Source organism: Polaromonas eurypsychrophila (genome assembly GCF_014641715.1).
Classification (GTDB): Bacteria; Pseudomonadota; Gammaproteobacteria; order Burkholderiales; family Burkholderiaceae_C; genus Polaromonas; species Polaromonas eurypsychrophila.
The window spans coordinates 173,015-287,144 of record NZ_BMIG01000004.1; the positions used below are offsets into that span (position 1 = coordinate 173,015).

Below are 114,130 nucleotides of genomic sequence, written 5' to 3' on the forward strand. Positions count from 1 at the left end.
GCGACCTGCCAGCCGGCGTGATGCTGCAGTGGCGCAAGTGGTGTCTTAACCCGCAGTACAGCGTAGGTGCCGAAGGAGAAAGCGCGCGCCTGAGTTACGCCCGGGCAAACTTTCCGGTGCTGGCGCTGTCCATCACCGACGACGAACTGATGACCTGGCGCGGCACGCAAAACCTGATCAAGCTCTACACCGGTTCACCGCACAGTTTTGAACGTATCACCCCGGCCGATCTGGGTGTCAAACGTATCGGGCACTTCGGCTTTTTTCGTCAGCAGTTCAGCGACTCCCTGTGGTCGCGGCTGGTCCAGACCCTGGAGCGCATGGGTTCAGCGCAGCCGGCTGGCGGCGTCGCCGGCACGACTGCCTGAGCCCTTCAAGGGCGGCATACTCGAGCCATGAATTCTCACCCTTTTGATGCCGCAGTTGCCTTGCAGGTGCAGGTTGACGGCACATTTCTCGGCCGTACCAGCGCGGCCTATGCCAACATGGTCGGGCCCTTCGGCGGCATCACGGCAGCACAGGCCTTAAACGCCGTGCTGCAGCATCCGCAGCGCCTGGGCGATCCAATCTCACTGACTGTCAACTTCGCTGCGGCACTGGCCGACGGACCGTTCACCGTGAGCGCACGCCCTGCACGCACCAACCGCTCCACACAGCACTGGGTCATCGAGATGCAGCAAAGCGGTGAGACGGTGCTGACTGGCACCGCCTTTTTCGGCTTGCGGCGCGAGACCTGGGGTGCCGACGAAAACACGATGCCGGAAGTTCCTGTGCCGGCCGATGTATTGCGTGCCACTGGCCCGGCGCGAGTCGAATGGGTCAAGCGTTATGAGATGCGTTTTGCCGAAGGCGCGATTCCTGCCGAATGGAACGGCGCCGACCAGGGCGCTAGCCGAACGCGCCTGTGGCTGCGCGACGACCCACCGCGCCCGCTGGATTTCGCCTCGCTCACCGGTTTGTCGGATGTGTTCTTTCCTCGGATCTGGCGGCGTCGCCCCTTGCTGGTGCCCATAGGCACGGTGTCGATGACGGTGTATTACCACGCCGATGCCTCGCTGTTGCAGTCCACCGGCAGCGGCTACTTGCTGGGTCAAACCCAGGCCCAGGCCTTTCGCAACGGTTATTTCGACCAGACGGCGCAGTTGTGGAATGAGGCCGGTGAGCTGCTGGTGACCACCCATCAAGTGGTTTATTACAAGGAATAAATATGGCCTCCACGCTTCTCGCTTCGCGTAGCACGCTGCCCCCCGAGGGGGCCGCTGCGCCTGCGGCCCGGCAGAGCCGGTTCCGCGGCCCCGGCTGGTTTGGGACTGGCGGGGTCGTTCCCGCGGCACGTACGCTTGTCGCTTCAGGTCGTCATGAATAAAGTAGTTTTGGTGATTGGCGCAGGCGATGCCACCGGCGGCGCCATTGCACGGCGCTTCGCGCGTGAGGGTTACACCGCCTGCGTGACGCGGCGCAGCCTCGACAAGCTGCAGCCCCTGCTGGAACAGATACGCGCCGAGGGCGGCACGGCGCATGGCTTCGCCTCCGACGCACGAAAAGAGGAAGAAGTTGTTGCGCTTGTCGAGCAAATCGAAAGCACGCTGGGGCCCATCGCGGTGCTGGTCTTCAACATAGGCGCCAACGCGCCCAGCAGCATTCTTGACGAGACTGCGCGCAAGTATTTCAAGGTTTGGGAGATGGCCTGCTTCGGCGGTTTTCTGAACGGGCGCGAAGTCGCCAAACGCATGGTCGCGCGGACCGGCGACGGCCACAAGGGAACCATCATCTTTACCGGCGCCACCGCCTCACTGCGTGGCGGTGCCAATTTTGCGGCGTTCGCGGGTGCCAAACATGCCTTGCGCGCGCTGGCGCAAAGCATGGCGCGCGAGTTGGGGCCGCGCGGCATCCATGTGGCGCATGTGGTGGTCGATGGTGCCATTGACACGGCTTTTATCCGCGACAATTTCCCCGAGCGTTACGCCATGAAAGACCAGGACGGCATTGTGAATCCCGACCACATCGCCGATAGCTACTGGATGTTGCATAGTCAGCCGCGCGATGCTTGGACCCACGAGCTGGACCTGCGCCCCTACATGGAGAAATTCTGAGATGCCAAAAACCGTGGAATTCTTTTTTGACGTGGGCAGCCCGGCCGCCTACATCGCCTGGAAGCAACTGCCCCATGTCTGCCGCGAGGCGGGTGCCACTATCGACTACAAGCCGATGTTGCTCGGCGGTGTGTTCCAGGCCACTGGCAACCATTCGCCGACAACCGTGCCGGCCAAAGGCAAATACATGATGGACGATCTGGCGCGCTTCGCCGATCGTTATAGCGTGCCTTTCCACAACAACCCGCATTTCCCCATCAACACGCTGATGCTGATGCGTGCTGCGACCGGTCTGCAGTCGCGTGAGCCACTGCGTTTCGCCGACTACGTCGACGCAGCCTATCGCGCGATCTGGGTCGACCAGAAAAACATGAACGATCCGGCGGTGGTCGGTGAAGTGCTGGCGGCCGCGGGCTTCAACCCGTCCGCCATGCTGGCGCTGGCTGCGGAGCAAACGGTCAAGGACAAACTCAAAGCCATCACGCAGGAGGCGGTGGAACGCGGCGTGTTTGGTGCCCCGACATTTTTTATCGACGGGACAATGTACTGGGGCCAGGACCGGCTTGACTTTGTGCGCGAGGCGCTTGCCGCCTGATCCCGCGACTCGGCAAACCACCCCATCAAAACACTTCAGGAACCACCATGAGCGATTTCAAAGACATCCTTTTCAGCCTTGACGCCGGCGTGATGACCCTCACCCTGAACCGGGTGGACAAGAAAAACTCCATCACCGCAGCCATGTACGCGGCCATGGCCGACGCGCTGGACGCCGCCGCTGCCGACCCTGCGGTGCGGGCGGTGGTGATCCAGGGCCACGAAAGCATTTTTTCAGCGGGCAACGACATCGGTGATTTTCTCAATGGCCCGCCAGCCACCCACGAGTCGCCGGTCTTTCGCTTCCTGCGCGGCATCAGCACCTTCCCGAAACCGGTGGTCGCGTCGGTGTGTGGTCCGGCTGTCGGCATCGGAACCACCATGTTGTTGCACTGCGACCTGGTGTATGCCGGCGACAACGCGGCTTTTTCCATGCCTTTTGTGAACCTGGGCTTGTGCCCTGAAGCGGCGTCGAGTTTTCTGGCACCCCAGTTGATGGGATACGCCCGGGCGGCCGAGGCTTTGCTGCTGGGCGAGCCCTTCATGGCCGAGACCGCGCTGGAGATGGGTCTGGTCAATCGCATTGTTCCGCCGGCCGAGGCCAACGCCCTGGCGCAGCGCCAGGCACAAAAACTCGCGGCCAAACCATTGAGTTCGCTGGTGGAAACCAAACGCCTGATGAAAAAAGGCCAGGCCAGTGTTGTTGCCGAGCGCATGGCTGAAGAGGGCGTCAGCTTTGGCCGAATGCTCAAGGAGCCTGCAGCCCGCGAAGCTTTCGGGGCCTTCATGGCAAAGCGCAAACCCGATTTCTCCACACTTTGACTGAGAGATCGGCTTCCGGCCCATAAGCAACGTGCGTCATCAGCTACTAATTCAATAGCGTTCTTCAATCAGGAGGCCCGAACAGCCCTGCCCAGCGGCCCCCGGATCACCAACTTGCGCGGGGGTTTGTATTTATACAAAGCAACTGCTTGCTAAAAATATCGACTTTTGGTATTGTCGATTTCCATGGACATATCTCATGCGCGCAAGCGCTCGGCGGTGGGCCCGCCCGTTGCCTCTGAAGTGGCAGTGGCGCAGCCCGACAAGCGCCCGCGCGGTCGCCCGCGCAAGACCGTGGCCGAGCGCGACGACGGCAACCGCCGCGTAGAGTTGGTCCATGCGGCGGCGCGGCTGTTCCGGCGCAAGGGTTTTGATGGCACCAGCACGCGGGACATTGCGACCGCCGTTGGCATGCACAGCGGCTCGCCGTTTTACCACTTCAAGAGCAAGGGCGCGCTGCTGCATGCGGTGATGGCCGAAGGCATGCGCTCAGCCATCGCGCGGCAGACCGAGGCGCTGCAACTCGCTGCGCATGCTGTGCCGGACGCTGCGGCCCTGCTGCGGGTGCTGGTGCGCAATCACTTCGACGTTTTGCTGGGGCCGGGCAGCGACTTCATTCCGGTGATGCTGTACGAATCGCGTTCCATCACGGCCAAGCAGCGCAGCCTGCTGGCCAAACTGCAAAGTGACTATGAAGCGGGCTGGGAGCCGGTGCTGCAGGCGCTGCACCAGCAGGGGCGGCTGCGCTGCCCGGTCAAGCTGGCGCGCCTGCTGATGTTCGGTGCGCTGAACTGGTCGGTGCAATGGTTTGACGCCAAAAAAGGCGCGTCGCTCGATGAACTGGCCGATGCGGCGTTGGCGTTGTTCATCGGCGAAGCGCAGGCCGCCGCACCAGGGAGACGCCGACCATGAGTTATCGCTCCGTGTTCAGTGCCGGCCTGTTTGCCGGCAAGGTGGTGGTGGTTACTGGCGGCGGTTCCGGCATTGGCCGCTGCACCGCGCATGAGCTGGCTGCACTCGGCGGCCATGTGGTGCTGATTGGCCGCAAGATCGACAAACTGCATGACGTGGCCGGGGAAATTGTTGCGACCGGTGGCCGTGCCAGCGTTCACTCCTGCGACATCCGGCAGGAAGCTGCAGTGCAGGCGACGGTGACCGCCATCTTGCTGGCGCATGGCCGCATTGACGGGCTGGTCAACAACGCGGGCGGCCAGTACATCGCTTCGCTGGAAAGCATCACGGCCAAGGGCTGGGAGGCGGTGATCAACACCAACCTGACCGGCGGCTTTTTAATGGCGCGCGAGTGTTACCTGCAGTCCATGGCTGCCCACGGCGGCGCCATCGTCAACATCGTGGCCGACATCTGGGGCTCGATGCCGTCCATGGGCCACAGCGGCGCGGCGCGGGCCGGTATGGTCAGCTTCACCGAAACCGCAGCGGCCGAGTGGGCGCACAGCGGGGTGCGTATCAACGCGGTGGCGCCGGGCTACATCGCGTCCAGCGGCATGGACCACTACCCGCCCGAAGCCGGCGCCATGCTGCGCGAGATGCGCAACACCGTGCCGCTGGGCCGCTTCGGCACCGAGGCGGAAACCTCGGCGGCGGTGGTGTTTTTGCTCAGCCCGGCCGCCAGCTTCATCAGCGGCAGCATACTGCGCGTGGATGGCGCGCGGCCGCAGGTGCGCATGGGCTGGCCGATGCGCCTGCCCGACGCCGATGCGCAGCAACGTGAAGCCGTCAAACCGTTCGACGGCTTTCACCTCGCCACGACGCCGAAGGTTTTTCAGAAATGACGATTTTCCAGTCGGCGTGGAACGCGGAGGGCAGCACGGCCCTGCAGCGTAATGAGGCCATGCTGGCGCGCATCGCCGCACTGCGTGCGCTGGAAGACCGCGCGGCGCAGGCCTCTGCGAAGTCAAAACCGGTGTTCGACAAGCGCGGCCAGTTGCTGCCGCGTGAGCGGGTGGCGCTGCTGCTGGACCCCGGTACACCTTACCTGCCTTTGTGTTCGCTCGCGGGTTTTATGCAGGATCACAAGGATGCTGCCCTGTCGGTTCCAGGGGGCGGCGTCGTTGCAGGCATTGGCTTTGTAGAAGGTGTGCGCTGCATGATCGTCGCCAGTGATTCGGGCATCGAGGCCGGTGCCATCCAGGCCATGGGGCTGGACAAGATATTGCGCGTGCAGGAGATCGCGCTGCATAACAAGCTGCCTTTTATTCACCTGGTCGAAAGCGCGGGCGCCAACCTGATGCGTTACCGCGTCGAGGGTTTTGTCCACGGCGGCGCGCTGTTTCGCAACCTGGCGCGGCTGTCGGCGGCAGGTATTCCGGTCATCACGGTGCAGCACGGCTCGGGTACGGCTGGGGGCGCCTACATGCCGGGCCTGTCCGATGTGGTGATCATGGTGCGTGGCCGTTCGCGCGCCTTCCTCGCCGGCCCGCCGCTGCTGATGGCGGCGACCGGCGAAGTGGCTACCGAGGAAGAGCTGGGCGGTGCCGAGATGCACGCCAGTATTTCCGGCCTCGGCGAGCAGTTGGCTGAAGACGATCGTCACGCGCTGGGGCTGGCGCGCGAGGTAGTGGCCCGCACTTCATGGTTAAATCGCCCTCCAGCCCATACCAAACGGGTGCAAGCAGCTATCAATTCAGGAGCATTTAAGGAGCGGGAACCGCTCTACCCGGCCGATGATCTGCTCGGGCTGATGAGCGCCGACCTGCGCCAGCCGGTGGACATGCACGAGGTGATCGCGCGTCTGGTGGATGGCTCGGACTTCCTGCCCTTCAAGGCGCTGTACGGCGCGGCCACGGTCTGTGTGCAGGCGTCCATCAACGGCCATGCGGTCGGCATCATCAGCAACAACGGCCCGATTGATGTGGCCGGTGCCAACAAGGCCACACATTTCATCCAGATGATGTGCCAGTTGGGCCAGCCCATTGTCTACCTGCAGAACACCACCGGCTACATGGTCGGCAAGGACAGCGAGCAGGCCGGCATGATCAAACACGGCGCCAAGATGATCCAGGCCGTGGCCAGCGCCACGGTGCCGCAGATCACCATCCAGTGCGGCGCCTCGTTTGGCGCGGGCAACTACGGCATGTGCGGGCGCGGTTATGCGCCGCGTTTTTTGTTCAGCTGGCCCAACGCCAGGACTGCAGTCATGGGCGGCGAGCAGGCAGCGCGCACCATGCAGATCGTCACCGAGGCGGCCATGGCGCGCAAGGGCATCGCCGTTGACGCGGCGCAGTCACAGGCGCAGTTCGACAAGATCGTGGCCCTGTTCGAGGCCCAGGCTGACGCGTTTTACACCTCGGGCCTGCTGCTCGACGACGGCGTGATCGACCCGCGCGATACCCGCGCGGTGCTCGCGCAATGTCTGGCCATGTGTGCCGAGGCCGAGGAGCGGCAGCTCAGGCCCATGCAGTTTGGAGTTGCGCGAATGTGAAAAACTGCTTGTCATTGCGGGTTCGACCCGCAATCCATGCGGGCGCACCGTCATGGACCCCGGATCAGATCCGGGATGACAAGCCATACAAGGAGACAAACATGCAATACACCCACGAACACCTCGAAATCCAGAAAACCCTCAAGCGTTTCATAGACGCCGAAATCAACCCGCATGTGGACGAGTGGGAAGCGGCTGAAATCTTTCCCGCGCATGAAGTTTTCAAGAAACTCGGCAATCTGGGCCTGCTGGGCCTGACCAAGCCCGAGGAATACGGCGGCGCGGGTCTGGACTATTCCTATGGTGTGGCCATGGCTGAGGCGCTGGGTCACATCGACTGCGGCGGCGTGCCGATGGCGATCGGGGTGCAGACCGACATGTGCACGCCGGCGCTGGCGCGTTTCGGCAGCGAGGAGCTCAAACGCGAGTTCCTGGCGCCGGCGATTGCCGGCGATACCGTGGGCTGCATAGGTGTCAGCGAGCCCGGTGCCGGCAGTGACGTGGCGTCCATCAAAAGCCATGCGCGCAAGGATGGCGACGACTACATCATCAGCGGCCAGAAGATGTGGATCACCAACAGTCTGCAGGCTGATTGGATGTGCATGCTGGTCAACACCGGCGACGGACCCCAGCACAAGAACAAAAGCCTGGTCATGGTGCCCATGCGCGAAGGCGGCACGCTGCGCAAGGGCATAGAGGTCGGCAAAAAGATCAAAAAAATTGGCATGAACGCCAGCGACACCGGCCTGATTTATTTTGACGAGGTGCGCGTGCCACAGCGCTACCTGATAGGCGCCGAAGGCTCGGGCTTCATGTACCAGATGATGCAGTTCCAGGAAGAGCGGCTCTGGTGCGCGGCCAGTTGCATCCAGTCGCTGACCAATTGCATCAACTGGACAGTGGAGTGGGCGCACGAGCGCAAGCTTTTCGGCGCCACGCTGGCCGACCAGCAGTGGGTGCAGTTCAAGCTGGCCGAGATGAAAACCGAGGTCGAGGGCCTGCGCGCCATGACCTACCGCGCCTGTGAACTGTACGTGCAGGGCCAGGACGTGACCGAGCTGGCCTCCATGGCCAAACTCAAGGCCGGGCGATTGAATCGCCTGGTGCCCGACACCTGTCTGCAGTTCTGGGGTGGCATGGGTTACACCTGGGAAAACAAGGTGGCGCGCATGTTCCGCGACGGCCGGCTGGCGTCCATAGGCGGTGGCGCCGACGAGGTCATGATGGGCATCATCGCCAAAACCATGGGTTTGTCGAAAACCCGGAAACCCGCAGCCTGATGGACGGCACCCTGACCGGCAAGCTGCTGATCAACCGCACCGGCGAGGTCGAGTCCTGGACGCTCAGCGACCCGGCCACACGCAATGCCTTGACGGACGAGCTGGTAGCTGCGTTGCGCCATGCCTGCGAGCGTGCTGCTGCCGACCCTGGCTTGCGGTTTGTGGTGCTGCAGGGCAGCGGTTCTGCGTTTTGCGCCGGCGGCAGCCTCGGTGGTTTTACAGCATCGATAGGTCAGGCCTTGCCCGTCGGTCAGGCCGACCCGCTGATCGCGATGAATGCCGGTTTCGGTGCGCTGCTTGAAGCTTTGTGCGCCTTGCCGAAAATGCTGCTGGTGGCCGTTGACGGCCCGGCCATGGGTGGCGGCCTGGGCCTGGTGTGTTGTGCTGACTTTGTGCTGGCCGCACCAACGGCGGTGTTTGCGGCGCCTGAAGTCACCCTGGGTGTGGTGCCGGCGCAGATCGCAGCCTTTGTTCATCGCCGGCTCGGTGACCGCGCGGCACGCCGGCTGCTGCTGACCGGCGAAAAACTCTCTGCAGACCAGGCGTTGGCGCTGGGTCTTGCCGATGAGGTTGTCGCTGATCTTCAGGCCGCGGTGGCGCAGCGCATCGGCATCCTGCGCCGCGCTGCGCCAGGTGCCGTGGCCCATACCAAGGCCTTGCTTTGTATGCTAAATACGGCTGCAGCCCATGACCTGTCTGCGAAAGCAGCTATTAAATTTGTAGCAAATTTGCGCAGCCCCGAGGCGGCCGAAGGGCTGTCAGCGTTTGCCGGCAAACGCAAGCCCGGGTGGGCAGCATGAGCACCACGATCATTCGCCGACTCCTGGTTGCCAACCGGGGCGAGATCGCCCGCCGCATCATGCGCACTGCGAATCGCATGGGCATCGCCACGGTTGCGGTGTATTCCGATGCTGACGCTCAGGCCTTGCATGTGCGTGAAGCCTGCAGCGCGGTGGCGCTGGTGGGCAATGCGTCGGCGGATACCTATCTGCGCATCGACAAATTGCTGGCCGCCGCCCAAGCCAGCGGTGCCGACGCGGTACATCCGGGGTATGGCTTTCTGAGCGAAAACGCAGACTTTGCGCAGGCCGTGCTCGATGCCGGTCTGACCTGGGTCGGGCCGCCACCGGCTGCGATACGTGCGCTCGGCAACAAGGCTGCTGCCAAGCAGCTCGCGCTGGCGAAAAACGTGCCCTGCCTGCCGGGCTACCAGGGAATCGATCAGTCGAATGACCGGCTGGTGGCCGAGGCCGTGAAAGTGGGCTACCCGCTCATGGTAAAGGCTACGGCCGGCGGTGGCGGGCGCGGCATGCGCCTCGTGAGCCAGGCCTCCGGATTGCTGGCCGCGTTGGACAGTGCCCGTTCCGAAGCCTTGTCGTCTTTCGGCAACGGCGAGTTGCTGCTCGAACGCGCGCTGGTCAATCCGCGCCATGTCGAGGTGCAGGTGTTTGCCGATACGCTGGGTCATTGCATTCATCTCGGTGAGCGTGATTGCTCGGTTCAGCGGCGTCATCAAAAGCTGATTGAAGAGTCGCCCAGCCCGGCAGTGGATGCGGCCTTGCGCGAACAGATGGGGCGATGTGCGGTCGAACTGGCGCTGGCGGCGGGTTATGTGGGCGCTGGAACGGTGGAGTTCTTGGTGGAGGCTCCCTCTCCACCAGCCAGGGCCGCGGAACCCGCTTTGCCGGGCCGCAGGCGCAGCGCCCCTCTTTCTCGTGCAAGGGGCAGCGCAACGCCGGAGGTACGCGAAGCGACAAGCGTGGGGGCTCAATTTTATTTGATGGAAATGAACACGCGCCTGCAAGTGGAACATCCGGTCACCGAGGCGTTGACGGGGCTGGATCTGGTCGAGTGGCAACTTCGCATCGCGCAGGGAGAGTCCTTGCCGCTGCGCCAGGAGCAGGTAACGCTTAACGGCCATGCCATTGAAGTCAGGCTGTGCGCCGAAGACGATAATTTTTCGCCACACGCGGGACGAGTGCATCATTTCGTCGAGCCTGCACACGCGCGTTTTGATCACGCGCTGCAGTCCGGCGGCGAGGTCGCGCCGTACTATGACTCCATGCTCGGCAAACTCATTGTTCACGGCGCCAGCCGTAGCGGAACGATTGAGAAGATGATTGCCGCTCTGGCGGGAACGCAGGTGCTGGGTTTGCCGACCAACCGCGCTTTTCTTGCAGCTTGTCTGGCGCACCCGGTGTTTAAGGCCGGCCAGGCGCTGATTCCGTTTCTGACAGAGCACGGCGATGCGATTCGGCAGACCCTGCAGGCGCAACAGGCGGAGGTCTTGTTGCCTGCGGCGCTTGGCGTGCACTTCGGCAACGGACCCGGTGCTGCGCGGTGCTTGCCTTGTCCCTTCGGCAAAGCGCTGCGTCTGTTACATGGCGAGCAGGTGTTGGAGATCACCGTGACCGAAACCGGCGCAGGGGGGCTGGAAGTTGCGTGCGGTGCGCAGCAACACACGGCCACCTGCACGCGCACCGGTGACGGCCGGATGTTTGTCACGGTCGATGGCCGGGGCAGCACGGTGCGGGCTTGCCGCGCGACCGATGGCCGCTGGCATGTTCAGGTGGGCGCCACGGATGTCTGGCTCATGGACGCGAGTTTCGAGCCCGCTGCCGGGGCGGCATCGGCCAGCCGCGCGATGGAGCTGCGGGCGCCGTTCAATGGCAAGCTGTTGGTCGTCAAGGTCGCGGCAGGAGCGACCGTCCAGCGTGGCGACACCTTGCTGGTGATCGAATCGATGAAGCTGGAACATGCGGTGTGCGCCACGCGTGATGCTGTTGTCGCGGCGGTGGAGGTGGCGCCTGGCCAGCAGACCGCGACCGGCCAGGTCCTGCTGAGGTTTGAAGCATGAAGCCGCCGCCCTTTGATCTGGAGGCCCTGGCTGATATCAGTGAATCCGTCAAACGGTTTGCGCAGCGTGAGATTGCACCGCATGTCACGCAGTGGGACGATGCCGGCGAATTTCCGCGAGCCTTGTACCGCCAGGCGGCTGACCTGGGCCTGCTGGCTCTGGGCTACCCCGAGGCGCTGGGGGGTACGCCTGCATCGTGGCGGATGCGCAATGCGATGACGCTGGCGCTGTGCCGTTATGGCGGCAGCGGTGGTGTGCTAGCCAGCCTGTTCTCGCACAATATCGGCCTGCCGCCGGTGCTGGCTCACGGATCGACGGCCTTGCAGCAGGCGGTGATTCCGGCGGTGCTGCGCGGCGAAAAAATTGCAGCGCTGGCGATTACCGAGCCCGGTGGCGGCTCCGACGTGGCGGCGCTGCGCACGACGGCGCGGCGTGATGGCGACGACTATGTGATCGACGGCGAAAAGGTCTTCATCACCTCGGGCATGCGGGCCGACTTCATCACGGTGGCCGTGCGCACCGGTGAGGGCAAAGGTGCCGGTGGCATTTCCATGATGCTGGTTCCCGGCGACAGCCCCGGCCTGTCCCGCACAGCGCTGCAGAAAATGGGCTGGTGGTGCTCCGACACCGCGCATCTGCGCTTTGACGGTGTACGTGTGCCTTCCGGCCATTTGCTGGGGGAGGAGGGCGGTGGCTTCAAAATCATCATGAGCAACTTCAACGGCGAACGGATGGCGATGTCCGCCGCCGCGCTGGGTTTTGCGCAGGCCTGTTACGACGAGGCGCTGGACTGGGCGCGCCAGCGCAAGGCCTTCGGCGGCACGCTGGTGGACAAGCAGGTGATCCGCCACAAGCTGGTGGACATGCAGATGCGCCTTGCCTCCACCCAGGCCTGGGTCGAAGCGGTGGTTGATCGTGCTGATGCCGGCGACCAGGGTCCCGACTGGGTGGCCCACGTCTGCATGCTGAAGAACCACGCGACGCAGACCATGCAGTTCTGCGCTGACCAGGCGGTGCAAATCCTCGGCGGCATGGGTTTCATGCGCGGCACCAGGAGTGAACGCATTTATCGCGAGGTCAAGGTCATGATGATTGGCGGTGGCGCCGAAGAGATCATGAAAGACCTCGCTGCACGACAATTGGGCCTATGAGCAAAATCACCATTCCGGCCGCCGCCACCGTCGAGTTTGAACCCGAATTTATTGCCGGTCTAAAAACGCTGTTTGAAGAAAAAATCGTGTTCAACCGCGTGCTGGGCCTGAAAATCACCCTGCTGACGCCGGAGCGCGTTACTGCGCGCATCACGATGACAGATCAATTGGTCGGCCACTATGCGCACAACCGCATCCACGGCGGCGTGATCAGTGCCGGACTGGACGCCATGGGTGGGCTGGCGGTGATGGCCGCCATCGGCGCGCGCCACATGGACGAGTCGCCGATGCAGCGCCTGCAGCGTTTCAGCAAGCTCGGCACCATTGATTTGCGGGTGGACTACCTGCGCCCCGGAATCAGCGACCATTTTGAACTGCACGCTGACGTGCTGCGCCTGGGCTCCCGCGTGGCCAGTACGCGCATGGAGTTTTACGGTGCAGACGGCAAGCTGCTGTCAACGGGGGCGGGCGCTTACATCGTGTCATGAAAAAAGCCACCCGAGGGTGGCTTTGTTTTTGGCAAGCTGCGTGGCGGCTTACTTGATGTACTCGGACACCGGCTTCCATTTGCCCTCGGTGATTTGCGACAGCCGCGATGCATCGCTGCCAAGACGCTTGGTGGAGGTGTAGGTGGCTTGCGCGCTGCCAAACATGTCTGGCGGGACAACCATGGTGTCCATCACCTTGATGAAGCTGTCGGTCGACAGGTTGGCTCCCGCCTTCTGGGCCGCTTTGGCAAAGATGTCGATGATGTTGTAGCCGTAGACCGAGAACACGGTGGGGTCTTCGTTGAATTTGGTTTTGTACTTGTTGGCCCAGAACCGGATCGGCTGTGACGCCTCATCCAGGTAGGGGTTTTGCACCGTCATGGTGGCATACAAGCCGTTCATCGCCGGGCCACCCAGCTTGTGAATCAGGTCGGTGTAGGCCGCACTGGAGCCCAGAAAAATCGGATTGAAGCCGGTCTTGCGTGACTCGCCGATGGCGCCAATGGTTTCGCGGATGATGGTGCCGAGCACCACCATGTCGCAGCCCGAGGACTTCATCTTGGCAACTTGGGATGAAAAATCAGTCGCACCGCGCTTGTAGGATGTCTTTTCGGCGAACTCCATGCCTATGCTTTTCAGGCCGGCCTCCCCGCCGCGCATGACTTCCAGGCCGAACTCGTCGTCCTGGTACATGGTGCAGACTTTCTTGATGCCTTTTTCCTTGACCAGTTTAGGTGCTGCATTGCGCATTTGGTCGAAGTAGGTGGCGGCGAAGGAGTACTTGAGCTTGTGGAAGGGCTCGTACATCTCGCGCGCTGCGGTGATCGGGAAAAAGTTGATCACATTCTTATCGAACTGGACCGGCATGGCGGCCAGATTCTGCGCCGTGCCGATGTGGCCGACCATCATGAAAATCTTGTCCTGGTTGACCAGCTTCTGGGCTGCCAGCACGGCCTTCTTGGGGTCGTAGGCCGAGTCTTCCACGATGATCTTGAGTTTGCGGCCGTTGATGCCGCCTTGCTCATTGATCTCGTCGACCCGCAACAACATGCCCAGCCGCGCCTGCTTGCCGAAACCCGCAATCGGGCCGGACAGGTCCTGGATCGAACCGAGGGTGATTTCGGTTTTGCTCACGCCCTGCTGGGCCATGCCCTGACCGGCGGCCAGTGCCAGCACAGCCAGTGTCAGTGTGGTTTTAAATGTCATGAAAGTCTCCTGTAATAAAGGGGGCATCGCCTGCATGCAACAGGCGCGAAACACTATGCATTCTTGACGCCGGCCTCTGAAAGTCAAGCTGGCGTAACTACGCAAGGGAAACTACTTAAGGACCCTCTGCATAACTCGCGCCGCGCGCGGCGAGGCTTTTGCGGGATGAGCCGTGAGGCGCAAAACCCAAGGCAAGGCTTTCTGCCTTGCCTGGTTTTGTAACGAAGCGCTGGCAACCGCGGTCGCGGTTGCAGCCCTTTGAGCCCTTATGGGCAGGCACGGCCCTAGCCGTGCGTGCCCGCAAAACCACGCCCCTTCGGGTTCGGACCAAAACGGGCGCTTTCCTCACCAAACCCCTTGCGTGTGCCTTCGGGCACACGACGCGGCGTGTTGGCAAGCAAATCATCCCGTTGTGGATCCGAACGCGCATGGCGGGAGTTGTGCAGAGAGTCCTTAACGGTACATCGCCTCGATCTGCCCGGCGTATTTTTTCTCGACCAGCTTGCGCTTGAGTTTCATGGTCGGTGTCAGTTCTTCGTCTTCAGCGCTCAGTTGCGTTTCAAGCAGGAAAAATTTCTTGATCTGCTCGACCCGCGCAAACTTCTTGTTGACTCGGTCCAGCTCGGCCTGAATCAGCTCCTGCACCTCCGCCGAACGGGTCAGGCTCTGGTAGTTGCTGAATGGCACATCGTTGTCCTGCGCATATTTTTCGACGTTTTCCTGGTCGATCATGATGATGGCGGTGAGGTAAGGCCGCTTGTCGCCGATGACCACAGCGTCGGTGACATAGGGCGAAAACTTGAGTTCGTTTTCAAGCTCGCTGGGGGTCACGTTTTTGCCGCCGGCCGTGATGATGATGTCCTTCATGCGGTCAGTGATGCGGTAAAAACCTTCTTCGTCCACCAGGCCCACATCGCCGGTGTGCAACCAGCCGTCTGCGTCTATGGTTTCAGCGGTTTTCTCCGGCAGGTTCAGATAGCCCATGAAGACATTGGTGCCGCGCACCAGAATTTCCCCCGTCGCCGGATCGAGTTTGACCTCGTTGTAACCAGCCGCTGGACCAATCGAGCCGGGCTTGATGCGACTGGCCGGCACACCGGTGGCGGCACCGCAGGTTTCCGTCATGCCCCAGACCTCCAGCATCGGAACGCCGAGCGCCATGTACCACTTGACGAGTTCTGGCGAAATCGGTGCGGCGCCGGTCACGCAAAAACGTGCGCGGTGGATGCCAATGAGTTTTCTCGCATTGTCCAGCGCGATCCAGCGCGCAATTGTGAACTTGACTTTGAGCCAGCCGCTCACGGTTTCACCGGCCATCACCCTGTCGGCAATCTCGGTGCCCACACCTATGCCCCAGGCGTAGGCGGCTTGTTGCAAACGACTGGCTTCCTTGAGCGAAATCATCACGCCCGAGTAGAACTTTTCCCAGACGCGCGGCACGGCGGTGAACACTGTGGGTGCGATCTCGCGCACGTTCTCCGGGATGGTTTCGGGGTTTTCGACAAAGTTGAGTTTCGCTCCGGTGTACAGCGCAAAATATTCGCCGCCCATGCGCTCGGCAATGTGGCACAGCGGCAGAAAACACATGCGTTCGTCGTTTTCGTCTTGCGCCACCAGCGTGTTGTAGCCGCGCGCAGTGAACACCAGGCCCTTGTGGTTGTGCATCGCGCCTTTGGGCTTGCCGGTGGTGCCCGAGGTATAGACCAGAATGGCCAGGTCTTCGGGTCGGCAGGCGGCCACACGCATCGCGACCGCTCCCGCGTGCTGCGCCAGGTAGCTGCGGCCGAGTTCGCGAACGGCCGCCAGGCTGATGACGTCGGGTTCGTTCAGCTCGCGCAGGCCTTCCATGTCAAACACCACGATCTTGCGCAGGCCGGGGAGCTGGCTGCGCACTTCAAGCGCCTTGTCGAGTTGCTCGTCGTCTTCGACGAAGAGGATGCGGGTAGCAGAGTCCTCACAGAGGTAGTGCACCTGGGAAGCCGCGTCAGTCGGGTAGATGCCGTTGGCCACACCGCCGCAACTGAGCACCGCCAGGTCGGCCAGCACCCATTCGATGACGGTGTTCGACAGGATGGACGCGCATTCGCCGGGTGCAAAGCCCAGGCTCATCAGGCCACCAGCGATCTCGCTGACCGCTTCACCGGTCTGGTTCCAGCTCCAGCTGCGCCAGATGCCGAGTTTTTTCTGCCGCATCCAGACCTTGTCCTGACGCTGCGCCACACCGTTCCAGAACAGCGCCGGAATGGTCTCTCCTTCAAGCACCACACGGGTTTCGGGCTGGATGTGGGAGAGGTCCCAGAGGTTGCTCATAGGTTTCTCCACACGGCTGTCATCCCGGACTCGATCCGGGATCCATGCCGCGCCTGCAAATTGGGTTCAAGAGACATGGATTGCGGATCAAGTCCGCAATGACACAAGCCGGTGGATTGAGCTCTGGGAAACATATTCTTCATCGCCACGTCTTCTTCTTCTTCCAGCGACGCTCGCTGCGCACACCGTCTTCCTTCATGCCCAGGTAGAACTCCTTGATGTCTTCCTTTTCCCGCAGCCTGGCGCAGGTGTCTTCCATCACGATGCGGCCGTTTTCCAGGACGTAGCCGTAGTCGGAGGCGTTCAGGGCCATGTTGGCGTTTTGTTCGACCAGCAAAATCGTCGTGCCGCGCTCGCGGTTGATGCGCACCACGATCTCGAAGATTTCCTTGGTCAGCTTGGGGGACAGGCCCAGGCTGGGTTCGTCGAGCAGGATCAGGTCGGGCGAGGCCATCAGCGCGCGCGAGATCGACAGCATCTGCTGCTGTCCGCCCGACAGCAGGCCGGCGTCCTGCAAAGCCCGCTCGCGCAGGATGGGGAAGTAGCCAAACACGGCTTCAATGTCCTTGGCCACGCCGTCGCGGTCCTTGCGGGTGTAAGCGCCCATCAGCAGGTTGTCGCGCACGCTGAGCAGCGGGAACACCTCGCGGCCTTCGGGCACATGGCTCAGGCCCTGCTGCACGATGTAGGCCGGGTCTTGCGCGGTGATGTTGCCGCCCTTGAACTCAATTGAGCCCTTGCGCGGGTCGATGATGCCGGAGATGGTTTTCAGGATGGTCGTCTTGCCAGCGCCATTGGAGCCCAGCACCGTGGCGATCTCGCCGCGCCGCACCTGCAGACTGACGCCGCGAATGGCTTTGATCGGCCCGTAAGAGCTTTCGACGTTGAGCAGCTTGAGCACGGGCTGGTCGCTCAAGGGTGGACGCACGGCGCTCATTGGATGACCCCCGCTCTGTGAGCTGCGGTATTCGCCTTGGGAGCGGCCCGGCGGCTCATGAACGCACCCCTGCATGCACATCGACGGTTTTGTGCTGGCGGCGCAGCGACGAGACGTCGTCAATGGAGCCCAGGTAGGCCTCGATCACGCCGGGGTCGTTCTGCACCTCGCGCGGCGTACCCATGGCCAGCACTTCGCCCTGGTTCATGGCCAGCACCCGGTCGGAGACCTTGGAAACCAGCGTCATGTCATGTTCCACCATCAATACCGTGATGCCCAGTTCGTTCTTGATGTCCTGGATCCAGAAAGCCATGTCGTCGGTTTCTTCCACATTCAGGCCGGAGGAAGGTTCGTCGAGCAACAGCAGCTTGGGCTCGGTGCACAGCGCGCGGGCCAGCTCCACCACCTTGCGCACGCCGTAGGGCAGGCCGGCGACATAGGAGTCGCGGTGGTGCTGCAGGTCCAGGAAGTCGATGACCTGCTCGGCTTTTTCTCGTGCCTGGATTTCGGCGTCACGGGTTTTTTGGGTGAAGAAAATTTCGCTCCATACGCCGGTTTGCCGGTGCGTGTGCCGACCGATCAACAGGTTGTGCAGCACCGTGGCATGTTCAAACAACTCGATGTTCTGGAAGGTGCGGGCGATGCCCAGCGCGGCGATCTTGTGCGGTGGCTGGTCGGTGAGCTTGGCGCCCATGTAGTCAATCTCGCCAGTGGTGGGCGTGTAGATGCGACTGATCAGGTTGAACACCGTGGTCTTGCCCGCACCGTTGGGCCCGATCAGGGTGAACACCTCGCCCTGCTTCACATCGAAGCTGACGTTGTTGACGGCCAGTACGCCGCCGAAACGGACACTGAGGTTGCGCGCCGACAACAGAGCGTCATTCATAGGTGTACGCCTTGAGCATGACGAAATTTTCCGACGGGCCGCCCCTAGAAAAATTAGCCCCCTCGGGGGGCAGCGAAGTACGCGAAGCGACGAGCGTGGGGGTCATTTCAGTCTGTCCGATTTTTGGAAGGATTTCTGCCGCTTGAACATGCCCTTGCGGTAGAACGGGAAAGTCTGCAGGTAGGTGCGGATCTTGAGCCAGCGGCCGTACAGGCCAAGCGGCTCAAACAGCACAAAGGCGATCAGCACCATGCCGTACACCACGCCCTGCAGTCCGGGCGCCTGGCCGATGGCAGCGGGCAGGTAGTCCTTGACCAACGCAATCGCCTGCGGCATCGAGATCAGGAAGATGGCACCCAGGAAAGCGCCATGCACAGAGCCGACGCCGCCAACCACAATCATCAGCAGCAAGTCAATCGACTGCAGGATGTTGAACTGCTCGGGCGAGATGAATTGCAGCTTGTGTGCATACAGGGCGCCGGCAATACCGGCGAGCGCCGCCGACAGCGCAAACGACAGGGTTTTGTAACGCGCCAGATGGATACCCATGCTCTGCGCGGAAATTTCCGAATCGCGAATCGCCACAAAAGCGCGACCGGTCGGTGAACGCAGCAGGTTCAGGATGGCCAGCGTGGAGCCAACCGCCAGCACCAGACAGAGGAAATAAAAGGATTCGCCGCTGTCCAGCTTCCAGCCGAACATGTCTGGCGCCTTGATGTGAATACCGGCGTTGCCGCCAGTGACTTTTTCCCAACGCGCAAACACCTCCTCGACGATGAAACCGAAGGACAGTGTTGCCATGCCGAGATAAATACCCTTGACGCGCAACGCCGGCAGTCCGACCACCAGGCCCACGGCGGCCGACAGGCCCGCAGCGCAGGCCAGCGCAATCGGGAACGGCACGCCGGCATTGGTCATGACCGCCTGCGTGTAAGCACCGACACCGAGAAAGGCCGCATGCCCGAGGGAGAACAGCCCGGTAAAACCCGCCAGCAGCATCAGCCCGAGGCCGGCAATGGAATAGATCAGGATGAAAGTCAGCTGCGCCAGCCAGTATTCGGCAAACAGCCAGGGCGCCGCTACCAGCAGCAGCATCAATGCGCCGTACCAGAACACATGCCCGCCGTGTTTGGCAAGCTTGATGTCCTGCCCGTAGTCGGTCTTGAAGATAAACCTCATAGCCCCCCCGAAGCGCCTTCGGCGCCTCCCCCCAGGGGGGGCGCCACCTGCGGCCCGGCAAAGCCGGTTCCGCGGTGACTTGGTCTTTCCATCGTGTACGCGTTGCGCTGTCTTTTGGTCATACTTTTTTCCGGAGCTTCTCGCCGAACAAACCACTGGGCTTGACCATCAGCATGATCAGCACCACCACATAGGCGGCGATGTCCTTGATGCCGTCCGGCGCGTAAAAGCCGGCCATTGATTCGACAATGCCGATGACCAGGCCGCCGACAATGGCGCCGGGCAAGCTGCCGAAGCCGCCGACCACCGCTGCCGGGAAAGCCTTCAGGCCGATGAAACCCATGTTGGCGTGCACAAAGGTGATGGGCGCGAGCAGCAGACCGGCGACGGCCGCGACCGCAGCAGCCAGACCCCACACCAGGCCGTTGATGCGCTTGACCGGAATGCCCATGTAGTAGGCGGCCAGCTGGTTTTGCGAGGACGCCTGCATCGCGATACCGATCTTGCTGTACTTGAACGCCGCAAACAGCACCAGGCACAACACTGCGGTGGTGCCGATGACGGCCATCTTTTCGACATTGAGAACCAGCGCGCCGACGTTCCAGATCTGGTCCTTGTAGGGCACGGGCAGCGTGTGGGTTTCGGTGCCAATGCCCGGAATCATGGTGATCAGGCCGCGCGCTGTGTAGCCGACCCCGATTGTCAGCATCACGATGGAAAACGCCGGCTGGCCCAGGATCGGCCGTATCACCAGCCGCTCCAGCAACACGCCGAACAGGGCCATCCCGGCAATCGAGCTGAGGATGGCCAGCCAGTAAGGAAAGCCCAGCATGGTCATGCAGGCCAGGCCGCCGAAAGCGCCCAGCATCATGAGCTCACCCTGGGCGAAGCTCACGGTTTCGGTGGCCTTGTAGATGAGGACAAAACCCAGGGCGATCAGCCCGTAAATACAGCCTTGCGCGGTGCCGTCGATGATCAATTGCAATAACTGCACATTTACTCCACAATAAATTTTTACCAAGCAGACGCTTGGTAAAAATAGCCCTCAGTTGAAAACTGTTCGGGCGCGGTTTTTTTTCGGGTTTGAAATTTGACGGGGTTGATCATGAGCTGCATTCAATGAAAAAATCAATCCGGATTGGTGCCGGGTTGGGTTTCTACGGAGACGCATGGGAGCCAGTGCTCGCGAGCATTGAAAAAGGTGGTGTGCATTACATCGCCAGCGACCATCTCGCCGAGCTCACGCTGGCCATCCTGCAGAAAGATTTGCAGCGCGACGCCTCACTGGGCTACGCTAGGGACGTGGTGCCATTCCTGATGGCCTTGTGGCCGGCGATGGCGCAGCGAAAAGTTCGCTTTGTCTGCAACGCGGGCGGCCTCAATCCGGCCGGTGCAGCGGCTGCGGTCCGGGCCGCTTTTGCGGCCAAAGGCTGGTCCGCGCGCGTCGCCGTTGTGACAGGTGATGAGGTCCTGAAAGAGGTCGATGGCCTGGCGCCGCCGCATATGTTCAGTGGCGCCGCGTTTGATGCGGTGCGTGATCGCATGGTGTTTGCCAACGCTTACCTCGGTGCGCGGCCTGTCATTTCTGCGCTGCAGCAAGGCGCCGACATTGTCATCACCGGCCGCGTCGCTGACGCCGCACTTTTCCTCGGCCCACTGGCGCATGAGTTCAACTGGAACCTGGGTGATGAGCACCCCGCGTCACCGTCTGAGCTGAATCGTCTGGCCCAGGGTCTGGCGGTTGGACATCTGCTCGAATGTTCTGGCCAGGGCAGCGGCGGCAACTTCGGCAGCCTGCAGGCCTGGAAGGCCATTCCCGACCTGGCCCACATTGGGTACCCGATTGCCGAGGTCAGCGAAGATGGCAGTGCCATCATCACCAAAGCGCCGGGCACCGGCGGCCGCATCAACTTCGACACGGTGCGCCAGCAACTGCTGTATGAGGTGCACAACCCGCATGCCTATATGTCGCCCGATGTGGTGCTGGACCTGTCCACCATCACACTCAAGGACCTGGGTCAGGACCGCGTATCCATGTCGGGCGCGACCGGCCATGCGCGCCCGGAGCAGCTCAAGGTGGTGGGCGGCTACCGCGACGGCTTCAAGGCCGAGGTGACTTGGGGCTTCAGCTGGCCCGATGCCTACGACAAGGCGCTGGCTGCAGTGGAGATGGTGAAAGCGCAACTGGCCGACAAGGCGGTGCCGCACGAAGCGCTGTTTGTTGAATTTCCGGGCTTGAACTCTGCGCACGGCGCGCTGGCGCCGCTGCCCGATGCAAAAGCGCTGACGGAGTTGAACGAGGTCTGGGTGCGCATGGTGCTGCGCACGCGCGACAAAAAGGCCGCTGACGGTTTCGGTCGGCTGTTTCCGTGGATGGCGCTGAGCGGGCCGGCCTACACCTGTGGCTTTCAGGGCCTGCACAACAGCAGCGAGTTGCTGGGCATCTGGCCGGCGCTGATGGACCGCAAGGCTGTTGAATCTCGCACCCGCGTGGAGGTGCTGCAGACATGAGTGCGTCCGTACAGAAAATCCGGCTGGCTGATCTGGCCCATGCGCGCAGCGGCGACAAGGCTGACTGGGTGGACTTTGGCGTGTTTGCCTGGAATTCAGCCGGTTACGCCGTATTGGTGCGCGAGGTGACGGCGCAGCGGGCGGCGGAACATTTCGCGCCCTGGCTCCCCGGCCGCATCGAGTGCTGGCCGCTGCCCAACATCCTGGCGATCAAGCTGGTGCTGCACGACGCGCTACAGGGTGGCGGTGCGCGCAACCTGCGACTGGACAACCTGGGCAAGTCCATGGCGGCGGCCTTGCTGCGAATGGAAATCAATGTGACTGCCGAGGAACTCGCTGCCTGTCTGGCGGCGCCGCGTGTCGGCTGGTGGGGAGATCAAAAGTGACAGTACATATTGAAAAGGACGGTGAGGTCACAGTTATCACGCTGGACCGCCCGGACGTGCGCAATGCGGTGGACAGCGAGCATGCGCGTGCGCTGTACCAGGCTTTTCTGGCCTTTGATGCCGATGACAGCGCAAAAGTCGCAGTGTTCCACGGCGCGAACGGGCATTTCTGTGCCGGCTGGGATTTGCAGTTCGGCGCGAAGATGCTGCGCGAAGCCCAGGGTGGTGAATCGGCGGTGTTTGCGGAGCTGGAGTTTCAGGCGCAAGACCGCAACCCGGCCGGGCCCATGGGCCCCTCGCGCCTGCTGCTGTCCAAACCGGTGATCGCGGCCGTCAGCGGCGCGGCCGTCGCTGGCGGCATGGAGCTCGCCTTGTGGTGCGACATGCGGGTGATGGAGGACGACGCCTACTTCGGCGTCTATTGCCGACGTTTCGGCGTGCCATTGATCGACGGCGGCACGGTGCGGCTGCCGCGCCTGGTCGGAATGGGCCATGCGATGGATTTGATCCTGACCGGCCGCAAGGTTGAAGCTGCCGAAGCCTTGCAGATCGGGCTGTGCAACCGGGTGGTGCCGCGCGGCACAGCGCGTGAGGCGGCGCTGGCATTGGCGCAGCAGCTCGCGGCTTTTCCGCAGAAGACCATGCTGGCTGATCGCCAAAGTGCATACACGCAGTGGGATTTGCCCTTGCCGCAGGCGCTCAAGCAGGAGTGGGACGGGGGCCGGGAATGTTTGGGCGAGGGTCTGCAGGGCGCAGCGCGTTTTGCCGGGGGCCAAGGCCGACACGGCAAGTTTTGATGATGAAATAGGCCGTTGGCCCTTGTCTGGCAAGCGCAGACAGCTATCCAAAAGATAGCGAATTATTGCGGACGCGGCAGCGAGGAGGGTGGCACCGGCCGCGGCTGGCCCGCATCGTCGATCGCCACGTAGGTCACGCTGGCTTCAGTCACCTTGATGTAACGCCCCTGGGAGTGAAAGCGCTCCGCATACACCTCGACCTTGACCGTCATCGAGGTGCGGCCAATCCGGGTCAACTCTGAATAAAAAGACAGAATGTCGCCGACACGCACCGGCTGCTTGAAGATGAACTCGTTGACCGCCACCGTGGCCATGCGGCCTTCGGCATAACGCGCCGGGATCACCGAGCCGGCCAGATCGACCTGGGCCATGACCCAGCCGCCGAAGATGTCGCCGTTGGCATTGCAGTCAGCCGGCATCGGGATGACCTTGAGCACCAGTTCCTTGTCCAGCGGCAGCTTGACGCTCAAAGGGTCATGGGGGAGGCTGGATTCGGTGGACATAGGCACAATCGGTAGTGAAAAATTGAAACAACAGGACAATTGTCTCCGATGCGCTCTTATGCCCCCGCGACCGAAGCGCCCAAAGCCCCCGGCGCAGCCCCACCCCCCGAATTGAACCGCTCCGACTGGGCCACGCTGCAACGCCTGTTTCCCTACCTGTGGGATTACAAATGGCGGGTGCTGGCAGCGCTGGCCTTCATGGTCGGCGCCAAGGTCGCCAACGTCGGCGTGCCGCTGCTGCTGAAAAACCTGGTCGATGCGATGAGCTTCAAACCCGGTGACGTGCAGGTCGTGCTGGTGGTGCCGGCTGCGTTGCTGGTCGGTTACGGGTTGCTGCGCTTGTCCACGTCCCTGTTCACCGAACTGCGCGAACTGGTGTTTGCCAAGGCCACCGAAGGCGCGGCGCGGCGCATCTCGCTTGAAGTGTTCCGGCATCTGCATGCGCTGAGCCTGCGTTTTCACCTGGAGCGCCAGACCGGCGGCATGACACGCGACATCGAGCGCGGCACGCGCGGCGTGCATTCGCTGATCTCGTATTCGTTGTACAGCATCATCCCGACGCTGATCGAAGTCACGCTGGTGCTGACCCTGCTGGCGGTCAAATTCGACATCTGGTTTGCCGGCATCACCATCATTGCGCTGGTGTTTTACATCACCTTCACCGTCACGGTGACCGAGTGGCGCACCAAGTTCCGCAAGGAGATGAACGAACTCGACTCCTCGGCGCATAGCCGCGCCATCGACTCGCTGCTCAACTACGAAACCGTCAAGTACTTCAACAACGAGGACTTCGAGGCGAAGCGTTACGACGAAAACCTGATCCGTTACCGACGCGCCGCCGTCAAGAGCCAGACCACGCTGAGTTTGCTCAACACCGGCCAGCAGCTGATCATTGCCGCCGGCCTGGTGGCCATGCTCTGGCGCGCGACGCAAGGCGTGGTCGACGGCCGCATGACGCTGGGCGACCTGGTCATGGTCAACGCCTTCATGATCCAGCTCTACATTCCGCTCGGTTTCCTGGGCGTGCTATATCGCGAGATCAAGCAAAGCCTGACCGACCTGTCCAAGATGTTCACCTTGATGGAAAAAGAGCGCGAGATCGCCGACCAGCCCGGCGCGCCGGCGCTGGCCCTGCAAACCTCACCGGCGGTGCGTTTTGAAAACGTCAGCTTCGCTTACGAGGCGTCGCGGCCCATTCTGCACAACATCAGCTTCGAGATTCCACCGGGCAAAACGGTGGCGGTGGTGGGTTCCTCGGGCGCCGGCAAGTCCACGCTGGCGCGCCTGCTGTTTCGTTTCTACGACGTGCAGCAGGGCCATATCACCATCGCCGGCCAGGACATCACGCAGGTGACCCAGGCCAGCGTGCGTCAGGCAATAGGCATCGTGCCGCAGGACACCGTGCTGTTCAACGACACGGTCGAATACAACATTGCCTACGGCCAGCCCGGTGCCAGCCGCGCCCAGGTGGAAGAAGCCGCGCGCGCCGCCCGCATCCACGACTTCATCAGCTCCACGCCCGCTGGTTATGCCACCATGGTCGGCGAGCGCGGCCTGAAACTGTCCGGCGGCGAGAAGCAGCGCGTGGCCATCGCCCGCACCCTGCTGAAGAACCCGCCGCTCATGATTTTTGACGAGGCCACCTCGGCGCTGGACTCGGCCAACGAACGCGCGATCCAGGCCGAGCTGCGCAGCATCGCGGAAAACAAGACCACGTTGGTGATTGCGCACCGGCTGTCTACGGTCGTGGATGCGCACGAAATCCTGGTGATGGAAGCCGGCCAGATCGTCGAGCGCGGCACCCACGCGGCCCTCCTGGGCCTGGGTGGGCGTTATGCAGCGATGTGGGCGCTGCAGCAGAGTTCCGAATAATCTTCAAGGGTTTTGGGCTTCTGGCCCTTGTCGCGAATGCGGAGTCAGCTATATATTTGATAGCAATTTGAGGCCCGGGGACTCCGGCTGCCGTCGTCCTTCGGGATTTCCGTAGATACAAGCGCGTTGCCAACTCGCATAATTCAAGCCATGGAAACCAAATGGCTGGAAGATTTTGTCAGTCTCGCTGAAACCCGGAGCTTCAGTCGCTCGGCGACGCTGCGCCACGTGACGCAACCGGCGTTTTCGCGGCGCATCCAGGCGCTGGAGGCCTGGGCCGGCACCGACCTGGTGGACCGCAGCTCTTACCCGACGCGACTGACCCCCGCCGGCGAAACGCTGTACAGCCAGTCGCTGGAGATGCTGCAGGGCCTGCAATCGACGCGTGCCATGCTGCGCGGCCACAACTCGGCCGGGCAGGACGTGATCGAGTTCGCCGTGCCGCATTCGTTGGCCTTCACTTTTTTTCCGGCCTGGGTCAGCAGCCTGCGCGAGAAATTCGGGCCCATCAAGAGCCGGCTGATCGCACTCAACGTGCACGACGCGGTGCTGCGGCTGGTCGAGGGCAGTTGCGATTTGCTGATCGCCTACCACCATGATTCGCAGCCTTTTCAGCTTGACGCCGACCGTTACGAGATGATCAGCCTGGGGCAGGAGGTGCTGGCGCCTTTCGTCAAGGTCGATGCCGACGGCGCGCCGCTGTACCGCCTGCCGGGACGCGCCGGCCAGCCGCTGCCTTACCTCGGTTATGCACCCGGTGCCTACCTGGGCCGCGTGGTGGACCTGATCCTCAAGCAGTCCAGCACCGCCATCCACCTGGACCGGGTCTACGAGACCGACATGGCCGAAGGCCTGAAGGCGATGGCGCTCGAAGGCCACGGCATTGCCTTCCTGCCATTAAGCGCCGTCAAGAAAGAATTACGCGTGAAAAAGCTGGTCAGCGCCGGCCCCGGCCTGGAGATGACGATGGACTTGCGGGTCTACCGCGAGCGGCCAACCACCAAGACTGCAGCCAAGAACCCGGCGCAGGCGCTGTGGAACTACCTCGAAAGCCAGGCTTTGCCCAAGACGGCCGGAAAGGTCCGTCTAGGTGGCAACCCTTAGCGGTTATAAATTAAATGCATGAAGCCGCGACTTATCAGCATTGGCTTTTCGGCGGCTGAAAATTTACAGTCCGGGACGTTCTGTGATGCAGAGAGGGTGACTTTCTGATGCGACCCGCCAGGGACATTGGAAGGGTTGGCACAAAGACTGCTTAGCCTGACAACACTGTTTTGCCGATTTGGACGCTGGCACTGTCTTGGGGATTGCTTGTTCCTGGATTCGCGCTTTACTTCTCGTGCGCCGCAGCTTTACCTGCAAGCTGTCGGCCGTGGGTTCATCCAGCGCGTTCCTGAACATACCGGTCCACCGGCTGGCGCGCAAAGGGATGGGGCAAACCTTGGGCATGGGCCCATGACCGGCTCCTTAGAATGACGTCATCAACTATTTCATCAACTATTTCATCAACTGAAGGAAATTTCATGAAACTCAAACTAGCCGCATTGACCATTGCTGTCCTCGCGACCAGCGGCGCTTTCGCCCAGGCCACCGACACTCTGGCCAAAGTCAAGGCTTCCGGCATCATCACCATGGGTGTTCGCGACTCTTCAGGCGCCTTGTCCTATACGCTGGGCGACGGCAAATACGCCGGCTACCACGTTGAAGTCTGCAACCGCATCATCGCCAACGTGGAAAAGGCAGTTGGCCGCAAGCTGGAAGTCAAATACCAGTCGGTGACCTCACAAAACCGCATTCCCCTGGTGCAAAACGGCACGGTGGACATTGAGTGTGGCTCCACCACCAACAACGCCACTCGCCTGAAAGACGTGTCTTTCCTGCCGACCACCTTTGTTGAAGAAGTCCGTATTGCTGTCAAGGCCAACTCCGGCATCACCGGCATTGCGCAGCTCAACGGCAAAAACGTGGCGACTACCACGGGTACCACGTCGGTTCAAACACTGCGTAAAAACGAGCGCGCCACCGGTGTTGACTTCAAGGAAGTTTTTGGCAAGGATCACTCTGACAGCTTCCTGCTGCTCGAGTCAGGCCGCGCCGACGCTTTTGTGATGGACGGCGCCATTCTGGCCGGCAACATCGCCACTTCCAAAACGCCCGCCGACTTCAAAATTGTGGGTGAAGTCCTGAGCGTGGAACCGATCGCCATCATGGTCCGCAAGGACGATGCAGCCTTCAAAAAGGTTGGCGACGATACCGTCAAGGAAATGATGAAGTCCGGCGACATGGCCAAACTCTGGGACAAATGGTTCCAGCAGCCGATCCCGCCGAAGAACACCCGTGTGGGATATGCCGCCAGCGACAGCACCAAGGCTGCCTGGGCGACGCCGAACGAGAAGCCGATGGAAGACTACGCCAAGAAGTAAATCCGGCGTCTGATCGCCTGACCAGGTACAAACCCCGCCCCTGAATTTCAACCGGCGGGGTTTGTCATTTGCTGCAGGCCTGTTTGCGTGCAACATGAATAACAAAAAGCTGGAGTTGCCATGAGTTGGGACTGGAAAGTTTTTCTGAACGACGACGGCAGTGGGCGCACTTACCTTGAGTGGATGTTCGAAGCCTGGAGCTGGACCCTGGCCGTTGCGGGTGCGTCGTGGGTGGTCGCCATGGTGGTGGGTGTCCTGTTCGGTACGCTGCGCACCTTGCCCCACAGCCCGTGGCTGGTTCGCCTTGCCAACGCCTGGGTAGAGTTGTTTCGCAACATCCCCTTGCTGGTGCAGATCTTCATCTGGTACTTTGTGGTGCCGAAAATATTTCCCGCCATGCAGCAGTTGCCCAGTTACGTTCTGGTGGTATTTGCGCTCGGATTTTTTACCTCGGCGCGTATCGCCGAGCAGGTCAGGGCCGGCGTTCAGTCGCTGCCCCGCGGCCAGCGGTATGCCGGTATGGCCATGGGTTTCACCACGGCGCAGACCTACCGTTACGTGATCCTGCCCATGGCTTTCCGGATCATCGTTCCGCCGCTGACCAGCGAATCCATGAATCTGCTTAAAAATTCATCGGTCGCTTTTGCCGTGTCGATTGCCGAACTGACCATGTTTGCAATGCAGGCCCAAGAAGAAACTTCGCGCGGCATCGAGATTTACCTGGCCGTCACGGCGGCCTACGCGGTGTCGGCGTTTGCCGTGAACCGGGTGTTTGCCTTTATTGAAAAGAAGGTCCAGATACCGGGTTACACCATGGCTGGCGCGTCTGGCGGGGGGCACTGATATGTTTGGACTCGACCTGAGTTTTTTCAACTGGGACATCATTTCCAAGTTTGTCATCAAGGGTTTTTTGTTCAGCATCCAGCTGACGATTGTGGCCACCATTGGCGGCATCATCTTTGGTACCCTCCTGGCCCTGATGCGCCTGTCGGGCAAAAAAATCCTGGTGGTTCCTGCCACCATCTACGTCAACGGCATGCGTTCTGTGCCGCTGGTGATGGTGATCCTGTGGTTCTTCCTGCTGGTGCCGGCCGGGTTTTATGCGCTGATTCCCGGAGGCAGCAATTACCGGGCGGAAATTTCAGCCGTCATTACCTTTGTGGCCTTTGAAGCTGCGTATTTCAGCGAAATCATGCGGGCCGGCATTCAGTCCATTTCGCGCGGTCAGGTCAATGCCGGGCGCGCCCTGGGCATGACTTACGCGCAGAACATGAAGCTGATTGTGCTGCCGCAGGCTTTCAGGAACATGGTGCCGATTTTGCTGACCCAGACCATCATCCTGTTTCAGGACACTTCGCTGGTATATGCGATTGGCGCTTATGACCTGCTCAAGGGCTTCAGTACCGCGGGCAAAATTTATGGCCGGACCGAAGAGGCTTATTTGCTGGCTGCCGTAGTTTATTTCGTGATGTGTTTTGGCCTGTCTTACATGGTCAAGCGCCTGCAGAACAAAATTGCCATCATTCGGTAATTTTTTCAATCCATGAGAAGACAAGCTGAATAAAGATCAAGAGAAGACTGGAGCACATGATGATTGAGATGAAAGAAGTTTCCAAGTGGTACGGCACGGTGCAGGTGCTCAACAACTGCAGCACTAACATCAAAAAAGGCGAAGTGGTGGTGGTCTGCGGCCCTTCGGGTTCCGGCAAATCGACGCTGATCAAGGTCATCAATGCGCTTGAGCCTTTCCAGAAAGGCGAAATTTATGTCGATGGACAGGCCGTGCACGACCCCAAGACCGATCTGCCCAAGCTGCGCTCGCGTGTCGGCATGGTGTTCCAGAACTTCGAGCTTTTTCCACACCTGAGCGTCACTGAAAACCTGACGCTGGCGCAGATCAAGGTGCTGGGCCGCAGCCAGGACGAGGCCAAAACCCATGGCCTCAAATACCTGGACCGTGTGGGCCTGATGCTGCACAAAGACAAGTTTCCCGGCCAGCTCTCGGGCGGTCAGCAGCAGCGTGTGGCGATTGCGCGCGCGCTCAGCATGGACCCGATTGCCATGCTGTTCGACGAACCCACTTCGGCACTCGACCCCGAAATGGTCGGTGAGGTGCTGGACTGCATGATGGGCCTGGCCACCGATGGCATGACCATGATGGTGGTCACGCATGAGATGGGGTTTGCGAAGAAAGTGGGCAGTCGCGTGATCTTCATGGACGTGGGCGGCAAGATTCTTGAAGACTGCTCGAAGGACGAGTTTTTCATGCACCCGGAGAATCGGCAGGCGCGGACCAAGGATTTCCTCAACAAAATCCTGGCACATTGAACGTCTTGTCACCCCGGACCTGATCCGGGATCCATGTTTCGAATACCAAGGGCGCGGGTGGATGTGACATGGATTGCGGGTCGAGCCCGCAATGACAAAAGGCGTTAGGCTTTTTGGGACAATGGCGCCATGACCCAAATAACCCTGACCCGCCCCGACGACTGGCATTTGCATGTGCGCGACGGGGATGCCCTGAATACCGTCGTGCCGCACACTGCAGCGCAATTCGGCCGGGCCATCATCATGCCCAACCTGCGTCCGCCGGTGACCACGGCGGCGCAGGCTGTCGCCTACCGCCAGCGCATCCAGGCCGCCGTGCCGGCAGGCGTGGCCTTCGAGCCGCTGATGACGCTGTACCTGACCGACAACTTGCCGCCTGACGAAATCAAGCGCGCGAAGGACGCCGGTGTGGTGGCGCTCAAGCTTTATCCGGCGGGCGCCACCACCAACAGCGACGCCGGTGTGACCGATCTGCGCAAGACTTACAAGACACTGGAAACGATGCAGCGCGAAGGCCTGCTGCTGCTGGTGCATGGCGAGGTCACCTCGCCGGACATCGACCTGTTTGACCGCGAGGCGGTCTTCATCGACACGCAACTGATTCCGCTGCGCCGCGATTTTCCGGAACTGAAAATCGTCTTCGAACACATCACCACACGCGACGCCGCGCACTATGTGCGTGACGCCGGCCGTTTCATGGGTGCCACCGTCACCGCGCATCACCTGCTGTACAACCGAAACGCAATTTTTACCGGCGGCATCCGCCCGCACTACTACTGTCTGCCGGTGCTCAAGCGCGAGACCCACAGGCTGGCGCTGGTTGAAGCGGCCACCAGTGGCAATCCACGGTTTTTCCTCGGCACTGACAGCGCGCCGCACGCGGCCCACCTGAAAGAACACGCCACCGGCTGCGCCGGTTGTTACACCGCCCATGCGGCGATGGAACTGTATGCCGAAGCGTTTGACAACGCCGGGGCCCTGGACAAACTCGAAGCCTTTGCCAGCTTCAATGGTGCCGATTTTTATGGCTTGCCGCGCAACAGCGGCAGCATCACGCTGACCAGGGAAAGCTGGACGCCGCCAGAGAGCTACGCTTTTGGCGAGGCTGAACTCAAACCACTGCGTTCGGGCGAAGCGCTGGCGTGGAAGCTGGTCGGCTGAAAATTCTGCCCAAGTCAACTGGGCAATCAACATAAAGGGGGCGCCGGACCATGGTTGTATTTTTGATAGACGCGGATAACTTGTCTTCCCCCGCCTGGATAGAGGAAGCATTTCGAGAACTCGAATCCGAAGGGGAAATCTCCGTTCGGCGTGCTTATGGCAGTGCGGAAAACCTGCGAGGTTTGGCCGAGGTATTGCGCGTTCTGGCAGTCCGCCCGTTTGTAAATCTTTACCTCACCAAAAACACCACAGACCTTGCATTGGCAGTGGACGCCATGGAACTGGCTTGCCAGACGCCGAAGCCCCAAACCATTGTTATTGGCTCCGGCGATGCCGATTTTGTTCCTTTACTGGTTCGCTTGCGTGAGCGTGGGATTCGTTTGGTCTGCGTGTCCGAGCAGAGCAAGATGGCCTCGGAGGCGATTTCAGCCTACCACCGCGTCATCCATGTCGGCCAGAACAAGGGAACGCAGACGCGCCAATTGTCTAGCACGCCAGGGAAGCCGAGCACATTGGCCCCCAAAAAAGCAGTGGCAAAGAAGGTGCCCGCCAAGAAGATTGCCGAGAAACCAGTGGCAGCTAAAAAGGCAGCGCTTAAAAAAGTTGTTGAAAAAAGTGCGACAGGTGCACCAGGAGATGTATCGGTTCAGCGCATTCTGGAGGTTGTGCCGGGATTGCGATCAGAAAAGTTTCTGCGCCTGGGTGATGTTGCCAAGTTGCTGCATGACGCGAAGCTGCTGGGAAAAAATTCGGCCACCCCCAAGCTGTTCAAAAAATTCCCCCACCATTTTGAGTTGGCGCCTGCCAAACAGCCCAACGAAGTTCGCTACATTCCGTCCTCACGGTGAGTTCCTCGCATACAGCGCTGCTGCTTCCCGTTGACTGGGACCGCCCCTGGCTGGCGCCGTGGCGCGAATCTGGCGAGCGGGTGGCGCTGGCAATTGACGGCGGCGCGGCCTTCCACGAGGCCCTGAACCGCGAACCCGGTGCGCCGCGGCGTTTTGTGCCGCAATCCGCCTTGTCCGCCGGCCAGGCCTACGAGCAATTTATCTTTGACGCGGGCTCGGTCCCAACCCGCGACAACCTGCACGATTTTTTCAACGGCTTGTGTTGGCTACGTTTTCCGCTGACCAAGGCCAAACTCAACCAATTGCAGGCAGCAGAAATTGCAGCTGCCGGTGTGGCGCCACTGCGCGGACCGGTGCGCGATGCGCTCACGGTGTTTGACGAAAACGCGGCTTTGCTGTCGGCACCGCAGCCGCTGTGGGATGCGCTGCTGGACAAAGACTGGCGCAGGCTGTTCATTGACCTGCGCCCGCTGTGGCAGCAGGCGCAACTGCTGCTGTTTGGTCACGCCCTGCTGGAAAAGCTGGTTTACCCACGAAAACCGGTTACAGCCCATGTGTACCGGGCTCAGACGGCTATGAAATCGATAGCAAATCTGGACGCCTGGGTGGCGCAGGATCTGAGCGCGGAAAAACTGGCCGGCAAACCTTTTGCGCCCTTGCCGGTGCTTGGCGTGCCTGGCTGGTGGCCGGAAAACGAGAACTTTTCCTTTTATGATGACTCTCTTGTATTCCGCCCGCTGCAAGAATCCAGAACAACAAAAAACAGTGGACGCGCCGCCGGTGCAACTTGATATGGGTCGGCCAGACCTCATATCCGGCGCAAGGCGGAATTTTTTCACCGACCCCACGGAGAACCCATGAAACGTATTTTGCTGTTTGTAATGACCAACCTTGCAGTGGTGGTAGTGCTGGGCATTGTCGCCAGCCTGCTGGGCGTCAACCGCTATCTCACGCCGCAAGGCCTGAACCTGGGCATGCTGCTCGGTTTTGCCGCAGTCATCGGTTTCGGTGGCGCCATCATCTCGCTGCTGATCAGCAAGCCGGTCGCCAAATGGAGTTCGGGTGTGCGCGTGATCAACGAGCCGGCGAACGCCGATGAAGCCTGGATTGTCGAAACCGTGCGCAAACTGGCGACCACCGCCGGTATCGGCATGCCCGAAGTCGGCATCTTTGAGGGCGCACCGAACGCCTTCGCGACCGGCGCCTTCAAGAATTCCTCGCTGGTTGCGGTCTCCACCGGCCTGCTGCAAGGCATGACGCGTGAAGAGATCGAGGCCGTTCTGGGCCACGAAATCGCGCACGTGGCCAATGGCGACATGGTGACCATGACCCTGATCCAGGGTGTGATGAATACCTTTGTGGTGTTTCTGAGCCGCGTGATCGGCTACGCGGTGGACAGCTTTTTGCGCCGGGGCAGCAGCAGCAACTCCGGCCCAGGCATTGGGTATTACGTGAGCACCATCGTGCTGGACATCGTGCTCGGTTTTGCCGCCGCCATCGTGGTGGCCTGGTTCTCGCGCCACCGCGAGTTCCGCGCCGACGCCGGCGCGGCCCGCTTGATGGGCAAGAAGCAACCCATGATCAATGCGCTGGCCCGCCTGGGCGGCATGGTGCCCGGCCAGTTGCCCAAGGCCGTCGAAGCCATGGGCATCACCGGCAGCATGGGCAAGCTTTTTGCGACGCATCCACCGATTGAAGAGCGTATCGCTGCCCTGCAGAATGCCCAGCCCGGCCAGGTCTGACCCAGCCAGGTCACCGGTAAAAAGCCACTGCATCCGCAGTGGCTTTTTTTATGGGGTGACGGCCGTTTTGGCGGCCTGTGCGGCGCGCACGCGCGCAAGAGCTGCCGTCACCTCGGCCAGGTTCAGGCCGTACATGTCGGCAAACTCGGTTTCGGTTTTTCCGCTCGCCTCGAAGGCGCGCAGCAGGGCCTCGCGTTTGGCGGCCTGCACGGCAAGCTCGGCCAGCGCGTCATCGACCAGCGCGTTCGTGGCTTCGTCCTGCACCCGCACCAGCGTGGCATAGTCTTCGCGGCTCAGCCCCGAAACTTCGATGGCCTGGATCAGCCGAAGTTGCAGGCGTGGGCGCAGGTCCTCGCGCGAGCGTGCCTGGCGGCGGCGGAAAATTTCCAGAATGGCGTGGTGCACATGTTCGGGCGCGACCGGCTCGACCGGATTGCCGTCGAGGTCATGCCGGGGCAGACCGGCGGCCACGCTTTCAAGGTAAGGCGTGGAGCGGGCGTGCTGGCCCATGGCGATTTTGAGTTCGTCTTTTTTGAAATCCTCGGGATGGCGCGCCAGCAGGTCCTGGAAAACACCGAGCTTGAGCGGCAAGAATTTGGCGCCGAACAGCTTGGGGTAAAGCGCGAACAGGCGCTCAAGCACCGGGCTGGCCTGGCGTTGCCTTGGGGCGCGGGCCGGTGGGCGTTTGCCGGGGCGTGCTGGCTGGTCGGTGGTGGCGGGAGAGGTATCGGTCATGGGTGTCGGTTCAGGAAAAATGAAGGAGATGGGTGTTCAGCGCGGCCTGAACATCTTGAACAGATTGTCGGGGGTAACAGTGAAGTAATCTGCGGGGCCGCCCCCGCGCAGGATGGGCTGGGCTGCGGCGGTGTCGTAAATGCCATTCTTGAGCAGGTGGCGGGCGATGTGCACACCGACGACTTCGCCGAGCACCAGCCAGGTTGGCACCGCCACGCCGTCCACACCCTGCAACTGCAGCACCTGGGTCAGGCGGCACTCAAAGGACACCGGGCTTTCGGCCACACGCGGCACCGCGATGCGGCGCGAGGCCACCGGTGTGAGGCCGGCCAGTTCAAACTCGTTGACTTCTGGCGGCACCGCTGCGCACGACAGGTTCATCTGCTCGGCCAGCGCGCGTGTCGCCAGGTTCCAGCCGAACTCGCGCGTCTGCTCGATGTTGCGCAGGCTGTCCTTGGCACCGATGCTGGAAAAACCGATGATGGGCGGCGTGTAGTTGAAGGCGTTGAAAAAACTGTATGGCGCGAGATTCAGGTGGCCCTGGGCATCTTGCGAGGAAATCCAGCCGATGGGGCGCGGACCCACGATGGCGTTGAAGGGATCGTGCGGCAGGCCATGGCCGCTGGCGGGTTCGTAAAAATGGATGTCGTCGTTCATGCGCCGCCTTTGTTGCCCGTCATACTGAGCGCCAGCGCTTCGGCAACCTCGATGCCGTCGACACCGGCAGACAGGATGCCGCCAGCATAACTCGCGCCTTCGCCGGCCGGGTACAGGCCCTTGACGTTGATGCTCTGGAAGTCGTCGCCGCGCGTGATGCGCAAAGGCGACGAGGTGCGGGTCTCGACACCGGTCAGCACGGCGTCGAACATATCGAAGCCGCGTATCTTTTTGCCGAACACGGGCAGTGCCTCGCGCATGGCGGTGATCGCGTAGTCGGGCAGGGCGCCGCCCAGGTCGGTCATCAGCACGCCGGGTTTGTAGGAAGGCTCAACACTGCCGAGTTGGGTCGAGGCCCGGCCCGCCACGAAATCGCCGACCAGCTGGCCTGGCGCCTCGTAAGTGCCGCCGCCCAGGGTGAAGGCATGTGATTCCAGTGCGCGCTGAAAAGCAATGCCGGCCAGCGGCCCGCCAGGGTAGTCGGCCGGGGTGATGCCGACCACGATTCCGGCGTTGGCATTGCGTTCATTGCGCGAGTACTGGCTCATGCCGTTGGTCACGACGCGGCCTTCTTCGGAGGTGGCCGCCACCACGGTGCCACCGGGGCACATGCAGAAGCTGTAGACCGAGCGGCCGTTGCCGGCGTGGTGCACCAGCTTGTAGTCGGCCGCACCCAGCAGCGGGTGGCCGGCATGTTGTCCCAGCCGCGCGCGGTCGATCAGGCCCTGTGGGTGCTCGATGCGAAAGCCGACTGAAAAAGGCTTGGCTTCCATGTAGACGCCGCGTTCGTGCAGCATGGCAAAGGTGTCGCGCGCGCTGTGGCCGGGCGCCAGCACCATGTGGTCTGTGCGCAGCTCGTAGCTGGTTCCGTCGGCCAGGTTTTGCACACTCAGGCTCCTGAGCTGGCCGTCCTCGATCAACACGTCCGATAGGCGATGCTCAAAACGTATCTCGCCGCCCATGGCGATGATCTGCTCGCGCATGTTCTCCACCACCTTGACCAGCTTGAAAGTGCCGATGTGCGGTTTGCTGACCAGCAGGATTTCGTCGGGCGCGCCGGCTTTCACAAACTCGGTCATGACCTTGCGACCGAGGAAACGCGGGTCCTTGATCTGGCTCCAGAGCTTGCCGTCTGAAAACGTCCCGGCACCGCCTTCGCCGAACTGCACATTCGATTCGGGATTCAACACGCCTTTGCGCCACAGGCCCCAGGTGTCCTTGGTGCGTTCGCGCACTTTCTTGCCGCGCTCCAGCACGATGGGGTTCAAGCCCATCTGCGCCAGCAACAGGGCGGCAAAAATGCCGCAGGGGCCGAAGCCGACAACCACCGGACGCAGCGCCGGCGCCTGGCGGGCCGTGGTGACGAGGTGGTAAGTCTGGTCGGGTGCGGGACGGATATGCGGGTTGTTGCTGAACTTGGCCAGCAGCGTGGCTTGCAGATCGGCGCTGGCCACCTCCACGTCAGCGATATAGACCAGCAGCAGCTTTTGCTTGCGGGCGTCGTAACTGCGTTTGTAAACCGTGTGGCCGCGCAGCTGGTCGGGCTGGATGCCCAGGGTGCGCTTGATCAGCGCGGGCAGGGCATCTTCGGTATGGTCAAGCGGCAGCTTGAGTTCAGTCAGGCGGATCATGGGGACTCTCAGGATCTGTTTTTCGGATCTATCGAGCATTTTACGCTTTCAGCCCATAGCGGGTGTGCGCAAGCAGCTATCAAATCCATAGCGCTTTAAATGCCGGGATAATAGGGGTGTGAAGCACGCCAGACTGCCGCTGGTGCAAGGGTGGAAACACCGCACTGGAGGAAGGTCCGGACTGCAAAGGGCAGCGTAGCAGCTAACAGCTGTCCACCGTGAGGTGAGGATCAGAGCTACAGAGACGAGTCGGACCGGGGCAACCCGGGACGGGTGAAACGAGCAATCTCTACGCGCAGCAATACCAAGTAGGCACACGTTGACGGGGCCCCCGGAGTGTGCGGGTAGGTAGCACCGAGCCGTCTGGCGACAGACGGCCCAGATTAATGGCAGTCACGGGGCGGCAACCGCAAGGAAACCGCCCTGCACAAAATCCGGCCTATCGGCGGGCTTCACACTTTTTTGGCTTGACCCTTCCGCTGTCATCCCGGACTTGATCCGGGATCCATATGGGCGAACTACTTATCTGCTTCGTAACATGCGAGTTTGCGAACAAGCCGGGTCTCGCCCCGGCGGGCGACTCACTTTCTCTTGCGTCGCCAAGAGAAAGTAAGCAAAGAGAAGGCGACCCGATGGTCTGGTTCCCTGCGCTTCGCTGCGGGCAACCTGCGGTGCTCGCCGAAAACGGGGCCGAGCTAGCACTCTCCCGTCTCAGACAATCGCTCGCCCTGATCCACTTTCGGCTGCGCTCCTCGGCCCAGCCCGACGGGTGGGGGGATAAAAACCAATGCGGGGACAAATCCGGAGTCCTTGAAGCGCTCAACGCTTCGAGGATGGGAATCCCAACAGACCGTTATGTTTGCACGCGGGCGCAGCGCACGCGGCCGCATGTTGTCCTCCTCCATCGCCCAGCGGGGCGAGGGAGGGGTCGGGGATGCGCTGCCTGACTCCCGCCATGCGCGTTCGGATCCACAACGGGATGATTTGCTTGCCAACACGCCGCGTCGTGTGCCCGAAGGCACACGCAAAGGGTTTGGTGAGGAAAGCGCCCGTTTTGGTCCGAACCCGAAGGGGCGTGGTTTTGCGGGCGATCCGCTTCGTTACAAAACCAGGCAAGGCGCAAAGCCTTACCTAGGGTTTTGCGCCTCACGGCTCATCCCGCAAAAGCCTCGCCGCGCCAGGCGCGAGTCAGGCAGCGCATCCCTGAGGGAGGGAGTGGGGAGTCATCCCTGCTGACAACGGCGGACAGCGGACGCAGCGCGAGTCAGGTGACGTGAGCGGTCGAGACGAGAATCCGCAAGCCGTGTCCAGCCCGCATCAGGTTTCTACAGATTAAACAAACCCTGCGCCTGAATCCGCTCCACATGCGCGAGCAGCGATCGTTTGGCAACCGGCCAAATCCGCGAGTCCACGTCGTCGTAGGCGATTTTCACCCAGTCGTCCATGGTTCCCTCCGGCTGCGCCTGCATCACGCCGACGATCTTGGCTTCGCGTTTGAGGCGGTGCGCCTTGAGCTGGGCAATCGCGGTCTTCGCTTCACCGATCACGTAACCGTGGGCCGGCGCGATGAAGTTGATGCCGTGTTCGTCGCAGGCGGCGCTGAGGGCGTCGAGTGATTCCAGGTAGGCGTTCATGTTGCCGTCGGGCGGGTCCACCACCGTGGTGCTGCCGTTGAGAATGTGGTCGCCGCTGAACAAGATACCGTCTTCCACCAGCATCAGGCACAGGTGGTTGGCCGCGTGACCCGGTGTGTGCATTACTTTCAGGGTATGTGTCATTTCTGGCTTCAGCCCATGACTGGTAAGCGTGAGTAGCTCCTGATTTGATAGCGACTGATCCGGTGTGAACTGGCTCGCCGCGCGTGCTGTCGGCGCCGATGGCAGGCCCAGGATGGGCGGCGGCGTGTTGCACAACGCCTGCAGCGGCTTGGCACCGGGCGAGTGGTCGGCGTGCGAGTGGGTACACACAATCATGCGGATGTCGCCGCCGGCTGCGCGCCAAAGCCGCTGCAGGTGGTCCATGTCAGCCGGTCCGGGGTCGATCACGATGTAGCCGGTGTTCGGGTCACCGACCAGGTAGCTGTTGGTGCCGGGGCCGGTCATCACGCCGGGATTGGGCGCGGTCAGGCGCATGACGTTTTTGAGTAGGGCCACCGGTTGCGCGGTTTGCCAGTCCAGCGTGTGCACCATCTGTCCGTCGGGGCTGGTCAAGGCGAGTTCGCCGTACGGCGCTTCATGCTCCATGTAGCGTGTCTCGGCGCCTTCGAGAAAACCGGCGCGCGGGCAGGAGGTCCACAGTGGCTGCTCGGACGCGCAGGCCTGCAGCACGGCGTCGACTGTCGCAAAAGGCTTGAGCCGCTGCAGCGTGCGTATGGTCGGGAAGATGATGAAAAAGCTGCCGGCCTCATGCCGGGCCAGCGCGTCGGCCGGCCGCACCCAGCAAGGTTCGAACTGTTCGGACTCGTCGGCGACCGGTTCCTGGCCCTCGGGCATGCGCGCAACCAGAAAGGGCACGTCGAAGCGGCGCGGCAAATCGCGATCGGTGATCCAGTGCGCCAGCACAAACACCTGGTCGCCGGCCAGCACCAGGCCCTTGTCGCGGCACTGCGCGGCGAAAGGCGCCTTGCGGTCCAGCGCGGCAATGTCGGTGGTGGTGGCGTAGCTGCCATCGGCATGGCGGGCCAGCAGCACGCCGAGTTCTTCAAAACTTTCGCGGATGGCGGCAATCGCCTGCGTCAGGTGCAGGTCGCTCTGGCTGGCGCGGCGTGTGGACTGCGCGTGTGCCGCCAAATCCGCCGCGTCAATGCCGCCACCGGGGAACACATAGGCACCCGGTGCGAAGCTGGCAGTCATGGAGCGCCGCGTCATCAGCACCTCGATGCCCTCGGGGCTATCGCGCAGCAGCAGCACGGTGGCGGCAGCGCGGGTGGGCGCGGGTTCGCGCTGCGGATACAGAAGTTGGGAAGGTCGGACCATAAGCCCGATTTTGCGCGAAACGGCGCGGCTGCTGCGTCAAACCCGAGATCAGTGACATGCTAAGTGTTATCCGCAATGGCGGATTCACCGACGCCTAAGGATACTGGCCTCACTTTATTTGCAGGTGCCTCTCATGAAACAATGGATTTCCAGAACCGCCTTCGCCGTGACGGCCGCAACCTTGCTGGCAGCGCCGCTGAGCGCCATGGCCCAAGCCTGGCCCACCAAACAGCCGATCAAGTTTGTCGCCGTTTTCCCGCCCGGCGGATCGGTGGATCAGGTGGCCCGCATTCTGGCGGTGCCGCTGTCGCAGCAACTAGGGCAGAACATCATTGTCGAAAACAAGGGCGGTGCTTCGGGCTCCATCGGCACGGCGGCAGTGGCCGCAGCGCCGGCCGACGGCTACACGTTTGCGGTGGTGTTTGACACCCATGGCGTGAACCCGACATTAATCCCCGGCATGCCGTTTGACACCCGCAAGGACCTGGCGCCGGTGTCGCTGATCGGCACCTCGGCCATGGTGCTGGCCACCTTTTCGGCATCCGAGTACAAGACTTTTGCCGATGTTGTGGCCGCAGCCAAGGCCAAAAAGAATGTCAGCTACGGCAGCATAGGCTCGGGCAGCCTGGGGCATCTGGCGATGGCGCTGCTGTCCAAAAGCGGCGGTATTGACTGGCAGCATATTCCCTACAAAGGCGGCGGCCCGCTGATGACCGACGCGGTGGCCGGCCATGTGCCGCTGTCCATCGGCTCGGTGTTTGTCACCAAGCCGCACATCGATAGCGGCCGCCTGCGCCCGCTGGCCGTGACCACCAGCAAACGCTCAGACGACCTGCCCAATGTGCCGACTGTGGCGGAGAGTGGTTTTGCCGGTTTTGACGCCCCGGCCTGGTGGGCCATTCTGGCGCCCGCCAAAACCCCGCCCGATGTGCTCAAACGCATGAACGAAGAAGTCAACAAGGCGCTGAAGAACCCCGAGATCGCAAAAAAACTCAGCGCCCAGGGCATCGACATCTTGGGCGGCACGCCTGAATCAGCCCGTGTATTCATCGACAAACAAATCGACATTTGGGCCAAGGTGGTGAAGGACAACGGGATCAAGGCGGATTGAGCGCCATCATTCGATGATGAAAGGGCCTGCGGGCCCTTTTCTGTCCCGGATCGAAGGGCATGCAGCCCGGCTTGCGGTAACCTCATGAGCTCAGATGTTTTATAACCCGCAGTGCCCTGACCGTCCGGGCCGCTATGCTACTCCGCAATTTCGCGGGATATATCAAAATTAGGCATCGCAATGACGCTTCCTGCTGACCTTGTAGCGTCACTCAAAGGCGCTCCCACAAGGGAGTTTCTCGACGACATGAAGCAGGAGAATCGTCCAAAGCATGGGCAGCGTTGGATGCTGCGTAACGAGATTGCACCAAGCGACCTATATTGCTACCTTGGCGCGAGATTCGGAGCACCGAACGGTCTGCAAAACTTCCTTCGGAACGACGATTCAGACAATCTAATTCACTGGGAGTGGTGTCTTCGCTGTGATGACGGGTGGCTTACTTTTCAGGGAATGAACTTCCGAACAGAGATCTGGCTTACCTCGCGCGCTGGAGTTGAGGAATCCGACAAGTCATTGCTTGTTGCGCAGATCAAGGCCGACTTCGCGAACTACGGCAAGCAGATGTCCGAGGTTCGCAAAGCCCTTGAAAACTGGACTGAGTTCGTGAACCCTTATCGAAGAATCAGGGGATCGATCGAGAAACTGCTGGATGATCTTCGAGAACTCAAGCTTCGTCCAGAAGACGAAGCGATACCCGACATAACTAGCGCGGAGGAGGTTCCGCCAGATCGGTGGGGGGAGCTTTTGGAAAAATACACGAAAGGGCTTGGCCTTTGCTTTGGCATACGTTCAATGTTGCCGGTGATGGCTGAGGCCTTCGTCAATTTGATCTTGTTCGTTCTCATGAGGCCAGATCTAAAGTTGGACGAGAGGCTGCGCGAGAACGCCATTCGTCAGCCGATCGACGTTCGCGTGAAGTCGCTGCATATCACCTGCTTGGGGTTCGAACGGCCCGTCGACTACTCGCACGAGTTCTGCAAGGCATATCACACGCTCGTAAACGAGAGAAATGACCTACTGCACGGCAACGTAGTCCTTGACAAACTCAAGTTCAACGAAGTGTTCTTCAATGGCCGCGTCCCGGTATTCAAACAATATCGATCCATGTGGGAGCGCTCCGTCGGTGTAGAGATCCAGGCAGTTGGTCTGCACCGCCTTGAGAGGGAGGTCGAGACGGTTGACAATTTCACCGCCTATCTCAAAAGCTGCTTGACCGAGAATGTAAGGAAGCAGTTCGAGCACCTCGCTCAAATGCGCGATCTCGGACTGAACTCGGAGAATGGTCGAATCGGTGTGCTCTTCCCTGGCCATCTGGTTGACTTCTTCCCGGTTTTCTCCAAGCCTGGCGAAGGCAATGCCTAACCTCTTACCCAAACGCTGACTTGCTATGGCCGCAACCCCCTGAAGGCTCCAGGCGATAGTTGTTAATTATCCTTCCGCGGACATTCGGCGTCTGCTCCATGGTCGGCTTAGCTCGAGCGCTACGTGACAAGAGCTAAGAGGTGAGTGGTCGCGCGTCCTGCCACTCTATTGCACGCTCTGCAACAACTCTAAAGTCGGATACCCATCCGCTGGCAAGCCCACGCTGCGCTGATAGCGGCGAGCAGCGCTGCGCGTAGCCGGGCCCATCATGCCGTCAGGTGTGCCGCTGTCGAAACTGCGGGCGTTGAGCGCCGTCTGCAGTGCTAGCAACTGGCTGCGCGACAGCGGCTGCAAATCGCGCGGCCAGGCGGCTTGAACCGGCGCGCCGCCGCCCAGTGCTTGCGCCAGCAGGCCGACGGCGAGGGCATAACTGGTCGAGTTGTTGTAACGCAGGATGGTGCGGAAGTTCGGGCCGACGATAAAGGCTGGCCCACGCGCACCTGCGGGCAACAGCAGGGCCGCGTCCGCCAGCGCCGGCAGCGGAGAGCCGTCCATGGTTTGCACGCCCAATCCGGCCCAGACCGCTGCTGGCCGCCGCTGCTCGCCATCGGCGAGTGCCAGGTCGAAGCCCGGCGGCAGGCGCACCTCCTGCCCCCAAGGCTGGCCGGACTGCCAGCCGGAACGGACCAAAAAGTTGGCGGTCGAAGCCATTACATCTGGCAGGCTGCCCCAGATATCGCGCCGGCCGTCGCCGTCGGCATCGACCGCATAGGCCAGAAAGTTCGACGGCAAAAATTGCGTCTGGCCCATGGCGCCGGCCCAGGAGCCGACCATCTGCGCGCGGCTGATGTCCCGGTTCTGCAGAATTTTCAGCGCAGCGAGCAACTGGCTGCGCGCCCAGGCCTCGCGCCGGCCTTCGAAACCCAGTGTGGCCAGCGCGTCGATTGTCGGGATGTCGCCGGTGTTGCTGCCGTAGTTGCTTTCCATGCCCCAGATCGCCGCCAAAATTTCGGCCGGGACGCCGTAGCGCGTTGCGGCCGGGTCGACCGCTGGCCGTGCTTGCAGCAGCCGGTCCTGGCCGCGCACGACGCGCTGCGTCGAGACTGCGCTGTCGAGATAGTCCCAGACCGTGCGTGTGAACTCGGCTTGTGCACCATCGAGTTCAGTCACGCGCGGGATGAAACGAATGCCATCGAATGCGCTCTGCAGTGTGGCATCGGTGATGCCGGCTGCGCGCGCGCTGCTACTGAAGTCCGCGATCCAGCGTGCGAAGCGCTGGTCGCGTTCGGCATCAACGGGCACAGGGGCGCTGCCTGGCGGTAGCGTCTGGGCACTGGTCGAAAGCGTGGCGGCGCCAGCCGCCAGCGCGAAAATGGTCAGTAGTATTGGCGCCCACCTGGAGATGGTGGGCCCAGGAAAAAGGGTACGTCTTTTTTGCATGCCTTAGTCATGCTCTTCGGGCGACACACCCAGTGCCACCAGAAAACGCGCCACCATGTTGTAGGTGGCAATCGCACTGGTCAGTTCAACCAGCTCCGTGGTATCGAAATGTGCGCGCAGGGCCTCGAAGACTTCGTCGCTGACTTTCACGTCCAGTGTCATCTGCGCGGCGTACTGGATCACCAGTTGTTCGACTTCGCCGAGGTCGGCATGCTGCGCTGACAGGCGCGCGTCTGCCTTCATCAAGGCGTTGAGTGCGTCGAGTTCGGCCTGCACGCCGCCAGCGACCAGGAAGTCAGGCGCGTGGTGCTTGTATTCATACACCGCACCTGTCAGCAGAGCCACGGTGCAAATACCGAGCTCGCGCAGTTTGCGGCTGGTCGGCAGGCCGGTGCGCACCGCGCCCAGGTACACATTCCAGCCGCGCGCCAGCGGTTCGCTCCAGAGCAGGGCTTTGTCAAGATTGATCATCGTGCCGCCGCGGCGCTTGAGGACGGCGTCCACCAGGTCTTGCGGTTGGGGTTTAAGGGCGGGCGTCCAGTCGGGAATACGCATGGGTGGCTTTCACAAAAAGGGGTAACGGGTGGAAGGCAGCGCGGCGCGGCCTCAGCGGATAATGCCCGCATGCTGATCCGATTTACCAAAATGCAGGGTGCGGGCAATGATTTTGTCATGCTTGATGAGACCCGCGAGCGCCTGAACCTCACGCCTGGCCAGTACCGCTTTCTGGCGGACCGCCACTTCGGCGTGGGTGCCGACCAGATTTTGTCGGTGCGGCCGGCGCTTGATCCGGGCATCGACTTCGAATACGTGATCCACAACGCTGACGGCGGCGAGGTCGAGCAGTGCGGCAACGGTGCGCGCTGCTTTGTGCGTTTTGTGCGCGAGCAGGGGCTGACTGACAAAGACACAGTTCGCGTCAAAACGCTGTCCGGCGTGATTGAGCCGAGTCTGCAACCCGACGGCCGCGTCACCGTGGACATGGGTGCGCCCATCTTCGATCTCGCGCGGGTGCCCTTCGACGCCGCCGGTCTGACCCCTCAAGCTGTCAATTCATGGTCAAAATGGCCACTGGCCCTTGCTGGACAAGCGCAAGCAGCTCCTGTTTTGATAGCGATTTTATCCATGGGCAACCCGCATGCGGTGCAACGGGTGGACGATGTGGAGACCGCGCCGGTGCTGGAAACGGGGCCGCTGATCGAGGGCCATGCGCGTTTTCCGCGCCGCGTCAACGCCGGCTTCATGCAGGTCGTTTCGCGCAGCCAGATCCGGCTGCGGGTGTATGAACGCGGTGCCGGCGAAACCCTGGCCTGCGGCAGCGGGGCTTGCGCCGCGGTGGTCGCTGGCATACGCTTGGGTCTGCTGGACGCGCGGGTGGATGTGTTGACACACGGCGGCACCTTGAGCATTGAATGGCAGGGCGGGCTGGACGCGGCCGCCGCGCCGGTACTGATGACCGGGCCGGCCACCACGGTGTTTGAGGCTTCGATAAACGTCCCCGATCACCTTTGAATCATCAGATTTTGTCGACTTAACGGAAAAACCAAGAACATGAATCCAAGCGAACGCTCCATCCACAACCCGATCACCGAAGACGACATTGCCAACTTCCTGGCCAACACGCCGGACTTCTTCGAGCGCCATGCCGAATTGCTGGCGACGGTGCAGCTGTCCAGCGGCCACGGCGGCCGCGCGGTCAGCCTGCAGGAGCGCCAGGCCGGCATGTTGCGCGACAAGATCAAGGGGCTGGAGTCCAAGGTCGTCGAGATGATCCGTTATGGCAATGAAAACGTCGGCATTGCCGACAAGCTGCAGCAGTGCACCCTGAACCTGCTGCTGACCGCCCATGCGCGCGACTTGCCCGACACCATCGTGCGTGAAATCCAGTCGCAGTTTGCCGTGCCGCAGACAGCGATCAAGGTCTGGCACGTCAACGGCATTTTTTCGATGGAAGACTTTTCAACCGGTGTCAGCGAAGACACACAGACCTTTGCGTCTTCGCTGACGTCGCCGTATTGCGGCGTCAACTCCGGTTTTGAGGCGGTTAGCTGGCTGCCCGACCCGGCGCAGGCGATGTCGGTGGCGCTGATCCCGCTGCGGACCATGACCCCCACGCTTGTCGCTTCGCGTACTGCGCTGCCCCCCGAGGGGGCTGAGCTTGCTTGGGGCGGCCCTTCGCTGCGCTCCGGCAAATCGCCGGAGGCCTTCGGTATGCTGGTGCTGGCCTCGCCCGATCCCGAGCGTTTCAGCAGCAGCATGGGCACCGACTTTCTGGAGCGCATCGGCGAGCTGGCAGGCGCGGCGCTGTCGCGCCTGCGGCCCATGGCCGAGTAGTCGACCACTCATCCATGGCCGGGCAGGACACCCCCACAAGTTTTGCTGAAGCGGCGTTGTCCGCGCCGCCCCCCGACAACGACCCGCTGGTCGAGCGTTATCTCGAACATGTGCGGGTCGAAAAACGTCTGGCTCAACGCACCGTCGAGCTGTACGCGCTGGACCTGGCCAAGTTGCAGGCCAACTGTCGCCAGGCCGACGTGGCGCTGACAGCGGTGCAGAACCTTCACATGCGGCGCTGGGTCGCGCAGATGCACGGCGGCGGCCGCAGCGGCCGCGGCATTGCGCTGATCCTGTCGGGCTGGCGCGGTTTTTATACCTGGCTGGGCCGTGAAGGCCTGGTGGCCAGCAACCCGGTGCAGGACCTGCGCGCGCCCAAAGCCGCCAAACCGCTGCCCAAAGCGCTCAGCGTGGACGAAGCCGTGCAACTCGCGGCGTTCCAGGGCGCGGACGGCGAAGACCCGGCGCTGCAGGCGCGCGACCAGTGCATCACCGAACTGCTTTATGGCTGCGGCCTGCGCATTGGCGAGCTGACCGGGCTGGACGTGGTGGCCAGCAGCCAGGCCAGGGGCTGGATCGACTTGCAGGCAGCCGAGGCGCATGTGCTTGGCAAGGGCGCGAAACGGCGCAGTGTGCCGGTTGGCGGCAAGGCGCTGGTAGCTTTGCAGACCTGGCTGGCCGCGCGCAGTGTGTGGGCCAGGGACAATGCAGCACTGTTCATCAGCCAGCGCGGCACACGCCTCACACCCCAGCACATCCGCGTGCGCCTCAAGCAGCGCTCACTGCAGGCCGGGCTGGCCACGCCGGTGCATCCGCACATGTTGCGGCACTCGTTTGCCAGCCACGTGCTGCAATCCAGTGGTGACTTGCGTGCGGTGCAGGAGCTGCTGGGCCATGCCAACATCACCACCACCCAGGTCTACACGCGGCTGGACTTCCAGCATCTCGCAAAAGTCTATGACGCAGCGCATCCGCGCGCGACGGTGGCTGGCCTTAAACCGGCTGCCAAAAACAAGACCTGAGCGAATACTTTTATTGAATGTCATGCCGGACCTGATCCGGCATCCATGACGCGCGGACATGGATTGCGGGTCGAGCCCGCAATGACAGGCAAACCATGATCGACCGCGGGCTTAGACGGTGGCCACGTAATCCGGAATCATGAACACCGCGCGTTTGCTGTGCGGGGACACGCCGGCCAGTGTTTGCGCCAGCCGGGCCAGCGCGATCTCTGCGCTCGGCCCCTGGCGCGGCACCAGGGCGTACGCCACGTGCACTTGTGCCACACATTCGACTGACAGGCCGTGATAAGGCATCAGGCAGCGCGCGACGATGCGCGGTCCCAGGGTGGCGGCTTCTACGGCTGAAAACGGACCCTCCACCAGCATGCTGAAACGATGTTCGGACAGGCGCGCCGCGCTGTCGATGTCGCGCGCCGTGGACAGCAGGCGCTCGGCGACGCGCAGCGGCAGGTCCTGCGCCGCCTTGCGGCCGAAGTCACGCTGGATTTGCTCGGTATTGACCAGGTCGATCATCAGCACCGCGCCTTGGTGTCTGAGCCGTTCCGAGCGGGCGATCATGCGGGCCAGTCGTTCTGCAAACACCGACTCGTTGATCAAGCCGGTGGAGGGGTCCACCCGGTCCAGCCCCCGGATGCGGCGCGTGTTCTCCCGCCGGTGCTGGCTGCGCAGCACCAGCACGGCCAGCATCGCCGGCATTTGCAATGCCATGCTGGCCAGCGCCGCCTGCTCGGTCACAAAACTGAGCGGTAGCCACCCCAGGTAGCGGCTTATGGCCAGCGCCAGGCTGAGGGCAAATGGTGCTGCGCTGAGCAGCAGCCATCCACCGAAGCGGTCGCCGCGGCGCCAGGCCCAGAGGTTAACGCCCAGCATCAGCAAGGGCGCAAGAATCAGATACGGCACGATCAGCCGGATACGCAGCTCGCTGTCGGTCAGTGCCAGGGCCAGTGACAGCGCCGCCCCTGCGAGCATCACCGCCCAGACTAGGCCGTTGAGAAGGCGGGAACGCTGCGCCAGCGACACGATGGTGGCATTGAGCAGCAATAGGGCTATCAGCATCCAGACGCCTAGCACCACCAGCGAGCGGTCGGCCCACTGCGGGTAGTCTGGCAACAGATGCAGAGCCGCCACCCCGGTGATCGCCGCCTGTGTCAGCCCGACCAATACGGAGCAGAAGGCGTAATAAAGGTATGCGCGGTCCTTCAGCAAGATCACGCCTGCAAGTCCAGCCACCAGTCCGAGCAGTGCCAGGCCGAAATAAACACCCAGAAACAGCGAAACCTTCTGCTCGCCGCGCAGGACGTAGCTCGAGCTAACAAAACGGATGGGCGCGCTGAAACCCTGCACGTTGTTGATGCGCAGCAGGTAGTGCGTCGGTTCCTCGGCATTGAAGTTGACCACCAGCAAGGGGTGCCGGTGCGGTGTCGGCCACTGGTTGACCGGCGTCAGGTCGCCGGTACGCTGCTCGCGCCACAGGCCTGCGCGGTCCAGCGTGTACAGCGATGCCCGGTCCAGGGCCGGGTAGGCAATCTCCAGCAGCCAGCGTTCGGCGTCGGGTGCGGGCGGCACAGTGAAACGAATCCACAAGGCCTGCCGGGGCTGCAGCGGGTAGATGCCCTTTGTCAATGTTTCTTGCCACGGCAGCGTGGTGCCGCCTGCAATCTGATCGACCGTCATTTGCGCTGTCGGGTCTATCCAGTAGTCGCCCCAATCTGCCAGCGCCACAGGTTGTTGACCGGCGTCGAGTTCGAGCACGGTACGTGCAAGCGCTGCCTGTCCTGCCATCGCCAGCAGCAGCACACATGCGCACGCGCGCCAGCAGCGGCGCATGACTGTCAACACGGCGTCGGTGACGGCGAGATGCGGTGAAAGGCGGCGAAAACCCATCAAGGGATTGTCGCAAATCCGCCAGGCGGCATGTAAGAGACCTGCAAGCGCGACAATGACGGCATGAAATCCATTCGATTGAGAGAGGGCAAGGAGCGCTCCCTGCTGCGGCGCCACCCCTGGGTGTTTGACGGGGCGATAGCCAAAGGCGGCGGCGACGCCGGTGAAACCGTGCGTGTGGAGAGCCACGATGACCAGTTTCTCGGCTGGGCCGCGTACAGCCCGAGCTCCAAAATTCGCGCACGCGTCTGGAGTTTTGACGAGGCCGAACGTATCGATGCTTCGTTTTTTATAGCGCGTATCGACCGTGCAATAAGAGCCAGAAGCCATTTTGACATCCAAAGTGACGGTTGCCGCCTGATCCACGGCGAGTCCGATGGCCTGCCAGGTGTGGTGGTGGACCGGTATGCGGACACCTTGGTGGCGCAGTTCTCCAGCTGCGGAGCCGAACGCTGGAAAAGCGTGATCGTGGAGGCCTTGCTCGCACAAACCGGTCTGACCCGGCTGTACGAGCGTTCGGATGCGAGCGTGCGCTCGCTCGAAGGCCTGCCCGAAGCCACAGGCTGGCTCGCGGGGCAAGGAGAGACGGGCATCACCATCAGCGAACACGGCTGGAAGCTGAGCCTGGACGTGGCCGAGGGCCACAAGACCGGCTTTTACCTGGACCAGCGCGACAGCCGGCGCAAATTTGCCGACCATGCGCGTCGGCTGCAGTTTCAGAACGTGCTCAATTGTTATTGCTATACCGGCGGCTTCACGGTGGCGGCGCTGGCCGGCGGGGCTGCGCATGTCACGTCCATCGACTCCTCCGGCCCGGCGATTGAGCTTGCCAAAGCCAATGTGGCGCTCAACGGCTTCGACGCGGCCCGCACCACCATGCTCGATGCCGATGTGAATGCCTCGCTGCGCCAGTTTCACAAGGAAGGCCGGACCTTTGACGCCATCGTGCTGGACCCTCCGAAGTTCGCGCCCACGGTGGCGCATTCCGAACGCGCGGCGCGGGCTTACAAGGACATCAACCGCATCGCGCTGTCCATCCTGGCGCCGGGCGGGGTGTTGTTCACCTATTCCTGCTCCGGCGGCATCAGCGCCGACCTGTTCCACAAGATCGTGGCCTCGGCCGGTATCGACGCCGGGGTGGACGCCTTCATCACCGAACGCCTGGGCGGCGCACCCGACCACCCGATGACGGTGAATTTTCCGGAGGGTGAGTACCTCAAGGGGCTGGTTTTGCTTCGGAAGTGATTTTTTAAGTAAAAAATGCCTCTAGCCCTTATTGGGCGGGCATAAGCAGCTATAAAAAGAGAAGCGTTTCGCACCTGTTTTTCGGCTGCAGGGTTGACAGGGCCTGTAAAGTGAACAGGCTGGTCCCCGCTTATTCATGCCCCGGCATCAGGGCTATGGCTTGACCGCTAAACTGCCTGCTCCGTCCGCGCGTCCAACGTACCTTTTCACCCTGTTTTTCCTGAGGCAGATTCCATGAGCTTGATTCCTGTGACCATCCTGACCGGTTTTCTCGGATCCGGCAAAACCACGCTGCTCAAGCGCATCCTGACCGAGGCCCATGGCCAGAAGATCGCGGTGATTGAAAACGAGTTTGGCGAAGAAAACATCGACAACGAGATCCTGGTCAACGACACCCAGGAAAACATCATTCAGATGAACAACGGCTGCATTTGCTGCTCGATCCGCGAAGACCTGCGCGAGACCCTGCAACTGCTGGCTGCCAAAAAACGCCAGGGCCTGCTGGACTTCGAGCGCGTGGTGATTGAAACCACAGGCCTGGCCGACCCCGGCCCGGTGGCGCAGACCTTTTTCATGGACGAAGAAATCGCCGAGCAGTATTTGCTCGACTCCATCCTCACCCTGGTCGATGCCAAACACGCGGCGACCCAGCTCAACGACCGCCAGGAGGCGCGCCGCCAGGTCGGTTTTGCCGACCAGATCTTCATCAGCAAGGCCGATCTGGTGGCGGCTGATGAAGTGCAGGCGCTGATGCATCGCCTCAAACACATGAACCCGCGCGCACCGCAAAAAGCCGTACATTTCGGCGAGGTGGCGATTGCCGACGTGTTTGACCTGCGCGGTTTCAACCTCAACGCCAAGCTCGACATTGACCCTGACTTCCTCAAGGCCGATGAGCATCACCATAACCACGATCACAGCGGGCATGACCATGCCGAAGGCGAGCACTGCGACCACCCCTCGCATGCGCAGGACCATGGGCACGGCCACCATCACCACCACGATGACGACGTCAAGAGTTTTGTGTTCCGCGCTGACCGCGCGTTTGATCCGGCCAAGCTGGAGGATTTCCTGGGCGCCGTCGTCAACATCTACGGCCCTCGCATGCTGCGTTACAAGGGCGTGCTGCACATGGAGGGCACGGAGCGCAAGGTGATTTTTCAGGGTGTGCATCAACTGATGGGCAGCGACCTGGGCCCCGCCTGGGCCGAGGGCGAGACAAAAAACAGCAAGATGGTGTTCATCGGCATCGATTTGCCGAAAGATATTTTTCTCCAGGGCCTGGAGCAGTGTCTGGTTTAAGGTAGGCTGTCCGCACATTGCCTTGAAAGGCGGGAGGGCCTCATGTTTGTCTCCATTCTCCAACGATTTGGCCTGCGAGCGTCCCGGCATGCCGGCGAGCCGCTACAATCGCGCGCCGACTCCACTACCCGGACATCCCGACCAGGACAACAAGGGGGGGAAGTCAGGGTAAGTACTGGCTTCAAAACTGCGGGGACGGCGGCATACAAACCAGACAATCAGGTAAAAGACAAGGCTGGACTGACAAAAAGCAGTTCAGCCCGGAGCCAGCATGAGGGTCATCCCGAAGCTGCTTCCCCGAGGAGACACGATGTGAAAGCGCCAACTAAAAAGTCCAAATCACCGGTCAAAGCCGCTGCCAAACCTGGCAAGCCTAAAGTCACGGCTAAAACCGTGGCCAAGAAGGCGGCCAAGCCTGCGCCTTCCAAAACCGCTGCAGCCAAAAACCCGGCCAAACCAGTCAAACCGGTCGCCAAAGTTGTGATGGCCAATCCGAAAGTTGCCGCCAAGCCGGTTGCGAAAACAAAGGCCAAGCCCGTGACCAAGTCGGCACCCGCCAAAAAAACACCCGTCGCTGCCAAAAAGCCGGTCCCCGCCAAAGAGGCTGCAAAGCCTGTTGTCAAATCCGCGGTCAAAGCGGCCAAACCTGTCATCAAGCCGGCACCCAAGCCGGCCCCGACCGGCAAGGCCACCGCCAAACCTAAAGAAAAAGTCATTATCAAAACGATTACCAAAACGGCTGCGGCCCCGGCCGGCAAAGCCGCGCCCAGCCCGTCACCCATCGCAGCAGCGCCAGCGCCACTTCAGACACCGGCGCTCAAGCCGGGACGCCGCGCTTCCCTGCGCAACTCGTCCTTCGCGCCTCCGCCCGCGCCCATGGTGCCCACCCATTCGCCCGACGCCGCCAAGGCCAGCTACTCAGCCATTGCCGAACGCGTGATCGCGCCGCCCCCGCATGTGGCGGCCAAGAAAGATCCCAAGCTCGCCAACAACTGGAAAACCAAGGCCGCCGACATGTTGTCGGACGAAGAGGTCAAGGCCATGCCTGATTCCGAGTACATGAACGACAAGCAGCTGGCTTTTTTCCGCTACAAGCTGTCCGTGCTCAAGCAGGACATCCACAACAGTGCCGGCGAAACCACCGAGCATCTGCGTGAAGACACGGTGGTGGTGCCAGACCCGGCGGACCGGGCCACCATCGAGGAAGAACACGCGCTGGAGCTGCGTACCCGCGACCGCGAGCGCAAGCTGCTTAAAAAGATCGAGCAGTCGATTGCCCGCATTGATTCGGGTGACTACGGTTACTGCGATGAAACCGGCGAAGCCATCGGGGTGGGGCGTTTGATTGCCCGCCCCACGGCCAACCTTTCGCTGGAGGCGCAGCAGCGCCGCGAGCTCAAGCAAAAAATGTTTGGTGACTGATCTTCGCTCTCATCGATCTGACCCCTTACTCATGGCCAAAGAAGACCCTGCACCAGGCTTGTTGTCAAAAGTCGTGAAATTCGTCCGCAACCCGGCGACGAATTGGTCCGATCTGGATAACAAGGAATCAAGCCGCGAGGAGGCTTTGAGCAAGCAGTTGCTCAAGGAAATGATCGAGCGCAAACGCCGCAACGACTTTGTGCGCAAGCGCGAATTCGACATGCTCAGAAAAATGCGCAAGCGCGAAGCCATGACCGGGCAGGATCCGGGGGCGCGGCCGTCGTTCTTCCAGAGCAGCATGCCGTCCAAGCCGGACGACCGGGCCGTCACTCTGAAGAAGATTGATGAAATCGAAGCCCAGATGTCCATGCAATGGTGGAAGACCAAACATGGCGCCCCGTCGGCCATGAGTCCTGTTGCTTCCGTGTCCGTGGCCCCAGCCGGCCCGAACAACCTGAGTGTTCATGCGCCGCTGCTGGACAACGCGCTTCCCGCCAATTATGCGAGCACGACGCCCAGTGAGTTGACGGCGGCGCTCGCTCGGGTAAAGGCCGGTTCCGGTGCTGCCGCTCCGGTGATGTTGGACCTGTTGAGCCCTTTGCCTGACAAACCGGCGGCACCGGCGGCGCGGCCGAGCAGTCCCCAGGCTATTTCTGCGCTGTCCCGCGATGACACGCCGTCTGGCTTTTCAGCGTCCAAATTTTCGGTGGTGGATGGCGCAGAAATCGCGCACGACCCCGAGCTGGAAGAGGCGTCCATTCGTTTTGCCAATGGGGACGATGCCGGCGCGGAGTCCGGCCTTCTGGAAACCCTTGGCCCCCAGGGCAGCCGTGCACAACACGCCGACACCTGGCTGGCCCTGTTTGATTTGTACCGTGCCACGGGTCAGCAGGATAAATTTGAGAATCGGGCGATTGAGTTTGTAGGCCGTTTTGACCGCTCTGCCCCACAGTGGTTTTCCATGCCCGATATGGTCAAACTGTTGGCCAGTCCGTCCGCTGCGGTTCCGGGCAATGGCCCGGCAGCCGACTGGATTTGTCCGTCCGTGCTGGGTATCCAGACGGTTGCCACGCTGACTGCTGCCCTGTCCCGCGCCCCCATGCCCTGGCGCCTGGACTGGCACAACCTCAAGAGCATGGATGCAGGGGCCGTCGAGCCTTTGGGCAAGGTATTTAGCGGCTGGTCGGCGCAACCAGTGCAGCTGCGGTTCATAGGCGCTGCGCAATTGCAGCAGGTCCTGCAGGACGCCACGCCCTCAGGCGTGCGTGACACGCCCCAGGCCTGGTGGCAACTCAGGATGGAGGCCTTGCGCGTCACACATCAGCCCGACGAGTTTGAATTGACCGCGCTCGATTTTTGCGTGACCTATGAAGTATCACCGCCCGCGTGGGACAGTGCGCGCTGTGAGTACAAACCGCTGGATCCGCATGGTGCCGCGATCAGCGGGCAAGCCATCATTGGTGATGTGTACCGCGATTCCGCGCCATCGAGCATTAGCAGCGCCATGGACGGCGACACCCAGATGGATGGCAATTCACAAATGCCCAATCTGTTCGCGGTAGAGCTGTCCGGCCAGATCGAAGGCGACGCCATCGATGTGCTGGACAAGCTTGAAGCCAAGTTGATGGGCGCGGACATCATGGTCATCTCATGCGCCAAGTTGATTCGCGTCGATTTTTCTGCTGCGGGAACCTTGCTCAATTGGGTATCTGCCCGCGAAGCGGAAAACCGCGCCGTGCAATTCACTGAGGTGCATCGCCTGGTGGCTGCATTTTTCAACGTGATCGGCATCACCGAGCACGCACGGGTGCTGTCGCGCATCGACTGAGCGGGCGCATCGCCTCAGTGCGTCATTAGTCGCGTCTGCGCCGCTGAAGCGGCTTGCCTCCCCCTCAAAACTTGCAGCATTTCTGCTGAACCGGGCGTACGCGCCGACTGGCGCTTCATCCAGCCCGTTCTCGCGGCTGGCTTTGCGCACTTGGCTTGCTCCCCATCCACCACAAACGCCTTCGCGGACGTCAGGCTTGAGACAACACTTTCATAAAGCCGTCTAAGTGCTTCATTTAGAAGGTCTTTTAATTCGTTCACGCATTGAAATACGTTTCTAAGTGCTTGATTTCATTGAAAAAATTTGTTGCAAAGCCCTTGCACCCCAAAACTTTCCTGATAAAGTGGGAAAAAGTGCAATTAAGTGGCAAAAAGTGTTTTTTCAAAGGGTTTAGCAGTGTTTCAAGGCGCGTCTTCTGTAGCTCTCGATATCAAGGGTCGGCTTTCTGTGCCGACCCGGTATCGGGACGTGCTCAGCGCCACCGCTGCCAGCCAGCTCACCATCACCAAACATCCGCACGGTTGCCTGATGATATTCCCGCGCAACGAGTGGGAGAAATTTCGCGAACGTATTTCCGCGCTGCCGATGGAGGCACAGTGGTGGAAGCGGATTTTTCTGGGCAACGCGATGGACGTCGAGATGGATGCCAGCGGCCGGGTGCTGGTGTCTCCCGAACTGCGCGTCGCTGCGGGAATCAGCAAGGAGACGGTGCTGCTCGGCATGGGCAGTTCCTTCGAGCTCTGGGATGCGGCGACATATGCTGCGCAGGAGGCCGAACAGATGAAGTTGCCCATGCCCGATGTCTTCAGAGACTTTTCATTCTGAAAGATGGCGGTGCACGACACATGGACACATCGCACCGTCTTGTTGAACGAAGCAGTCGCAGCGCTTCACATCCAACCGGACGGCCACTACATCGACGCGACTTTCGGACGCGGCGGCCATTCTCGCCTGATCCTGTCGCAGTTGTCCGCTGCGGGCCGCTTGACCGCCTTCGACAAAGACCTCGAAGCGGTCGCCGAGGCCCAGCGCATGGACGATGCACGGTTCACTATCCGTCACGAGGGTTTCATGCACCTGGGCGAGCTGCCCCCTGCCTGCGCGGCCGGCGTGCTGATGGACCTGGGCATCAGTTCGCCGCAGATCGACAACCCGGCACGCGGCTTTTCGTTCCGTGGCGACGGCCCACTGGACATGCGCATGGACACCACGCGCGGACAGAGCGTGGCCGAGTGGCTGGCCGATGCAGAAACAGACACCATAGCGGAGGTCATTCGTGAATATGGCGAAGAACGGTTTGCTGGGCAGATTGCAAAGGCGATTGATCGTCGCCGACAGGAGCGGGGCCCTTTTGGAACCACCGCTGAGCTGGCCGAAGTCGTGGCTGGCGCGGTCAAAACCCGCGAGCCGGGCAAGGACCCTGCAACGCGCACATTTCAGGCTTTTCGGATTTTCATCAACGCCGAGCTTGAAGAGCTGCAACAGGCGCTAGAGGCTTGCCTCAAAGTACTGCAACCAGGAGGACGTTTGGTGGTGATCAGTTTCCATTCGCTGGAAGACCGCATCGTCAAGCAATTTATTGCAGAGCATTCGCGTGAGGTCTATGACCGCCGTGCCCCTTTTGCCGCGCCCAAGCCGATGCGGCTGAATGCGCTGGAGCGTACCAAGCCCGGCGACGAGGAAGTCGCCGCCAACCCGCGCTCGCGCAGCGCGGTCATGCGGGTGGCCGAACGCACCGACGTGCCGGTCCAGGTCATGACCCAGCGCTATCCGGGAGCAAACGCATGAGGCATCGGCAATTTCCCGCGGGGCCGCCCCAAGGGAAATTAGCCCCCGAGGGGCTGGAGCCTGCGGCTCCAAACCTGCCCGCGCAGGTTTGGACAGGCGACAGAAGCGAAGCGTCCCGCGAGCTGCGGCTTGCAAGGCCTCGCGCATTACACGCAGTGAAAAGCGTGGGGGCTTCAGCATGACGCGCTTGAACCTGGTGCTGCTGATGGCCGTGCTGTTCAGCGCGCTGTACCTGGTGCGCACGCAGTACGAATCGCGCCGCCTGTATGTCGAACTTGAAAAGACCGCGGCACTGAGCCGCCAGCTCGAAACCGACCGGGAGCGCCTGCAGGTGGAAAAACGCGCGCAGGCCACGCCGCTACGCGTCGAACAGATTTCAAAAGAGCGCCTGCAGATGCGCACGGCCACGCCGGCCATCACCGAATACGTTCGTTACAAACAGGTGCCGGCAGGCGAGGCCGCACCGTGAGCAGGAGCGTGCTTTATTCGTCCAGTCCGCTGCTGGCGAGCAAGACGCCGGTCTGGCGCAGCAAATTGATCGTGGCCGGCATTGCACTGGCCTTTGCAGGTCTGGCCGGCCGCGCGGCCTATGTGCAGGTGATCGGCAATGACTTCTTTCAAAGGCAGGGTCAGGTGCGTTTTGCGCGCACGCTGGAACTGCCCGCCAACCGCGGTCGCATCCTGGATCGCAATGGTTTGCTGCTGGCCACCAGCGTGGTGGCACCCAGCATCTGGGCCATTCCAGAAGATGTCGACGCCAACCGCTCGCAGCTTGGTGAACTTGCGCGCCTGCTGGAGATGCCGTTGGCCGAGCTGAACAAAAAGCTGGCCGATGAGGACAAGACCTTTGTCTGGATCAAGCGGCAGGTGGACGAACCGATTGCCCAGAAAATTCATGCCCTCGGCCTCAAGGGCATCTACCAGCGCAAGGAATACAAGCGCCAGTACCCGGAAGGCGAAACGGCCGCCCATGTGGTCGGCTTCACCAATGTGGAAGACCGCGGCCAGGAGGGCATTGAGCTGGCTTTCAACAAGGAGCTGGCCGGCAAGCCCGGGTCGCGCAAGGTAATCAAGGACAGGCTGGGCCGGGTGGTCGAAGATGTTGGCGAGCAGGTGCCGCCGCTCGAAGGCAAGGACATCCAGCTCAGCCTGGACAGCAAGGTGCAGTTTTTTGCTTATCAGAAGCTGCGAGACGCGGTTATCGCGCGCAAGGCCAAGGCCGGCAGCGTGGTGGTGCTCGACACCATCACCGGCGAGGTGTTGGCGCTGGCCAATTACCCAAGTTACGTGCCGAACAAGCGGCAGAACCTGACCGGCGAGCAACTGCGCAACCGTGCGATCACCGATACCTTTGAGCCTGGGTCAACCATGAAGCCGATCACGGTCGCCATGGCGCTTGAAGCCGGCCGGGTCAAACCACAGACCTTGATCGAAACCGGGCCGGGCCGTTTCAGCCTGGGCGGTTTCACCATCAGCGACACCCACAACTACGGCACGCTGACGGTCGAAGGCGTGATCCAGAAGTCGAGCAACGTCGGCGCGCTCAAGATCGCGCAGAAGATGAGTCCGCACGAAATGTGGGACACCTACACAGCGCTCGGTTACGGCCAGAAGCCGCAGATCCAGTTTCCCGGCGCGGTCACGGGCCGGCTGCGCCCGTGGAAAACCTGGCGGCCGGTGGAGCAGGCGACCATGTCGTACGGCTACGGCCTGTCCGCCTCGCTGTTTCAGATGGCGCACTCTTACACGGCCCTGGCCCACGACGGACAGATCATTCCGGTCACCATGCTGAAGAGCAGCGAGCCGGCCGCCGGTGTCAAAGTTTTTTCTGCCGACAACGCGCGCGCGGTGCGCAAGATGCTGCAGATGGCGGCGGCCCCTGGCGGCACCGGGCCGCTGGCACAGACCGTCGGTTATTCGGTTGGTGGCAAGTCGGGCACCGCACACAAACAGGTCGGCAAAGGCTACGCCAGCAACAAATACCGCGCCTGGTTTACCGGCATGGCGCCTATCGAGAACCCCCGCATCATCGTGGCGGTGATGATCGACGAGCCAAGCGACGGCAAATATTTCGGCGGCGTGGCCGCTGCGCCGGTTTTCAGCGAAGTAGTGCAGCAGACCTTGCGCATGATGGGTGTTCAGCCGGACATGCGCGTGAAGCCGCAAATCGTCTACACCCCCGTCGAGGAATCCTTCTGATGGAGCAACTACAGACACCCGGGCAGGCCGCGCAGTGGTTGAGTCAGCGCGTGACGGGCAGCTTGTGGACCGACAGCCGCAAGGTCGGCGCCGGTGATGGTTTTATTGCCTGGCCAGGTGCCGCCAACGATGCACGCAGGTATGTGACCGGGGTGCTGGACGCCGGCGCGCAGGCCTGCCTTGTGGAGCAGCAGGACGCCGACGCCTATGGCTTCACCGACAGCCGCGTCGCTGCTTATCGCGGTCTGAAAGTGGCGACGGCGCCGATTGCCGCCGAATTTTTTGGCCACCCCAGCCGCAAGCTGGACCTGCTCGCGGTGACGGGCACCAACGGCAAGACCTCCACCGCCTGGTGGCTGGCCCAGGCGCTGGGCCGGCTGCATCGGCCTTGCGGCGTGGTCGGTACGCTGGGCATGGGTCAACCGGACGCGATGGTGTTCAACGGTCTGACAACGCCTGATCCTGTGCTGTTGCAGCAGCAGCTCGCGCGCTGGGTCAATGACGGCTTTTCAGCTTGTGCCCTCGAAGCTTCGTCGATCGGCATTGCCGAGCATCGCCTGGACGCGACCGCCATACGTGTGGCGATTTTTACCAATTTCACGCAAGACCATCTCGACTACCACCGCGACATGCAGGCTTACTGGGATGCCAAGGCGCGCCTGTTTGACTGGCCGGGCCTGAAAGCCGCTGTGCTCAATATCGATGACCCGAAAGGCAAGGCCCTGGCGCTGTCCTTGCGCGACACCGGCCTTGATGTCTGGACCGTGTCCTGCATGGCGCCGGCAAGGCTGAGGGCGCAGGCCATCGAACAGGGCGAGGGTGGCATGCGTTTTGACGTGGTCGAAGGTGATGCAAGTTATTGCCTGGCGACCGGGCTGGTCGGGAACTACAACGTGTCCAACCTGCTGGGCGTGATGGCGACCCTGCGTGCGATGGGCCTGCCCTTGCGCGAGGTGGTTGATGCCTGTGCCCATCTGTCACCCGTACCGGGGCGCATGGACGCGGTGTCGGTGCCGGGTCGGCCGCTGGTGGTGATTGACTATGCGCACACGCCCGATGCACTTGAGAAGGTATTGGGTGCGCTCAGGCCACTCGCCGACGGACGCTCGGGCCGGCTGTGGTGCGTCTTTGGCTGCGGCGGCGAGCGCGATGCGGGCAAACGCCCACTGATGGCGGCCGCTGCGGAAAAAGGCGCCGACCATATTGTGGTCACCAGTGACAATCCGCGCAGCGAAGATCCAGCCAGCATCATCGGGCAGGTTTTAAAAGGCTTCAGCCGCAGTGGAGTGGCCGAGGTCGAGCCCGACCGCGCCTTGGCCATTGCCCGCTCCATCGCCCAGGCGCAAGCTGGCGATGTGATCCTGATTGCCGGCAAGGGGCATGAGAGTTATCAGGAAAGCGCCGGCATCAAGCTGCCGTTTTCCGACAAGGCGCAGGCTGAAGCCGCATTGGGCCAGAGCGCCATGTTGAAGGCCGGCGTGGGAGGTCTCGCATGATGACGCTTCAGGAAGCTCTGCAGTGGCTGCCATCGGCGCGCCTGGTGGGCGACGGCACCTTGCAGTTCACGCGTGTTCACAGCGATACGCGCAGCCTGCGGCCCGGCGACCTGTTCGTGGCGCTCAAGGGCGAGCGTTTTGATGCGCATGACTTTTTGGCACAGGCTGCAGGCCAGGGCGCTGTCGCAGCATTAGCGCAGCGGGGCTTGTCCCCAAGCCAGCCAGGCTTGCTGGTCGACGACTCCCTCAAGGCCCTGGGCCAGTTGGCCGCCGGCTGGCGTTCGCAGTTCAGCCTGCCCTTGATTGCCGTGACCGGCAGCAATGGCAAGACCACCGTGACGCAGATGATCGCGTCCATCCTGCGGGCGTGGAAAGGCGACGCTGCATTTGCAACAGAAGGCAATTTCAACAATGACATTGGCCTGCCCCTGACGCTGCTGCGTCTGCGCGCGAGCCACGAGGCCGGTGTGGTCGAACTCGGCATGAACCATCCCGGCGAGATCGCCTACCTTGCCAGCTTGGCCAAGCCTACTGTGGCCCTGGTCAACAATGCGCAACGTGAGCATCTGGAGTTCATGGCCACTGTTGAGGCGGTGGCGCATGAAAACGGCAGTGTGATCGAAGCGCTGCCTGCCAAGGGCATGGCAGTGTTTCCGGCCGATGAACCCTACACACCGATCTGGCGCGCCGCCGCTGCGTCCCGCGCGGTGCTGACCTTTGCCGACTCGGGTGAGGCCGATGTGACCGGTACCGCGGTCTGGATGGGTGGGGCCTGGCAGGTGACGGCCACTACGCCGCAGGGCACGCTGGAATTTTCGCTGCAGGTTGCGGGTCGCCACAACGTCAAAAATTCGCTCGCCGCGACCGCCTGTGCGCTGGTGGCCGGCGTGCCGTTGACCGCCATCGCTGCCGGTCTGTCTGCTTTCTTACCGGTCAAGGGCCGCTCACGCGCCGTGCAAGTCACGGTTGCCGGCCGCGCCATCACATTGATTGACGACAGCTACAACGCGAATCCGGATTCGGTGCGCGCCGCCATCGATGTGCTGGCCGAACTGCCGGGCCCGCGCCTGCTGGTACTGGGGGACATGGGCGAGGTGGGCGACCAGGGGCCAGCTCTTCATGCTGAAGCCGGTGTGCACGCGCGTGAACGCGGCATTGAGCAGGTGTTCACTTTGGGGACGCAGTCAGCGGGTGCATCCGGCGCTGTTGCTGGTGGCCAGCATTTTGGTGACAACATGGCGGCCCTCCAGGCTGCGGTGGCACTGGCCCTGCCCGAGCTGGCCAGCGTGCTGGTCAAGGGTTCGCGGTTCATGAAGATGGAGCGTGTGGTCGAAACCATCACCGCCCGTACACAACAATCAGAAGAGGAAAAAATCCATGCTGCTTAGCCTGGCCCAGTGGTTGCAAACCATGTCGCCGGAATTCGGCTACTTTCGGGTGTTCCAGTACCTGACCTTTCGCGCGGTCATGGCCGCGCTGACGGCCTTGCTGATCGGCCTGATTGCCGGCCCGTTTGTGATCCGGCGCCTCACGCATCTGAAAATCGGGCAGCCGATTCGTGAATACGCGATGCAGACCCATTTGAGCAAAAGCGGCACTCCCACCATGGGCGGCGTGTTAATCCTGCTGGCCATCGGCATCTCGACCCTGCTGTGGTTTGACCTGAGCAATCGTTTTGTCTGGATTGTGCTGATCGTCACGCTGGGTTTTGGTGCCGTCGGCTGGGCCGACGACTGGCGCAAGGTCGTGCACAAGGATCCGGAAGGCATGCGCTCGCGGGAAAAATATCTGTGGCAGTCGGTGATCGGCCTGCTTGCGGCGCTCTATTTGGTGTTCAGCATTTCGGAGAGTTCCAACCTGCGGGTGCTGGAGCTGTTTTTCAGCTGGGTGCAATCCGGCTTCGACGTGAACCTGCCGCCCAAGGCCGGACTGCAGCTGCCTTTCTTCAAGGAGATCAGTTATCCGCTGGGTGTGTTTGGCTTTGTGCTGCTGACCTACCTGGTGATTGTGGGTTCCAGCAACGCGGTGAATCTGACGGATGGCCTCGACGGCCTGGCGATCATGCCGGTGGTCATGGTGGGCTCGGCTCTGGGCGTCTTTGCCTATGTGACCGGCAGCTCGGTGTATTCGAAGTACCTGTTCTTCCCACACATTCCCGGTGCGGGCGAACTGCTGATTTTCTGCTCGGCCATGGCCGGTGCAGGACTGGCCTTTTTGTGGTTCAACACCCATCCTGCGCAGGTGTTCATGGGCGATGTGGGCGCGCTGGCGCTGGGTGCGGCACTGGGCACGATTGCGGTCATCGTGCGCCAGGAAATCGTACTCGCCATCATGGGCGGCATTTTTGTGGTCGAGGCACTCTCGGTGATGCTGCAGGTGATGTATTTCAAGTACACCCGCGCGCGTTACGGCGAGGGCCGGCGCTTGTTCAAGATGGCACCCCTGCATCACCACTTTGAAAAGAACGGCTGGAAGGAAACGCAGGTTGTCGTGCGTTTCTGGATCATCACCATGCTGCTGTGCCTGATCGGCCTGTCGACCCTGAAACTGCGATGAACGTCAACGACCCCCTCAACCCTGGCGACATGCCCGATCCGCTTCCAGTGGGGGAGGGCACGGCTGTGCCTGCGCCGCTGCCTGTCGCGGCGGTTGATGTTGCGCCGGAGTTGCCCGCCAGTGCGATGGCTGAGCCCGTCGTGGAGACGGCTGCGCCGCGTCCGCCGGCCAAGGGCGGCCCGCGTCCCCTGCCCGACACTCTGACGGCGGCGCGTGACGCGGCGGCTTTTGTGACGCAGCTGTTTGCAGAGGTGAGTGTTCCTGATAACGCTCCGCCAGTGCCTGAAAACCTGGTCAGCGATGCGGCTGCGGATGGACAGGTAGAGGACGAACCGGATACATCTGGCGAAATCACGGCAGACCCGTTGCATGGCCAGCATGTTCTCGTTTTGGGGTTAGGCGCTTCAGGGCTGGCCATGGCACGCTGGTGTGTGCGCATGGGTGCGCGCGTGGCGGTCGTGGATACCCGGGAAGCGCCTCCGCAGCTGGCGGGCTTGCAGGCCGACTTGCCACAGGTGGCTTTCAGCGCCGGCGCCTTCGAGGCCGGTCTGATCGAAGGCAGCGACATTCGTGCCGTTTTCAAGAGCCCGGGTCTGTCGCCGGAAGCCGTCGAGCCGGTGATGTCGGCAGCCCAGGCACAAGGCCTGTTGTGCGGCAACGAACTCAGCCTGTTTGCGCAGGCTCTGGTCCGCCTGGCGAAGACCACAGGCTACACGCCCCAGGTGCTGGCCATCACCGGGACCAACGGCAAGACCACCACGACAGCACTGACCGGCCAACTGGTCGCCCACGCAGGCAAGACCGTGGCGGTGGCCGGCAACATCGGCCCAAGCATGCTGGACACGCTGGCCCGGCACATTGATGCGGGCACTTTGCCCGAGGTCTGGGTGCTTGAGTTGTCCAGCTTCCAGCTCGATGGTGTGCAGGGCTTCGAGCCCGCCGCGGCAACGGTGCTCAATTTGACGCAGGATCATCTGGACTGGCACGGCAGCATGGCAGCCTACGGCGCGGCCAAAGCGCGCATTTTCGGCAGCAGGGGGCTGCTGGTTCTCAATCGCGATGACCCCGCGGTGATGGCCATGTTGCCAAGCGTGGGGGAGCAAAAAATTCCTCCGGTGCGTGTCAAGTTGCAGAAGCCGCGGTGGCGCGAGTATCTGAGTTTCGGGCTCGGAATGCCTGAGCGGCCGGGCGACTTTGGCATCGAAATCGTCAACGGCATGGCCTGGCTGGTGCGTGCTGCCGAGGCCGATGAAACCGTCAAGAAAAAGCGCCCCCACGCTGCGCTGCCCCCCGAGGGGGCCGTTCACGCCTTGGGGCGGCCCGGCGGCGTTCAATACAAGGATGAAGAAGTGGTGCTGCACATCCAGCGCCTGATGCCGGTGGAGGCCATGCGCCTGCGCGGTCGCCACAACGCCACCAACGCGCTGGCTGCACTGGCGCTGGCTGGCGCCGTGGGTGGCACCATGGCGTCCATGTTGCACGGCCTGCGTGACTATGCTGGCGAGCCGCACCGCGTCACGCCGGTGGCAGTGGTTCACGATGTTGAGTATTTTGACGACAGCAAGGGCACCAATGTAGGCGCCACGGTGGCGGCACTGACCGGCCTGGGTGCCGAGCGCAAGCTGGTGCTGATCGCGGGAGGCGACGGCAAGGGCCAGGACTTTTCACCGCTGGCCGATCCGGTGCGCAGGTACGCACGGGCGGTTGTCCTGATCGGGCGGGATGCGTCACTGATCCGTGCTGCGCTGGAAGGTACAGGTGTGAGCCTTCTCGACGCCGACTCCATGCAGGCTGCCGTTGCACTGGCCGCGCACCAGGCCCAAACCGGTGATGCCGTGCTGATGTCCCCGGCCTGTGCGAGCTTTGACATGTTTGACAATTATGGGCACCGCGCCCAGGTATTTTGCGATGCTGTGCGCTCGCTCGCAAGCGATGCGGGGGGGGTGTCATGACCGTCGCCACACGCCTTGCCGGCTGGTTCTCCGGCCTGGGGGGCGCCGCCACCGACGGCCTGCCGGTCCGTCTGGGCGGGCAGGGCTCCTCGCGCACGGCGTCTGCGCCGGTGCGCATGTCGGGCGTGGACCAGGCACTGATCTGGGTCACGGTGGCATTGCTGGTCTGGGGCCTGGTGATGGTGTATTCCGCCTCCATTGCCATGCCGGACAACCCGAAGTTTGCACGTTACGCACACACCCACTTTTTGCTGCGCCACGCCCTCTCGCTGGGCGTCGCCTTTGCGGTGGCCTTGCTGGCTTTCCAGGTGCCGGTGGCGACCTGGGAAAAACTCGCGCCTTGGCTGTTTGTGGCCTCGCTGGTGCTGCTGATGCTGGTGCTGGTCCCCTTTATTGGCAAAGGCGTCAACGGCGCGCGGCGCTGGATTTCGTTGGGCTTCATGAATTTCCAGCCTTCGGAACTCGCCAAGTTTGCGGTGCTGCTGTATGCCGCCGATTACATGGTGCGCAAGATGGAGGTGAAGGAGCGCTTCTTCCGTGCCGTCATGCCCATGGCCGTCGCCATCGGCATCGTGGGTCTGCTGCTGCTGGCCGAACCGGACATGGGCGCCTTCATGGTGATCTCGGTGATCGCCATGGGCATCTTGTTCCTGGGCGGCGTCAATGCGCGCATGTTTTTTGTCATCGCCACTGTCGTGGTGATCGCCTTTGCGCTGATGGTGATGCTCAGCGACTGGCGCCGTGAGCGGATTTTTGCCTACCTCGACCCGTGGAGCGACAAGTACTCTATGGGCAAGGGCTACCAGCTTTCGCACTCGCTGATTGCCTTTGGGCGCGGCGAGGTGTTCGGCGTGGGCCTGGGAGGCAGCATCGAGAAGCTGCACTGGTTGCCCGAGGCACACACCGACTTCCTGTTGGCCGTCATCGGTGAGGAGTTCGGTTTTCTGGGCGTGTTGTGTGTGATCGGCGCCTTCATGTGGATGACACGTCGCATCATGCACATCGGCCGCCAGTCGATCGCGCTGGACCGCCTGTTTGCCGGCCTGGTGGCCCAAGGCGTGGGCATCTGGATCGGTTTTCAGGCCTTCATCAACATGGGCGTGAACCTGGGCGCTCTGCCGACCAAGGGCCTGACCCTGCCGCTCATGAGTTACGGTGGCTCGGCGATTTTGATGAACCTGATTTCGCTGGCGGTGGTGCTGCGGATTGACTACGAAAACAGATTGTTGATGAGAGGGGGGCGAAGTTGAAGTGCGCTCTCATCATGGCCGGCGGCACCGGCGGCCACATTTTCCCGGGCCTCGCTGTGGCGGAGGCCTTGCGAGAGCGCGGCTGGCGCGTGCACTGGCTGGGCGGCAAGGGCACGGCTGAGAGGCCCAGCATGGAAAGCCAACTGGTTCCGCCGCGCGGATTTGCTTTTGAGACCATTGATTTTTCTGGCGTGCGCGGCAAGGGGCCGGTCACCTTGGCGCTGCTGCCCATGCGCTTGCTCAAGGCCTTTTGGCAAAGTATCGCCGTGCTGCGGCGTGTCCAACCCGATGTGGTGGTGGGCCTGGGCGGCTACATCGCTTTTCCGGCCGGCATGATGAGCGTGTTGCTTGGCAAACCGCTGGTGTTGCATGAACAGAACTCTGTAGCCGGCATGGTCAACAAGGTATTAGCAAGCGTCGCCGATCGGGTCTTCACGGCCTTTCCGGACGTGCTGAAAAATGCACAGTGGGTTGGCAATCCGCTGCGACCGGCGTTCACGCAGCAAGCCGATCCTGATACCCGTTTTGCAGGGCGCAGCGGGCCCTTGAAGGTGCTGGTGGTCGGCGGTAGTCTGGGCGCGCAGGCGCTCAATCGCATCGTGCCGCGGGCGCTGGCGCTGATCCCGCAGGCACTGCGGCCCCACGTGTTGCATCAGAGCGGCGCTCACCAGATCGAGGAGCTGCGCGAGAACTACCGCAACGCCGGCGTGGAGGCCGAACTCACGCCTTTCATCGAGGACACGGCCGCTGCCTTTGCCGAAGCCGACCTGGTGGTGTGCCGCGCCGGCGCCAGCACCGTGACGGAAATCGCGGCCGTCGGCGCCGCTGCGCTGTTTGTGCCTTTTCCTTCGGCGGTGGATGACCACCAGACCCGCAATGCGGCTTTCCTGGTGAACAACGGCGGCGGCTGGCTGGTGCCACAACGGGAACTGACCGCGCAGTATCTGGCCAACATGCTACAAAAAACAGAGCGCTCCACCCTTTTGGAACATGGGCTGCAGGCCAAAAAGATGCAAAAGATAAATGCCACCACCGAAGTGGTGGCCGCCTGCGAGGAGCTCGCGACATGAAACACGCCATCAAACACATTCACTTCATCGGCCTGGGCGGCTCCGGCATGTCCGGCATCGCCGAGGTGCTGCACAACCTCGGCTACGTGATCTCGGGTTCCGACCTGGTGGGAAGCGCCACCTTGCGGCGGCTGGCCAGCCTGGGCATCAAGACCTTTGTCGGACATGCCGCAGACAATTTGGACAAGGTCGATGCCGTGGTCACCTCCACGGCGGTGCAGGCCAATAACCCCGAGGTGATGGCTGCCCGCGAAAAACGGATTCCGGTGGTGCCGCGGGCGCTGATGTTGGCCGAGTTGATGCGCCTGAAGCAGGGCATCGCGATTGCCGGTACCCACGGCAAAACCACAACGACCAGCCTGGTCGCCAGTGTGCTGGCTGAGGGAGGGCTGGACCCGACCTTTGTGATCGGCGGGCGGCTGAACAGCGCCGGCGCCAATGCCAAGCTGGGATCTGGCGATTACATCGTGGTCGAGGCCGACGAGTCTGACGCCTCCTTCCTAAACCTCTTGCCCGTGATGGCGGTAGTCACCAACATCGACGCCGACCACATGGAAACCTATGGGCACGACTTTGGCAACCTGAAAAAAGCCTTTGTCGATTTCCTGCACCGCATGCCGTTTTACGGCACTGCCATCCTGTGCACAGACGATGCGGCGGTACGCGACATCGTGCCGCAAGTGTCCTGCCCGATCACCAGCTACGGTTTCAACGAGGACGCCCAGGTGCGCGCGGTGGACGTGAAGGCGGCCGGCGGCCAGATGCACTTCACGGTGCAGCGGCGCAACGGCGTGACCTTGCCCGACCTGCCGGTGGTGCTGAACCTGCCTGGCGAGCACAACGTGCTCAATGCACTGTCGGCCATAGCGGTGGCGGTCGAACTCAATATTCCCGATGCAGCGGTGCAGAAGGCGCTGGCCGATTTCAAGGGTGTGGGCCGGCGCTTCCAGCACTACGGCGATGTGCCGGCACCCGCCGGAGGCAGCTTCACGGTGGTGGACGATTACGGTCACCATCCGGTCGAGATGGCGGCGACGTTGGCGGCGGCGCGCGGCGCCTACCCAGGCAGGCGCCTGGTGCTGGCTTTTCAGCCGCACCGCTTCACCCGCACGCGCGACTGCTTTGAGGATTTTGTCAAGGTCATTGCGCTGGCCGACAGCGTGCTGTTGTCCGAGGTCTATCCCGCCGGTGAGGCGCCGATTGTGGCGGCCGACGGACGCTCGCTGGCGCGTGCGCTGCGTGTGGCCGGCAAAGTCGAGCCCGTGTTTGTCGACGACATCGATGCCATGCCGCAGGCCATTGCCGACAACGCGCTGGACGGCGATGTGGTGCTGTGTATGGGCGCCGGAACGATTGGCGGGGTGCCCGCCAGGTTGCTGCAGTTGCTACAAAAAACAGAGCGTTCTGGGCAGGAAGGGAAAGGGCCGTGAGCCTGAAAGCACCTGATTTTGGCAAGGTGGCGGTGCTGCTGGGTGGCCGCTCGGCTGAACGCGAGGTCTCGCTGATGTCGGGTCGGGGCGTGCTCGAGGCCTTGCGTTCACGCGGTGTGGATGCCCACGCTTTTGATCCTGCGGAGCGAGACATCAGCGATCTCAGGCGCGAGGGTTTCCAGCGCTGCTTCATCGCCTTGCACGGCCGCTTCGGCGAAGACGGCACCGTGCAGGGCGCGCTCGAGTTGATGGGCATTGCCTACACCGGCTCCGGCGTGATGGCCTCCAGCATTTCCATTGACAAGGTCACCACCAAACGCATCTGGCTGGCTGACGGCCTGCCAACGCCGAAGTACATTTTGTTGCGTCGGGGCGCCTTTGACCGCAAGCAGGTGATGGCTGTGCCCGACGATCTGGGTCTGCCAGTCATCGTCAAACCTGCGCGGGAAGGGTCGTCCATCGGCGTGGTCAAGGTGGAGGATTACTCCGGCATGGCGGGCGCGGTGGAGCAGGCCGCTCAGCTCGATGCTGACGTGTTGTGCGAGCAGTTCATCCGTGGCGATGAGGTGACCTGCCCGGTGCTGGGCACCGGCGACAACGCGCGAGCACTGCCGGTGATCCGCATCGTGGCGCCCGAAGGCAATTACGACTACCAGAACAAGTATTTCACCGACACCACGCAATACCTGGTGCCCTGCGGCCTGCCTGCGGGCGAGGAAGCCGCCATCCAGGCCATGGTGCTCCAGGCCTACCGCGTGCTGGGCTGCCGCGGCTGGGGTCGGCTCGACGTGATGATTGATGCGGCCAGCCGCAAGCCTTACCTGCTGGAAATCAACACCTCGCCGGGCATGACCAGCCACTCGCTGGTGCCGATGTCGGCGCGTGCTGCCGGTATCAGTTACGAAGACCTGTGCCTGGAAGTGCTGCGCACGGCCAACCTGGACCATGATCCGCAGCCAGGAGGCGCTGCATGAGCCAGACCCTGCCCGCACCGATGGACGTGAGGCTGATGAACATCGCCTCCGTGCTGCTGGGGCTGGCGTTTGTCGGCATGCTGGTGGTCCTCGGCATTGGGTGGCTGATGCAGCAAAACCTGTTCCGGCTCACAGCCATCAAGGTGCGCGGCGATGTGAGCCACAACAACGCGGTGACTTTGCGTGCCAACGTGGTGCCCAAGTTGCAAGGAAATTTTTTCACCACCGATCTGACACGGGCGCAATTAGCCTTTGAGTCGGTGCCCTGGGTGCGCAGGGCGGTTGTGCAGCGTGAATTTCCAAACCAGCTGGGCGTTGTGCTGCAGGAGCATCAGGCCGTTGCTTACTGGGGCCAGGAGGGAGATACCCGCCTCGTCAACAGCTATGGTGAAGTTTTTGAAGCCAACCCCGGGGATGTGGAGTCCGAGGATTTGCCCTTGCTCTCTGGTCCCCAGGGGCAGGCCGCTCTGGTTCTTGAGGGTTATCGCAGGCTGTCACAAGTGTTTGAAAAAATTGATGCGCACATCGAGCAGCTTGAATTGACCAGCCAGGGCAGCTGGCGCACCCGGCTTGACGACGGCGCCACGCTGGAGCTCGGCCACGGTTCTTTCGAAGAGATTGAAAACCGCGTGGCGCGTTTTGCCGCCACGCTCACGCAGGTGGCTGGCAAATTCGGCAAGCCGCTGGAGTCCGCCGACCTGCGTTATGGCAACGGGTACGCGATCAAGCTGAGGGGTGTCACCACCACCGTGCTGGGTGACAAGGCAAACGCGAAAGAAAAAAGGTAAAGATATGGCCAAAGAATATAAAGATCTCGTCGTGGGGCTGGACATCGGGACCAGCAAGGTCATGGCGGTGGTGGCCGAGGTGTTGCCTGGCGGCGAACTCAAGCTGGCGGGCCTGGGCATCGCTTACAGCAACGGACTCAAGCGCGGCGTGGTGGTCAATATCGACGCCACCGTGCAGAGCATCCAGCAGGCATTGAAAGAAGCCGAGCTGATGGCCGACTGCAAGATTGCACGGGTCTACACCGGCATCACCGGCAGCCACATTCGTGGCATCAACTCCAGCGGCATGGTGGCCGTGAAGGACAAGGAAGTCACGCAGGCCGATGTGGCCCGCGTCATCGAGACCGCCAAAGCCATCAATATCTCCACCGACCAGCGCCTGCTGCTGGTGGAGCCGCAGGAGTTTGTCATCGACGGCCAGGACGTGCGCGAGCCGATTGGCATGAGCGGCATCAGGCTCGAAGCCAAGGTGCATATCGTGACCGGCGCGCAAAGTGCTGCAGAGAACATCATCAAGTGCGTGCGGCGGTGTGGCCTGGAAGTGGATCAGCTCATGCTCAACCCGCTCGCCTCCAGCCTGTCGGTACTCAGCCGCGACGAGCAGGAGCTCGGCGTGGCACTGGTCGATATCGGCGCCGGTACCACCGACGTGGCGATTTTCACCGGTGGCGCAATTCGCCACACCGCGGTGATCCCGATTGCCGGCGACCTGATCACCAGCGACATCGCCATGGCGCTGCGCACACCGACCAAGGACGCCGAAGACATCAAGGTCGAAAGTGGTTTTGCCAAGCAGTTGCTGGCCGACCCGGACACCCAGGTCGAGGTGCCGGGGCTGGGCGACCGCGGCCCGCGCATGTTGTCGCGCCAGGCGCTGGCCGGTGTGATCGAGCCTCGCATCGAGGAGATTTTCTCGCTGGTGCAGCAGGTCATCCGCGAGTCGGGTTACGAGGAAGTCCTGTCCTCCGGCATCGTGATCACCGGCGGCAGCGCGGTGATGCCCGGCATGGTCGAACTCGGCGAGGACATTTTCCTCAAGCCGGTGCGCCGCGGCATCCCGCGTTATTCCAGCGCGCTGGCGGACATGGTGGCCCAGCCGCGCGCCGCCACCGTGATGGGTTTGCTTGAAGAGGCGCGGCTGGCACGCATGCGCGGTCACCGCGTGGCGCAAAAGGCAGGCAGCGTGCACAACGCATTTGGCAAGGTCAAGGACTGGCTGGTGGGGAACTTCTGATGAAAAAAAATCATGTTTTTGTCTGGCGGAGCCCGCGTTGCAAACATTCCGGGGGCGCTGATCCCCCTGCGTGAGGTGGATCACCTGAAGACTTTCACTAAAAATTTTGGCAACTGCAACCATACCGACAGGAGGCTCACATGAGCATCGAAATGATTGAAATCGAGGAATTCAACCAGGGCACGCAAATCAAGGTGATTGGCGTGGGTGGCGGCGGCGGCAACGCGGTCGAACACATGATTGAGCGCAACGTACAGGGCGTGGAGTTCATCTGCGCCAACACCGATGCCCAGGCATTGGGCCGCGGCAGCGCGCACAAGCAGATCCAGCTGGGCGGCAGCGGCCTGGGCGCAGGCAGCAAACCCGAGAAAGGCCGTGACGCGGCCGAGATGGCGGTGGAAGACATCCGCGAGGCGATTGCCGGCGCGCACATGCTGTTCATCACGGCCGGCATGGGCGGGGGCACCGGCACCGGCGCTGCGCCCGTGATCGCGCGCATTGCGAAAGAAATGGGCATCCTCACCGTCGGTGTGGTGACCAAGCCTTTCGAGTTCGAAGGCGGACGCCGCATGACCAACGCAGACCTGGGTCTGGCCGAACTGGAAGCCAATGTCGATTCGCTGATCGTGGTGCTCAACGAGAAGCTGCTTGAGGTGCTGGGTGACGACGTGACGCAGGATGAGGCCTTTGCGCATGCCAATGACGTGCTGAAAAACGCCGTCGGTGGCATCGCGGAGATCATCAATGTTCCCGGCCACGTCAACGTCGACTTCGAGGACGTGCGTACCGTGATGGGTGAGCCCGGCAAGGCCATGATGGGCACGGCCCGCGCCAACGGTCCCGATCGCGCGCGCATCGCTGCCGAGCAGGCTGTGGCCTGCCCGTTGCTCGAAGGCATTGACCTGTCGGGCGCCAAGGGCGTGCTGGTGCTGATCAGCGCCGCCAAGGGTTCGCTCAAGCTCAACGAGTCCAAGCTGGCGATGAACACCATCCGCGCCTATGCCTCGCCCGATGCCCATGTGATCTACGGAACGGCTTACGACGACGAACTCGGCGACGACATCCGCGTCACCGTGGTGGCCACCGGCCTGAGCCGCCAGGGCGCACGCCGCACGGCGCCGCCGCTGCAGGTGCTGCGCACCGGCACCGACAACATGCCAGTGCTCAACATGGCGGTGGGCGGCGGATCGGTCAACAGCGCGCATCCCGGCGGTAACAGCATGGGCTCGGCCCAGCCCGACTACGGCAACATGACGGTGCCCAGCGTCTGGCGCACTAACCGCACGCAGGCTGCGGCCAAAGTTGATGCGCTGGCATCGGGCGGCATGGACGACTTCGAGATTCCGGCTTTCCTGCGCAAGCAAGCAGACTGAGTTTGTGGTGTGAGGTAATGCGCTGCGACCGTGGCTTGCCTGGGGTCGTGGTTTCAACTCCCCACTCACTCCCCTAACCCCTCTCTCGCCCCGCTGGGCGAAAGAGGGGGGACTTCATTTGGCCTCGTGTGTTGCGCTCGCGTGCAAACATGACGGTCTGTTGGGATTCCCGTGCAGGAAGCGCTTCGCGCTTCCTGCACTCCGGATTTTTGTCCCCGCATCGCTATCCCCCACCCGTCGGGCTGGGCCGAGGAGCGCAGCCGAAAGTGGATCAGGGCGAGCGATTGTCTGAGGCGAAGCCGAGTTCGAGCTCGACCCCACTTTCGGTGAGCACCACAGGTTGCCCCGGAGCGCAGCGCAGGGGACCCGGACCATCGGGTCGCCTTTATCTTTGCTTACTTTCTTTTTGGCGACGCAAAAAGAAAGTGAGTTGCCGCCGGGCAACCCCCGGCTTGTTGGCACACCACGCGACACGGGTTATCCAACTTGGATCCCGGATCAAGTCCGGGATGACAGGCGAGGGCAGGGCACCAGCCCGTCACCAGCCACCCGATTACCCATGCTTTACCCACGCTTAACCCACCCCAATTAAAATAAACCCATGCTGGCTCAAAGAACCCTCAAATCCCTGACCAAGGCCGTCGGTGTGGGCCTGCACAGCGGGCAGCGGGTTGAGCTGACCTTGCGGCCCGCGGCGCCCGACACAGGCATTGTTTTCCGGCGCGTCGATTTGCCGCAGCCGGTGGATATCGTGATCTCGGCTGAGGCGGTAACCGACACGCGCCTGGCGTCCACCATCTCCAGCGGCAGTGCCAAGGTGCATACGGTCGAACACCTGATGTCGGCCTGCGCCGGCCTGGGTATCGACAACCTCTACGTTGATATCACGGCCGAGGAAGTGCCGATTCTGGACGGCTCGGCCTCCTCGTTTGTGTTCCTGCTGCAGGCGGCCGGCATCGCACTGCAGGCGGCACCAAAACGCTTCATCCGTGTGCTCAAGCCGGTGGAGGTGCGCGAAGGGCAGGGCGCGACCGAGAAATGGGCACGCCTGTTGCCTTACGACGGCTACAAGCTGGGCTTCGAGATCGACTTTGACCACCCGGCGGTGGACTCCACCGGCCAGCGCGTCGATTTCGACCTGGGCACCGGCTCTTACACCCGCGACATCGCGCGTGCGCGCACCTTCGGCTTCACCAAGGATGTGGAGATGATGCGTGCCAACGGGCTGGCACTGGGCGGCGGCCTCGACAACGCCATCGTGATGGACGACTACCGCGTGCTCAACACCGATGGCTTGCGCTACAACGACGAGTTCGTCAAACACAAGATTCTCGACGCCATGGGCGACCTTTACCTGCTCGGCAAGCCGCTGCTGGCCGCCTACAGTGCCTTCCGGTCCGGCCACGCGCTGAACAACAAGCTGCTGCGCGAGTTGCTGTCACACGCCGACTCGTATGAAGTCGTGACGTTTGAGGACGAGAAAAAGGCCCCTCAAGGCTTCGCCCAACTCGCGCGGGCTTGGTAGACCTGTGGCAATTTTCCGCATCGTCATTGTTTTGCTGCTGGTGGCTGCCGGCATTTCTTTTGCGCTGTTTGCGCTGACATCCAACGCTTGTTACAAACGCGCCGGCCTCAGAATCCTCGCCGGCACCTTGGTTGCGGCCTTTGTCTTTTTCGCCATCCTGATCGTCGACCAGTTGGCTTGACCATCAGTGGTGACGCCCGTCCTTGAACGAGGCGGTGGATGTGCGGCCCAGGGTGGTTGCTCGCGCCAGAATGGCGGCCGAGCCGCCCACATGCGCATGGGTGATCGCCAGGGCTAGCGCATCGGCCGCGTCCTTGCCGGGCAGACCCGGTAGCCTCAGCAGGCGTTTGACCATCTCCTGCACCTCGGGCTTGCCGGCCTTGCCGTAACCGGCGACGGCTTTTTTCATCTGCAGCGGCGTGTATTCGGCCACCTCGATGTTGCGGCTGACCAGCGCGGTCACGCAGGCGCCGCGGGCCTGGCCCAGCATCAGCGTGGCCTGTGGATTGACGTTGACAAACACGATCTCGCAAGCCGAGCTATCGGGGCTGTAGCGGGCGGTGATTTCACAGATGCCGTCGAACAGCACCTTGAGCCGCGCCGGCAGATTGCCCCGGTCCAGGTGTGTGGTCTTGATGGTGCCGCTGGCGACATACGTCAGCGCGTGGCCATCCACATCGATCACGCCGAAACCGGTGATTTGCAGGCCGGGGTCGATGCCAAGAATTCGCATCAGGCCCCCACGCTTGTCACTTCGTGTAATACGCTGCCCCCCGAGGGGGCTGTGCTTGCTTGGGGCGGCCCAGCGCGGCGCACTTTCCTGATCGTGCTAAACAGGCTCATAAGCCAAAATACCACCGAACCGAATGAAAAAATACGGGAGCGGCAAAACACAGGGCATCGACCCGGTCCAGCAGGCCGCTGGCGCCGGTGACCGACTTGCCTTCACTGCCCCAGTTGGTGATGCCGCGGTCGCGCTTGAGCGCCTTCATCACCAGGTGGCCCAGTGAACCGGCGACACAGGCGATCAGCGCCATGGCCACCGCCTGGGCCGGCTTGAAGGGCGTCAGGCCCGACATCAGGCCGCCCACAAACCCGCCGACACCCAGCCCGATCAGCCAGCTGGCCCAATTGAAGCTTTTGCTGACCTGGGGCGCGGTCGGCTTGCGCGGCCATTTGCGGTTGGCCAGGTGCTGCACCAGCATGCCGGTCTGTACCACAAACACCAGGAAGAAGACGAGGAAGGCGTTTTTGCCGCTGTAGTTGGGGAAACCCAGCAAAAGCAGTGCTGGCACATGGCTGATGCCGAAGACGCAGACCATGATGCCCCACTGCAGCTTGGCATTGCGCTCCAGGAAACGCTGCGGGTCGTTGGCCAGCGCACTCACCACAGGAATCGCCAGGAACACGTAGACCGGGATGAAGACGGTCACCAGGTCGAAGCGTTTGGTGATCACCAGCCAGAACTGCACCGGCAACACCACAAAAAACGCCAGCACCAGGCTGCGGTGGTCACCGTGGCGGGTTGGTGACAGGGTGATGAATTCACGCAGCGCAAAAAAGGCCACGATGGCGAACAGCAGGGTCGCCACTGTCTCGCCCGAGGCCCAGGCCAGCCAGAACACCGTGCACATCATCCAGGAGGTGTTGAGCAGGCCGGTCAGTTCCTTGAGGTCCTGCGTGCGTATCTCGTTGTCGCCGTCGTCGCGCAGTGAGATCACCAGCGCGGTGATGCTGGCGGCGATCAGCAGGCCGAACACTATCACGAACAGCAAGCCGATTTGTTGTGAGGGGGTCAGGTTGCGCAGGAAGCTGCTCATCAGGAATCCCGCAAGGAAATCACGGCCTGACGTGCACGCAGCAGAAAGGCGCTGCGGTCTTCGCCTTCGCCCAGTGCGATGGGCGCGCCAAAAGTGACCGAACACAAAATCGGCACAGGCACCACCTCCCCCTTGGGCATCACGCGCTGCACATTGTTGATCCACGCCGGCACCAGCACGACCTGCGGAAACCTCTGCGCGAGGTTATACAGACCGGACTTGAAGGCCTGCGGCTCTTCCTGGTTGCCGCGTGTGCCTTCCGGAAACAGGATGATGGAGTCGCCGCTTTCGAGCGCATCGATCAACGGCTCCAGCGGGTCCTGGTCGGTGGTTTTGGTGCGGTCCACATAGATGGCGTTGAACACCGCCGTGGTGATCCACTGCTTGAACGGTGTTTTGGTCCAGTAGTCCTTGGCCGCAATCGGCCGCGTGATGCTGCGCAGCTCGCTCGGCAGCGCGGCCCACATCAGCACCAGATCGGCATGGCTCTGGTGGTTGGCAAAATAAATGCGCTGCTCGGCCTTGGGCGGGCAGCCCTGCCAGCGCGCCTGGGCGCCGGTCAACGCGCGGATCAGGCCGAGCAGGAACAGGCTCATCAGTTTGGCGGGTAGGTTCATGGCACCTCCACCCCGCCCATGCGCGTCGCAATGGTGGAAGCGCGCGAGGCCAGGTAGCCCGAGCCGGGCCGGGTCTCGAAGTATTTGGGGCGCGGCAGCATCACCGCCAGGCGTGCGGCTTCGTATGCGCTGAGTTTCGAGGCGGGCTTGCGGAAATAATGTTGCGCCGCAGCTTCTGCACCAAACACGCCTTCGCCCCACTCGACGTTGTTCAGGTAAATCTCCAGGATGCGCTGCTTGCTGAGCAGCGCCTCGAGCATCAGCGTGAGCACCAGTTCCTGGCCTTTGCGCATCAGCGTGCGCTCACCCGACAGAAACAGGTTTTTGGCAAGCTGCTGCGTGATGGTGGAGCCGCCCACAATTTTGGGTGGCTTCGCCGCCTTGCCGCTGCCGGCCGGCGCGACCTTGCTGCCGAGTCTGCTTGCAGCTTTTTCGGCGCGCTGCTCGGCCTGGGTGTTTTTCTCCCAGGCTTTTTCCAGCGATTCGAGGTCCACACCTTCGTGTTCTATAAACGTGGCGTCCTCGGACACGATCACCGCACGTTTGAGGTTGTCGGACAGCTCCGGATAAGGCACCCATTGCTGGCGCCACTTCAGGCTGCCGTGTTCGGTCACCACCCGGTAAATTTCCGAGCGCTGGAACGCCGTGGACTGCGGGTCCAGCAGTGCCATCAGCGCGATGCGGCCCACAAAATAAAGCTGGACCGCCAGGCCGGCGATCAGCACCAGCAGGACCCAGCGCAGCAGCGCTTTCATGCCAGCGCCTTGCGCATGTCCTGCAGCACCTGCGCCGACGGCGGGCGCACGCCGCGCCAGAAGGCAAAGGACTCGGCAGCCTGTTCGACCAGCATGCCCAGACCGTCGCGCGGCATGGCGCCGTGGGCCCGTGCCCAGTCGGCAAACCCCTGGGCCGCCGTGCCGTACATCATGTCGTAGGCCAGCGCACCGGGCTTGAGAACACGTGCATCTACCGGCGCGGCGCTGCCACCCAGGCTGCTGGCCGTGGCGTTCACGATCACATCAAAATTAGCCTCAAGCCCTTGCTGCTCTTGCGCGAGCAGCTCTGTTTTTTGTAGCAAATCGCGCAGCGACGGGTGGTCGGCATGGCGCGCCACCAGGTCCAGCGCCTTGGCATGGGTGCGGTTGGTAACGACCAGCCGGCGTGGCCCGGCCGCCAGCAGCGGCCCCAACACACCGGCCGCTGCGCCGCCGGCACCCAGCAGCAGGATGTCGCGCCCGGCCAGGCTGATGCCGGCGTTGATCTGGATGTCGTTGACCAGGCCGATGCCGTCGGTGTTGTCGGCCAGTATCTGCCCACCGTCCCCAAACTTCAGCGTGTTGGCGGCCTGTGCCAGCGTCGCGCGATCACTGGCGGTGTTAGCCAGGCGGAAGGCCTCGAACTTGAAGGGCACGGTGACGTTGCAGCCGCGACCATCGTGAGCCATCCAATGGCGCAGCGTGTGGATGAACCCGTCAAGCGGCGCGAGCAACTTGCTGTAGTCCATGGCCTGGCCGGTCAGTTCGGCAAAGCGCGCGTGGATGGCCGGTGACTTGCTGTGGGCAACCGGGTTGCCGAGGACGCAGTAGTGATCCATAAATAGTGTGAACAGGCCCTAGCGCTCGAGCTGCTTTGTTTCAAGCGTTTCGTCGCGCGTGAATTTGAAGCGCGAGACCACCACAATCTGATCGGCCTTGCGGCGCATGGCATCGCTGAAGGCGCCGAAGGGACCGGTGCTGCGCGCGATGCTCTGGGCACGCCGGTCCAGCGTCAGGCTGCCGGAGGTTTCAGCCACCTCGGTGGACAAGACGCGGCCATCAAAATTGATGGTCAGCACCATGGTCAGTTCGCCGTACAGCTTCTTGCCTGCCGCCTCCGGAAAATTGACCGTGCCCTTTTCCTCGATCTTGCGACGCAGCGAGTCGTAGTAGACCGCATACACCTCCTCGCGCGTGGCCGGGCTGATGTAGCGCTTTTTGGGGCGCGCATTTTCTTCGTTGATGCGCCGCTCGATCTCGGCCAGGATCTTGATCAGTTGTTTGCGTTTTTCCTCGCGCTCGGCTTGCGCCGCGTCCCGCGTTGGCAGCTTGGGGTCGGGCGGCGGCATAGCCGCCAGTTGCTTTTTGATCTGTGCCAGCAGCAGGGTTTGCTGATCCTGCATCGCGTCGACTTTGCGCTGCGCGTCTTCGCTGGCGTCGCCAAGCTCGGTCAGCGCCGAGGGTGGCAGCGGGCTGGTGGCGCGGCCCTTCTCAAGCTCGCCGCCGCCGGCCAGCGAGGCCTGCGCAATCGCTTTGGCAACGTCCGGGCGCTCATTCGATTTCGCGTTGACCAGGATCACTTCCAGTGGGGTGTCCTGAAACACCCGGTTGAAACGCTCCGGATCGACAAAACGCACGGTCAGCAGCACCGCGTGCAGGGCGACTGAAAAGCCCAGGGCGATATGCAGGGTGCTGGGTGACTTCACAGAACAGGATTATCTGCGCTAACTGGCCGCTGGTGCCACCGCGGAGGTGTCATCGGACACATCGCTGAGATCGACGGCAATCGAGATCGGACCGGCGGCAATCTCCGATTCGTTGTCGTCCTCGTCCACTTGCCCGGCGGCGGCTTCGTCCACGACCAGGTCCAGGCGCTCGACCACCGTGCCACTGACATCCAGCGTAATCTCGTCAATCTCGCCCAGGCGGATACGTACCTTCGCGCCGCGCGGCAGGCCCTGCGCGCCCAGAGCCGGCAGCACCAGTGGCAGGTCGTCGGCACGCACCAAGTTGTCCTTGAAGGCGGTGGCAGTCAGCTCGGTGATGCCGTTTTGCAGCAGGTACTTGAGTGTCCAGTAACGCTCAATGCCGGCCTGAAAACCGTTGTAGGCGCTGTAGGCGCCGTCGAAACCCGAGATGATGGAAAATAGCTCCGCATCCTTGGGCTTGAAGGGCGCAGCCAGCGCGGCGGTGCGGCCGTGCGTGACGCAAGCAATGATCTGCCACTGGTTGACCAGGTCGGTATAGCGGCGCAGCGGCGAGGTTGCCCAGGCGTAACTCTTGACGCCGATGCCGGCATGCGGCAGCGCCTTGGTGCCCATGCGCACCTTCACGCCGGGCGCCAGGCTGGCCTGACTGCGGTAGATGCCGGGCACGCCGTGTTCGGCCAGCCACTCGCCCCAAGTGCTGTTGGCCAGGATCATGGCTTCGGCGACGATCAGGTCCAGCGGCGCCCCGCGTTTGCGAATGCTGATGCTGACTTTTTCCTTGCCCTCGGGCTCTTGGCCGGACGGGTTGTCGAGGCTGAAGTTGTAGTCGGGCCGGTTGAAGTTTTCCGGCTTGCCGCGCACGACTTCGCGCTGGGCTTTCAGATGGCGTGCCAGGCGGTGCAAAAAGGACAGCTCGATGCCCCAGGCCACGTCGGCCGGTGGCGCGCCGGTTTCTGCCGCCGCCTCAAAAAATGCTTCGTTGAAAACCGCATCGAGTTTGTCGTGGCGCAGGTTTGCGGCAATCGGCACCTGCTCCAGCCGCGTGGCGGTGGCGGTGATGGCCAGCGTGGTTTCGTCCACCGTAACGTAGAGCGACAGAGCCGGACAGTTGCGACCTTCCTGCAGGGTGTAGCTCTGCACCACCGCGTCGGGCAGCATGGTCAGCTTGTAGCCCGGCATGTAGACCGTGGACAGGCGCGCGCGGCCCAGCAGGTCGATGGGACTGCCTGGCAACACGGCCAGGCCAGGTGCGGCGATGTGGATGCCCAGTGTGACCGTTCCGCTACCGATGCCTTGCACCGACAGCGCATCGTCGATCTCGGTGGTGCTGGAGTCGTCGATGGAAAAGGCCTGTACGGCGGCCAGCGGCAGCTCGTTCTTGACGGGCGGCGCTTGCACCGCGGGGAAGGCCGTGCCCTTGGGGAAGTTCTCGAACAGGAAGCGTTTCCAGTGGAATTGGTAAGGCGAGGCGATGGCGCCAGCCTGTTGCAGCAGGTCCAGCGGCGCTTTGTGCGCGGCGCGCGAGGCCTCGACCACGGCCTTGTATTCCGGGCTGTTCTTGTCGGGCTTGAAAAGGATTTTGTAAAGTTGTTCGCGCACCGGCGCCGGGCAACTGCCTTGGGCGAGTTCTTCGGCCCAGGCGGTGATTTGCGCAATCACCTGCTTTTTCTTTTCGATGGCCACCAGCGCCTGTTGCAGGATCTCGGCTGGGGCTTTCCTGAAGCGGCCCTTGCCGGCACGCCTGAAATAATGCGGCGCCTCAAACAGGCGAAACAGGGCGGCGGCCTGCTGCTCGGTGGATGCGGGTTTGGACGGGTCGGCGCTGAAGTAGTCGCGCGCCAGGTCGGCAAAGCTGAATTCCTCTTCGCTGGCGAATTCCCAGGCCAGGTCTAGCTCGATCTCTTCGCTGATTTTCTGCCCGGCGGCAATCAGCTCGGCCGGGGCGGGTTTCTCAAACTTCAGCAGCGCGTTGGCGGCCTTGAGCTTGACCCGTTTGCCCGAGTCCAGCTCCACCTGCAGCGAGCTGTCCGCCTCGGACAAAATACGCCCAGCCAGAAACTTGCCGGCTTCTTCAAACAATACAAACAAAACGACATCCTTTGGTTACGCTGGCGCAGCGAACCGAAGGTCTCGCTACGTCCGGGCTGCAGTATTGGCTAGTGTAATCAGCCGCCCTGCGCGCGGCCTCAAGCCAGGCTCATGAAGTTCATCACTTCCGGCAGGTGGCGCTCGAAGTCGCTGAGGGCGTGGTCGCCGCCTTCCAGCAGCTTGATACGCGCGCCGGGGTAGCGGCCGGTCATTTCGCGCCAGTCCAGCACCTCGTCGCCTTTGGCGATCATCGCGAAATAATTCGCTGGACAGGCTACCGGTCCATGGGTGAAGGCGTGCAACTCGTCGATAAACCGCGGCTCGAAGAAAAACCGTTCATCCGGGTTGTTCCAGGCGGTCTGCTCGCCGATGTATTTCGCCAGATCACGCGCCGGGTTGACTGCTGGGTTGAGCAACACGGCCTTGCAGCCGCAGGTCTCGGCCACATGCGTGGCGTAAAACCCGCCCAGCGAGGAGCCGACCACCGCCATCGACCCCCACGGCCAGTCCGCGATGCCATCAGCAAGCATTTGCATCGCTTCCCGCGGAGAGGGAGGAAGTTGTGGGCACCACCAGGTGATATCCGGATGCCGGCTGCGCATCCACGCGGTGACTTGCCTGGCCTTGGTCGATTGCGGCGAGGAGCGAAAGCCGTGCAGGTAGAGGAGGTGGGTGGTGGGCATGGGGCGTATGGTAATTGCGCGGCGTGGCTTCAATGACTTCACTGCGCCGGTTGAGCCTGGCCTGTCCTGAGCTTGTCGAATCCGTTTTGCCTTCAGCGCTGGAGGTTTGCCAACAAGCCGGGGGTTGCCCGGCGGCAACTCACTTTTCTTTTGCGTCGCCAAAAGAAAAGTAAGCAAAAGAAAAGGCGACCCGATGGTCTGGGTCCTTCCGCTTCGCTCCAGGCAACCTGCGGTGCTCGTCAAAAGCGGGGTCTCGCTCGAACTCGGCTTCGCCTCAAACAATCGCGAGCCCTGATCCGCTTTTGCCTGCGCTCCTCGGCCCAGCACGACGGGTGGTGAACAACTGCGACACGGGGAGCCTTGACGCAATCACGGCAAATCGCAGGTGCCGCGTTCTGCTATTAATAAGAGAGCTTCTAGCGCACGTGGCGTAAGGGCTGGAGGCCTATTTTCTTCTTAAACCTCGGTGCATGCTTAAAACTTGGGCATGCCCTTCATGCCGCCCATGCGTTTCATCATCTTCATCATGCCTCCGCCCTTCATCTTTTTCATCATGCCCTGCATCTGCTCGAACTCGTTCAGAAGGCGGTTCACGTCCTGCACCTGCACACCCGAGCCGGCGGCGATGCGGCGCTTGCGGGTGGCCTTGATCAGTTCGGGCTTGCGGCGCTCCAGCGGGGTCATGCTCTGGATGATGCCTTCCTTGCGGCGAATGTCTTTTTCGGCCTTGTTCATGTCCACCTGGCCGGCCTTGGCCGCCATCTGCGCAGGCAGTTTTTCCAGCAGGCTGGACAGACCGCCCATGCTTTTCATCTGCTGCAACTGACTCAGGAAGTCATCAAGGTCAAAGCCGCTGCCGGACTTCATCTTGGCAGCGAGTTTTTGCGCCGCTTCCATGTCCACGCCGGCGGTGACCTGTTCGACCAGCGCCAAGATGTCGCCCATCCCGAGGATGCGTCCGGCATGGCGCTGGGCGTCGAAGACTTCGAGGCCGTCGATCTTCTCGCTGGTACCCGAGAACTTGATCGGTGCGCCAGTGATCTGCCGCACGCTGAGTGCTGCGCCACCGCGCGAGTCACCGTCAGTCTTGGTCAGGATGATGCCTGTCAGCGGCAGGGCTTCCTTGAAGGCTTTGGCCGTATTGATCGCGTCCTGGCCCTGCATCGCGTCGACGACAAACAGCGTCTCGACCGGATTGAGCACCGCATGCAGCGCCTTGATCTCGGCCATCAGCGCTTCGTCAATCGCCAGCCGGCCGGCGGTATCGACCAGCAGCACGTCAAAGAAGTGTTTGCGCGCATAGTCGAGCGCCGCCAGTGCGATGTCCACCGGCTTTTGCTCGGACGTGCTCGGAAACCACTCGGCACCGGCCTGTTTGGTCACGGTCTTGAGTTGCTCGATGGCTGCAGGACGGTACACGTCGCTCGAGACCGTGAGCACCTTTTTCTTGCGTTTTTCAATCAGGTGTTTGGCGAGTTTGGCGGTGGTGGTGGTCTTGCCAGCACCCTGCAGGCCAGCCATCAGGATCACGGCCGGCGGCTGGGCCGCCAGGTTGATGTCGCTGACGCCCTCGCCCATGGTCGCAGCGAGCTCGCGGTTGACGATGCTGACCAGCACCTGGCCGGGCGACAGCGAACTCATCACCTCCTGGCCCAGCGCCTTGTCCTTGACACGGGTGATGAAGTCGCGCACAACCGGCAGCGCCACGTCGGCTTCGAGCAGGGCCATGCGCACCTCGCGCAGCATGTCCTGCACATTGGACTCGGTGATGCGGGCCTGGCCTCGCATTTCCTTGACGAGGCGGGAAAGTTTGTCGGTAAGGGCAGAGGCCATGAGCAGGCTCCACAGTTGGAGCAAAAAGGAAGTGAAGGAAGAAATACAGGCCTGCGCAGCAGGCGGCTACAGCTAAACTGTAGCCATGATTTTAACTTTTAGCGCTGGGTGGGGTCTGGCGACGGCCATTGCCGCCGCGCTGGCCTACGCCGTGCTGGCGCTTGCAGCCCGGCGCCTGAGTGAAGCCAGCACACGCGCCTTGCTGTTTCTGGCCTGGTTGCTGCACGCACTGGCACTGGCTGACGGCCTGCTGGGCGAGCCGCCGCGCTTCGGTTTTGCACCGGCCCTGTCGATGACCGTCTGGCTGGTGCTCAGCGTCTATGCGGTGGAAAGCCGGTTGTTTCCGCAACTCAAGGCGCGCTGGGCGCTGGCCGGTCTGGGAACGGCGGCGGTGCTGTTGGCGCTGGTGTTTCCCGGCTCCAGCTACCACCTGATCGCCTCGCCCTGGTTGCCCCTGCACTGGGCGCTGGGTATTGCGTCGTATGGCCTGTTTGCCGCTGCCGTGGTGCACGGCGGGCTGATGAATCGGTCCGAACGCTCGATCCGCTCGGCGACGCAAGCGGACACTGGCGTGCCTTTGTTGACGCTGGAACGCCTGACTTTCCGGTTTGTGCAGGCGGGCTTTGTGCTGCTGACCGCTACGCTCGCGGTAGGCTGGTTGTTTGCCGAAACCCTGTATGGTCCCGGACTGGCCGGGCAGTGGAACCACAAGACGGTATTTTCAGTGCTGGCCTGGCTGACCTTTGCCGGCCTGCTGACGGGCCGGGCCCGACTGGGCTGGCGTGGTCGCAAGGCGGTGCGACTGCTGTATCTGGGCTCAGGCCTGCTGCTGCTCGGTTATGCGGGCTCGCGATTTGTGCTCGAAGTTGTTTTGAAGCGCGTATGAAATACCTAATCGTTTTTATGGTGGTGCTTGTCGGCGTCTGGTTATGGCGCAACAGCCGGCGCACCGAACTCCGCGAGAAAAAATTCAAGCCGCCGACAGCGCCAAACGTCGCTGGCCCCAAACAAGCCACCGAAGTGGTGGCTTGCACGGTCTGCGCCGTCCATCTGCCGCGCCCGGATGCCTTGCCTGGCAGTCGCGGCTTGTATTGCTGTGACGCGCATCGCCGGCAAGGCGAGGCCTAGGCCTAAAGCTTGCTCGCACGTGTGAACAGGCCCTCGATGAACACGTCTGCAGATTCCGGCAACTCCTGGTTTGGTCCGCCAGACAAACAACCGGGCGTCTGGGACTCCGGGCCGGCTGGCGAATCTTTTAGCCGGCTCTGGCGCGCCTTCATGACGGCTCGCGTCACCATTGCCAGTGTCTTGCTGGCTCTGCAGGCGTCCATTTACGCATTGGGGCAGCCGGTTCAGAAGGTCATGGTGCTGCTGTGCCTGGCTTATTTTTTCGCCACGCTGACGGTGCGCTTGTGGGCCAAGCCCAAGCCGCCGGGCAGCACCTTTGACACCCAATGGCTGTTCACGGTGGGGATTGATGTACTGGCATTTTCCGCCTTGAATTTTTGGCAGACTGGGGTGATCAACTACACCGCCTTATTTGCCTTGCCGGTGTTGCTGGCTTCCGTACTGGGACCGATTTTGCTGGCGCTGGGCACCGCCGCCAGCGTCACGCTGCTGCTGCTGACCGATGCCTGGTGGTTGTCTTTGCAAGCTGAAGGCGAATCCGCCTCCCGCTTTCTGCAGGCCGGTCTGAGCGGCTCCGGGTTCTTTGCGGTGGCGTTGCTGGCCAACCAACTGGCTTTGCGTTTGTCCAGGGAGGAGCAGCGGGCTTACAGCAGCCAGTCGGTTGCGCGGATGCAGACGCAGGTCAATGAACTGGTGATCGACACACTGGTCGATGGTGTGCTGGTGATCGACACCAACGGCATCGTGCGTGCGGCCAATCCGGCCTCTCGTCGCCTGTTGACTGCGCAGGGCGAAGCGCGTGCTGCTCCCTTCGTGCTCGCTGCGGAAGTGGCGTGGCAGCCCCTGGCCGAACTGGCTCACCGGACCTTTGAGCGGCAAACGCCGCAGCAGGCCGATGTGGGGCTGGGACATGCCTCGCGCCATGCCAGGCGCCTGCAGGTGCGCACGCGCCTGGCGGCCTCGCGCGACGGCTCGCGCGAAAGCTTGTGTGTGATGTTCCTGGAAGACCTCCGGGAAATGGAGGCCAGGGTCCGCACTGAAAAAATGGCCGCCATGGGGCGCATGTCGGCGGCCGTTGCCCACGAAATCCGCAACCCGCTGGCAGCCATCACCCAGGCCAATGCTTTGCTTGAAGAAGACTTGCAGGACGCTGGGCATCGGCAGCTGACAGGCATGGTCGCGCAGAACGCCCATCGCCTGGCACGTATTGTTGAGGAAATCCTCAACCTCTCGCGCGTACAGGAACAGGCACCCCAGGTGCAGACGCGCGCGCTGCGGCTTGACGACATGATGCAGCGGATCTGCGCAGATTGGGCGCAACAAAACACGGCCAGTCACCGGCTGCGGGTGCAGCCGGGCACCGGCCAGAGTGCGATTTTGTTCGAGGCCGAACACCTGCGGCGCCTGCTGGTCAACCTTCTGGACAATGCCTTGCGTTATGCCAGCCCTGCCGCCGACGCCATCCAGGTGTCCACCGATGCGGCTTCTGGGCAAGTGCGGCTGCTGGTCTGGAGCGATGGACAGCCGCTTGAAAAAACTGTGCAGGCGCATTTGTTCGAGCCCTTCTTTTCTTCAGAAAGCCGTTCCAGCGGACTGGGCCTGTATATCTGCAGAGAGCTGTGTGAGCGCCACGGCGCCCTGGTGGGTTACCAGCGGGTGGCGCGCGGGCGGGTCGAGGGCAACGAGTTTTTTGTCATCTTCAAACCCGCAGCCGCCGACATGGCGCTGTCGCCGGGCGCTATCGACACGCTGTTTTGACGCCCCCGCTATTCTGTTAAAAACACGAAACGCCCATGAGCACCCCTAATCAGGCCCACATACTGGTGATCGACGACGAGCCGGACCTGCGCACCCTCTACGAGTTGACCTTGCTGCGCGAAGGTTACCGGGTAGAGGCCGCTGCCGATCTGGCGCAAGCCCGCGTCCAGTTGCAGGAGCGACGCTTTGACGCCGTGATCACCGACATGCGTTTGCCCGACGGCCTGGGTCTGGAATTGCTGCGCGAGATGGTGCGCCAGCAGCGGCCTGAGCGCTGCGTTGTAATCACCGCCCATGGGTCTGCCGAAAACGCGGTGGAGGCACTCAAAGCCGGTGCCTTTGACTACCTGACCAAGCCGGTGGATCTCAAGCAATTTCGCAGCGTGGTGGCCTCGGCCATCCAGACGCCGGCCCGTAGCGGACTGCCTGTGGGCAGCGAAAGGGCAAAGCCAAACCCCGATGTCGCCGCCGTCCCAGCCCACAGAGTGGCCAGTCCTGGCGACGGGTCGCCGACTTTGCAACGCTTGGTTGGCGAGTCGGGCGTGATGCAGGCTGTCAAGGCCCGCATCGTTAAGGTGGCTGGCAGCATGGCGCCGGTGCTGATCCAGGGGGAATCCGGCACTGGCAAGGAACTTGTCGCGCGAGCTGTGCATGACTGCAGCCATCGCGTGGCCGGACCTTTTGTCGCGGTCAATTGCGGCGCCATCCCCGAGAACCTGCTCGAAGCCGAGTTTTTTGGCGCCCGGAAAGGCGCTTACACCGGCTCGACGCAGGACCGCCAGGGTTATTTCCAGGCGGCCAAGGGCGGCACCTTGTTTCTTGACGAAATCGGAGACCTGCCGCTGGCCATGCAGTCCAAACTGTTGCGCGCGATCCAGGAGCGGGTGGTCCGGCCGCTGGGCTCGGCGCAGGAGGACACGGTGGACGTGCGTGTTGTCAGCGCCACCCACAAGGACCTAGGCGCTGCTGTGGCTTCCGGGCACTTTCGCCAGGACCTGTATTACCGGCTCAACGTGATCGAAATCCAGGTGCCGGCGCTGCGAGATCGCCGCGAAGACCTGCCGGTGCTGTGCCAGGACTTGTTGGGCCGGATTTGCAGGGAGTCGGGTCTGCCTGTTCCCGACCTTTCCGCCCAGGCTCTGGCGCGCCTGCAGTCGCATCCTTTCAAGGGCAATGTGCGGGAGCTGGAAAACATGCTGCACCGCGCGGTTGCACTGGGCGAAAGCAACGACCTGCACATGGCCCTGCCGACGGTGGAGCATGTGGTGACGGTACCGGACAACCTGCAGGATTTTCTGGACGCACAGGAGCGTGGCATCCTGACCAAGGTGCTGCAGGAAACCGGCTTCAACCGAACCGCTGCGGCAGCCAAGCTGGGCATCAGTCTGCGCCAGATGCGCTACCGCATCGCCCGACTGGACATCGTCACTCCTAACAGTGATGACGTGGTCGATGAGCCCTAGTGAGTGGTCAATCCCGGGTTCCGCCGACGGGCTGTCCCTGGGCGGAACAGCCCCTCTTTCTGGTGCAAGGGGCGGCGAAGCGCCGCAAGCCCACGAAGTGGCAAGCGTGGGGGCTGGTGTGCAATCACTCTGGCAACAGGGCTGGTACCGGTACGCGCGGCGACTGGCGTCACCGAATTTTGGCCCCCGCCCCGATGGCGCATTGATCGACCTGATCGTGATCCACTCCATCAGCCTGCCGCCCGGCGCATACGGGACCGGGCAAGTTCAAAAGCTGTTCAGCAATGAACTCGACTGGGATACTCATCCCTACTTCCAGAGCATACGGGGGCTGCAGGTGTCCTCGCACTTCTTCATCACCCGTGATGGTCAGCTATGGCAATTCGTCAGTTGCGACCAGCGCGCGTGGCACGCGGGCGAGTCGAGCTACCGTGGCCGCAGCAATTGCAACGACGACTCGATAGGCATTGAGCTGGAAGGCCTGGATGGTGGGCTGTTTGAAGCCGCCCAGTATGAAACGCTGGCAAGCATCTGTGCGGCGCTGTTGCGTCACTACCCGGTGCAGCACCTGGCCGGTCACCAGCACATTGCAGGCGGCCGCAAGCTCGATCCGGGTGCCGGGTTCGACTGGCCGCAGTTGCAAGCGTCGCTGGGTTTGTCGGCTAAGTGTTTTCCCGCGGGTGACTGAAGCGGTTCACATCTCGAAAACACACCAACAGGGTGCAGGGAAAAATCTAGCAGCACTTCCGGCGCCCTCGCTGCGGCATCGAGACGCCCAACAGAATCAATGCTGTTGCGGCTTGCAGGCCTGTTTTGTTCATCCCTGTGCGTCCCGGTCATAGCGCCGCAAGCTGTCGCACCGCGACCCAAAATGGGCATTATTTACAGGCCAAAAAAGCTACATAACGTAACGCCAAGAAAAGCAGGCGATACACTACCTGTAGTGCTTGAAATCACTCCAGACCCTAGGTATAGTGTCTGAGCCCTACATTAATTTGATGCATTTCGGGGCACCGCAACCCAAGGAACAGCAGCCAAACGCGTCCGCCACAGGCAACCGTCAGCCTTCCCCCTTTGCCCTGAACCCGTCAAACGCTTCTAACAACAAAACATAACGAGGAACCATGCAAACAGCCCAACATGCAACACCCGCCGCCGGCATGCCGATGACCCCCCAGTCCGGCAGCAACAACGCCCAGCCCAATCCCCTGACCCACTACCAGATCATTCGCCGCAACGGCGCAGTGGTGCCTTTCGAGCCGAACAAAATTGCTGTCGCGATGATGAAAGCCTTCCTGGCGGTGCATGGCACCCAGGGTGCGGCGTCGGCCAGCGTGCGCGAAACCGTGGACGGCCTGACCCAGGCCGTGATGCGCGCACTGATGCGTTCGCGTCCGGGCGGCGGCACCTTTCATATAGAAGACGTGCAGGACCAGGTCGAACTGGGCCTGATGCGCGGCGGCCACCATGAAATCGCCCGCGCCTATGTGCTGTACCGCGAGAAGCGCACGCAGGAACGCGCACGCCAGCCACAAACGCCGGCTTCCCAGGCGCCACAACTGCATGTGATCGACGGCGGCAAGAAAGTCGCGCTCGACCTGGGCAGATTGCAGGCCCTGATCGAGGCGTCCTGCGCCGGCCTGGGCGCAGAGATCAAGCCCGCCCCCATCGTTGCGGAGACCATGCGCAACCTGTACGACGGCGTGCCTATCGACGAGGTGTACAAGGCCTCCATCCTGGCGGCCCGAACTCTGATCGAAAAAGACCCGGACTACACCTATGCCACCGCGCGCCTGCTGCTGCACACCATCCGCCGCGAAGTGCTGGGCGAGGAAGTTGTTCAGGAGGACATGGGCACGCGTTACGCCGAGTACTTCCCGCAATTCATCGCCAAGGGCGTGGCCAACGAGTTGCTCGATGAAAGATTGCAGCAGTTCGACCTGGTTCGCCTGGGCGCCGCGCTCAAGCCCGAGCGCGACCTGAAGTTTGACTACCTCGGCCTGCAGACCCTGTTCGACCGTTACTTCCTGCATGTGCGCAAGCAGCGCATCGAGCTGCCGCAGGCGTTTTTCATGCGCGTGGCCATGGGTCTGTCACTCGACGAAATCGACCGCGAAGCGCGCGCCATCGAGTTCTACGAAATCATGTCCTCCTTCGACTTCATGTCGAGCACGCCTACCTTGTTCAACGCCGGCACGCTGCGCTCACAGTTGTCGTCCTGCTACCTGACCACGGTGGCCGACGACCTGGGCGGCATTTATGACGCCATCAAGGAAAACGCGCTGCTGTCGAAGTTCGCCGGTGGTCTGGGCAACGACTGGACGCCAGTGCGCGCCCTGGGCGCCCACATCAAGGGCACCAACGGCGAGTCGCAGGGGGTTGTGCCTTTCCTGAAGGTCGTCAACGACACCGCCGTGGCGGTCAACCAAGGCGGCAAGCGCAAGGGCGCGGTCTGCGCCTACCTGGAAACCTGGCACCTGGACATCGAGGAGTTTCTGGAGCTGCGCAAAAACACCGGCGACGACCGCCGCCGCACGCACGACATGAACACCGCCAACTGGATTCCCGACCTGTTCATGCGCCGCGTCATGGAAAAAGGTAGCTGGACGCTGTTCTCGCCATCGGACACACCGGACCTGCACGACAAGTTCGGTATCGAGTTCGAAAAAGCCTACGTGGCTTATGAGACCAAAGCCGAGCGCGGCGAGATCAAGCCCTCCCGCAAGCTGCAGGCCATCGACATGTGGCGCAAGATGCTCTCGATGCTGTTCGAAACCGGCCACCCCTGGATCACCTTCAAGGATGCCTGCAATGTGCGCTCGCCCCAGCAGCACGTCGGCGTTGTCCATTCGTCCAACCTGTGCACCGAGATCACGCTCAACACCAGCGACACCGAAACCGCGGTCTGCAACCTCGGCTCCGTGAATCTGGTCCAGCACCTGAAAGACGGCGCCGTCGATCATGAGAAGCTCAAGAAGACCATCACCACGGCCATGCGCATGCTGGACAACGTGATCGACATCAATTACTACGCGGTCAAGAAGGCCCGTGACTCCAACATGCGCCATCGCCCGGTGGGGTTGGGCATCATGGGGTTCCAGGACTGCCTGTACGAGCTGCGCATCCCCTACGCGTCGGACGCCGCCGTCGAGTTTGCCGACAAGTCCATGGAAGCGGTCTGCTACCACGCCTACTGGGCCTCCACCGAACTCGCCAAAGAGCGTGGCAAATACACCAGCTATAAAGGGTCGCTCTGGGACCAAGGCATCCTGCCGCTGGACACCCTGGACATGCTGGCCAAGGAGCGCGGCGGTTATTTGGAAGTGGACCGTTCGATGACCCTGGACTGGGATGCGCTGCGTCAGAAAATCGCCAAAGACGGCATGCGCAACTCCAACTGCGTGGCCATCGCCCCCACGGCCACCATCTCCAACATCATTGGCGTCGACGCCTGCATCGAACCCTGCTTTGGCAACCTGTCGGTCAAGTCCAACCTGTCCGGCGAGTTCACGGTCATCAACCATTACCTGGTGCGTGACCTCAAGCGCCTGGGCCTGTGGGACGACGTGATGGTGGTGGACCTCAAACACTTTGACGGATCGCTGCGCCCGATTGACCGCGTGCCGCAGGACATCAAGGCGTTGTACGCCACCGCGTTTGAAGTCGATGCGACCTGGCTGGTCGAGGCCGCGTCGCGTCGGCAGAAGTGGATTGACCAGGCGCAGTCGCTCAACATCTACATGGCCGGCGCCTCGGGAAAGAAGCTCGACGACACCTACAAGCTGGCATGGCTGCGCGGGTTGAAGACCACCTACTACCTGCGTACCATGAGCGCCACGCACGCGGAAAAGTCCACCGTGAAAGCCGGCAAGATGAATGCGGTCGCTTCGGGCAACACCGACGACACCGGCAGCATGAACGCACTCGATGCAGCAGCGGCAACAGCGCAGGCGCAGATGGATGCATCGCCTGCCACCGACATCAAGTTCTGTGCGATCGATGATCCAGGTTGCGAGGCTTGCCAATAACAAAACACACAACGGATCGCGGCACTGAAAAATGCAGTGCCCGATTCGATGTAATTGAGCAACACTAATTTATAGCGATGTGAATGAACACTTTTCATTTTGTATCGCTGCTTTCATAATCCAACTTATTGGAAACATCTATGTTGACTTGGGACGAAGAAGCCAAACCATCGTTGCAAAAATCTTTGACCAGCGGCTTGCCTGAAGGTCGCTCGATGGAGCTTCCGCCTCTTTCCTCAGTGCAATCTCAAGCAGCGCCCCGCATGCTTGACGACAGTGCACTGATCTCCACGCAGACACGTACCGCTGCTCCTGCAGCCGTCACGCCGACCGCACACCGCGTCAAGGCCGCTGATAAACGCATCATCAATGGCCAGACCGATGTGAACCAGCTGGTTCCGTTCAAGTACAAATGGGCCTGGGAAAAATACCTGGCCAGTTGCGCCAACCACTGGATGCCGCAGGAAGTGAATATGACGCGAGACATCGCGCTGTGGAAAGACCCGAACGGCCTGACCGAAGACGAACGCCGCCTGGTCAAGCGCAACCTCGGCTTCTTTGTCACCGCCGACTCGCTGGCCGCCAACAATATTGTGCTGGGCACCTACCGCCACATCACGGCGCCCGAGTGCCGCCAGTTCCTGCTGCGTCAGGCCTTTGAAGAAGCCATCCACACCCACGCCTACCAGTACATCACTGAGTCGCTGGGCCTGGACGAAAGCGAAATCTTCAACGCCTACAACGAAGTGCAGTCGATCAGGGACAAGGACCAGTTCCTGATCCCTTTCATCGACGCGATTTCGGATCCCAACTTCAAGACCGGCACCCAGGAGTCCGACCAGACCCTGCTCAAGTCACTGATCGTATTTGCCTGCCTGATGGAAGGCCTGTTCTTTTATGTCGGCTTCACCCAGATTCTGGCGCTGGGCAGACAGAACAAGATGACAGGCGCGGCCGAGCAGTACCAGTACATCCTGCGCGACGAGTCGATGCACTGCAACTTCGGCATCGACCTGATCAATCAGCTCAAACTTGAAAACCCGCTGCTCTGGACCGCCGACTTCAAGGCCGAGATCAAGGCCCTGTTCCTCAAGGCGGTCGAACTCGAATACCGCTACGCCGAAGACACCATGCCACGCGGCGTGCTGGGCCTGAACGCTTCCATGTTCAAGGGCTACCTGCGCTATATCGCCAACCGCCGGGCCACGCAGATCGGTCTGGAGACGCTGTTTCCGAACGAGGAAAACCCGTTCCCGTGGATGAGCGAGATGATCGACCTGAAAAAAGAACGCAACTTTTTTGAAACCCGCGTGATTGAGTACCAGTCCGGTGGCGCTCTTTCCTGGGATTGACAAGGCTGCAGCCACACAATGACTTCAAGAATTGCAATGACCAGCGACGCTGCCGAAGAGTGCGCGCTGGGCTTTGCTCCTGTGTTCGTGGCGCTGGGCACGGTTATCCGTCCGCCCAACGCCGTGAATCGCTTCGCGTACTCCAACCGTGAAGTGCTCTTTGCAATGTGATCAAGGAGAAAACTATGGCAACTGCGAAAAAACCTGCGGCAAAAAAAGCTGCTCCGAAGAAAGCCCCTGCTAAAAAAGTAGCGGCTAAAAAAGCCCCGGCCAAAAAAGCGCCAGCGAAAAAAGTAGCAGCTAAAAAAGCTCCTGCGAAAAAAGCGCCAGCGAAAAAAGCCCCGGCCAAAAAAGTAGCGGCCAAAAAGCCAGCTGCTAAAAAAGCAACGGCTAAAAAGCCTGCGGCCAAGAAAGTAGCGAAAAAAGCGCCAGCGAAGAAAGCTGCTGCGAAGAAACCCGCTGCCAAGAAGCCTGCCGCCAAGAAAGCAGCGAAAAAGCCCGCTGCGAAGAAAGCCGCGAAAAAACCCGCTGCCAAAGCACCTGGCGCACCGGCTGCCCCTGCGGCTCAGACTACTCTGAACCCGCAAGCTGCCTGGCCGTTTCCGACAGCCAGCAAGCCGTAAGCAATAAGGTACTTTTGCTTAAAGCCCGGTATCGCAAGATACCGGGCTTTTTCTTTGGGAAATCGTTGGGCGGCAGCGTCGATCTGCTATCGAGTCAATAGCTGAATATGCCCGCCAATCATGGGCTACAGGCCAGTTTGTTTCTCACTCAGGGTGTAATTCTGGCCGCCGCGGTAGGCGATCTTGTGCGCACCGACACGGTTGCCAAGCTCGGCGCAACGCGCCAGCGGCCAACGCTTTTCGAGACCGAACAGCAGCGCGCCGCGAAACGCATCGCCGCATCCGGTCGGGTCCACCACTTCAGCGGCCTTAACCGGTGGCACCAGAGTTTTCTCACCGGCCACCCAGACTTCGCAGCCTTCGGCTCCGAGGGTAACGATGAGACCCTCAACACATTTTGACAAGTTCGCAATCGACAGGCCGGTGCGGTCACAAAGCAGCTTGGCTTCGTAGTCGTTCACGGCCACCCAGGTTGCCAGCTCGACAAAGTGCGCCAGGTCCTTGCCGTCAAACATCGGCAGGCCCTGGCCCGGATCAAAAACGAAAGGAATACCGGCCGCCTTGAACTGCTCTGCATGCTGGAGCATGGCATCGCGCCCGTCCGGGGAGATGATGCCGATGTTGATGTCAGCCCGCGCCGCGATTTGTGTGGTGTGGGCTTGTCCCATGGCACCGGGATGGAAGGCCGTGATCTGGTTGTTGTCACGGTCCGTCATGATCATGGCCTGTGCCGTGTAGGCACCTTCCACCTCGCGGACAAATTCGGTGCTGATGCCCAGCGTGTCCAGCCGCGCAACATACTCGGCGCCGTCGCTGCCGACGGTGGCCATGGGCAGCGGGGTGCCGCCGAGCTGCTTGAGGCTGTAGGCGATATTGCCGGCACAGCCACCAAACTCTCGGCGCAGGGCCGGCACCAGAAAAGACACGTTGAGGATGTGCAACTGGTCGGGCAGGATTTGCTCGGCAAAACGACCCTCGAAGGTCATGATGGTGTCAAAGGCCAGGGAACCACAAATCACAGCAGGCATGAAGGTCTCGATTCAGTCAGGGATAAAAAGCAAGGACGCGGTAGCCGGCAATCCGCAGCGGGGCCGAAGGCCTTGGATCTGCCGGCGTTCTGGCGCCGGCTACGGGTGCCGGCGAAGGGGTTGAAATACCAATGGCCAACAGGCCTGAAAATTCTGCGCCTGCCGCCAGGGTGTCGGCGTCAGCGCCGAGTTCGCCTGGCGCCAGCACGCGTCGCAGCAGGGCTTGGTCCTGGCTGTCGGTCAAGGTCAGCTCCAGTGAGGGCATGGCCAGTGTCACGCTGCCGGTGTTTTTAATCACCACCTTGAGGCGGTAGGTGTCCGGGCCGATTTTATTGAAGGACGAGCTGTCGATCACGATGGACTCGATTTGCCGCAGTGGCTGGATCTCGCAACGCAGATAAACACACAAGGTCTGAAAGCTGGCGTTGAGCCCAGGTTGCCAGGCGGCCAGCGCGCTTCTCTGGAAAAGCGTCACCTGCAGCAACAGGCCGAACAGCAGCACCAGCGCGGCCGCGCCCAGCGCCCAGCGCATGGCCGGCCGCCGCCAGAAGGCCTGACGCCTGGCGTCTCGCACAAAAGAGACATCCTGCTGGGGCGGGTGAGGCGCTTCGAATTCGTTGAAGCTGCTGTCTTCGGGCGCCTCGCGCGCCGGCGCGTCTGGCAGCACATACCCATCGGGGCTGAGCGAGGACGCGAACACCTCGGCCGCAAGATCGGGTGGCATGGACACCTGGACTTCTGGCAGGGACAGCGGCGCCAGGGGCGGCGCGGTCCGTACGGGGGCGGCGGGAGATTCCGCCGTTTCAGGCGCCAGCAGCATGGTTGCCAGCGGAGCAACAGGTCCGCTGCCGGTGAGGTCTGCTGCCGATGATGATCCAGTGTCAGCCGTCGAAGATGACGAAGCGGGAGACGGGGGGGCGGAAGGGGTTGCGCGCGGTTGCAAATGGGCCGCAGCATCGAAGACTTCGGAGCACTGACCGCAACGCACCCATCCCTGGGAAATTTTGAGTTGGTCGGCCACGACTTTGAACATCGTGCCGCAGGCAGGACAGCGCGTAATCAGGCTCATGTAGCGCTGTATTGTAAAGCGGGGACGCTGCCAGCAATCAGCCTGGGCGATCACGCAACGCAGGGAGGTCAGAGCCTTGCGGTCATCAGGATCCAGCCATCTTCCTGGTCGCTCACTTGCAGCTGGCAATAAGGCGCATAAGCCGCTTTGAGCTCGTCGGCCTGCCGCTCCAGGATGCCCGCCAGCACCAGCGAGCCACCGGGTGCCACGCGCGAACACAGCAGCGGAGCCAGCACCTTGAGCGGCGTCGCCAGAATATTGGCCAACACGGTCTGGTAAGCGCCATTGACCTTGTCGGGCAAGCCGGCATTCAGCGCCACATGGTTGGCTTCGGCATTGGCCAGGGTGGACTGCACCGCGGCTTCGTCAATATCCACCGCGTCGATCGCAGAAGCCCCGAATTTGGCGGCGCCTATTGCCAGGATACCGGAGCCGCAGCCATAGTCGAGGACGCGGCCCAGAGGCTTACGCCGGGGAGCCACATCCGGTACGACGGAATTTTTCGATGAGCCGCCCCTAGGAAAATTAGCACCCTCGGGGGGCAGCGAGGACACGCCAGTGCCGAGCTTGGGGGCACCAGCTATCCAGCGCAGACACATGCGTGTGGTTGGATGAGTGCCGGTTCCGAACGCCAGGCCCGGATCAAGCCGGATCACTTGCGTGGCCTGGGTCGGCGGCTCGTGCCAGGTCGGCACGATCCAAAACGCCGGCGTGATTTCGACCGGCGCGAACTGCGACTGCGTCAGGCGTACCCAGTCCTGCTCGGCCACCGCCTGGATGGCAACGACCTGGCAAGCGGCAAAAAAATCCTGCGCACTCAGCAAGGTTGCGGCCTCACGCGCCAGCGCCTCGCTGTCAAACAGCGACACCACGCGGGAACGCTCCCACCCGGCTTTTGGCGGCGGCATGCCAGGCTCGCCGAACAGTGCCTGCTCGGCAGGTGTCTGTGCGTCAGCGTCTTCCACCGACACGCTGAGCGCGTCTAGCGCATCGAGCGCATCGCTGACGGTTTCGACCTGGTCGGCCGGGGCCAGCAGAATCAGTTCAAACATGATGCATCGCCTTAATGAGGAAGCGCCGTTGCCAAATACTCTTCTTCAAGCAGGGGCCGCGGTCCGGCTCCGCCGGCCGCAAGGCGCAGCGCCCCTTTTCCATTCAAGGGGCAGCGAATCGCCGCAGGTACACGAAGTGGGGAGCGTGGGGGTTGGGTGACCGCTCAGCGGTCACGCTTTGACAGCCACTCTTCGAGGTAATGGATGTTGGTGCCGCCGTCCATGAACTTGGCGTCCACCATCAGCTCGCGATGCAGCGGGATGTTGGTGTTGATGCCCTCGACCACGGTTTCGGCCAGCGCCGTGCGCATACGGGCCAGTGCCTGCTCGCGTGTGTCGCCGTGAACAATGATCTTGCCGATCATCGAGTCGTAGTTGGGCGGCACGAAGTAATTGGCGTAGATGTGCGAATCGACCCGCACACCCGGGCCGCCGGGCGTATGCCAGGTCGTGATGCGCCCCGGCGAGGGGATGAACTTGTAGGGGTCTTCCGCGTTGATGCGACACTCGATCGCGTGGCCTTTGATCTGGATGTCGCGTTGGGCGAAGGGCAGCTTTTCGTTGGCCGCCACCATGATCTGAGTCTTCACGATATCAATGCCGGTGATCCACTCGGTCACCGGGTGTTCGACCTGCACGCGCGTGTTCATCTCGATGAAGTAAAACTCGCCGTTTTCGTAGAGGAACTCGAAGGTGCCAGCGCCGCGGTAGCCGATTTTTTTCACGGCTGCGACGCAGCGATCACCAACGCGCTCGATCAGCTTGCGCGGGATGCCCGGCGCCGGGCCTTCCTCGATGACTTTCTGGTGGCGGCGCTGCATCGAACAGTCACGCTCGCCCAGCCAGACCGCATTTTTGTGCTGGTCGGCCAGGATCTGGATCTCGATGTGGCGCGGGTTCTGCAGGAATTTTTCCATGTAGACCTCGGGGTTGCCAAAGGCCGCCCCGGCTTCGGCCTTGGTGGTCTGCACCGCGTGCAGCAGCGCCGCCTCGGTGTGTACCACGCGCATGCCGCGCCCGCCGCCGCCGCCTGCCGCCTTGATGATGACCGGGTAGCCGACCTGCTTGGCCGTGCGCTTGATCACCACCGGGTCATCCGGCAAGGCGCCTTCAGAGCCGGGTACGCAGGGCACGCCGGCCTTGATCATGGTTTGTTTGGCCGAAACCTTGTCACCCATGATGCGGATGGACTCAGGCGTCGGGCCAATAAACTTGAAGCCGCTTTTTTCCACACGTTCGGCAAAGTCGGCGTTTTCGCTCAGGAAACCGTAACCTGGGTGAATCGCCTCGGCGTCGGTGACTTCGGCGGCCGAGATGATGGCCGGCATGTTGAGGTAACTCAGCGCCGACGGCGCCGGGCCTATACACACCGACTCGTCGGCCAGCTTGATGTATTTGGCCTCGCGGTCGGCTTCCGAATAAACCATCACGGCCTTGACGCCGAGTTCGCGGCAGGCGCGCTGGATCCGCAGGGCGATTTCGCCCCGGTTGGCGATCAGTATCTTTTTGAACATGCGGCAATTACTCAATCATGAAGAGCGGCTGTCCGTATTCCACCGCCTGGCCGTTCTCGCACAGGATGCGTGTGACAGTGCCGGATTTGTCGGCTTCGATCTCGTTGAGGATTTTCATGGCCTCGATGATGCAGATGGTCTCGCCTTCCTTGACCTGGCTGCCAACTTCCACATAAGCCTTGGCGCCTGGGCTGGCCGAACGGTAGAAAGTGCCGACCATCGGCGACTTGACGGCGTGGCCGGCCGGAGCGGCGGCCTCCGCGACTGCTGGCGCAGCAGCAAGTGGCGCCGCAATTTGCGTAGCGGGCACCATCGCTGCTTGCTGCATCACCATGGGCGCTCCGCCGGACTTGACGATGCGAACTTTGCCCTCGGCTTCGGTGATCTCGAGTTCGGACACATTGGACTCTGAGACGAGGTCGATCAGGGTCTTGAGTTTTCTTAAATCCATGGGGAAGCTCCAACGACGGTAGACGGGCATGAGGTTTAGCGAAGCGATTTGCACCTAAGCTCCGCTTTTTACACCTTTTATCGCCTAAAAATCACTTAAATTTATGAACCTGGCACCAAGCCAATTTGGGAAAGGGCGAAGTCTACCCTATCCGCTTGATGTTTTCGGTTAACAAGCTGCGCCGGATGTCCGCCACGGAAACCGTCGACGACCGTTCGCAAGTGGTCGCAATTCGGTGGAAAGTTCGTCAAAATTTATAAAAATTGCTTATTTGTGGTCAAGTTCGTATGTTTTACGTTCGAGGCTGATTGCACGGCATGAGGCATGAGGCTCAAATCACGTGAGCTGCGACCACTGTGCAAGATCCTCGGGCAACACCTTGCCACTTTTGCGATGCAGCAGCTGGCCGGACGCACCAAACACCACGGTGAACGGCAAGCCGCCCGCCAGGTTGCCAAGTGATTTGCTAAGTTCCGTTCCCTGCAGCCCGGCCATGACCACTGGAAAACCCAGGGGCTTGCGCTGCAGCCAGGTGCGCACTGCACTCGGCTGGTCCACCGCCAGACCTAGAACCTGCCAGTTCCTGGCCCGGTTGTCGGTGTGAAACCGGTCGATCAACGGCAACTCTTCGATACAAGGCGGGCACCAGGTCGCCCAGAAATTAACCAGCAAGGGCTTGCCGGCAAAGCCTGCCATCGGCAGGGGCGCGCCGTCGGGGGTGTCGAAACTCTGTTGCCAGAAAGCCTGCAGCGCAGGGTCTTGCACTGCGGCGGTGGCTGGGCCATGCGGCCGGATTTGCCACCAGGCCACACCGGCGCCGGCCAGGGCTGCGGCAGCCGCCGTGCCGGCATATATCAAATTTCTGCGTTTCAAGAAGAAGACTCCAGCGGGGATATCAGCAATTTTTGCACGTCTGCGAGGTCCCCACGCGGCTTGCGGCCTTTGCCGTCGGGTCGCAGCGCGCCGCGCAGGTCGTCATGGTCGTAAACCATGAGGTGTACACCCACCGGCTCCTTGAGGCCGGAGCAGAAGCTGCTCAGGCTCAGGGCCTCGACCTTCTCGCCGGTGAAGCCTGTCACGGTGCGCGGTTCGTAGTCCACCTGGTGGTCAATCAGCGCGATTTCAGCTGACTTGGAGTCATCGCAGAACAACTGGATATAAATGTCCGAGAGCCGTGTGGCCGTTCCGTGCCAGACGGCGCCGCCCAGGTAGGGGCGAAAGCTGGCCATGCGCTCCATCCAGGTCAGGGCCAGCTCGCGCAGGGCCTGCAGTTCGCCAGGCTGGGTGTCAGCGCAAAAAATCGCGATGTATTCATGCACCGCGTCTTCCACCTCGTCATTGCCCGGCAGCTCGCTGCGCGCAGGCAGGCCCATCTGTTTGACGGCACGGTGTTTGGCTGGGCCGTATTCGAGCCCCTCCTCTATGATCAGGGCAGCGGCAGCGGCAGCGATTTCCAGCTTCAGGGGGGTCGGGTTCACGGTTGATGGTTTGCAGGAGCGAAGATGTGACTCTACAGGGATGGAGATGCTGGCCGGCGTTAAAGTTGCAAAGTCCGGGCGGTAGCTGGGTCTACTATCAATTTCATAGCTGGATGGGCAGGTTCGGCAGGGGCTGGGGTGCTGTTTGGCCCATGATTTTTGACCAGTCCTGCAAGCAGGGCATACTGCCCAGCAGCCTTCGGCCAGCCTCCTAGAATACCTGCATGCACATACATATCCTGGGAATCTGCGGCACCTTCATGGGCGGCCTGGCGGCGCTGGCGCGCGAAGCCGGCCATACCGTCACCGGCTGCGACACCGGCGTCTACCCGCCCATGAGCGACCAGTTGCGGGCGCTCGGCATTGAACTGGTGGAAGGTTACGACGCGGCCCAACTGGCTTTCAAACCCGATGTGTTTGTGGTCGGCAACGTGGTGTCGCGTGCCCGCGGCGGTGACGGCAAGCCCAAATTTCCCTTGATGGAGGCGATTCTCGACGCAGGCCTGTCCTACACCAGCGGCCCGCAATGGCTGTCCGGCCATGTGCTGCATCACCCGACTCATCACGCCACCGGCCCGCGCCATGTGCTGGCAGTGGCTGGCACCCACGGCAAGACCACCACCACCTCCATGCTGGCCTGGATCCTTGAACACGCCGGCCTGCAGCCCGGCTTCCTGGTCGGCGGCGTGCCGCTGAACTTCGGCGTGTCGGCCCGGCTGGGCACGGGCAACACCTTCGTGATCGAGGCCGACGAATACGACACGGCCTTTTTCGACAAGCGCAGCAAGTTTGTCCATTACCGCCCGCGCACCGCGCTGCTCAATAACCTCGAGTTCGACCACGCCGACATTTTTGACGACCTGGCCGCGATCGAGCGGCAGTTTCACCATCTGGTGCGCACGGTGCCCGCGTCGGGCCGCATTGTGGTCAACGCCGGCGAGGCCAGCCTGGCCCGGGTGCTGGCGCAGGGCTGCTGGAGTGAGCAGGTACTCTTCGGAAAAGATACGCCAAAAGGGTTTTCAGCGCACGGTGAGCCGCACGATTTCGAGGTGCGCAGGGACGGCCAGACGGTGGCACGGGTTCAATGGGCCATCAGCGGGGTGCACAACCAGCTCAACGCCCTGGCGGCCATCGCCGCGGCGGAACATGTGGGCGTGGCGCCGGCCTTGGCCGCCGAGGCGCTGGCGGGCTTTCAGAACGTCAAGCGCCGCATGGAAGTGCGCGGCGTGGTGCAGCGCAGCGGCGGCGCCATCACTGTGTATGACGATTTTGCGCACCACCCGACCGCCATCCATACCACCATTGACGGACTGCGCCGCCAGCTCAATGCCGCCGGCAAACAGGGCGAACGCATCCTGGCAATCTTTGAACCACGCAGCAACACCATGAAACTCGGCACCATGACCGCGCAACTGCCTTGGAGCCTGGAGTGCGCCGACTTGGCGTTTTGCCACGCGGGCGGGCTGGACTGGGACGCACGGGCCGCACTGGCGCCCATGGGCGCGCGCGCACAGGTGGCCGACAATATCGACGCGCTGCTGGCCCTGGTGCAGGTGGCGGCGCGGCCCGGCGACCATTTGTTGTGCATGAGCAACGGCGGTTTTGGTGGTATTCATGCCCGCTTGCTCGACGCGCTGCGGGGCGGGTAACGCTATATTTTCGATAGCTGGCTGCCCTTGTCTGGCATGGGCTAGAGGCCTAAAAAGTTCAAAATCTAGCAGCTGAGGCTCATCGCCGCCACATCGATGTGTATCACCGGCTTGGCGAGTGCCGCGCTGGCGGCGCGGGCAAAGGCCTGGGCCCAGGCGGGGTCGGCAAACCGGGCAGGCCCTGCGGCCTGGGCCACCACCAGTATCTTGTCGGTGGTCAGCAGCTTGCCGGTGGGCCGCAGCGGCTCGCAGTCCATTAGCGCGAACTGGTCGTCCAGCCAGACCCTCGCCAGGTCATGCGGCAGTGGCTGCACTTCATCGAGATCCATCCGCACAGGGGGACAGTTTTTGAAGTTGACAGTGACTTCGCTGCGCATGAGGTCCCCGGTATCAAAGCCGACAAAGATGGGAAGAAATACAGCCAAGCTTGAGCGCCTTGGCTTGCCTTGGCAATCGGCTGAAACCCCAGCCGGCAAAAGGCGGGGTTATTTGCGCCCGAGTTGTGCGGGTGCCGTCAAATCCACGCGCAAGCCGGTGCGCGAGGCGTCGGTCGACTCTGACGGCAAGGTGTCGGGTGTTGCCTGCAGGTCGGTCTGTGCCGTGTCCGGCAATGCGCCATGGCTTGAAAAGCCATGCGTCCCGGCCTTGCCAGCGGTGGTGGTGACGGAACCTGCGAAATACAGACTGGCCAAATCCCGCGCCAATTGCACCGACGGCAGCCGGGTCCGCTGCTGCAGCACCGCAAACCCAGCGGACTCGATCGACAGTTCGCGAAGCAGCACCAGTTGCGAGTCCTGCAGCCAGCGCAGGGGAACATCGGGCGCGCGGCGAAAAAACACTGGCTTGCTGCGATAACGCGGCGGCAATACGTCGCGTTTTGTGCGTTGAGTATAGATCCAGCGCAATTGTGAAAGGCTGTTGGGCAGGAAGTGTTCGGGGATGCCACGCGCCGCGAGCGGGCGCCGGTCCCAGCGGGCCAGTTCGAAGTCGACCGGGTCGGCGCTGGGTGCAATGCCAATGCGCCATTCGTGAAAATCCATCACCGCCAGCAAGGCCCCCTTGTAGCTCACCTGGTAAATGCCAGGCAAGAGTTGGTCCTCACGCGCGATCAATTGCCCGCCCAGCACGAATTGGCAGCGCAGGGCACGCAAGCGAACTTCGAACTGTTGCAACACTTTTTGCAGGCTGGGGCCGGAGCTTGGGTCAAAGGTGTACATCGGATCGAGCTCGCTGGACGCCAGTGGCAGCGAGAAGGCAATCGGGCGGTCAATTTCCGCCAGATTGAGTTGAAGCACGCGTTCGGTCGGCCGTCCGGCGAGGATTTTCAGGGTGCCGGCATTGAGCAGCCGGCTTTTTTCGCCACTCACCAGCCAGGCATCGGCCTCGGCAAACGTCCCGCTTTGCCAGGCCGGCCATCCCTTGGGCAATTTCCCGGTCTGCGCATACAGGTGCTTGCTCTGCTCTGGGGTGAATCCGGCCAAACCCAACCAGAGAACAGGCTGCTCAAGAGACATGGCGCTTTCGGGATGAAGGGAGGGGTTTAAAAATCACACGGTGATTGTGCAACAGGACGTAACAACCACTGTACGGGCTTCTTCCTTGCCCGACCTCCACCAAATAGGGGAGATGGGCCATTGCTGGGTTTAAGAGCGGGCGCGTCTGGCTTTGACCGCTTCGGACAAGACATCAAGAACCGCCGTCGAGTCGTCCCAGCTCAAGCAGGCATCGGTGATGCTTTGGCCATATTCGAGTGCCTTCGCGTCGTCTTTGCCGGGCGTGAATTTCTGCGCGCCCGCTTTCAGATGACTCTCGACCATCAGGCCAAACACCTGATGCGAGCCACCCGCGACTTGTGCGGCAATCTCGCGCGCCACATCGAGCTGCTTTTCATGCTGCTTGGAGCTGTTGGCATGGCTGCAATCGACCATCAAGGTGGCCGGCAGTTTCGAGGCTGTCAGCTCCGCGCAAGCCGCAGCCACACTGGCCGCGTCGTAGTTGGGCGCCTTGCCGCCGCGCAGGATCACGTGGCAGTCCTTGTTGCCGTTGGTCTGCACAATCGCCACCTGGCCATTTTTGTGCACCGACAAAAAGTGGTGACCACGCGCCGCCGCCTGGATCGCGTCGGTGGCAATGCGAATGTTGCCGTCGGTGCCGTTTTTGAAGCCGATAGGCGCCGACAGGCCGGAGGCAAGTTCGCGGTGCACCTGGCTTTCGGTGGTACGTGCGCCAATCGCGCCCCAGGCAATCAGGTCGCCGATGTATTGCGGTGAGATCACGTCGAGGAACTCGCTGCCGGCCGGCAGGCCCAGCCGGTTGATGTCGATCAGCAACTGGCGCGCGATGCGCAGGCCTTCGTCGATGCGGAAGGTTTCGTCGAGGTAAGGGTCGTTGATCAGGCCTTTCCAGCCGACGGTGGTGCGCGGTTTTTCAAAATACACGCGCATCACGATTTCCAGCGTACCGGCGTATTTTTTGCGCTGATCGGCCAGACGGCGCGCGTACTCCAGCGCGGCGGTCGGGTCGTGGATGGAACAGGGGCCAATCACCAGCAGCAGGCGGTCGTCCTTGCCGGCCATGATGTTGTGTATGGCCTTGCGGGTTTGCGTGATCAGCGATTCAACCGGGGTGCCGCTGATCGGGAAAAAGCGGATCAAATGCTCGGGAGGTGGCAACACGGTGATGTCCTTGATGCGTTCGTCGTCGGTCTGGCTGGTTTTGTCGACGGGGCTCGCATACCAGGCATCGCTGGTTGGGTTGGCTTTGGCATTCATGGCTGGCTTCCTTCTAGAACTTTGAATAATCAATCAACAGATGCCGCGGGGCAAAAAAAAACCGCCGGGGGTCCGGCGGGTTTTCAAGATTCTGTGGCGTATTTTTCTGATTACGCGAGGATCTCTCTACCGCCGGAGGCGCTTGAGAACCAAAAGTAAGCAAAATAAAATTTCGCGGAGGTCATGGCTGCAATGTAGCACAAGCCGCAGCCAGGGTTACGCGAGGCATCCCTCGACAAGCTCACGACGAACGAAAAAAAGAAACGTGCCGCAAGGACACCTCTTTTCAAGCAGGGGCCGCGGATCTGGCTTCGCCAGTCCGCAGGCGCAGCGCCCCCCCGGGGGGGCAGAGAGCGACACGCAGTGCGCGAACTTGGGGGCCTTATTTCCTCAACCGGCCCCACCAACTCCTGGCTCTGTCTAGCCGCGTCGCATCCAGCGCACCCGACTCGGATTCGGCAGGCATCTGGCCGAGCAGTTGCTCATGTATGTCGATCAGCAGCATGCCTTCGCCCAGCGTGCGCCAGGCGATCAGCTCAAAGTCTTCAAGGCCGATGTCTTGCTCCAGCACGGCGTTGCCTTGGCCTGCTTGGACGGGCGGCAGCAGCCACTGACCAATCAACACCCGGAAATTGTTCAGCGCGGCTAGGTAAGACGCGTATTCGTAGAGGCCGCGCCAAGCCGGGCCCAGACCAATCACCAGTGCGCGGTGTTCACGCAAGGTGGTCATCAGGTCGATCAGTTGCGTGGCGGCTTCGGCCGGTCCGGCAGGGGGCTTGAGCCGGATCAGCACCGCTTCGATACTGACCGACAGGCCGCCCATGCCGTCGGCCAGTTGCAAGGACTCCTCGTCGGCCATGGCCGAGCGCAGGAAGTGGTTGAGCTCGCCGAAGCTCTGGATGCTGGGGAGCTGGGTTGACGGGTCAATCGGCAGCCGCGAGTTCATGGACGCCCCCCGAAACGGCCTTTGGCCGCATCCCCCCACTGAGGGGCGATGCTGGCGGTCCGGCAAAGCCGGTTCCGCGGCATCCTGGAATGGTGTCTCTGCAGCACAGCCCGCCTATGCCGTGCCGCCCACCGTCAGGCCGTCGATGCGCAGTGTCGGTTGGCCCACGCCCACCGGCACACTCTGGCCTTCCTTGCCGCAGGTGCCGACGCCGCTGTCAAGCTGCATGTCGTTGGCGATCATGGTGACGCGGGTCAGCGCATCCGGGCCGTTGCCTACAATCGTCGCGCCCTTGACCGGGTAGAGGATCTTGCCGTTTTCGACCCAGAAAGCTTCGCTTGCGGAGAACACAAACTTGCCCGAGGTGATGTCGACTTGACCACCGCCGAAATTCGTGGCGTACAGGCCTTTCTTGATGCTGGCGACAATTTCTTCGGGTGCCTTGTCGCCGCCCAGCATGTAGGTGTTGGTCATGCGCGGCATCGGCACATGAGCATAACTTTCGCGGCGGCCATTGCCCGTGGGCTTGACACCGGACAGGCGCGCGTTGAGCGAGTCCTGGATATAACCCTTGAGGATGCCGTCTTCGATCAGCACATTGCGTTGGCTGGCATGGCCCTCGTCATCGACGTTGAGCGAGCCGCGGCGATCGGCGATTGTGCCGTCATCGAGCACGGTGACGCCTTTGGCGGCCACACGCTCACCGATCCGGCCTGCAAACGCGCTCGATCCCTTGCGGTTGAAGTCGCCTTCCAGGCCGTGGCCGATGGCCTCGTGCAAGAGGATGCCGGGCCAGCCAGGGCCCAGCACCACGGTCATTTCGCCCGCAGGCGCCGGCCGCGCTTCGAGGTTGGACAGAGCAGCCTTGACCGCATCATCGACATATTCATTGATTTGCGCCTCGTCGAAATAGGCCAGGCCGAAACGCCCGCCACCGCCGCCCGAGCCCATTTCGCGGCGGCTCACACCGGCGACTTTTTTCTCGGCAATCACCGTGACCGACAGGCGCACCAAGGGCCTTACGTCGGCGGCCAGCGTGCCGTCAGCACGCGCCACCATCACCACGTCGTATTCGCTGGCCAGGCCGGCCATGACCTGCACGATACGCGGGTCTTTGGCCTTGGCGAGTTTCTCCACTTTTTCGAGCAGCTTGACTTTGGCTGTGCTGTTCAGTGTTGTGATCGGGTCCATGTCCTGATACAGCGCGCGGCCGGGCGCGACCTTGCGTGAGGGTACCTTGACGCGACCGGCGCGGGTGGCTGCCGAAATGGTGCGCACGGTGCGCGCGGCGTCAAGCAGGGAGACTTCGGAGATGTCGTCGGAGTACGCAAAAGCTGTTTTCTCGCCGCTGACCGCACGCACGCCGACTCCTTGGTCGATGCTGAAGGAACCGGTCTTGACGATGCCTTCTTCCAGGCTCCAGCCCTCGCTGCGTGTGTACTGGAAATACAGGTCGGCATCGTCCACGCCCCAGGACGTGATTTCACCCAAGGCCCGCGTCAGATGCGCCTCGGTCAGTCCGAACGGCGCCAGCAACAGTTTCTGCGCGATCTCCAACCGCTGCGAAGTCGCGTCGGCGCTGGGCCGGGCGCTGGATGCGGAGACTGGCCGACGAGCGGAAGACGACGATGATTTGAGTGAGGTCATGCGATCATTGTAGGCAGTCTGCCCCACCTCTGTGCCGCAGGGCTTTCTTCTGCCGAAGCGCCGCGCGCCTGAAAATCCACGCGTAATCCTGGACTAACGGTTTGCCAGGTATTTGAAAATGGCCGCGTCGTCGAGTTCGGCCAACCCGGCTTGGTGCGCCTCGGCAAACACCTGGCTGGCGCGCGCACCCAGGGGCCCCTCAAAGCCGGCGGCTTTCGCAGCCTCCAGCGCCAGCCGCGTGTCTTTTTCAAGCAAGGTGATATGCGCGCGCGGTGCGTAGTCGCCGGCAATCGCGCGGCGCAGGCGGTCCGAGCCGATCCAGCTTTGGCCGCTCGATTGTTCAATCACATCCAGCGTGCGCCCGGCATCCAGCCCCAGCCGTTCAGCCAGCGCCAGCACCTCGGCGGCACCGACCAGGTTGATGCCTGCAAGCAAGTTGTTGACCAGCTTGGTGCGGGCGCCGTCACCTGGCCGGTCGCTGATCCGGAACACCTTGGCAGACACGGCCTGCAGCAGTGTCGTCTGCGCCTCATACACCGCCGGCGCGCAGGCCACCATCAGGCTCATGGAGCCGTCGCGCGCCCGCGCCGGACCGCCGGACATGGGCGCATCGACAGTGAATACCCCGATTGCTGCCAGCCGGGTGGCAAAATTCTCCACCTCCTGCGGCGCAATCGTCGGGCACAGCAGCACGGTATGCCCCGGCTGCAGCATGCGGGCCAGTCCGTGGTCGCCGAACAGCACCTCGGCCGTTTGCGCGGCATCCACCACGCAGACAACAAATGCTACGGAATCAATAGCTGCTTGCGCAGGTGTGGCAAGGGCTAGAGCTCCTTTTTTCTCAAGAGCGGCGACTTTGGAGGGGTCGATGTCGCAGACCTGCACGGTCCAGCCTTGCGCCAGCAGGTGGGCTGCCATGGCGCCGCCCATGTTGCCGGCGCCAATGATGGCAACTATTTGTTTTACGGGTATCACGACGACGCCTCAGTTGAATCTCCAGCACTCAAAACTGGAGGTTTCGGCGTCCCCGCAGTCTTTCGCCTTGTCGATCCCCGCTTTGCGGGCCCCCTCGCCAAACGGCTCATGACTGCACGAGCCGTTTGGCCTTGGAAATCGACATCAGGATGCCGACGGCGAGACCTAGCGTGACCATGGCCGTGCCGCCGTAGCTGATGAAGGGCAGAGGCACGCCGACCACTGGCAGGATGCCGCTGACCATGCCCATGTTGACGAAGGCATAGGTGAAAAAGATCATGGTCACGGCCCCGGCAAGCAGGCGCGAAAACAGCGTGGACGCCTCCAGTGCAATGACCAGTCCGCGCAAGATCAGGAAGATGAAGGCGGCGATCAAAGCCAGGTTGCCGAGCAGTCCGAACTCTTCGGAATAGGCCGCAAAGATGAAGTCGGTGGTGCGCTCGGGGATGAATTCGAGGTGGGTCTGGGTGCCCTGCATGAAACCTTTGCCCAGCAGTCCGCCGGAGCCAATGGCAATCATGCCCTGAATGATGTGAAAGCCCTTGCCCAGCGGATCGCGCGTCGGGTCCAGCAGGGTGCAGATGCGCTGCTGCTGGTAGTCATGCAAGACTGGCCAGCGCACACCCTTGGCGCAAAGTTCGGGCTCGAACCAGATCAGCAGTAAGACGCCAACCAGGCCCAGCAGCACGGGAGGCAAAATCAATTTCCAGCTCAGGCCGGCAAAAAAGATCACTGCCAGGCCGGCGGCCAGCACCAGCAGCGAGGTGCCCAGATCGGGCTGTTTCATGATCAGGCCGACCGGGACCAGCAGCAGCAAACCAGCCACGATGAAGTCGAGCGGGCGCAACTGGCCTTCGCGTTTTTGGAACCACCAGGCCAGCATCAACGGCATGGCGATTTTCAGAATTTCGCTGGGCTGGATCACGGTGATACCCACATTGAGCCAGCGCGTGGCGCCTTTTTTGGTGATGCCAAAAATCGCCACCGCCACCAGCAAGGCCACGCCAGCGATATACAGAGGCACGGCAAACGCCATCAGGCGCTGCGGCGGAACCTGCGCCACAACAAACATGATGGCCCCGGCAATCAGCATGTTGCGGCCATGGTCGAGAAAGCGGCTGCCGTGGTCGAAACCGGATGAATACATGATCAGCAGCCCGGCGCCAGCGAGTAGAAAAACAGCAAATGCCAGCAGACCGTCAAAGCCCTGGAACATCGGGGCTGCGCGCTGGAAAACAGAAGGTTTGTCGAAAACGGCGGACATAAAAGAGATTATCGGCCAGGCCGGTGCTGCGGGGATGCCAAAAGCTGTTTCTTGGGGGGCCGCGCCGCAGTTTTAATCGTTTTCGGAGTTTTCAGTCTCAGGCTTGCGCGGCGGTTTCGGCCGCGGCGGCGCGCTGGTGTGAATCAGCATCGTGGCTTTCTCCATCTCGCCGGCCAACAGCGCCGGCAGGGCTTTGAGCGAACGGGCGATGCTGTCCTCAATTGCCACGCGGTGTTCCTGCGAGGGCTTCTTCAGTACCCAGTCGATCACCTCGGACTTCACGCCCGGATGGCCGACACCGATGCGCAGGCGCCAGTAGTCACCGGTGCCCAGTTGCGCGTGGATGTCGCGCAGACCGTTGTGGCCGGCGTGGCTGCCGCCGAACTTGAGTTTGGCCTGACCGGGGACAATGTCGAGTTCGTCATGCGCCACCAGAATTTCTTCGGAAGCGATCTTGAAAAAGCGCGCCAACGCGGCCACCGACTTGCCAGACACATTCATGAACGTCATTGGCTCCAGCAACCAAACGGTTTGCCCGGCAATGGAGGTTCTGGCCACGCGGCCATGGTAGGTTTTGTCCAGCGCTGGCGACACCTTCAACTCGCGCGCGAGCGCGTCGGTCCACCAGAAACCGGCGTTGTGGCGGGTCGCTTCGTATTCAGCGCCCGGGTTGCCCAGGCCAACAAAAAGTTTGATCATCGGAAAATTTCCATAAATCCAATTCTAGGGCGCATGGCGGCGTTGCCCGGTGCTCGGAATCCTCATGCACTGGAGTGCACTTCGGTATCCTGCGCGCCGTGCGCCTTGCCCTGCATCCCCAAAATTGAATTTCTGGAAATTTCCGTTCGGGGTAGAGCCAACCAAAAAAAAGGCCCTTGCCCTGAGAGAGGGCAAGGGCCGTGGGCCTTTTCAGGCCTGATCGGGAAGCCGATTACTTCTTGGCAACAGGCTTGGCAGCATCAGCCTTGGCGCCGGCTTTGGCGTCCTTGGCGGCAGCAGCTTTGGCTGCTTTCGGATCGACCGGTGCGGCGGCTGCAGCGGCTGCAGCAGCATCGGCTTCGGCTTCTTCCGACACGGAAGACACAGACACCAGCACCGGGTTGTCCTGGCCCTTGGCCACAAATTTCACGCCTTTTGGCAGCGTGATGTCCTTGAGGTGCAGCGGGCTGCCTTTTTTCAGGCCGCTCAGATCGACAGCGATGAATTCAGGCAGGTCTTTGGGCAGGCAGGAAATGCTCAGCTCGGTCATCACATGGTTGACCAGGCAGTTTTCCGTTTTGACCGCAGGAGACTCTTCTTCACCGCTGTAGTGCAGCGGCACTTTCATGGTCAGGCGGGTCCGGGCGTCCACACGCTGGAAGTCAATGTGCAGGATCAGTTGCTTGAACGGATGCATCTGAAGATCGCGCAGCAGAACCTTTTCGGTTTTCCCGCCCATTTCCATCTCGAGGACGGAAGCGTGGAAAGCTTCTTTCTTGATGGCGTGGAACAAGGCGTTGTGATCGAGTTCGATCAGCGCCGGCTCACCGGTGCCACCATAAACAATACCGGGCGTGCGGCCGGTGATGCGGAGACGGCGGCTCGCACCCGTGCCCTGCTTGGCGCGCTCAAAAGCGACGAATTTCATAATCTTCTCCAAAAGAGGTAAGCCGCGACCAGCTCACCCTGACTTGGAAAGTCCCATAAATCCAGTTCTTGGGCGCATGGCGGCGTTTCGCGGTGCCCGGAATCCTCATGCACTGAAGTGCATTCCGGTGTCCTGCGCTCCGGGCACCTTGCCCTGCATCCCAATAATCGAATTTCTGAAACCTTCCGTAAAAAAGCTGCACAAAAAATGCAGCCGGCTTTTTGTCCCGGATCAGAACAGGTTGTCCTGGTCCGAAAACAAACTCATGACCGACTCTCCGTTGGCGATGCGCTGGATGGTTTCGGCAATCAGCGGGGCCACGGAGAGTTGGCGAATTTTCTTGCAGTCCTGCGCGCTCTGGCTCAGCGGAATGGTGTTGGTGATCACCACCTCGTCGAGCGCGTCGCCTTGCGCAATGCGTTCAATCGCCGGGCCTGAAAAAATCGGGTGCGTGCAATACGCGTAAACTTTTTTGGCGCCGCGCTCCTTGAGCACCTCGGCAGCTTTGACCAGCGTGCCGGCGGTGTCGATCATGTCGTCCATGATCACGCAGTTGCGCCCATCAATGTCGCCGATCACATGCATCACTTCCGACACATTGGCCTTGGGCCGACGTTTGTCGATGATGGCCATGTCGCAACCGAGCTGCTTGGCCAGCGCACGTGCGCGCACCACGCCGCCCACGTCGGGCGAGACTACCATCAGGTCGTTGTAGTCCTTCTGGCGCAGGTCGCCCAGCAGCACCGGTGAGGCGTAGATGTTGTCCACCGGAATGTCGAAGAAGCCCTGGATCTGGTCGGCATGCAGGTCCATGGTCAAAACACGCGAGACACCGACGGCCTGCAGCATGTTGGCCACCACCTTGGCGGTGATGGGCACGCGGGCTGAGCGCGGACGGCGGTCCTGGCGGGCGTAGCCGAAGTAGGGGATGACGGCGGAAATGCGTTCTGCGGAAGCGCGCTTGAGCGCGTCCACCATGATCAGCAACTCCATCAGGTTTTCGTTGGTTGGCGCGCAGGTTGACTGGACCACAAACACATCGCGCGCGCGCACGTTCTGCTGAATCTCGACCGTTACTTCGCCGTCCGAAAAACGCCCGACATGGGCCGCACCCAGCGAGATGCCCAAATGCTGGGCAATTTCAGAGGCCATGCCCGGATTGGCATTGCCGGTGAAAAGCATGAAGTCGGGATGGTGCGTTTGCATGTGGGGCCCAGCGGATGTCTAGGTAGGAAATCGTGGCTGAAATCAGGTTGGCAATAAAAGCATCAAAACACGGACGCAGTGTGCCCATTCCATGTCACGGCGGCTTATCCGCAGGATCGGGCTTGCGATCCATCCCTCGAAGGGCGTGACCGAAGCCGTGAGGCCAAAGACATTCAACAGTCAGCGAGCACGGACCCGGTTTTCGTCGGGTCTAAAAACACGGGCCTCACAGGGACCCGAAAATTTTGGCAGGGGTGGAAGGAGTCGAACCTGCGAATGCCGGAATCAAAATCCGGTGCCTTAACCAACTTGGCGACACCCCTACACAGGTCAGCTACAGAATCTGCAACTAACCCTTAATCGTTGTTCATGAAGATACATTTCATGGCCGTTATGTTACCAACCGGCCAGAGGATGCATCTCCAGGTTGCTGCACTTGTGGACCTGCCAGCCGCCGGGAGCGACCGCCAATTCCATCTTGTGCGGCAAATGCGCAAAAACAGCACTTCCCGAGCCAGTCATACGGCCCTGTAATCCTTGCATGGAGAGCCAGTCAAGTGACTGGCCAACCTGCGGACACAGAGTCTGCGCGACTGGCTGCAGGTCGTTGTGGCCGAATCCGTAAATACGACCTTCACAGTGTGCAGCAAAGCCTCGGATTGTAGCAGTTTCTGTATCGCGTTTGAGCTGCGGCGCCTTGAAAATCGCGTCGGTCGGCAGCCCGGCCGGTGGTTTCACGACCACAAAACGTGCTGGCGGCAAAGTCAGCGGCGTGATTTTTTCGCCGATGCCTTCGACCCAGGCATGGCTGCCACCTAAAAAGAACGGCACATCCGCCCCCAGGCCGAGGGCGATCTCCTGCAGCTTTCCGGGCGGCAGTGTCACGCCCCAAAGGCGCTGCAGGGCCAGGAGGCAGCTGGCCGCATCCGATGAGCCGCCGCCCATGCCCGCCTGCGAGGGAATTCGCTTGTCCAGCCAGATGTTGGCGCCCAGGGGGGTGGCGCTGGCGAGTTGCAGCGCGCGCGCCGCGCGCACCACAAGGTCCTCGGCTGGCAGAGCGGGGTTCGGCGTGCCCACGTCGCTGCGCGTGATGCGGCCGTCGCTGCGCAACTCGAAATGCAGGGTGTCGCACCAGTCGATCAGCATGAACACTGATTGCAGCAGGTGGTAGCCGTCGGCCCGACGTCCGTTAATGTG

At 61.9% G+C, this 114,130-nt stretch carries 103 protein-coding genes, 1 tRNA gene, 1 other RNA gene and 1 pseudogene (2 of these 106 cut by a window edge); 63 read left to right on the plus strand and 43 right to left on the minus strand.

The genetic code is table 11. From position 1 onward, the window contains the following. The 13 genes from IEX16_RS07430 to IEX16_RS07490 form a co-directional block, all read left to right on the plus strand. On the plus strand, positions 1-368 hold the 3' end of the coding sequence (locus tag IEX16_RS07430) for an alpha/beta hydrolase family protein (RefSeq protein WP_188707717.1). The gene continues 529 nt to the left of window position 1, outside the view; only the last 368 of its 897 coding nucleotides appear in the window; its start codon lies off the left edge, out of view; its stop codon occupies positions 366-368. Positions 369-395: 27 nt separating this feature from the next. Continuing rightward, positions 396-1,205: an acyl-CoA thioesterase gene (locus tag IEX16_RS07435; protein ID WP_188707718.1), complete on the plus strand. Its 810-nt coding sequence runs from the start codon at positions 396-398 to the stop codon at positions 1,203-1,205. A 153-nt stretch (positions 1,206-1,358) separates the two neighbouring features. After that, positions 1,359-2,093, plus strand: a complete 735-nt coding sequence (locus IEX16_RS07440; protein WP_188707719.1) for an SDR family oxidoreductase — start codon at positions 1,359-1,361, stop codon at positions 2,091-2,093. Position 2,094: 1 nt separating this feature from the next. Next, complete coding sequence (locus tag IEX16_RS07445; RefSeq protein WP_188707720.1) at positions 2,095-2,688, plus strand: 2-hydroxychromene-2-carboxylate isomerase; 594 nt, start codon at positions 2,095-2,097, stop codon at positions 2,686-2,688. A 47-nt stretch (positions 2,689-2,735) separates the two neighbouring features. Continuing rightward, a complete protein-coding gene (locus IEX16_RS07450; protein ID WP_188707721.1) occupies positions 2,736-3,509 on the plus strand; it encodes an enoyl-CoA hydratase in 774 nt (257 codons plus the stop codon). Between the two features lie 186 nt (positions 3,510-3,695). Then, entirely contained in the window at positions 3,696-4,421 is a 726-nt protein-coding gene (locus IEX16_RS07455) for a TetR/AcrR family transcriptional regulator (RefSeq protein WP_188707722.1), read from the plus strand. Then, positions 4,418-5,302 carry an SDR family oxidoreductase gene (locus IEX16_RS07460; protein WP_188707723.1) on the plus strand — a complete coding sequence of 295 codons (885 nt, stop codon included), beginning with the start codon at positions 4,418-4,420 and terminating at the stop codon, positions 5,300-5,302. The genes IEX16_RS07455 and IEX16_RS07460 overlap by 4 nt, the downstream gene beginning before the upstream one ends. Continuing rightward, positions 5,299-6,951, plus strand: a complete 1,653-nt coding sequence (locus IEX16_RS07465) for an acyl-CoA carboxylase subunit beta (protein ID WP_188707724.1) — start codon at positions 5,299-5,301, stop codon at positions 6,949-6,951. The genes IEX16_RS07460 and IEX16_RS07465 overlap by 4 nt, the downstream gene beginning before the upstream one ends. A gap of 101 nt (positions 6,952-7,052) precedes the next feature. Next, complete coding sequence (locus IEX16_RS07470) at positions 7,053-8,231, plus strand: acyl-CoA dehydrogenase family protein (RefSeq protein ID WP_188707725.1); 1,179 nt, start codon at positions 7,053-7,055, stop codon at positions 8,229-8,231. Beyond that, positions 8,231-9,031, plus strand: a complete 801-nt coding sequence (locus tag IEX16_RS07475; RefSeq protein ID WP_188707726.1) for an enoyl-CoA hydratase/isomerase family protein — start codon at positions 8,231-8,233, stop codon at positions 9,029-9,031. Before IEX16_RS07470 ends, IEX16_RS07475 begins: the two co-directional genes overlap by 1 nt. Then, on the plus strand, positions 9,028-11,088 hold the full coding sequence (locus IEX16_RS07480) for an acetyl/propionyl/methylcrotonyl-CoA carboxylase subunit alpha (protein WP_229676238.1): 2,061 nt from the start codon (positions 9,028-9,030) through the stop codon (positions 11,086-11,088). Before IEX16_RS07475 ends, IEX16_RS07480 begins: the two co-directional genes overlap by 4 nt. After that, complete coding sequence (locus IEX16_RS07485) at positions 11,085-12,239, plus strand: acyl-CoA dehydrogenase family protein (RefSeq protein ID WP_188707727.1); 1,155 nt, start codon at positions 11,085-11,087, stop codon at positions 12,237-12,239. The genes IEX16_RS07480 and IEX16_RS07485 overlap by 4 nt, the downstream gene beginning before the upstream one ends. After that, complete coding sequence (locus IEX16_RS07490) at positions 12,236-12,727, plus strand: thioesterase family protein (RefSeq protein ID WP_188707728.1); 492 nt, start codon at positions 12,236-12,238, stop codon at positions 12,725-12,727. The genes IEX16_RS07485 and IEX16_RS07490 overlap by 4 nt, the downstream gene beginning before the upstream one ends. Before the next feature lie 48 nt (positions 12,728-12,775). Here IEX16_RS07490 and IEX16_RS07495 read toward each other — a convergent pair whose 3' ends face one another. From IEX16_RS07495 to IEX16_RS07520, 6 genes are all read right to left on the minus strand, one after another. Continuing rightward, complete coding sequence (locus IEX16_RS07495) at positions 12,776-13,933, minus strand: ABC transporter substrate-binding protein (RefSeq protein ID WP_188707729.1); 1,158 nt, start codon at positions 13,931-13,933, stop codon at positions 12,776-12,778. A gap of 453 nt (positions 13,934-14,386) precedes the next feature. Next, positions 14,387-16,243 (minus strand): AMP-dependent synthetase/ligase, encoded by a 1,857-nt coding sequence (locus IEX16_RS07500; RefSeq protein ID WP_188707730.1) that lies wholly within the window; start codon positions 16,241-16,243, stop codon positions 14,387-14,389. 139 nt (positions 16,244-16,382) lie between these two features. Further along, positions 16,383-17,180: an ABC transporter ATP-binding protein gene (locus tag IEX16_RS07505; RefSeq protein WP_188707731.1), complete on the minus strand. Its 798-nt coding sequence runs from the start codon at positions 17,178-17,180 to the stop codon at positions 16,383-16,385. A gap of 55 nt (positions 17,181-17,235) precedes the next feature. Next, entirely contained in the window at positions 17,236-18,066 is an 831-nt protein-coding gene (locus IEX16_RS07510) for an ABC transporter ATP-binding protein (protein WP_188707732.1), read from the minus strand. A gap of 102 nt (positions 18,067-18,168) precedes the next feature. Beyond that, positions 18,169-19,245, minus strand: coding sequence for a branched-chain amino acid ABC transporter permease (locus IEX16_RS07515; RefSeq protein ID WP_188707733.1), 1,077 nt, complete (start codon positions 19,243-19,245; stop codon positions 18,169-18,171). 118 nt (positions 19,246-19,363) lie between these two features. Next, on the minus strand, positions 19,364-20,239 hold the full coding sequence (locus IEX16_RS07520; RefSeq protein ID WP_188707734.1) for a branched-chain amino acid ABC transporter permease: 876 nt from the start codon (positions 20,237-20,239) through the stop codon (positions 19,364-19,366). 125 nt (positions 20,240-20,364) lie between these two features. On the opposite strand from IEX16_RS07520, the gene IEX16_RS07525 reads away from it, so the two are divergent. The 3 genes from IEX16_RS07525 to IEX16_RS07535 are packed head-to-tail and all read left to right on the plus strand — an operon-like array spanning position 20,365 to position 22,939. Beyond that, complete coding sequence (locus IEX16_RS07525; RefSeq protein ID WP_188707735.1) at positions 20,365-21,756, plus strand: acyclic terpene utilization AtuA family protein; 1,392 nt, start codon at positions 20,365-20,367, stop codon at positions 21,754-21,756. Beyond that, positions 21,753-22,142 carry an AtuA-related protein gene (locus IEX16_RS07530; protein ID WP_188707736.1) on the plus strand — a complete coding sequence of 130 codons (390 nt, stop codon included), beginning with the start codon at positions 21,753-21,755 and terminating at the stop codon, positions 22,140-22,142. The genes IEX16_RS07525 and IEX16_RS07530 overlap by 4 nt, the downstream gene beginning before the upstream one ends. Next, positions 22,139-22,939 (plus strand): crotonase/enoyl-CoA hydratase family protein, encoded by an 801-nt coding sequence (locus IEX16_RS07535; RefSeq protein ID WP_188707737.1) that lies wholly within the window; start codon positions 22,139-22,141, stop codon positions 22,937-22,939. Before IEX16_RS07530 ends, IEX16_RS07535 begins: the two co-directional genes overlap by 4 nt. A gap of 62 nt (positions 22,940-23,001) precedes the next feature. Here IEX16_RS07535 and IEX16_RS07540 read toward each other — a convergent pair whose 3' ends face one another. Further along, positions 23,002-23,442: an acyl-CoA thioesterase gene (locus IEX16_RS07540; RefSeq protein ID WP_188707738.1), complete on the minus strand. Its 441-nt coding sequence runs from the start codon at positions 23,440-23,442 to the stop codon at positions 23,002-23,004. A 48-nt stretch (positions 23,443-23,490) separates the two neighbouring features. Here IEX16_RS07540 and IEX16_RS07545 point away from each other — a divergent pair, with 48 nt between their 5' ends. The 10 genes from IEX16_RS07545 to htpX all read left to right on the plus strand — a co-directional run bounded on the left by IEX16_RS07545 (position 23,491) and on the right by htpX (position 33,816). Then, a complete protein-coding gene (locus IEX16_RS07545) occupies positions 23,491-25,314 on the plus strand; it encodes an ABCB family ABC transporter ATP-binding protein/permease (RefSeq protein ID WP_188707739.1) in 1,824 nt (607 codons plus the stop codon). Between the two features lie 150 nt (positions 25,315-25,464). Continuing rightward, positions 25,465-26,418 (plus strand): LysR substrate-binding domain-containing protein, encoded by a 954-nt coding sequence (locus IEX16_RS07550; RefSeq protein WP_188707740.1) that lies wholly within the window; start codon positions 25,465-25,467, stop codon positions 26,416-26,418. A gap of 419 nt (positions 26,419-26,837) precedes the next feature. Continuing rightward, positions 26,838-27,737 (plus strand): transporter substrate-binding domain-containing protein, encoded by a 900-nt coding sequence (locus IEX16_RS07555; RefSeq protein WP_188707741.1) that lies wholly within the window; start codon positions 26,838-26,840, stop codon positions 27,735-27,737. Positions 27,738-27,857: 120 nt separating this feature from the next. Next, positions 27,858-28,580 (plus strand): amino acid ABC transporter permease, encoded by a 723-nt coding sequence (locus tag IEX16_RS07560; RefSeq protein ID WP_188707742.1) that lies wholly within the window; start codon positions 27,858-27,860, stop codon positions 28,578-28,580. Between the two features lies 1 nt (position 28,581). After that, a complete protein-coding gene (locus IEX16_RS07565) occupies positions 28,582-29,268 on the plus strand; it encodes an amino acid ABC transporter permease (protein ID WP_188707743.1) in 687 nt (228 codons plus the stop codon). 59 nt (positions 29,269-29,327) lie between these two features. Beyond that, positions 29,328-30,065, plus strand: coding sequence for an amino acid ABC transporter ATP-binding protein (locus IEX16_RS07570; protein WP_188707744.1), 738 nt, complete (start codon positions 29,328-29,330; stop codon positions 30,063-30,065). Positions 30,066-30,194: 129 nt separating this feature from the next. Then, positions 30,195-31,226 carry a dihydroorotase gene (gene pyrC, locus IEX16_RS07575; RefSeq protein ID WP_188707745.1) on the plus strand — a complete coding sequence of 344 codons (1,032 nt, stop codon included), beginning with the start codon at positions 30,195-30,197 and terminating at the stop codon, positions 31,224-31,226. A gap of 50 nt (positions 31,227-31,276) precedes the next feature. Continuing rightward, positions 31,277-32,074, plus strand: coding sequence for an NYN domain-containing protein (locus IEX16_RS07580; RefSeq protein ID WP_188707746.1), 798 nt, complete (start codon positions 31,277-31,279; stop codon positions 32,072-32,074). After that, positions 32,071-32,865, plus strand: a complete 795-nt coding sequence (locus IEX16_RS07585; protein ID WP_229676239.1) for a DUF3025 domain-containing protein — start codon at positions 32,071-32,073, stop codon at positions 32,863-32,865. Before IEX16_RS07580 ends, IEX16_RS07585 begins: the two co-directional genes overlap by 4 nt. A gap of 66 nt (positions 32,866-32,931) precedes the next feature. Beyond that, positions 32,932-33,816, plus strand: a complete 885-nt coding sequence (gene htpX / locus IEX16_RS07590) for a protease HtpX (RefSeq protein ID WP_188707747.1) — start codon at positions 32,932-32,934, stop codon at positions 33,814-33,816. 48 nt (positions 33,817-33,864) lie between these two features. Here the strand turns inward: htpX and IEX16_RS07595 are convergent, their stop codons facing one another. Genes IEX16_RS07595 through IEX16_RS07605 form a run of 3 tightly spaced genes read right to left on the minus strand, consistent with a single transcriptional unit; the run spans position 33,865 to position 36,839 of the window. Beyond that, a complete protein-coding gene (locus tag IEX16_RS07595; RefSeq protein WP_188707748.1) occupies positions 33,865-34,551 on the minus strand; it encodes a ProQ/FINO family protein in 687 nt (228 codons plus the stop codon). A 36-nt stretch (positions 34,552-34,587) separates the two neighbouring features. Further along, positions 34,588-35,208 carry a flavin reductase family protein gene (locus IEX16_RS07600; RefSeq protein ID WP_188707749.1) on the minus strand — a complete coding sequence of 207 codons (621 nt, stop codon included), beginning with the start codon at positions 35,206-35,208 and terminating at the stop codon, positions 34,588-34,590. Next, on the minus strand, positions 35,205-36,839 hold the full coding sequence (locus tag IEX16_RS07605) for an NAD(P)/FAD-dependent oxidoreductase (RefSeq protein ID WP_188707750.1): 1,635 nt from the start codon (positions 36,837-36,839) through the stop codon (positions 35,205-35,207). Before IEX16_RS07605 ends, IEX16_RS07600 begins: the two co-directional genes overlap by 4 nt. Positions 36,840-36,959: 120 nt before the next feature. On the opposite strand from IEX16_RS07605, the gene rnpB reads away from it, so the two are divergent. Further along, an RNA gene (gene rnpB, locus IEX16_RS07610) (RNase P RNA component class A) lies at positions 36,960-37,297 on the plus strand. Positions 37,298-38,164: 867 nt separating this feature from the next. Here rnpB and IEX16_RS07615 read toward each other — a convergent pair. Continuing rightward, on the minus strand, positions 38,165-39,814 hold the full coding sequence (locus IEX16_RS07615) for an MBL fold metallo-hydrolase (RefSeq protein WP_188707751.1): 1,650 nt from the start codon (positions 39,812-39,814) through the stop codon (positions 38,165-38,167). Between the two features lie 133 nt (positions 39,815-39,947). On the opposite strand from IEX16_RS07615, the gene IEX16_RS07620 reads away from it, so the two are divergent. Continuing rightward, positions 39,948-40,925, plus strand: coding sequence for a tripartite tricarboxylate transporter substrate binding protein (locus IEX16_RS07620; RefSeq protein WP_188707752.1), 978 nt, complete (start codon positions 39,948-39,950; stop codon positions 40,923-40,925). A gap of 180 nt (positions 40,926-41,105) precedes the next feature. Beyond that, entirely contained in the window at positions 41,106-42,287 is a 1,182-nt protein-coding gene (locus tag IEX16_RS07625; protein WP_188707753.1) for a hypothetical protein, read from the plus strand. Between the two features lie 165 nt (positions 42,288-42,452). Here the strand turns inward: IEX16_RS07625 and IEX16_RS07630 are convergent, their stop codons facing one another. Then, positions 42,453-43,727 (minus strand): lytic murein transglycosylase, encoded by a 1,275-nt coding sequence (locus IEX16_RS07630; protein ID WP_188707754.1) that lies wholly within the window; start codon positions 43,725-43,727, stop codon positions 42,453-42,455. 3 nt (positions 43,728-43,730) lie between these two features. Next, positions 43,731-44,282, minus strand: coding sequence for a carboxymuconolactone decarboxylase family protein (locus IEX16_RS07635; protein ID WP_188707755.1), 552 nt, complete (start codon positions 44,280-44,282; stop codon positions 43,731-43,733). Positions 44,283-44,351: 69 nt separating this feature from the next. Between IEX16_RS07635 and dapF the strand changes: the two genes are divergently transcribed. Genes dapF through IEX16_RS07650 form a run of 3 tightly spaced genes read left to right on the plus strand, consistent with a single transcriptional unit; the run spans position 44,352 to position 47,083 of the window. Next, a complete protein-coding gene (dapF, locus tag IEX16_RS07640) occupies positions 44,352-45,239 on the plus strand; it encodes a diaminopimelate epimerase (RefSeq protein ID WP_188707756.1) in 888 nt (295 codons plus the stop codon). Between the two features lie 39 nt (positions 45,240-45,278). Next, positions 45,279-46,061: a DUF484 family protein gene (locus IEX16_RS07645; RefSeq protein WP_188707757.1), complete on the plus strand. Its 783-nt coding sequence runs from the start codon at positions 45,279-45,281 to the stop codon at positions 46,059-46,061. Between the two features lie 14 nt (positions 46,062-46,075). Next, the gene (locus IEX16_RS07650) at positions 46,076-47,083 is read left to right on the plus strand and encodes a tyrosine recombinase XerC (protein ID WP_188707758.1); all 1,008 of its coding nucleotides are present in this window, start codon (positions 46,076-46,078) and stop codon (positions 47,081-47,083) included. 111 nt (positions 47,084-47,194) lie between these two features. Here the strand turns inward: IEX16_RS07650 and IEX16_RS07655 are convergent, their stop codons facing one another. Further along, positions 47,195-48,967, minus strand: coding sequence for a sensor domain-containing diguanylate cyclase (locus IEX16_RS07655; protein ID WP_188707759.1), 1,773 nt, complete (start codon positions 48,965-48,967; stop codon positions 47,195-47,197). A gap of 63 nt (positions 48,968-49,030) precedes the next feature. On the opposite strand from IEX16_RS07655, the gene IEX16_RS07660 reads away from it, so the two are divergent. The 21 genes from IEX16_RS07660 to IEX16_RS07760 all read left to right on the plus strand — a co-directional run bounded on the left by IEX16_RS07660 (position 49,031) and on the right by IEX16_RS07760 (position 74,580). Next, complete coding sequence (locus IEX16_RS07660) at positions 49,031-50,212, plus strand: class I SAM-dependent rRNA methyltransferase (protein WP_188707760.1); 1,182 nt, start codon at positions 49,031-49,033, stop codon at positions 50,210-50,212. 234 nt (positions 50,213-50,446) lie between these two features. Continuing rightward, the gene (locus IEX16_RS07665) at positions 50,447-51,514 is read left to right on the plus strand and encodes a CobW family GTP-binding protein (RefSeq protein ID WP_188707761.1); all 1,068 of its coding nucleotides are present in this window, start codon (positions 50,447-50,449) and stop codon (positions 51,512-51,514) included. Positions 51,515-51,826: 312 nt separating this feature from the next. After that, positions 51,827-52,936 carry an RNA polymerase-binding protein DksA gene (dksA, locus tag IEX16_RS07670; protein WP_188707762.1) on the plus strand — a complete coding sequence of 370 codons (1,110 nt, stop codon included), beginning with the start codon at positions 51,827-51,829 and terminating at the stop codon, positions 52,934-52,936. A 31-nt stretch (positions 52,937-52,967) separates the two neighbouring features. Next, positions 52,968-54,764, plus strand: a complete 1,797-nt coding sequence (locus tag IEX16_RS07675) for a type IV pilus assembly protein FimV (protein ID WP_188707763.1) — start codon at positions 52,968-52,970, stop codon at positions 54,762-54,764. A gap of 396 nt (positions 54,765-55,160) precedes the next feature. After that, complete coding sequence (gene mraZ / locus IEX16_RS07680; protein ID WP_188707872.1) at positions 55,161-55,589, plus strand: division/cell wall cluster transcriptional repressor MraZ; 429 nt, start codon at positions 55,161-55,163, stop codon at positions 55,587-55,589. A 9-nt stretch (positions 55,590-55,598) separates the two neighbouring features. Further along, positions 55,599-56,552 (plus strand): 16S rRNA (cytosine(1402)-N(4))-methyltransferase RsmH, encoded by a 954-nt coding sequence (rsmH, locus tag IEX16_RS07685; protein WP_188707764.1) that lies wholly within the window; start codon positions 55,599-55,601, stop codon positions 56,550-56,552. A 178-nt stretch (positions 56,553-56,730) separates the two neighbouring features. Continuing rightward, positions 56,731-57,021: a cell division protein FtsL gene (gene ftsL / locus IEX16_RS07690; RefSeq protein WP_188707765.1), complete on the plus strand. Its 291-nt coding sequence runs from the start codon at positions 56,731-56,733 to the stop codon at positions 57,019-57,021. Further along, positions 57,018-58,751, plus strand: a complete 1,734-nt coding sequence (locus tag IEX16_RS07695) for a peptidoglycan D,D-transpeptidase FtsI family protein (RefSeq protein WP_188707766.1) — start codon at positions 57,018-57,020, stop codon at positions 58,749-58,751. Before ftsL ends, IEX16_RS07695 begins: the two co-directional genes overlap by 4 nt. Continuing rightward, positions 58,751-60,247 carry a UDP-N-acetylmuramoyl-L-alanyl-D-glutamate--2,6-diaminopimelate ligase gene (locus tag IEX16_RS07700; RefSeq protein WP_188707767.1) on the plus strand — a complete coding sequence of 499 codons (1,497 nt, stop codon included), beginning with the start codon at positions 58,751-58,753 and terminating at the stop codon, positions 60,245-60,247. Before IEX16_RS07695 ends, IEX16_RS07700 begins: the two co-directional genes overlap by 1 nt. After that, positions 60,244-61,635, plus strand: a complete 1,392-nt coding sequence (locus IEX16_RS07705) for a UDP-N-acetylmuramoyl-tripeptide--D-alanyl-D-alanine ligase (RefSeq protein WP_188707768.1) — start codon at positions 60,244-60,246, stop codon at positions 61,633-61,635. The genes IEX16_RS07700 and IEX16_RS07705 overlap by 4 nt, the downstream gene beginning before the upstream one ends. Beyond that, positions 61,625-62,803, plus strand: a complete 1,179-nt coding sequence (gene mraY, locus IEX16_RS07710; RefSeq protein ID WP_188707769.1) for a phospho-N-acetylmuramoyl-pentapeptide-transferase — start codon at positions 61,625-61,627, stop codon at positions 62,801-62,803. Before IEX16_RS07705 ends, mraY begins: the two co-directional genes overlap by 11 nt. Beyond that, on the plus strand, positions 62,800-64,755 hold the full coding sequence (locus tag IEX16_RS07715) for a Mur ligase family protein (protein WP_229676240.1): 1,956 nt from the start codon (positions 62,800-62,802) through the stop codon (positions 64,753-64,755). The genes mraY and IEX16_RS07715 overlap by 4 nt, the downstream gene beginning before the upstream one ends. Further along, on the plus strand, positions 64,752-66,005 hold the full coding sequence (gene ftsW / locus IEX16_RS07720) for a putative lipid II flippase FtsW (protein ID WP_188707770.1): 1,254 nt from the start codon (positions 64,752-64,754) through the stop codon (positions 66,003-66,005). Before IEX16_RS07715 ends, ftsW begins: the two co-directional genes overlap by 4 nt. 14 nt (positions 66,006-66,019) lie before the next feature. Next, positions 66,020-67,075, plus strand: coding sequence for an undecaprenyldiphospho-muramoylpentapeptide beta-N-acetylglucosaminyltransferase (gene murG, locus IEX16_RS07725; RefSeq protein ID WP_188707874.1), 1,056 nt, complete (start codon positions 66,020-66,022; stop codon positions 67,073-67,075). Beyond that, positions 67,072-68,505, plus strand: coding sequence for a UDP-N-acetylmuramate--L-alanine ligase (murC, locus tag IEX16_RS07730; RefSeq protein ID WP_188707771.1), 1,434 nt, complete (start codon positions 67,072-67,074; stop codon positions 68,503-68,505). Before murG ends, murC begins: the two co-directional genes overlap by 4 nt. Next, entirely contained in the window at positions 68,502-69,479 is a 978-nt protein-coding gene (locus IEX16_RS07735; RefSeq protein ID WP_188707772.1) for a D-alanine--D-alanine ligase, read from the plus strand. The genes murC and IEX16_RS07735 overlap by 4 nt, the downstream gene beginning before the upstream one ends. Continuing rightward, entirely contained in the window at positions 69,476-70,267 is a 792-nt protein-coding gene (locus IEX16_RS07740) for a cell division protein FtsQ/DivIB (RefSeq protein WP_188707773.1), read from the plus strand. The genes IEX16_RS07735 and IEX16_RS07740 overlap by 4 nt, the downstream gene beginning before the upstream one ends. A gap of 4 nt (positions 70,268-70,271) precedes the next feature. Then, on the plus strand, positions 70,272-71,501 hold the full coding sequence (gene ftsA, locus IEX16_RS07745; RefSeq protein WP_188707774.1) for a cell division protein FtsA: 1,230 nt from the start codon (positions 70,272-70,274) through the stop codon (positions 71,499-71,501). A 140-nt stretch (positions 71,502-71,641) separates the two neighbouring features. Then, complete coding sequence (gene ftsZ, locus IEX16_RS07750) at positions 71,642-72,874, plus strand: cell division protein FtsZ (RefSeq protein ID WP_188707775.1); 1,233 nt, start codon at positions 71,642-71,644, stop codon at positions 72,872-72,874. A 601-nt stretch (positions 72,875-73,475) separates the two neighbouring features. Continuing rightward, on the plus strand, positions 73,476-74,399 hold the full coding sequence (lpxC, locus tag IEX16_RS07755) for a UDP-3-O-acyl-N-acetylglucosamine deacetylase (RefSeq protein WP_188707776.1): 924 nt from the start codon (positions 73,476-73,478) through the stop codon (positions 74,397-74,399). A gap of 4 nt (positions 74,400-74,403) precedes the next feature. Next, entirely contained in the window at positions 74,404-74,580 is a 177-nt protein-coding gene (locus IEX16_RS07760; RefSeq protein WP_188707777.1) for a hypothetical protein, read from the plus strand. Positions 74,581-74,583: 3 nt separating this feature from the next. Here the strand turns inward: IEX16_RS07760 and ruvC are convergent, their stop codons facing one another. The 9 genes from ruvC to ffh all read right to left on the minus strand — a co-directional run bounded on the left by ruvC (position 74,584) and on the right by ffh (position 83,904). Continuing rightward, positions 74,584-75,132 (minus strand): crossover junction endodeoxyribonuclease RuvC, encoded by a 549-nt coding sequence (gene ruvC / locus IEX16_RS07765; protein ID WP_188707778.1) that lies wholly within the window; start codon positions 75,130-75,132, stop codon positions 74,584-74,586. Positions 75,133-75,238: 106 nt separating this feature from the next. Beyond that, positions 75,239-76,219, minus strand: coding sequence for a phosphatidate cytidylyltransferase (locus tag IEX16_RS07770; protein WP_188707779.1), 981 nt, complete (start codon positions 76,217-76,219; stop codon positions 75,239-75,241). Then, a complete protein-coding gene (locus IEX16_RS07775) occupies positions 76,219-76,836 on the minus strand; it encodes a lysophospholipid acyltransferase family protein (RefSeq protein WP_188707780.1) in 618 nt (205 codons plus the stop codon). The genes IEX16_RS07770 and IEX16_RS07775 overlap by 1 nt, the downstream gene beginning before the upstream one ends. Continuing rightward, on the minus strand, positions 76,833-77,591 hold the full coding sequence (locus tag IEX16_RS07780) for a transglycosylase domain-containing protein (protein WP_188707781.1): 759 nt from the start codon (positions 77,589-77,591) through the stop codon (positions 76,833-76,835). The genes IEX16_RS07775 and IEX16_RS07780 overlap by 4 nt, the downstream gene beginning before the upstream one ends. Continuing rightward, positions 77,588-78,430, minus strand: a complete 843-nt coding sequence (gene aroE, locus IEX16_RS07785) for a shikimate dehydrogenase (protein ID WP_188707782.1) — start codon at positions 78,428-78,430, stop codon at positions 77,588-77,590. The genes IEX16_RS07780 and aroE overlap by 4 nt, the downstream gene beginning before the upstream one ends. An 18-nt stretch (positions 78,431-78,448) precedes the next feature. Next, the gene (locus IEX16_RS07790; RefSeq protein ID WP_188707783.1) at positions 78,449-79,297 is read right to left on the minus strand and encodes an energy transducer TonB; all 849 of its coding nucleotides are present in this window, start codon (positions 79,295-79,297) and stop codon (positions 78,449-78,451) included. 18 nt (positions 79,298-79,315) lie between these two features. After that, positions 79,316-81,388, minus strand: a complete 2,073-nt coding sequence (locus IEX16_RS07795; protein ID WP_188707784.1) for a ribonuclease catalytic domain-containing protein — start codon at positions 81,386-81,388, stop codon at positions 79,316-79,318. 98 nt (positions 81,389-81,486) lie between these two features. Continuing rightward, a complete protein-coding gene (locus IEX16_RS07800; protein WP_188707785.1) occupies positions 81,487-82,071 on the minus strand; it encodes a YqiA/YcfP family alpha/beta fold hydrolase in 585 nt (194 codons plus the stop codon). A 474-nt stretch (positions 82,072-82,545) separates the two neighbouring features. After that, positions 82,546-83,904, minus strand: a complete 1,359-nt coding sequence (gene ffh, locus IEX16_RS07805) for a signal recognition particle protein (RefSeq protein WP_188707786.1) — start codon at positions 83,902-83,904, stop codon at positions 82,546-82,548. Between the two features lie 85 nt (positions 83,905-83,989). Here ffh and IEX16_RS07810 point away from each other — a divergent pair, with 85 nt between their 5' ends. The 9 genes from IEX16_RS07810 to IEX16_RS07845 all read left to right on the plus strand — a co-directional run bounded on the left by IEX16_RS07810 (position 83,990) and on the right by IEX16_RS07845 (position 94,256). Further along, positions 83,990-84,790: a cytochrome C assembly family protein gene (locus IEX16_RS07810; protein ID WP_188707787.1), complete on the plus strand. Its 801-nt coding sequence runs from the start codon at positions 83,990-83,992 to the stop codon at positions 84,788-84,790. Further along, positions 84,787-85,032: a PP0621 family protein gene (locus IEX16_RS07815; protein WP_188707788.1), complete on the plus strand. Its 246-nt coding sequence runs from the start codon at positions 84,787-84,789 to the stop codon at positions 85,030-85,032. The genes IEX16_RS07810 and IEX16_RS07815 overlap by 4 nt, the downstream gene beginning before the upstream one ends. A 36-nt stretch (positions 85,033-85,068) precedes the next feature. Beyond that, positions 85,069-86,790, plus strand: a complete 1,722-nt coding sequence (locus IEX16_RS07820) for a sensor histidine kinase (protein WP_188707789.1) — start codon at positions 85,069-85,071, stop codon at positions 86,788-86,790. A gap of 35 nt (positions 86,791-86,825) precedes the next feature. After that, complete coding sequence (locus IEX16_RS07825) at positions 86,826-88,253, plus strand: sigma-54-dependent transcriptional regulator (RefSeq protein WP_188707790.1); 1,428 nt, start codon at positions 86,826-86,828, stop codon at positions 88,251-88,253. Between the two features lie 118 nt (positions 88,254-88,371). Beyond that, positions 88,372-88,941: a 1,6-anhydro-N-acetylmuramyl-L-alanine amidase AmpD gene (gene ampD / locus IEX16_RS07830; RefSeq protein WP_229676241.1), complete on the plus strand. Its 570-nt coding sequence runs from the start codon at positions 88,372-88,374 to the stop codon at positions 88,939-88,941. A gap of 436 nt (positions 88,942-89,377) precedes the next feature. Beyond that, the gene (locus IEX16_RS07835; protein WP_188707792.1) at positions 89,378-92,281 is read left to right on the plus strand and encodes a ribonucleoside-diphosphate reductase subunit alpha; all 2,904 of its coding nucleotides are present in this window, start codon (positions 89,378-89,380) and stop codon (positions 92,279-92,281) included. 140 nt (positions 92,282-92,421) lie between these two features. Then, positions 92,422-93,633, plus strand: coding sequence for a ribonucleotide-diphosphate reductase subunit beta (locus IEX16_RS07840; RefSeq protein ID WP_188707793.1), 1,212 nt, complete (start codon positions 92,422-92,424; stop codon positions 93,631-93,633). Positions 93,634-93,669: 36 nt separating this feature from the next. Then, entirely contained in the window at positions 93,670-93,804 is a 135-nt protein-coding gene (locus IEX16_RS20235) for a hypothetical protein (protein WP_268236606.1), read from the plus strand. A 14-nt stretch (positions 93,805-93,818) separates the two neighbouring features. Then, positions 93,819-94,256, plus strand: a complete 438-nt coding sequence (locus IEX16_RS07845) for a histone H1-like DNA-binding protein (RefSeq protein WP_188707875.1) — start codon at positions 93,819-93,821, stop codon at positions 94,254-94,256. 125 nt (positions 94,257-94,381) lie between these two features. Here IEX16_RS07845 and IEX16_RS07850 read toward each other — a convergent pair whose 3' ends face one another. The 8 genes and pseudogenes from IEX16_RS07850 to IEX16_RS07880 form a co-directional block, all read right to left on the minus strand. Next, positions 94,382-95,284: a carbohydrate kinase family protein gene (locus tag IEX16_RS07850; protein WP_188707794.1), complete on the minus strand. Its 903-nt coding sequence runs from the start codon at positions 95,282-95,284 to the stop codon at positions 94,382-94,384. A gap of 16 nt (positions 95,285-95,300) precedes the next feature. After that, entirely contained in the window at positions 95,301-96,104 is an 804-nt protein-coding gene (locus IEX16_RS07855; RefSeq protein WP_229676253.1) for a DUF3426 domain-containing protein, read from the minus strand. 183 nt (positions 96,105-96,287) lie between these two features. Then, positions 96,288-96,353 (minus strand): annotated as a pseudogene (locus IEX16_RS20350) (zinc-ribbon domain-containing protein); the annotation flags it as partial. A gap of 68 nt (positions 96,354-96,421) precedes the next feature. Then, positions 96,422-97,405: a 50S ribosomal protein L11 methyltransferase gene (locus IEX16_RS07860; protein WP_188707796.1), complete on the minus strand. Its 984-nt coding sequence runs from the start codon at positions 97,403-97,405 to the stop codon at positions 96,422-96,424. Between the two features lie 164 nt (positions 97,406-97,569). Then, on the minus strand, positions 97,570-98,919 hold the full coding sequence (gene accC / locus IEX16_RS07865; RefSeq protein ID WP_188707797.1) for an acetyl-CoA carboxylase biotin carboxylase subunit: 1,350 nt from the start codon (positions 98,917-98,919) through the stop codon (positions 97,570-97,572). A gap of 7 nt (positions 98,920-98,926) precedes the next feature. Next, a complete protein-coding gene (gene accB, locus IEX16_RS07870) occupies positions 98,927-99,370 on the minus strand; it encodes an acetyl-CoA carboxylase biotin carboxyl carrier protein (RefSeq protein ID WP_188707798.1) in 444 nt (147 codons plus the stop codon). Positions 99,371-99,706: 336 nt separating this feature from the next. Further along, the gene (locus tag IEX16_RS07875; RefSeq protein ID WP_229676242.1) at positions 99,707-100,243 is read right to left on the minus strand and encodes a TlpA family protein disulfide reductase; all 537 of its coding nucleotides are present in this window, start codon (positions 100,241-100,243) and stop codon (positions 99,707-99,709) included. Then, the gene (locus IEX16_RS07880) at positions 100,240-100,848 is read right to left on the minus strand and encodes a hypothetical protein (RefSeq protein WP_188707799.1); all 609 of its coding nucleotides are present in this window, start codon (positions 100,846-100,848) and stop codon (positions 100,240-100,242) included. The genes IEX16_RS07875 and IEX16_RS07880 overlap by 4 nt, the downstream gene beginning before the upstream one ends. A 224-nt stretch (positions 100,849-101,072) precedes the next feature. Here IEX16_RS07880 and mpl point away from each other — a divergent pair, with 224 nt between their 5' ends. Beyond that, a complete protein-coding gene (gene mpl, locus IEX16_RS07885) occupies positions 101,073-102,497 on the plus strand; it encodes a UDP-N-acetylmuramate:L-alanyl-gamma-D-glutamyl-meso-diaminopimelate ligase (RefSeq protein WP_188707800.1) in 1,425 nt (474 codons plus the stop codon). A 65-nt stretch (positions 102,498-102,562) separates the two neighbouring features. On the opposite strand, the gene IEX16_RS07890 is transcribed toward mpl, so the two are convergent. The 12 genes from IEX16_RS07890 to ispE form a co-directional block, all read right to left on the minus strand. Further along, the gene (locus tag IEX16_RS07890) at positions 102,563-102,874 is read right to left on the minus strand and encodes a hypothetical protein (RefSeq protein ID WP_188707877.1); all 312 of its coding nucleotides are present in this window, start codon (positions 102,872-102,874) and stop codon (positions 102,563-102,565) included. 108 nt (positions 102,875-102,982) lie between these two features. After that, on the minus strand, positions 102,983-104,011 hold the full coding sequence (locus IEX16_RS07895; protein ID WP_188707801.1) for a hypothetical protein: 1,029 nt from the start codon (positions 104,009-104,011) through the stop codon (positions 102,983-102,985). 129 nt (positions 104,012-104,140) lie between these two features. Next, a complete protein-coding gene (locus IEX16_RS07900; RefSeq protein WP_188707802.1) occupies positions 104,141-105,268 on the minus strand; it encodes a 3-deoxy-7-phosphoheptulonate synthase in 1,128 nt (375 codons plus the stop codon). 382 nt (positions 105,269-105,650) lie between these two features. Then, a complete protein-coding gene (locus tag IEX16_RS07905; protein WP_188707803.1) occupies positions 105,651-106,214 on the minus strand; it encodes a hypothetical protein in 564 nt (187 codons plus the stop codon). A 114-nt stretch (positions 106,215-106,328) separates the two neighbouring features. After that, positions 106,329-107,861, minus strand: coding sequence for a metalloprotease TldD (tldD, locus tag IEX16_RS07910; RefSeq protein WP_229676243.1), 1,533 nt, complete (start codon positions 107,859-107,861; stop codon positions 106,329-106,331). Positions 107,862-107,954: 93 nt separating this feature from the next. Next, positions 107,955-108,836, minus strand: a complete 882-nt coding sequence (locus IEX16_RS07915) for an NAD(P)-dependent oxidoreductase (RefSeq protein WP_229676244.1) — start codon at positions 108,834-108,836, stop codon at positions 107,955-107,957. Positions 108,837-108,942: 106 nt separating this feature from the next. Continuing rightward, positions 108,943-110,100, minus strand: a complete 1,158-nt coding sequence (gene rodA / locus IEX16_RS07920) for a rod shape-determining protein RodA (RefSeq protein WP_188707804.1) — start codon at positions 110,098-110,100, stop codon at positions 108,943-108,945. Between the two features lie 72 nt (positions 110,101-110,172). Continuing rightward, entirely contained in the window at positions 110,173-110,799 is a 627-nt protein-coding gene (gene pth / locus IEX16_RS07925; protein ID WP_188707805.1) for an aminoacyl-tRNA hydrolase, read from the minus strand. Between the two features lie 232 nt (positions 110,800-111,031). Then, entirely contained in the window at positions 111,032-111,727 is a 696-nt protein-coding gene (locus tag IEX16_RS07930; RefSeq protein ID WP_188707806.1) for a 50S ribosomal protein L25/general stress protein Ctc, read from the minus strand. Between the two features lie 231 nt (positions 111,728-111,958). After that, positions 111,959-112,933, minus strand: coding sequence for a ribose-phosphate pyrophosphokinase (locus IEX16_RS07935; protein ID WP_188707807.1), 975 nt, complete (start codon positions 112,931-112,933; stop codon positions 111,959-111,961). A 246-nt stretch (positions 112,934-113,179) separates the two neighbouring features. After that, a tRNA-Gln gene (locus IEX16_RS07940) sits at positions 113,180-113,256 on the minus strand. A gap of 73 nt (positions 113,257-113,329) precedes the next feature. After that, a protein-coding gene (gene ispE, locus IEX16_RS07945; RefSeq protein WP_188707880.1) for a 4-(cytidine 5'-diphospho)-2-C-methyl-D-erythritol kinase crosses the window boundary here: on the minus strand, positions 113,330-114,130 show its 3' portion. It continues 51 nt past the right edge of the window; 801 of the gene's 852 nt are visible here — the last part of the coding sequence; its start codon lies beyond the right edge, outside the window — the gene reads right to left on this strand; its stop codon occupies positions 113,330-113,332.

What these genes read in the sequence shown, in the direction of transcription:
- IEX16_RS07525 (WP_188707735.1), top strand. Translation starts at nt 20,365, where the DNA reads ATGAAAAAATCAATCCGGATTGGTGCCGGGTTGGGTTTCTACGGAGAC.
- IEX16_RS07705 (WP_188707768.1), top strand. Translation starts at nt 60,244, where the DNA reads ATGATGACGCTTCAGGAAGCTCTGCAGTGGCTGCCATCGGCGCGCCTG.
- IEX16_RS07615 (WP_188707751.1), bottom strand. Translation starts at nt 39,814, where the DNA reads ATGGTCCGACCTTCCCAACTTCTGTATCCGCAGCGCGAACCCGCGCCC.
- IEX16_RS07545 (WP_188707739.1), top strand. Translation starts at nt 23,491, where the DNA reads ATGCGCTCTTATGCCCCCGCGACCGAAGCGCCCAAAGCCCCCGGCGCA.
- IEX16_RS07645 (WP_188707757.1), top strand. Translation starts at nt 45,279, where the DNA reads ATGAATCCAAGCGAACGCTCCATCCACAACCCGATCACCGAAGACGAC.
- IEX16_RS07815 (WP_188707788.1), top strand. Translation starts at nt 84,787, where the DNA reads ATGAAATACCTAATCGTTTTTATGGTGGTGCTTGTCGGCGTCTGGTTA.
- IEX16_RS07860 (WP_188707796.1), bottom strand. Translation starts at nt 97,405, where the DNA reads ATGTTTGAACTGATTCTGCTGGCCCCGGCCGACCAGGTCGAAACCGTC.
- IEX16_RS07630 (WP_188707754.1), bottom strand. Translation starts at nt 43,727, where the DNA reads ATGCAAAAAAGACGTACCCTTTTTCCTGGGCCCACCATCTCCAGGTGG.
- IEX16_RS07655 (WP_188707759.1), bottom strand. Translation starts at nt 48,967, where the DNA reads ATGGGTTTTCGCCGCCTTTCACCGCATCTCGCCGTCACCGACGCCGTG.
- IEX16_RS07855 (WP_229676253.1), bottom strand. Translation starts at nt 96,104, where the DNA reads ATGCTGCTGGCGCCTGAAACGGCGGAATCTCCCGCCGCCCCCGTACGG.
- pyrC (WP_188707745.1), top strand. Translation starts at nt 30,195, where the DNA reads ATGACCCAAATAACCCTGACCCGCCCCGACGACTGGCATTTGCATGTG.
- IEX16_RS07675 (WP_188707763.1), top strand. Translation starts at nt 52,968, where the DNA reads ATGGCCAAAGAAGACCCTGCACCAGGCTTGTTGTCAAAAGTCGTGAAA.
- dapF (WP_188707756.1), top strand. Translation starts at nt 44,352, where the DNA reads ATGCTGATCCGATTTACCAAAATGCAGGGTGCGGGCAATGATTTTGTC.
- tldD (WP_229676243.1), bottom strand. Translation starts at nt 107,861, where the DNA reads ATGACCTCACTCAAATCATCGTCGTCTTCCGCTCGTCGGCCAGTCTCC.
- IEX16_RS07625 (WP_188707753.1), top strand. Translation starts at nt 41,106, where the DNA reads ATGACGCTTCCTGCTGACCTTGTAGCGTCACTCAAAGGCGCTCCCACA.
- IEX16_RS07780 (WP_188707781.1), bottom strand. Translation starts at nt 77,591, where the DNA reads ATGAAAGCGCTGCTGCGCTGGGTCCTGCTGGTGCTGATCGCCGGCCTG.
- IEX16_RS07595 (WP_188707748.1), bottom strand. Translation starts at nt 34,551, where the DNA reads ATGACCGATACCTCTCCCGCCACCACCGACCAGCCAGCACGCCCCGGC.
- htpX (WP_188707747.1), top strand. Translation starts at nt 32,932, where the DNA reads ATGAAACGTATTTTGCTGTTTGTAATGACCAACCTTGCAGTGGTGGTA.
- IEX16_RS07905 (WP_188707803.1), bottom strand. Translation starts at nt 106,214, where the DNA reads ATGAACTCGCGGCTGCCGATTGACCCGTCAACCCAGCTCCCCAGCATC.
- IEX16_RS07900 (WP_188707802.1), bottom strand. Translation starts at nt 105,268, where the DNA reads ATGAATGCCAAAGCCAACCCAACCAGCGATGCCTGGTATGCGAGCCCC.
- pth (WP_188707805.1), bottom strand. Translation starts at nt 110,799, where the DNA reads ATGATCAAACTTTTTGTTGGCCTGGGCAACCCGGGCGCTGAATACGAA.
- IEX16_RS07620 (WP_188707752.1), top strand. Translation starts at nt 39,948, where the DNA reads ATGAAACAATGGATTTCCAGAACCGCCTTCGCCGTGACGGCCGCAACC.
- IEX16_RS07935 (WP_188707807.1), bottom strand. Translation starts at nt 112,933, where the DNA reads ATGCAAACGCACCATCCCGACTTCATGCTTTTCACCGGCAATGCCAAT.
- mraY (WP_188707769.1), top strand. Translation starts at nt 61,625, where the DNA reads ATGCTGCTTAGCCTGGCCCAGTGGTTGCAAACCATGTCGCCGGAATTC.
- ruvC (WP_188707778.1), bottom strand. Translation starts at nt 75,132, where the DNA reads ATGCGAATTCTTGGCATCGACCCCGGCCTGCAAATCACCGGTTTCGGC.
- accC (WP_188707797.1), bottom strand. Translation starts at nt 98,919, where the DNA reads ATGTTCAAAAAGATACTGATCGCCAACCGGGGCGAAATCGCCCTGCGG.
- IEX16_RS07480 (WP_229676238.1), top strand. Translation starts at nt 9,028, where the DNA reads ATGAGCACCACGATCATTCGCCGACTCCTGGTTGCCAACCGGGGCGAG.
- IEX16_RS07895 (WP_188707801.1), bottom strand. Translation starts at nt 104,011, where the DNA reads ATGTCTCTTGAGCAGCCTGTTCTCTGGTTGGGTTTGGCCGGATTCACC.
- IEX16_RS07515 (WP_188707733.1), bottom strand. Translation starts at nt 19,245, where the DNA reads ATGAGGTTTATCTTCAAGACCGACTACGGGCAGGACATCAAGCTTGCC.
- IEX16_RS07605 (WP_188707750.1), bottom strand. Translation starts at nt 36,839, where the DNA reads ATGATCCGCCTGACTGAACTCAAGCTGCCGCTTGACCATACCGAAGAT.
- IEX16_RS07550 (WP_188707740.1), top strand. Translation starts at nt 25,465, where the DNA reads ATGGAAACCAAATGGCTGGAAGATTTTGTCAGTCTCGCTGAAACCCGG.
- IEX16_RS07555 (WP_188707741.1), top strand. Translation starts at nt 26,838, where the DNA reads ATGAAACTCAAACTAGCCGCATTGACCATTGCTGTCCTCGCGACCAGC.
- ftsL (WP_188707765.1), top strand. Translation starts at nt 56,731, where the DNA reads ATGACGCGCTTGAACCTGGTGCTGCTGATGGCCGTGCTGTTCAGCGCG.
- IEX16_RS07810 (WP_188707787.1), top strand. Translation starts at nt 83,990, where the DNA reads ATGATTTTAACTTTTAGCGCTGGGTGGGGTCTGGCGACGGCCATTGCC.
- IEX16_RS07700 (WP_188707767.1), top strand. Translation starts at nt 58,751, where the DNA reads ATGGAGCAACTACAGACACCCGGGCAGGCCGCGCAGTGGTTGAGTCAG.
- IEX16_RS07560 (WP_188707742.1), top strand. Translation starts at nt 27,858, where the DNA reads ATGAGTTGGGACTGGAAAGTTTTTCTGAACGACGACGGCAGTGGGCGC.
- IEX16_RS07470 (WP_188707725.1), top strand. Translation starts at nt 7,053, where the DNA reads ATGCAATACACCCACGAACACCTCGAAATCCAGAAAACCCTCAAGCGT.
- IEX16_RS07600 (WP_188707749.1), bottom strand. Translation starts at nt 35,208, where the DNA reads ATGAACGACGACATCCATTTTTACGAACCCGCCAGCGGCCATGGCCTG.
- IEX16_RS07850 (WP_188707794.1), bottom strand. Translation starts at nt 95,284, where the DNA reads ATGCCTGCTGTGATTTGTGGTTCCCTGGCCTTTGACACCATCATGACC.
- rodA (WP_188707804.1), bottom strand. Translation starts at nt 110,100, where the DNA reads ATGTCCGCCGTTTTCGACAAACCTTCTGTTTTCCAGCGCGCAGCCCCG.
- ftsA (WP_188707774.1), top strand. Translation starts at nt 70,272, where the DNA reads ATGGCCAAAGAATATAAAGATCTCGTCGTGGGGCTGGACATCGGGACC.
- IEX16_RS07800 (WP_188707785.1), bottom strand. Translation starts at nt 82,071, where the DNA reads ATGCCCACCACCCACCTCCTCTACCTGCACGGCTTTCGCTCCTCGCCG.
- IEX16_RS07890 (WP_188707877.1), bottom strand. Translation starts at nt 102,874, where the DNA reads ATGCGCAGCGAAGTCACTGTCAACTTCAAAAACTGTCCCCCTGTGCGG.
- IEX16_RS07460 (WP_188707723.1), top strand. Translation starts at nt 4,418, where the DNA reads ATGAGTTATCGCTCCGTGTTCAGTGCCGGCCTGTTTGCCGGCAAGGTG.
- murG (WP_188707874.1), top strand. Translation starts at nt 66,020, where the DNA reads ATGGCCGGCGGCACCGGCGGCCACATTTTCCCGGGCCTCGCTGTGGCG.
- IEX16_RS07580 (WP_188707746.1), top strand. Translation starts at nt 31,277, where the DNA reads ATGGTTGTATTTTTGATAGACGCGGATAACTTGTCTTCCCCCGCCTGG.
- IEX16_RS07820 (WP_188707789.1), top strand. Translation starts at nt 85,069, where the DNA reads ATGAACACGTCTGCAGATTCCGGCAACTCCTGGTTTGGTCCGCCAGAC.
- IEX16_RS07485 (WP_188707727.1), top strand. Translation starts at nt 11,085, where the DNA reads ATGAAGCCGCCGCCCTTTGATCTGGAGGCCCTGGCTGATATCAGTGAA.
- mpl (WP_188707800.1), top strand. Translation starts at nt 101,073, where the DNA reads ATGCACATACATATCCTGGGAATCTGCGGCACCTTCATGGGCGGCCTG.
- IEX16_RS07650 (WP_188707758.1), top strand. Translation starts at nt 46,076, where the DNA reads ATGGCCGGGCAGGACACCCCCACAAGTTTTGCTGAAGCGGCGTTGTCC.
- accB (WP_188707798.1), bottom strand. Translation starts at nt 99,370, where the DNA reads ATGGATTTAAGAAAACTCAAGACCCTGATCGACCTCGTCTCAGAGTCC.
- lpxC (WP_188707776.1), top strand. Translation starts at nt 73,476, where the DNA reads ATGCTGGCTCAAAGAACCCTCAAATCCCTGACCAAGGCCGTCGGTGTG.
- IEX16_RS07435 (WP_188707718.1), top strand. Translation starts at nt 396, where the DNA reads ATGAATTCTCACCCTTTTGATGCCGCAGTTGCCTTGCAGGTGCAGGTT.
- IEX16_RS07500 (WP_188707730.1), bottom strand. Translation starts at nt 16,243, where the DNA reads ATGAGCAACCTCTGGGACCTCTCCCACATCCAGCCCGAAACCCGTGTG.
- IEX16_RS07775 (WP_188707780.1), bottom strand. Translation starts at nt 76,836, where the DNA reads ATGAACCTACCCGCCAAACTGATGAGCCTGTTCCTGCTCGGCCTGATC.
- ffh (WP_188707786.1), bottom strand. Translation starts at nt 83,904, where the DNA reads ATGGCCTCTGCCCTTACCGACAAACTTTCCCGCCTCGTCAAGGAAATG.
- IEX16_RS07840 (WP_188707793.1), top strand. Translation starts at nt 92,422, where the DNA reads ATGTTGACTTGGGACGAAGAAGCCAAACCATCGTTGCAAAAATCTTTG.
- IEX16_RS07930 (WP_188707806.1), bottom strand. Translation starts at nt 111,727, where the DNA reads ATGAAATTCGTCGCTTTTGAGCGCGCCAAGCAGGGCACGGGTGCGAGC.
- ftsW (WP_188707770.1), top strand. Translation starts at nt 64,752, where the DNA reads ATGACCGTCGCCACACGCCTTGCCGGCTGGTTCTCCGGCCTGGGGGGC.
- IEX16_RS07505 (WP_188707731.1), bottom strand. Translation starts at nt 17,180, where the DNA reads ATGAGCGCCGTGCGTCCACCCTTGAGCGACCAGCCCGTGCTCAAGCTG.
- IEX16_RS07510 (WP_188707732.1), bottom strand. Translation starts at nt 18,066, where the DNA reads ATGAATGACGCTCTGTTGTCGGCGCGCAACCTCAGTGTCCGTTTCGGC.
- IEX16_RS07440 (WP_188707719.1), top strand. Translation starts at nt 1,359, where the DNA reads ATGAATAAAGTAGTTTTGGTGATTGGCGCAGGCGATGCCACCGGCGGC.
- aroE (WP_188707782.1), bottom strand. Translation starts at nt 78,430, where the DNA reads ATGGATCACTACTGCGTCCTCGGCAACCCGGTTGCCCACAGCAAGTCA.
- IEX16_RS07770 (WP_188707779.1), bottom strand. Translation starts at nt 76,219, where the DNA reads ATGAGCAGCTTCCTGCGCAACCTGACCCCCTCACAACAAATCGGCTTG.
- IEX16_RS07635 (WP_188707755.1), bottom strand. Translation starts at nt 44,282, where the DNA reads ATGCGTATTCCCGACTGGACGCCCGCCCTTAAACCCCAACCGCAAGAC.
- IEX16_RS07450 (WP_188707721.1), top strand. Translation starts at nt 2,736, where the DNA reads ATGAGCGATTTCAAAGACATCCTTTTCAGCCTTGACGCCGGCGTGATG.
- IEX16_RS07495 (WP_188707729.1), bottom strand. Translation starts at nt 13,933, where the DNA reads ATGACATTTAAAACCACACTGACACTGGCTGTGCTGGCACTGGCCGCC.
- IEX16_RS07455 (WP_188707722.1), top strand. Translation starts at nt 3,696, where the DNA reads ATGGACATATCTCATGCGCGCAAGCGCTCGGCGGTGGGCCCGCCCGTT.
- ftsZ (WP_188707775.1), top strand. Translation starts at nt 71,642, where the DNA reads ATGAGCATCGAAATGATTGAAATCGAGGAATTCAACCAGGGCACGCAA.
- IEX16_RS07835 (WP_188707792.1), top strand. Translation starts at nt 89,378, where the DNA reads ATGCAAACAGCCCAACATGCAACACCCGCCGCCGGCATGCCGATGACC.
- IEX16_RS07445 (WP_188707720.1), top strand. Translation starts at nt 2,095, where the DNA reads ATGCCAAAAACCGTGGAATTCTTTTTTGACGTGGGCAGCCCGGCCGCC.
- IEX16_RS07490 (WP_188707728.1), top strand. Translation starts at nt 12,236, where the DNA reads ATGAGCAAAATCACCATTCCGGCCGCCGCCACCGTCGAGTTTGAACCC.
- IEX16_RS07475 (WP_188707726.1), top strand. Translation starts at nt 8,231, where the DNA reads ATGGACGGCACCCTGACCGGCAAGCTGCTGATCAACCGCACCGGCGAG.
- IEX16_RS07540 (WP_188707738.1), bottom strand. Translation starts at nt 23,442, where the DNA reads ATGTCCACCGAATCCAGCCTCCCCCATGACCCTTTGAGCGTCAAGCTG.
- IEX16_RS07715 (WP_229676240.1), top strand. Translation starts at nt 62,800, where the DNA reads ATGAACGTCAACGACCCCCTCAACCCTGGCGACATGCCCGATCCGCTT.
- IEX16_RS07740 (WP_188707773.1), top strand. Translation starts at nt 69,476, where the DNA reads ATGAGCCAGACCCTGCCCGCACCGATGGACGTGAGGCTGATGAACATC.
- IEX16_RS07825 (WP_188707790.1), top strand. Translation starts at nt 86,826, where the DNA reads ATGAGCACCCCTAATCAGGCCCACATACTGGTGATCGACGACGAGCCG.
- IEX16_RS07660 (WP_188707760.1), top strand. Translation starts at nt 49,031, where the DNA reads ATGAAATCCATTCGATTGAGAGAGGGCAAGGAGCGCTCCCTGCTGCGG.
- IEX16_RS07665 (WP_188707761.1), top strand. Translation starts at nt 50,447, where the DNA reads ATGAGCTTGATTCCTGTGACCATCCTGACCGGTTTTCTCGGATCCGGC.
- IEX16_RS20235 (WP_268236606.1), top strand. Translation starts at nt 93,670, where the DNA reads ATGACCAGCGACGCTGCCGAAGAGTGCGCGCTGGGCTTTGCTCCTGTG.
- IEX16_RS07565 (WP_188707743.1), top strand. Translation starts at nt 28,582, where the DNA reads ATGTTTGGACTCGACCTGAGTTTTTTCAACTGGGACATCATTTCCAAG.
- IEX16_RS07570 (WP_188707744.1), top strand. Translation starts at nt 29,328, where the DNA reads ATGATTGAGATGAAAGAAGTTTCCAAGTGGTACGGCACGGTGCAGGTG.
- IEX16_RS07530 (WP_188707736.1), top strand. Translation starts at nt 21,753, where the DNA reads ATGAGTGCGTCCGTACAGAAAATCCGGCTGGCTGATCTGGCCCATGCG.
- IEX16_RS07845 (WP_188707875.1), top strand. Translation starts at nt 93,819, where the DNA reads ATGGCAACTGCGAAAAAACCTGCGGCAAAAAAAGCTGCTCCGAAGAAA.
- IEX16_RS07465 (WP_188707724.1), top strand. Translation starts at nt 5,299, where the DNA reads ATGACGATTTTCCAGTCGGCGTGGAACGCGGAGGGCAGCACGGCCCTG.
- murC (WP_188707771.1), top strand. Translation starts at nt 67,072, where the DNA reads ATGAAACACGCCATCAAACACATTCACTTCATCGGCCTGGGCGGCTCC.